Below are 112,702 nucleotides of genomic sequence, written 5' to 3'. Positions count from 1 at the left end.
CATTGTAATCCAAAAGATCAGAGCATGCCTTATCATCATAACCTCATCCTTTCAGGGGATCCAAGACTCCAGTTCTGACAGGCTCATTAGAGGCAGGCGCATTTTCCATCTGCGCGTCAAGTTCAAGCATACGCTTAAAGGAGGCAATTGATACTTCCACCTGATCATCACTAGGTTCTTTGGTAGTCAATTTCTGCAGCCAAAGCCCCGGATAACCGAGATAGCGAAGGACAGGAACCTCTCTGAGAGCGTTGGTTAGTTTCAAGAACTCAAATGAAATGGCGAGCACGACGGGGATCAGAATAATCCGCTGAAGCACACGCTGAGTCATATCATCCCAAGGGACAAAGGAATAGATGATGACGCCCAGCACAATCGAAAGCATCATGAAGCTGCTTCCGCAGCGGTAATGGAGACGGCTGTGCTTTTGTACGTTTGCGACCGTTAATTCGTCACCGGCTTCAAAGGTGCTGATTACCTTATGCTCCGCACCATGATACTGAAATAACCGTTTAATGACGGATGTTTGGGATATGGCCCATAAATAGACTAAAAGCACCAGGAGTTTGATGACTCCTTCAATAAAATTATGAACAATGTAGTTGTCAAACTTTTCTCCGAAGAGAAAATTTTCTATAAATACGGGCAGAAGCGTCAGCACGAGCTTACCGAACAAGAAGGAGAGAACGCCCACGGCGGCAACGCCGATAATCATGCTGAGGCTCCACTTGGATTCCTCTTTCTCTTTCAACTTTTCGCGCTCTTCGGGTTCAAGCGAATCGTCCGCGTAAGCATCAGCCGAATAGTTCAAATGCTTCGCTCCCTTGGCGCTCGAATCTATAATACTGACAATGCCCCGCAGTAAAGGTACCTTGCGCAGCTTGCGAATCCAATTCTTATCCTTCTTTGGCACTTCCAAAAATGTAATTTCCTGATTCTTCCTGCGTACGGCTGTCACATTGACATATTTGCCGCCAAACATAACGCCTTCAATAACAGCTTGGCCGCCGTAGCTGACAGTTTTTGATTCTTGCGACAACCAGTTCACCTTCCCTGAAATAATGTGTTTTGAATAATTATATTGTATCTAATTTCCGGTTCAATTTCTAGTTGGTTTAGCTGTGGACGAAATGTACATACTAAGGAAAACAAAAGGAGACTTCAGAAAATGACAACACAGGCCGCTGTTGCTCGTCAAAAGTCCCAGCAAGGACATACGAATCCGCTTGCATTTGCGCTTGAACTCGGATTTTTTGCAGGATTGTTCTGGGGGTTCATTCACTGGGTTTTCTATACGTTTCATTTCACGAAGGTCATTCCGGGGTATCTCGGAGAACCTTTTTTCAATCATTCGTTTTTAAAAAGCGGAGCCGGGCAGCTTGCAGGCTGGCTGCTTTTTATCGCTTTCTCGACGATCGCATCCATAATATACGTGTTCCTGTTCCGGAAAAAGAAAGGTCCTTGGCCGGGAATCCTGTACGGGTTAGTTTGGTGGTGCATCATTTTCGTCATCATCGGTCCGCCACTTCATATGATGAAGCCGATTGGTCAGCTCGATTGGAATAGCATTGTCAGCGAATTCTGCTTGTATATTCTCTGGGGATTGTTTATCGGATACACCGTCTCCGTCGAATTTAACGATGAGCGTTTGCGTGAACCGAATCAAGCAAAGGCCTGAAGCGCGCAAAAAAACTTCTCAAGTGGACATCCCCTATGTTAAAATAGCAGATGGTTATTTTACGATAAGGGTGGGACTGCCATTTTGAGAACCATATGGGTGATCAACGGACCGAACCTGAATCTGCTCGGGCTTCGGGAGCCCGGTGTATACGGCTCTCAAAGCATGCAGGCAATTGAGGAAGGCTTGCTTCAAAAGGCTGAAGCTTTGGGTGTATCTGTTACATTTTATCAATCCAATCATGAAGGCGACATTATCGACCGGATCCATGGCGCACTTGGCCATGCCGACGGTATTGTACTGAATCCTGGCGCGCTCACTCACTATAGCTATGCAGTGCGGGATGCGATCAGCTCTGTCCGGATACCAACGGTCGAAGTGCACTTATCCAACATCCATGCACGGGAGGAGTTCCGTCATACATCGGTCATTGCTCCGGTAGCTGTTGGACAAATTGCAGGATTCGGTGCCGTCAGCTATGAGCTGGGATTGATTGCCCTGCTTCGCCACTTGGAAAGTCAGGGACAATAGGTCGCTGCCTCTTCCGGATGAAGCTGTGAAGAGAGAGGAGACGTTAAGCTATGAGCAACCATCGTGTACTTAAATTGCGTGAAGCGATGCAGCAAAAAAATGTGGAGGCACTTTTCGTAACAAGTGCGATCAACCGCCGATATCTGACCGGATTTACAGGCTCTTCAGGTTATGTGCTGGTTACCATGAACGACGCATATTTGCTGACCGACTTCCGCTATATGACCCAGGCGCCGCAGCAGGCGAAGGATTTCAAGGTTGTCGAGCATGCACAGCGGTTTACGGATACAGTGAAGGAACTGCTGGCGTCTGCCAATATCAGCAAGGTTGCATTTGAACAGGATCATGTATCTTTCGCAGCTTACAGCGCTTATGCTGAACAGCTTAAGCCAGTCGAGCTGGTACCGGTATCGGGACTTGTAGAGCAGCTGCGTATCTTTAAAGATGCAGAAGAATTGAAAATCATGCAAAGAGCTGCAGATCTGGCCGATGATACTTTCAGACATATTCTCGGCTTTGTTAAGACGGGCATGACCGAACGTGAAGTCGATCTGGAGATGGAATTCTATATGCGCCACCACGGTGCCACTTGCTCCTCATTTGACACCATTGTCGCCTCGGGCGAACGTTCCGCTATGCCGCATGGCGTGGCTAGTGAACGCGTTATTGTGGGCAATGAGCTCATTACTTTTGACTTTGGTGCCTTGCTTGACGGCTACTGCTCTGACCTGACCCGCACCATAGCCATTGGTGAGCCTGATGCCAAGCTGAAAGAAATTTACGACATTGTTCTTGAGGCCCAGTTACATACTCTTGAGAACATTATGCCGGGTATGACTGGCCGTGAAGCTGATGCATTGGCACGGGACATTATTACGAAGTACGGATATGGTGACATGTTCGGCCACAGCACAGGACATGGTCTTGGCATGGAAGTACATGAAAATCCGCGTCTCTCCAAGCTGAGCGATGATATTCTGCAGCCTGGAATGGTTGTAACCGTAGAGCCCGGTATTTACATTCCTGGCCTTGGCGGTGTACGTATTGAAGATGATATTGTGATCACGGAGACGGGAAATGCTGTATTGACGCATTCGTCGAAGGAATTTACCGTATTGCCGGTGTAGTTAACGCAATATATATTTTATTTTTAGGAGGCATTTTTGTGATTTCAGTAAACGATTTTAAAACAGGATTGACGGTAGAAGTGGAAGGCGATATTTTTACCGTTCTTGATTTCCAACACGTAAAACCAGGTAAAGGTGCTGCATTCGTGCGCTCCAAGCTGAAAAACCTTCGTAACGGCAATACCGTTGAACGTACGTTCCGTGCTGGTGAAACTATCGGCCGTGCGATCATCGAAAACCGCGGTGTTTCTTACCTTTATGCTAGCGGCCAAGAGCATACGTTCATGGATAACGAAACCTATGACCAGTTCACTCTGGACAGCGATCAGCTGGAATGGGAGCTTAACTTCCTGAAAGAAAACATGAACGTAAACATTGTCAGCTACCAAGGCGAAATCCTGGGTATCAACCTTCCAACCAGCGTTGAGCTGAAAGTAGTTGAAACCGAGCCTGGAATCAAAGGCAACACGGCAACAGGCGCTACCAAAAATGCGAAGGTTGAAACCGGCCTGAACGTTCAGGTTCCACTGTTCATCAATGAAGACGATGTACTCCTGATCGATACTCGTGAAGGAAAATACATCTCCCGCGCATAGTTTTTTCCTCAGGAAAGAAGCACTGTGAACTTTCGTATTCCCCTCACGGACAAGTGAGGGGAATTTTTTTAAGTAAGAAAATCCCCTGATATACATAGCCTCAGCTCAAAAAAAGTCTACCTCTCCGGTGGGCTTTCGTATTATACTAGTTTAAAGCGTAAAAATAGTCATTTGCATATTGAGTGGGGAGTGAATCGAAGTTGTCACTGTACGTCATGAAATTCGGAGGCAGCTCTGTTGGAGATACGGAGCGCATGAAGCGCGTCGCCAGACGCATCGTTGAAAAGCAGGATGAAGGACATCAATGTGTTGTGGTAGTTTCCGCGATGGGAGACACTACGGACGATCTGATCGATCAGGCGAAGCTTCTGAACCCGGAGCCTCCGGCACGGGAAATGGATATGTTGATGACGACAGGGGAGCAGATTTCAATGTCTCTGTTGTCCATGGCCATTCACCAGCTGGGGCGCAGTGCCGTTTCGCTGACCGGATGGCAGGCTGGATTCCGTACAGAGCCTGTGCATGGCAAAGCACGCATTACCGATATTTTACCTGAGCGTGTTCAGTCCGCCCTGAAGGACAATCAAATCGTCATTGTGGCCGGCTTCCAGGGTATGACCGAGGATGGAGAAATAACGACCTTTGGACGCGGGGGATCGGATACGACAGCGGTTGCGCTCGCAGCAGCCATCCAGGCTGATGTCTGCGAGATTTATACGGACGTAGACGGTATTTATTCGACGGATCCGCGAATCGTGAAATGCGCCCGTAAGCTGACGGAAATTTCTTATGATGAAATGCTGGAATTGGCCAATTTGGGCGCAGCTGTCCTGCATCCGCGGGCAGTAGAATACGCCAAGCACCACAAGGTGCATCTGGTTGTCAGATCCAGCTTCAACTATAACGAAGGTACATCGGTTAAGGAGGAAACAAGCGTGGAACAGGGAGTAGTAGTAAGCGGCATCGCATATGATAAAAATGTGGCAAGAATCAGTATTCTTGGTGTAGAGGATATTCCGGGCGTTCTGGCTCAGGTATTTGGTGCACTCGCCGAGGCTTCAGTCAACGTAGATATTATCGTACAGAGCGGCGTGCAGGACGGCAAGGCGGATTTCTCCTTTACGACATCCTTATCCGAGAGCGAGCAAGCGCTTCAGGTCATTCATGGTCTGAAGTCCAAACTCCCGTATCGTGATGTAACTTCCGAAACCAACCTGGTGAAGGTTTCCATTGTCGGAGCCGGCATGATCAGCCATCCGGGTGTTGCCGCTCAAATGTTCGATGTGATTTCCAAACAGGGCGTCAGCATTAAAATGGTCAGCACATCAGAGATCAAAACTTCCTGCGTGATTGAAAACGGCAATTTTGAACAAGTGGTCAAAGCATTGCACACCGCCTATAACCTGGACACCGATGCTCACGTTTTTGTTGGCGGACCGCAGGATAGACGCTAATTTCTTTTAGCAAGTTATATATGGTTATAAAGAAAGCCTGAAGCTGCACGCTTCAGGCTTTTTTGGTTTTTGCTTAGATTCATACGGTTTCTCTATGAAAACAAGGACGGTGCACCGTCAGTAGAGTGGGGTTAGGATCAGTTCGCTTTTGGCAATGGGCACCACTGGCACGGTATCAAGGCCCGTACAGTATTCCACGTCATGGGCGAATCCAAGCTTGACAAGCTGTTTGGCGGATGAGCCCTCCATTATAGTCTCATAAAGCTTATGACTGCATTGCTGGTAGGCAAGCTTCATAGCTAATCCCAAATCATTAAGCCGAAGCGTCCGGTTGAACTTCGATTCCATGGCATCAATGATCATGCCCGCGCATAATCCATCTTCTAGCGAAAATTCGTTTTTACAGCCTGCACAGAGCAGGATGACGTCTCGTTCAAAAGCTGTCAGCGCAGAAGCGCAGGCCGTGCCGTTTATGAAGGAAGCGGCCAGCAGCCGGGAAGCCCGCTGCGATTTCAGAAGACCACGGGTCCCGTTAGAGGTCGTCATAACCACCAGCTTGCCCATAATCTCCCCAGTCATGTATTCGTGAGGGGAGTTACCGGCCTGAAATCCCGGAATCTTCTTGTAATAGCGCTCTCCGCCGACAAAGGTATGTTCGCTGCGTTTACTTTGGGCCTCAGGAACAGTTTCTACGGGAAGCAGGCCGCATGCGCCCTTGGCAAGCGCCGTGATCATCGTGCTTGTTGCCCGCAGGACATCAATCACAACAGCGCTCTTTTGTATAAAATCCTCTGATCTAATATCGTCCACATTAGCAATCACGTCCACCCGCATGGATTAAATCCTCCTTAAGCCACTTTATGTTCGAATCTCTATCATCATGAAAACCTGCAGAGATTGGTAATTTTACAGCTAATATATGCAGCACGGACGGAAATGTTCCAAACGTTTCTTCTAAAATATATCTAAAAAGAGAGATTGGAGCATATCTATATAGAAGATGCACATTTCTTTTGTTAGGAGGTTTCTTCCGTGGACAAGTTCGTGATCAGTATGGCTACCCTCCGCATGCTTTCCGGCGGAATCGAAATAGCGGCAGCCCTGTTTATGTTGAGACTCGCTCAAGTCGATAAGGCGCTCGCAATAAATTCATTGCTGGCTCTTGTAGGTCCTACAGTGCTTATATTAACGACCTCAATCGGTCTTATTGGACTGGCCGACAAGCTGTCATGGGGAAAGATTGCATGGGTCTTTGTCGGGGTATCCTGTCTCTTAATCGGAATTTTAAAAAAATGATAGATTAGGGTCGTCATAAATTCGAAGTACAAGCATAAACATGAGGTATCAAAAACATCTAATAGATTATCACTCACATGGTTCACTCGGGTTAAGAGAAAGGACAGCTTGCTTGGGGGTGGTCGTATTACCAATCTAAACTGGCTTGAGCTGTTTCCGGACCGGATCAAGTCCATGCTCCTCGAGTTGCCCCCTGAATATCTCGGGAGGGTAGAGGAGGTACGCATCCGCGAAGGTAGGCCGCTGGAAGTGAATGAATCAGGCGGGCACCGCTTCGTAACTGGACAAGGACTGCTCACTATGGAAAAGGACAAGGCGTACAGGCCCGGACGGGATGACTGCCGCAGAATTCTTGATCTTATCAGCAATCACTCCTTATATACCCTGGAAGAAGAGCTGCGCAAAGGCTTCATTACAGTACCTGGCGGACATCGTATCGGACTTGCCGGGAGAACGGTTTTGTCGAATGGCAGGGTCGAGCATATCCGGGATATCAGCGGCTTTAATGTCCGGATCGCAAGGGAGGTCCAAGGAGCGGCGAACGACATCCTCCCCTTTCTGTACGACGAAAAGGAACGGAGGATGAAGCATACGCTTATCCTATCGCCGCCACAGCATGGCAAAACAACGCTCCTTAGAGATTTGACGAGACAAATCAGCAGCGGGTCTCTGGGTTCTTCCCCGGTTAAGCATGCTGGAATGAAGGTTGGGGTCATTGATGAACGCTCGGAAATTGCCGGAAGCCTTCATGGCGTGCCAAGCTTTGATGTTGGACCGCGAACGGATGTCATGGATGCTTGCCCCAAAGCCGAAGGCATGATGATGATGCTCAGGTCCATGTCGCCAGATGTGCTGATCGTAGATGAGATTGGAAGGGAAGAGGATGCAGAGGCGGTAACCGAAGCGCTGCATGCAGGCATATCTGTCATTGCCTCAGCCCACGGCAGCGGGCCGGAAGAGCTTCATAGCCGTCCGGCCATGCAGAAACTCATGGATAACCGCATGTTTGAGATGTATGTACTCCTGCAGCGGAGCAGCGGCAGAACAACTTTCCGCCTAATGGACCGCCAGTTGCGAGTGCTTCAGCTGAGGGTAAAGGGGGAAACGCACCATGCTTAAGCTGATTGGAGCGGTTCTGATTTTACTCTCGGGAACGCTCGCAGGATTTCATCAAGCGTCCCGGTTCGCGGCGAGACCGAGGCAGATCCGGGAACTGATCCTTGCGATGCAGAGACTTGAAACCGAAATTTCGTACGGTTTTACTCCCCTTCCAGAAGCATTCCGGAAAATGTCTGATCAGCTGGGAGAACCGCTTAAACACATTTTCAAGAGTGCAGCTGGTCATATGGCCTCGGGAGGCGGAATCACCGCCCAGGAAAGCATCCAGCGTTCCCTGCACGAGAATTGGAAGCGGACCGCGATGAAAACGCCGGAGCGCGACATTCTCCATCAGCTCAGCTTCACGCTGGGGACAAGTGACAGGCAGGATCAGATCAAGCACATTGCCCTGGCCGCTCAGCAGTTGAAGCATGAAGAAGTCGTGGCTAGAGACGAGCAGGCGAAATACGAAAAAATCAGCAGAAGTCTCGGCCTGTTGATTGGAGCATTGATCGTCATTTTGATCTTTTAGCGAGGTGCCAAGGAATGAACATTGAAGTGAACGCAATTTTCCAGATTGCGGGAATCGGCATCATCATTGCGATGATTCACACGGTGCTCAAGCAAATGGGAAAAGAGGATATGGCTCATTGGGTGACGGTCATCGGCTTTGTCGTGGTGCTGTTCATGGTCGTCCGGCTGCTCGATAACCTGCTGCAGGAGATCAAAACCATTTTTCTGTTCCAGTAGGGGTTGCATATGGAAATTATTCAGGTGGTGGGTCTTGGACTCATAGCAACGATACTGATTCTCATCGTGAAAGAGCAAAAGCCTATGTTTGCCTTTCTGCTTGCTGTCGCAACAAGCATTTTGATCTTCATGTTTCTGATGGGAAAGATCAGCATCATCATTACGGAACTAGAACGGATGGCAAGGTCCTCCGGCGTGGAGATGATCTATTTGAAGACCATCTTGAAGATTATCGGCATTGCCTATATCGCTGAATTTGGAGCCCAGGTGGTGCGGGATGCGGGGCAGGAAAACATAGCCTCAAAAATAGAACTGGCCGGCAAAATACTGATCATGGTGCTCGCGGTACCGATTATCGGCATCATCATTGAAACAGTGCTCAAATTGCTGCCTTCTTAGAAGGAAGTGAGATTGCCCATGCTAGGACAACAACGACGGGATAAACGGCATTTGGTCATTTTTCTAATATTGTTTTTGCTGGTGGGTGTGACAAGGGTGTTTGCCGATTCTCCAGCGGACCAGTGGATCAAGCAGCAGGCGGAAGTGCTGCCGAAGGATCAGGTGGAGTCTTACTGGGATAACCTGATGAAAGATTACGGAGGGTTTTTTCCGGATCAGAAAGTACCTTCCTTTATGGATATATTGCTTCCCGGAGGCGAAAGCTTCAACATCAAAAATGTTTTTTCAGCCCTTGGCTCCTTTATGTGGCATGAAGTGCTCTACAACGGGAAGCTGCTCGTCACCATCGTGATGCTGAGCATCATGAGCATGATTCTAGAGACGCTGCAGTCGGCTTTTGAACGAAAGACCGTCAGCAAGGTGGCGTACTCGCTCTGTTACATGGTCATCATTGTACTAGCCATTAACAGCTTCAACGTTGCCATCGGATATGCGAAGGAAGCGATCGATCGCATGATTGATTTTATGCTGGCCATGGTGCCGCTGCTGTTTGCGCTTCTTGCATCGATGGGTAATGTGGTCACCGTGTCGGTCACGCATCCGCTAATTATTTTCATGATTAACACCGTCGGAACCCTAATCCATAACCTGATCTTTCCGCTCATGTTTTTCTCGGCGGTGCTGTACCTGGTTAGTTCTTTGTCCGACAAGTACAAGCTGACACAGATGGCGAGCTTGCTGCGCAACATCAGCGTAGGGTTCCTCGGAGTACTGCTTACGGTCTTTCTCGGAGTCATTTCGGTTCAGGGCATTACGAGCTCCATTACCGACGGGGTCACCATCAGAGCAGCCAAATATGTCTCAGGAAGTTTTATCCCGGTTGTTGGTAAAATGTTCGCAGATGCAACAGATACCGTCATTTCGGCTTCACTGCTCATTAAAAACTCCATCGGGCTGGTCGGTGTCATCATCATCCTTTTCCTCTGTGCCTTCCCGGCCATTAAAATATTGGTTCTCGCCCTGATCTACAACGTATCTGCCGCCATCATGCAGCCTCTGGGTGACTCGCCGATCACGACTTGTCTTGAAACCATTGGCAAAAGCATGCTGTATGTCTTTGCGGCCCTGGCTGCGGTCGGCCTGATGTTCTTTCTGGCGATCACGATCATGCTTACGGCCGGCAATGTGACTGTCATGATGAGGTAAGGAAGGGGGCTATCGAAAATGACCTGGCTGAGTGGATGGCTCAAGGAAGTGATCATGGTGGTGCTGCTGGCCTCTTTCGTGGATCTCATCCTTCCGAGCCGGTCCATGGAGCGTTACGTGAAGCTGGTATTAAGCCTGTTGATCCTGGTAACTCTGCTGAGCCCGCTGATGAAACTACTCACGGAAGCGGCTGACATTAGACTCGCCGATGCCTTCAATAAACTGAATCAGACCCAGGCAGCAAGCAGTAAAGGTAGTCTGAAGCAGATTATGGCACAGGCTGAGCAGATGAAAAGTCAACAGCAAAAGCAATCACTGGAATGGGCTGCACAAGAAATTGCCGCTCAGATGAAAGACCAAATCCGCAAGCAAATCGGCCAGAACGTGGCTGAAGTCAAGGTTGTCCTGGCAATGCAGGCGGGAGAGTCAGCCGTGGGAGCTGCTCAGAATCCATATATCAAAGCTGTGACGGTTGTTCTGCCGCTGGAAGAGGATGCCCCTGCAAAGGGTGCTAATGACGGTCAGTCATCATCCAATGAGATCCAGATTGAGCCTGTTTCGCCAGTACAGATCCAGGTTAACATCGATTCAACTCAGGACGCGGAAGACACCAAAGACTCATCCTCCAAGGCATCTGGTACGAAGGAGCATGAGAGCGCTCAGGGAAAACAAGCGGAAGCCATTAAGAAAATGCTGGGTAACACTTGGGGATTGGAACCGGAAATGGTGATCATTCAGAACGGCTCTACGGTAGGCCGGAAGCTTTAAACAAAACGAGGTGAACAAAAAGTGGGGAAATGGTTCAAGAAACTGGAACAATGGATCAGCGGTGGCGGACAGGGTGGCGGTAAAAGGATCAACACTTTTCGCTGGCTCATCATTGTGGGGCTGATCGGGGTTGCGATCGTTCTGTTCAACTCCTTTGTCAATGTGAAGAAGCTGGATAACGAAAATATAGGAAGGGAACCGCCGTCAGAAGCAGCATCCGCATCCAAGGAAACTTTCCAGAATAACGCTGGAGATGCGAACGCATTCAGCAGCATCGAGCAAACGGCAGAGGATAAGATGAAGGGCATACTGGAAAAAATTGTGGGTGTAGGCACGGTCGATATCATGGTAACGGTAGACTCCACAGACGAAATTATATACCAGCGAAATATCAAGGACTCCCAGCAGCAATCAGATGAGAACGATGCAAACGGGGGCAAACGCCATACCACACAATACACGCGGGACGGGGAAGTCGTTACGTATGAGCAGTCCGGAACTCAAACTCCGATCATTACCAAAAGGGTAAAGCCGCAAATCCGCGGCGTGCTGGTAGTCGCCAAAGGAGCAGAAAACGAGATCGTCAAGGAACTAATCGTCGATGCGGTGGAAAAAGGGCTGAATGTGCCGGGTTACCGCATATCGGTTGTGCCGCGTAAGCAGGGGTAAGCTGATTTCAATAAAATGAGTTCAATTTTGAGGAGGATATAAAGAATGAACAGTAAAAGACAAACGATTTGGTTGGTATCAATGCTGAGCTTGATGGTTGTGCTTTCGGCTTACTACCTGTTTACTGAAGACTCGGGTTCTTCCAAGAACCAGGTGGCCGACAGTCAGCAGGTGGGAACTACGGATAAAACATCAGCTAAGGAGACTGCTTCAGGGACAACGAAGACGGAAAACGGAGTCGAGGTTACAGAAGTTATTACGGACGGTAAAGTGAATGACGCTGCTGGCAAAGACGCAAACAAAGCTGCCACCGATACGGCTAAAAATACGGGTAAGGACGCAGCCAAGGAAAACCAAGACAAGACTGCAGCCCAAACAGATACCAAAGATCAGACTTCAACCGACAAGACAGCTTCCACAGGTAAAACAGCCGGAACATCCGATGGAAAAACAACAGCAAAGGCCGGTAAAAGTGACGATGAAGTGCTGAAAGAAGTGGCTTCTCAAAAAAGCACAAGTGCGAGTCAGATTGAATCCTACCTCTTCCAACGTACGCAAGACAATCTGAAGAAGCAAAATGAACTGGTGGCCGTAATGAACGACATGAGCAAAGATCCGGCGGATACTGCCAAGGCAAGCGAAGATCTTCAGGCTCTGGAAACAAAAGAAAACAAAATCCAAGGCATCGAAGAAGAGCTTGAGCAAAAATACTCCTTTGCCAATGCCCTCGTGAAGCAAGAAAACGATAAATATCAAGTGCTTGTTCTCAGCGACAAGCCGGATGTTAAACAGGCTGTCAGCATCGTCGAGCTGGTCATGAAAGAACTGAATGTCACGCAGGATAAAGTCAGTGTGCAATACATGGCGCCTTAAGCGTGGCGGAAAAACAGAAAAAACGTCGAAAGAGTCCGGGATGATCTTGGACTCTTTCCATTTCTAGCGTTTGTGATATAATACATATCGTTATGTGTATGTATGTCCGGAAGCCAGGCGCTTCCCTTGAAGGAGTGATTTGTGAATGTTGAAGTTAAGCGAAATCAAAGAGTTAATACAATTGGTCGATCAGACCTCTGTACACGAATTGGATATTGAATTGGAAGGAACACATCTGACGATCCGCAAGGCAAACAAAACTGAAGTGATTGCAAGTCAGCCTGCACAAGCCCAGTATCTTCAGGTTCCGCAGCAAGCCATGCCTCAATATGTTAATCCGCCTGCAGCAGCCGATGCCGGCCAGCAGCCAGCGGCGGGTGGTGCGAATGCAGCCGACCCTTCTTTACATAAGATTGTATCTCCGATGGTGGGTACGTTCTACAGATCTCCATCTCCTGAATTAGGCCCATTTGTCAATGTCGGAGATAAAGTGAATGAAAAATCCACGGTCTGCATCATTGAAGCCATGAAGCTTATGAACGAGCTGGAGGCTGAAATCAAAGGTGAAATCGTAGAGATCCTCGTGGAAAACGGACAACTGGTTGAATTCGGGCAGCCTCTGTTTCTGGTGAAATCGGAATAAACACCGTATGACGAAAGGGAGGTTACTTGCATGAAATTTCATAAAATCCTGATAGCCAACCGCGGTGAAATTGCCGTTCGTATCATCCGAGCCTGCCGGGAGCTTGGCATTTCCACGGTTGCTGTATATTCTGAAGCGGATAAGGATGCGCTTCATGTCCGTTTGGCGGATGAAGCCTATTGCATCGGTCCGACATTGTCCAAAGACAGTTATCTGAACATCACCAATATTATGAGTGTGGCAACGCTTACCGAATGTGATGCCGTTCATCCCGGATACGGGTTTTTGGCCGAAAATGCTGACTTCGCAGAAATCTGCGAATCCTGCAACATTACTTTTATCGGTCCGTCTGCAGATGCAATTAACAAGATGGGTGATAAATCCGTTGCGAAGCAAACGATGAAATCGGCGGGGGTTCCTGTTATCCCTGGATCAGACGGTCTGGTTGAGGATCTGGATCAGGCGGTTATGATCGGCAGAGATATCGGATATCCTTTGATTATCAAGGCTACTGCAGGTGGCGGAGGTAAGGGCATCCGTATAGCAGAGGACGAGCCTGCACTCATCAAACAGATTACTGCTGCGCAGCAGGAAGCTCAAAAGGCGTTTGGCAACGCAGGGGTATATCTTGAGAAATTCCTTACCGGAATGAAGCACGTGGAAATTCAAATCATGGCTGACAATCACGGCAATGCGGTTCATTTGGGCGAACGAGATTGCTCGGTTCAGCGCCGCAGACAAAAGCTTGTTGAAGAATCGCCATGTCCGGTATTGTCCCAGGAGGTCCGCAGTCTAATGGGTGAGGCAGCCGTGCGTGCTGCTAAAGCCGTGAACTATTCCGGAGCCGGTACGCTTGAGTTTCTGCTCGGGCCGGACGGACAATTCTACTTTATGGAGATGAATACCCGGATTCAGGTGGAACATCCGGTTACCGAAATGGTGACGGGCATGGATCTGATTAAGGAAATGATTTCTGTGGCGGAAGGCAAGCCGCTTTCTTTCTCTCAGGAGGATATTGTCATTAACGGCAGCTCCATCGAATGCCGTATCAATGCAGAGGATCCTGACCGTAACTTTATGCCTGCTCCAGGTAAAATCCAATTCTATCTTGCTCCGGGAGGACCAGGGGTGCGGGTAGACAGCGCGGCTTATCAGGGATACTCCATTCCTCCGTTTTATGATTCCATGATCGCGAAGTTAATCGTATGGGCTCCTACTCGTGAAGAAGCCATAGCGAAGATGAAACGGGCATTGTCCGAGTTTGCCGTTGAAGGTATTCACACGACCATTCCGTTCCACCTGAAGCTGCTCGAGCATCCTACGTTCAATAAAGGTGATTTTGATATTAAATTCTTGGAAGAAAACGAGATATAATCCTAAAGGATGTTTGTCATGATTCACCGTAAATGTTATATTTATGAGTGATCTTAAAAGTGTCCTAACGGGTGTATCGGTGTTTCCATCCTACCTGAAAGGTGTGTTGAATGAATGAGCACAGTACCGAATGAGTCTGAACGTACAGAAATCGGTGAAATACAGATTGCTCCTGAAGTGATTGAAGTTATCGCAGGTCTTGCGACGGTGGAAGTCAAGGGAGTTGCCGGCATGAGCGGCGGCTTTGCAGGCGGCATCGCCGAGCTGCTCGGACGTAAAAACCTGTCCAAAGGCGTGAAGGTGGAGGTTGGTCAGCGCGAGGCTGCCGTTGACGTATCCGTCATTATTGAATACGGACAGCGTTTGCCGGAAGTGGCTACTGAAATCCAGCGCAACGTTAAACGGTCGATCGAGATGATGACCGGCTTAACCGTAATCGAAGTGAATGTGCAAATTCATGATGTTCATTTCAAAAACGCTGAGAGAACGGAAGATATCGACTTCAATCAACGAGTGAAATAAAGAGTGTTCGATATGGAATGAGCTAAATAACCCCCGACATGCGTCGAGGGTTTACTCTAATTTAAGGAGGCTGTGCTGTTCGTGGCCAAAATACTGGATAGACTTCTGCTGTTTATCTACAGCTTGAGTATCGGAATAATAAGTGTATTTGCCATCCTCCGTTTGAGCGGTCTGGTTCCCGGATTGGAAATCAATATGGATCAAACGACGCTTACAGTCACTTATGTAGTGGTTGCGGCTGTTTTGCTTCTGCTCAGCTTCCGTTTTTTCTATATTTCCATTCGTCGCGAACGCGTAGATATTCCTTCGATTGATCAGCGTACGGAGTATGGGGATATTCAGATTTCAGTGGAAACGATTGAGAACCTGTGCCTGAAGGCGGCTTCCAGAATTCGTGGCGCCAAGGACCTCAAGGCACGGATCAGAGTAAGAGAGGCAGGACTTGAGATTATGATCCGCACAGTTGTTGAAGGAGATGTATCTATTCCTACCATGACAACGGAGATTCAAAAGCAAGTCCATGATTATCTTCAGGAAACAACTGGCATTCCGGTGTCGAATGTGGCTGTATATATAGCTAACGTAGGCCAGTCGACAACAATAAAGAGTAGAGTGGAATAGAGGTGGTCTTCCATGGAGCTCTGGAAGGAAATATGGGAGAGTCACAGAGGACGGATAACCGGCATTGCCGGCGGAATCTTTTTCGGTTTTATTTATTTGTTTGCGGGTTTTTGGGATATGTTGTTCTTTGCATTGGTTGTGTTCATAGGATATACTGCCGGCAAAAGAAAGGATTTGCAGTTAGGGTCTTTTTTTCGCTGGAGTGAAATGGGACAGTGGCTTTCCGAGCGCTGGCGTCCTTTTAAATGAACCCGTGATATGCTTTCTCCGGAAAAAAGAGCTGCAGCTTCATAATGCCCATTTTCTGGTGAAGCATATCGCGGTTTTTTTGTGAAAAGAACCTAGAGCCGTACAAGATGCAAAAAACATTACAAATCAATCCATACTAATAAGAAGTATTCACTTATGACAGGTTCAGGAGGAACATAATGAAAAGACGTTTAGCAAGGGAAATCGTCGTGCAAAGCCTTTATCAAATGGAAATGAATGAGGTTGGCAGTGAAGATGCGGTAAACATGCTGCTGGATGAAGCCGCAGAGGAAAATGATACAGAGCGTGTCATTACGAATGAAATGGAGCTCAAAGCATATGTGCTGAAGCTTGTAAACGGAGTGTGGAGTCATAAGCAAGCGATCGACGGACTGCTCGAAAATTATTTGAAAGGGTGGCAAATCAGCCGTCTGTCGCGAGTCGACCGTCAAATTCTGCGTCTAGCTGCATTTGAGATGCTGTACTCCACCGATGTGCCAGCCAAAGTCGCTGTCAATGAAGCGATCGAGCTGTCCAAGCACTTTGGAACAGATGAATCCGGCAAGTTTGTTAATGGTGTTTTGGGGAACATGATCCGCGAGCTGGACAAGCTGAAAAACGATCCATCTTAAGCTTTTTCTACGGCTTTAGCCGTTTTACTTTTCAGTCGCGATTTATCACATATATACAGGGGAGAGAGTAGAATGACAGCAACCATTATCAGCGGAAAACAAGTATCCGAAGAAATCCGCAGCAGTATTGCGGGTGAAGTAAAGGATTTGGCAGCCAATGGTGTTGTGCCTGGTCTGGCTGTTGTGCTTGTAGGCGAAGATCCGGCATCTCAAGTGTATGTCCGTAACAAGGAAAAAGCATGTCATGATTTGGGATATTACTCTGAAGTTCACCGTCTGCCTGCAGAGACCTCGCAAGAAGATTTGCTAGCCTTGGTGGACAAGCTGAACCACCAGGACAGCATCGACGGGATTTTGGTACAGCTGCCTCTTCCTGTGCATATTGATGAGAAAGCAGTTATTAATGCAATCGCCGTGGGCAAGGATGTGGACGGATTTCATCCGGTCAATGTAGGGAACCTGGTCATCGGCGATGACAGTCTTCTTCCATGTACGCCCGCTGGCGTTATCGAATTGATCAAACGTGCAGGCATCTCGTTGTCAGGCAAACACGCCGTTGTGATTGGACGAAGCAACATCGTGGGCAAGCCCGTATCTCTCTTGCTCCAGCGCGAAAATGCGACAGTCACGATGTGCCACTCACGTACGAAGAACATGGCTGAAATTGCGCGCCAGGCAGACGTGCTTGTCGTCGCGATCGGACGGGCGAATTATATTGATGCCAGCTATGTAAAACCGGGTGCGGTTGTCATTGATGTGGGCATGAACCGGCTTGAGAACGGAAAGCTTGCAGGAGATGTGGATTTTGAGAGTGTGAAGGAAGTATCCGGACCAATTACTCCGGTGCCTGGCGGTGTAGGCCCGATGACCATCACTATGCTGATGCAGAATACACTGATTGCGGCAAAACGCCATCACGGATTGGCGTAAGAGAGGGGTTCTGATATGGAACCGCAGCGTATTTTATCCATCAAGGATTTAAACAAATATATCCGTATGAAGCTGGATTCGGATTCACTGCTCTCCGATGTATGGATTCGCGGCGAAATCTCGAATTTCACGCATCATTCCAGCGGACATATGTATTTTACACTGAAAGATGAAGGCAGCCGGATCCGCGCTATTATGTTTGCTTCCCATAATCAAAGGCTTCCCTTTGTACCGAAGGAAGGCTCCAAGGTGATTGCCAGGGGCAACGTGACGGTCTATGAGCGGGATGGACAATATCAATTTTACGCAACGCATATGCAGCCGGACGGCATCGGAAGCTTGTATCTTGCGTATGAACAGCTGAAGAGAAAGCTGGAGGACGAAGGACTCTTTGCGGCTGAACGGAAAAGACCAATTCCAGAGTTCCCTGAAACCATCGGTGTAATTACTTCGCCTACGGGCGCAGCTGTCCGGGATATCATGATTACGCTTGGACGCCGTTATCCTCAGGCGAGAATTATACTCTACCCTGTTCTGGTACAGGGGAAAGGCGCGGCTCCGTCTATTGTCCGGGCTATCCGCCATTTGAATGAGATGGAAGAGGCAGATGTGCTGATCGTTGGACGCGGCGGGGGCTCGCTAGAGGAACTATGGGCATTTAATGAAGAAGCGGTCGCACGGGCGATTCGTTCATCGTATATTCCGGTGATATCTGCAGTAGGGCATGAAACGGATTTTACGATCGCTGATTTTGCAGCGGATCTTAGAGCTGCTACTCCTACCGCGGCTGCCGAGCTGGCTGTGCCTCACGCAGCCGAATTGAATGAAAGGCTGGATCAGCGCCGGCGTCTTCTTAAGCAGCTGCTGCTTGAACGTGTTAGACGGAGCCGCCAGCAGCTGACTTCGCTCCAGCGGTCACCGGTGCTTGTGCATCCACGAAGATACATGCTCCAGCATGCAGAACGTCTCGATATGCTGGAGCAGCGTCTTGCTAGAGGTATGCGCGCGAAGCTGAACCTAAGCCGAGAGAAGAGCAGCAGGGTCCACCATGGACTCATGCGGTATAATCCGCGTGAACAGCTTGCCTATGCTAAGAAGCGGAATGAAGTTAGCCAGAAGCAGCTGCTGTCACTGATGCAATCTGTTCTTAGAAATAAACAGACACAGCTGTATTCATCCATGAGACAGCTTGACGCCTTAAGTCCGCTTAAGGTTATGGCGCGCGGCTACAGCTTGGTATACGATGAACAGGAACAACATCTCATTAAATCAATTAATGACGTACAGCCTGGAGATCTGGTCCAAATTAAGGTGAGTGACGGTCAGCTTTCATGCCAGGTATGGGGAATGAAGGAGGATGGGCAAAATGACGGACAAGAGTAATGAGTTGAAATTTGAAGATGCCATGATCCAGCTTGAGGATATCGTTGGAGAGCTTGAGCATGGCGATGTGCCTTTGGAGAAGGCTATTGAGCTTTTTCAGGAGGGAATGAAGCTGTCACAGCTCTGCAGCCAGAAACTGGAGCAGGTGGAGCGGAAAATCGAAATGATCGTTGAAGAAAACGGGGAGCTGCGCAAAAAACTTTTTGGCGGCGAGATTGATGTAAATGGCGGTGACGTACTTGAGTGAACCGGTCTCCTTCAAAGAATATCATCAAAACATTATAGATCGGGTGACCATAAGACTAGAGGATAGTCTTCCTTCCCGCTGGCAGATTCCGTCTTCTCTCCGGGAAGCCATGCTATATTCATTGATGGCAGGCGGCAAACGTATGCGTCCGCTGCTTGTCGTAGCCGCCTGTGAGGCTCTGGAAGGCAGCCTGGAGGCAGCATATGATGCCGCCTGTGCCGTTGAAATGGTGCATACCTATTCCCTGATTCATGACGATCTGCCGGCCATGGATAATGACGACTACCGAAGAGGCAAACTGACGAATCATAAAGTGTTTGGCGAAGCCACGGCGATTTTGGCTGGGGATGCCCTTCTCACGCATGCTTTCTACCTTATCGCGCAAATTTCCAGATCTCACGGTGTACCGGCTGAGCGTGTTGTGGAGATCACCATGGATCTGTCGGAGCTATCGGGCCCAAGAGGCATGGTTGGAGGACAGGTGGCGGATATGGAAGGTGAACAAGGCCTGACTGAATTGTCGCAGCTGGAATATATTCATCTCCACAAAACGAGTGATTTGATCATGTTCTCACTGCTAGCCGGCGGGAGAATCGCCGGGGCAAATGCATCGCAGCTGGAAGCGCTGCGTACTTTTGGACGCAAGCTTGGTCTTGCTTTTCAGATTCAGGACGATATTTTGGATATCGTTGGTGACGAGACAAAGCTCGGCAAAAAAACACAGAGCGACATTAAGCAGGAAAAGGTAACATATCCCTATTTTATAGGGCTTGAAGCTTCCCGTGATGAAGTACGGCGCCTTACGGATGAAGCGAAAGCGGCCATTCTGGAAGCGGATTTTAAATATCCGTCGCGCCTGCTGGAGATCGCCGACTATTTGATGAACCGGGACCACTAATCGCCGTCATTTTATGATTGCGTAAGGTTTTGTGATATAATGACGAAAAGAATCGCTGTTTCTGCAAAGAAAGCGTAACAATATACATGAAAAGAGGCTTTTATATGAAAGCCGGACGTAAAGAAAATTCTCTATTATATCTAGGAAAGCGGGGAGATCGACGTGCTGCTTCCACAAATTAATGAGCCAAACCAAATCAAATCTCTTTCGGTTGACGAGCTCACTTCTTTGGCGGCTGAAATCCGTCAATTTCTGATTGAGAAGCTGTCTGTCACAGGAGGGCATCTCGCCTCAAATTTGGGAGTGGTGGAACTCACGCTGGCCCTGCATTACTGCTATGACAGTCCAAGTGACAAGTTTATTTTTGATGTTGGTCATCAGGCTTATGTTCATAAAATCCTGACCGGACGGATGGATCAGTTTGACACCCTTCGTAAATTCAAGGGATTATGCGGTTTTGTCAAAAGAAACGAGAGCGAGCATGATGTATGGGAAGCCGGACACAGCAGCACTTCACTGTCTGCTGCTATGGGTATGGCTCTTGCCCGGGATTTTAAGGGAGAGAAGAACAAGGTTATAGCGGTCATCGGAGACGGTGCTCTTACTGGGGGCATGGCTTTCGAAGCCTTAAACCATATCGGACATGAACAAAAAGATTTAATGGTGATCCTGAACGATAACGAAATGTCGATCGCACCGAACGTTGGCGCGATGCATAATTACTTGAGCCAAATCCGTTCCGACCGCCATTATTTGCGGGCTAAGGATGAGGTTGAAATTCTACTGAAGAAAATTCCGGCAATCGGCGGTATGCTGGCTAAGACCGGCTCCCGTCTGAAGGACAGCCTGAAATATATGATGGTTCCCGGCGTATTATTCGAGGAACTTGGTCTGACTTATCTCGGACCTGTGGACGGGCACGATATTCAAAAGCTGATGGAGACCTTCAAACAGGCCGACAACGTGCGTGGACCTGTCTTCGTTCACGTTCTGACGACCAAAGGCAAAGGTTACAAACCGGCTGAAGCCGATTCCTACAAATGGCATGGCATTTCGCCGTATAAGATTGAATCCGGTCAAGTACTTAAATCGGTTGGTAATCCAATGTACACGGATGTGTTTAGTAAAACGCTCATTGAGCTTGGGGAGCAGGACCCGCGCATCGTAGCGGTAACACCGGCCATGCCAAGCGGTTCCGGACTGATTCCATTCAGCGAGAAATTTCCGAGCCGGATGATCGATGTCGGCATCGCAGAGCAGCATGCGGCCACGATGTGCGCAGCGCTTGCCATGGAAGGTATGAAGCCCGTATTTGCGGTGTATTCGACCTTTATGCAGAGAGCCTACGATCAGATCGTCCATGATATCTGCCGACATAATGCGAACGTGATGTTTGCCATTGACCGTGCTGGTTTTGTGGGTGCCGATGGTGAAACGCATCAGGGCGTTTTTGATGTGGCGTTCATGCGTCATATCCCGAATTTGGTTATGATGATGCCTAAAGATGAAAACGAGCTGCGCCATATGATGAAAACCGCTCTGGATTACGATCAAGGTCCGATCGCTTACCGTTATCCGCGGATCAACGGACTCGGCGTACCTCTGGACGAAAAACTCGTACCGATTCCGATCGGTAAATGGGAAACGGTTCGTGAAGGCGAAGGCTATGCCGTACTTGCTTGTGGACCTATGGTGCAGGTTGCACTTGAGGCTGCCGAGCAATTGAAGCGTGAAGGCATTAACCTGCGCGTTGTGAATGCCCGTTTCTTGAAGCCAGTTGACGAGGAAATGCTTATGGAGCTGGCAGAGAGCCATACGAATATGGTTGTATTGGAAGAAGCCAGTGAAGCGGGAAGTCTCGGCAGTGCCGTGCTGGAGTTTTATGCGACGAATCATATTTTTGACACGAGAGTATCCCTGATGGGAGTTCCGGACCGCTTTATCGAACACGGTAGCGTCAAGGAACAGCGCCAAGAAACCGGATTAACGGTTGAAGGCGTGTGCATCGAAATCAAAAAGCTGATGTCGCTGCATGCATTTGGGAGAGGTAAAAAGGGAGTTTCTTCTTAAGAGGGATAGAATCAGGAGATAAATATGAATTCGCCAAAAGAACGGATTGATATCCTGCTGGTTGAGCAGGGATTTTATGATAGTCGCGAAAAGGCCAAGGCTGCCATTATGGCGGGACTGGTATTGGCCAATGAAGAGCGCATTGAAAAAGCAGGCATGAAAGTCCCGAGGGACACCGTCATACGCGTAAAAGGCGCTGTTCACCCTTATGTCAGCCGCGGGGGATTGAAGCTGGAGAAAGCCATACGCTCCTTCGGCATCGATATGGAAGGCAGAACGATGCTGGACATTGGTTCTTCTACCGGAGGATTCACGGATTGCGCGCTTCAGCATGGAGCCGCTTATGTCTATGCCATCGATGTCGGTTCCAATCAGCTGGATTGGTCGCTGCGCAATGATGAACGGGTTTGTGTCATGGAGAAAACGAATTTCCGCTACATGACACCTGAAGATTTGAAGGGGCCAGAACCCGATTTTGCAAGCATTGACGTTTCCTTCATTTCTCTGCGGATTATTCTGCCGCCATTAAAGGCACTGCTAAAGCAGCCTGGAGATATTGCCGCACTCATTAAGCCGCAGTTTGAAGCCGGACGGGAGAAGGTCGGGAAATCAGGCGTAGTCAGGGAACCGGCGGTTCACCGTGAAGTACTGCTGAATATTTTATCTTTCGCGCATGATTTGGGATTCGAGCTGAGAGGTCTGACCTTCTCACCCATTACCGGTGGGGAGGGAAATATCGAGTTTTTGGCCCACTGGCATCTTGGTGAAGGCGGTCCGAGTGATGAGGAAGGTTTTGATACCAAACTTCAGGAAATTGTTCAGGGCGTGGTGGCCGAGGCCTCGAATACCTTTACAGGAAACTCATCCAAGTGATGAGTTTCTTTTCTTTCTCTGAATCTTTTTTTTAAAAAGAGATTTGAGGAGAACGTCTGTTTGGGATATAATGGACTAGAAATTGATGAATATGATCCGCATGAAGAGCTGGAATTACAGCAGCTATAAAAAAGGAATTTCTTTTCTGTCCCGCGAATAGAACCATGAGGTGATCGGGATGGAGGACCGGGCGGACTGGCTCGTTATGCTTCTTATTGGATTGCTGCTGTTGATTTGGATTGTATATGGGCTCAGGTCCTGGCTGTTCAAGCCATTGCCTGCCCGTGTGCCGGAAATGCCAATCAATGACATAATTCCCGACCATCCGGCGGTAGATTTGCTGGAGGGTGCAGGGTATGAAGTAATTGGCGGTAAAATCAAAATTCCTCTTTACTTTGATGTAGACGGGGAGGATTTTCACAGCCGCCTGTTTATTGATTTTATTGTGCGAAATGATGAAAACACGCTGTATCTGGTCAAAGTCGCAAGAAGCCGTCTACCCATGGACTGGACGGGAAGCTCGATCCGGGATCGCTTGCTTCCTTATTTTCTTTTATATCCCGGCTGCGGCGGTGTTTTGTATGTGGATGTAGACAACAATGATGTGGCATGCATACATTTTGATTGGGATGAAGAAGATTCGATTGGATATGATGAATAAATATAAGTTTTTCTCAGGAGGGTTTTTATGAAAGGTCGACGACATATTAAAATTCGGGAAATCATTACCCAGCATGATATTGAAACTCAGGACGAGCTGGTGGAGGCACTGAGGACTGCAGGTTTTCAGGTGACCCAGGCAACCGTATCAAGAGATATCAAAGAGCTGCTGCTCATCAAAGTACCGATGGATGACGGAAGGTATAAATACTCTTTACCGACAGACCAGCGGTACAATCCGATTCAGAAGCTGAAACGGGCGCTCGTGGATAATTTTGTTCATATTGATTACACCAATAATCTCGTGGTTATGAAGGCTTTGCCGGGAACGGCCAACGCGATTGCGGTGCTGCTTGATAACATGGAATGGAATCAGATCATGGGTACCATTTGCGGGGATGATACGATCCTGATGATCTGCCGGACCAATGAAGACAGTGAGAGTCTGGTACAGCTTATCCAGAGTTATATTTCTTAAAATCGTTGGTGGCGCATATATGGGAGGTGCCTTTTTTAGATGCTGATGACATTAAGTATCCGGAATTTGGCCGTGATCGAATCGGTTGACGTGTCATTTCATGCAGGATTTCATGTTCTTACAGGGGAAACAGGAGCAGGTAAATCCATCGTTATTGATGCTTTGGGACTTATTGCCGGAGGCAGAGGTTCCGCTGATTTGATCCGGTATGGCTGTGAAAAAGCAGAGATCGAAGCGATGTTTGAGCTCCAGCAGAATCATCCCGTGTGGAGCGCATTGGAACAAATCGGCATTCAGGCAGAGCCTGAGGAGCATCTAATTATCCGCAGGGAAGTGACCAATCAAGGAAAAAGTACTTCACGCATCAATGGACAGCTAGTCAACTTGACGATGTTGCGAGAGATCGGAGAACAGCTAATTAACATTCACGGTCAGCATGAACATCAGAATCTGATGCGCGCTGACCGTCATTTGCATCTTCTCGATACATATGGTGAAGCCGTGATAGGTCCTGTGAAGCGTCTGTATCAGGAAAAATACTCCTCATTCTCAAGAGTTGAAAAAGAGTACCGGGAGCTGATGATGACCAGCCAGAAAACCTATCAAATGCTTGATCTTTACCGTTTTCAACTGGAGGAAATTTCGGCGGCTTCCTTAAAATCGGGTGAGGATGAATGGCTTCTGGAAGAACGGGTCAAGCTATCCCATAGCGAGAAAATGATGGACTCCGTTTCGGGTGCGTATGACTTGATTTATGGACAGAACGGACTGGGAACGATCAGCAATGCGGTTTCACGGCTCGAGGATGTATTGCGGTACGACGAAAAGGAACTGAAACCTATTCTGGAGCAGCTGCAATCGGCTTTTTATCAGCTTGAGGATGCGGCCTTCCAGCTTCGCGATTATCGGGATGACATTGAATTTAATCCGGAACGTCTTAATGAAGTGGAAGAGCGTCTAGATCTGATTGCCTCTTTGCGTCGAAAGTATGGAGAAAGTGTGGATGAAATTCTCACGTATTACAACAATATTATGATGGAGACCAATGCGCTGGAGAATAAGGATGAGCGATTGGAGGAGCTTCAAGCTCGCCGTGATGATATGCTCACGGATTTGATTGAAACAGCCAAGGAGCTGAGTGAAGCCCGTCAAATGTGTGCTGCCGATCTGGCCGGTCAGGTGGAGAAGGAACTAAAGGATCTTCATATGGAACGAACTTCACTTGAGGTCCGTTTAGATCGGCTTGAGGATCCCAAAGGCGCTGAAATCGATGGGGAGCGGATCAAACTGACCCGGCAAGGAATCGATATCGCAGAATTTATGATATCTCCGAATCCGGGCGAACCTTTACGTCCACTGAGCAAAATAGCTTCAGGCGGGGAGCTCTCCAGAATGATGCTGGCGATGAAAAGTATTTTTGCAAGACATGACCGTATCCCAGTGCTGATCTTCGACGAGGTTGATACCGGAGTGAGCGGCAGGGCGGCACAATCCATTGCCGAGAAGTTGGATAAGCTTGCGGAGAACTGTCAAGTCTTCTCCATTACTCATTTGCCGCAAGTAGCATGTATGGCGGAGCATCAATATCTAATCGAGAAAAATATTGAAGGAGAACGTACCATGACCCGAGTGGAGGAGCTTACCGACCATGGTCGCATTGAAGAGCTGGCTCGTATGTTGGGCGGTGTTGAAATCACTGAAAAGACACTCCATCACGCCCAAGATATGTTGAAGCTGGCCGAGGAACGAAAAGCTGTCAAAACCGCACCAGCGTAATGATTGACAGTAATAAAAGCCTAGGGGCAGGGTAATCTTAAAGGTACGCAATTGGCGACCACCTTTTTCGTCAAGCGAAAGAAGCAAAAGGGAGCGTGACAGCCATTGAACTCCAGCCTCAGGAATAAAATGCTCGGTCTTTTCATTGCCTTCTTTCTGTTTTTTTTATGCATTACTGCACCTGTACAAAGCTTCAATTCCATCCCCAGTGAGATCAAAATGTTCGCTGGTGACACGAAATCCGTTCAATTGGCCATGCCAGTGGCGGCACAGGCAACGGTGGATCGTCCAGATGTGCTTCAGCTTAATGGATCTGATTCACCAACCTTTAAGGTTTCACCGCAGCATCCGCTTCAGCTGCACCCCCAGCAAAGCGGCAGTGCCAAGTTAACCCTGAAGCTGTTTGGCAAAATTCCTTTTAAAACCGTGCAAATTCATGTGATTCCTGGACTTAAGGTTATCCCAGGAGGACAAACGATTGGTGTAAAGGTGAAGTCGGCAGGTATTTTGGTGGTGGGTCACCACCTGGTGCATATCGATCCGACAACCAGAGTTTCCCCCGGAGAAAATGCTGGTATCCAGCTAGGTGATTTGATGACTCACATGAATGGTGAACCGCTTCAGGATATTTCCAAAGTGGCTCAGGTTGTAGAGGAAGCGGGCAAAAACAAACAACCGCTCGAGATTACATTCAAGCGCGGTGATAAGATCATGAAGACCAAGCTCATTCCATCGTATGACCAAAGCGAACGGAAATGGAGATTGGGGCTCTATATCCGGGATTCTGCCGCAGGCGTGGGAACTTTAACTTTTTATGCTCCTGATCAAGGGGTATATGGAGCTTTAGGACATGTCATTACGGATATGAATACTCAAACACCTATTCCGGTTGGCAGTGGCGAAATTCTGCAGTCCAGCGTAACATCGATATCCAAATCGCAGGATGGAGAACCGGGAGAGAAAAGAGCCCATTTTTTAAAGGATAGCAAAATTTTGGGAAACATTGAGCGTAATACTCATTTCGGCATCTTCGGAAAAATGAGCCAGAATCCGGATAACAGTCTTTATAAAGAGGGGATTCCTGTTGCTTTTGCCCAAGATGTAAAAGAAGGTCCTGCTGAGATTTTGACGGTTGTAGACGGTCAGCAGGTGGAGAAATTTAAGGTGAATATCGTGCACGTTGCAAAGCAGGATACTCCGGCAACGAAAGGCTTGGTGCTTCGCATCACGGATCCAAAACTGATTGAGAAAACCGGCGGCATTGTACAGGGTATGAGCGGAAGTCCAATTGTGCAGGACGGTAAGCTGATCGGAGCAGTAACGCATGTATTCGTGAATGATCCTAAGTCTGGCTACGGCTGTTTTATCGAGTGGATGCTGCAGGATTCGGGTGTCATCCCACCTATCTCAAATGATTCATCAAATCTTAAGGCCAGCTGAGCCTTAAGATTTTTTGTCGTTTTTCGCAGAAATATATAGAATTTTGCATAAAAATATTTATTATAAATCAATATCTAAAAAAAATAAACAAAAATAATTTTCGACAGAAGGAATTTAAATCGTGATGTCGAAAACTATTTCAGACGAAAAAATTTGGATATTGATTTTAAGGAGGAAGCAGCGAGTGCAAAAAATTGAGGTTTTGTTGGCGGATGACAACCGTGAATTCACAAATTTGCTTGCCGAGTACATAACGGAGCAAGAAGATATGATGGTTACGGGAATCGCCTACAATGGCGAGGAAGTACTTAATATGATAAGTGATTCGCGAAAGATTCCGGATGTGTTGATTCTGGATATTATTATGCCTCATCTGGATGGATTGGGTGTTTTGGAACGCTTACGTGAAATGAATTTGTCACCACAGCCCAAGATCATCATGCTAACTGCTTTCGGCCAGGAGAACATCACGCAGCGTGCTGTACAGCTTGGAGCCTCTTATTACATTCTTAAACCGTTTGACATGGAGGTTCTTGCGAGCCGGATTCGTCAGCTTGTAGGCGGCCAGAGTGTAACTGCGGGGAATGTCAGCATGACATCCACCATCAAATCCAATGTGGTTCCGTTGGCAAAAGGAAAGAATTTGGACGCCAATATCACGTCGATCATACATGAAATCGGTGTTCCTGCGCATATTAAAGGATATCAATATCTTCGTGAAGCGATCACCATGGTATATAATAACATTGAAATTTTGGGTGCAATCACCAAAACGCTTTACCCGGCCATCGCCGAAAAATTCAAAACTACGCCTTCCCGCGTAGAACGCGCTATCCGTCACGCCATCGAAGTAGCCTGGACGCGCGGCAACATCGATTCCATCAGCCATCTGTTTGGATACACGATCAACATCAGCAAGTCGAAACCGACAAATAGCGAATTCATCGCGATGGTGGGGATAAGCTGCGCATCGAGCATAAGGTGTCCTGAAAGGGTTAGGGGCATTGAGATAGCAAATAATACCGCTATTTATTGGGTTTGAATAATCCCAATGAAAGGCGGTATTTTTGCTATGACAGAGACATTAAGTTTCATCTTGATATCTCATTTTGTTTTCAATGCCGCAAAAAAATATGGGCTTGTTTTAAAATTCCTCTTGCTCAATAATTCCTATCCTGCTATTATGAAGTAGCGTAATTTTTGGAAAGCGAATATTCAATATAAATGTAGGATCTTTCCAAGCAGATAAACTTTGACCACTTCTTTTGAGGAAGTTAAGGCCATACGGACAGCCGGGTCAAATGCCGATTGGCAACTTTCGTTGCCTTATTGATTGAGTTAAAAGCTCAAATTTTATAAGTTGGTTACTTTACAACCAGTGCATATGCACACAACTTGTGAAACGGTCAATAAGAGTGGTAAAAGTAATTATTTGCTATATAGACTCTGATCCTAACATGATATATTTGAATATTAAGCGCCTTTCCATAAAACGTTGAGTTTTATGGCTGACTGACGAGCACGCAAGAGGTTTGTCCGGTCATGCTTTTCGGGACGATCTTATTATTTGACTATATCAAAGCAAGTGTGATGCGCATAATGCGTGTTTCGCTTGCTTTTTTTGTTGCCGTTTTTACATTGAATAAAATCTAATCGGAATAGGGGATTGAAAAATGGGAAAAGCACTAGTCATTGGCGCCGGCGGCGTAGCATCTGTAGCAATTCATAAATGCGTTCAAAACAGCGAGGTTTTCGAAGAAATCTGCATCGCCAGCCGTACGAAGTCCAAATGCGATGAGCTGAAAGCAAAATTGGACGGCGGCAAAACCAAAATCACGACCGCACAGGTCGATGCCAACAACGTAGATGAACTGATCGCTCTCATTAACGAAGTCAAACCGGATATCGTCATGAACCTGGCTCTGCCTTACCAAGATTTGACGATCATGGATGCTTGTCTGGCCACCAAAACGCACTACATGGATACGGCAAACTATGAGCCGGAAGATACGGCGAAATTCGAATACAAATGGCAATGGGATTACCGCGAACGCTTTGAAAAAGCGGGAATCACAGCTCTTTTGGGCAGCGGATTCGATCCGGGCGTAACGGGCGTATTCTCCTCTTATGCGCTGAAACACTATTTTGACGAAATCGAATATATCGACATTCTGGATTGCAACGGCGGGGATCACGGTTATCCGTTCGCAACCAACTTCAACCCGGAAATCAACATCCGCGAAGTGTCCGCCAATGGACGCTACTGGGAGAACGGGCAATGGATCGAAACGAAGCCGATGGAAATTAAGCGTGAATATAACTTCGCTGAAGTCGGCCAAAAGGATATGTACCTGCTCTACCATGAAGAGCTTGAATCCCTTGCGCAAAACATGCCTGGACTGAAACGCATCCGTTTCTTTATGACTTTCGGCCAAAGCTATCTCATGCACTTGAAGGCGCTTGAAAACGTAGGAATGACTTCCATCGAACCGATCGAATACGAAGGAAAACAAATCATTCCGCTTCAATTTCTGAAGGCCGTACTTCCGGACCCTGCTTCCCTCGGACCTCGTACGGTGGGCAAGACGAACATCGGCTGTATCTTCAAAGGTAAAAAAGACGGTAAAGACAAGACGTACTATGTCTACAACGTTTGCGACCATCAAGAGTGCTACAAAGAAGTGGGCTCCCAAGCCATCTCCTACACAACTGGCGTTCCTGCCATGATCGGCGCGGCAATGGTGATGACCGGCAAATGGAACAAACCGGGCGTATTCAATATCGAAGAGTTCAACCCGGATCCATTCATGGAAGAGCTGAACAAATGGGGACTTCCATGGGTAGAAGACTTCAACCCTGTGCTGGTTGACGCCTTGCCTGAAGAAGCGAAAGAGCCGGAGCTTGTTCGTTAAGATGCGGTTCGAGGAGTTACCGACACCCTGTTTCGTCGTCGATGAAGCACTCATCGAGAAGAACCTGAAGATCTTAAGCGGCGTCATGCAGCGTACGGGAGCCAAGATCGTACTGGCGCAAAAAGCTTTTTCCATGACCGCCATGTACCCGCTTATCGGGCAATACTTAAGCGGGACGACGGCGAGCGGTTTATTCGAAGCACGGCTGGGCCACGAAGAAATGGGCAAGGAAAATCACGTCTTTGCCCCTGCTTATCGCGAGGACGAAATCGACGAGATCGTTTCCATTTGCGACCATATCATCTTCAATTCCTTCTCCCAGCTGGAAAAGTTTAAAGGAAAAGCTCTCGCTGCTGGCAAAAAGGTAGGCCTTCGCATCAATCCGGAATGTTCGACGCAAGTGGGACATGAAATCTATGATCCCTGCTCGCCGGGTTCCAGATTCGGCGTCAAGCGGGAGGATTTCCAGCCGGAACTGCTTGACGGCGTTACGGGACTACATTTCCATACCCTTTGCCAGCAGAACTCGGACGATTTGGAGACCACGCTGAATGCGGTCGAAGAAAAATTCGGGCCTTGGCTGCCGCAAATGGAATGGATCAATTTCGGCGGCGGTCATCATATCACGAGAGACGACTATGATATCCCGAGACTCGAAGCTTGCATTTCGCGAATGCAGTATAAATACGGCTTGGAAGTCTACCTTGAACCCGGAGAAGCCATCGCGCTCAATGCGGGATATATGGTCACCTCCGTACTGGATATTCATCGAAACGGCATCGAGATTGCGATCGTGGACACGTCGGCTACCTGTCATATGCCGGATGTTCTAGAAATGCCGTATCGTCCGCCGCTTGTCGGTTCGGGCGAAGCAGGGGAGAAGCCATACACCTATCGGCTTGGCGGTCCGACCTGCCTTACGGGCGATGTCATCGGAGACTATTCCTTCGATCAGCCCCTAAAGAGCGGCGACAGATTGGTGTTTGAAGATATGGCGATCTACTCCATGGTCAAAACCAACACCTTCAACGGCATGCCGCTGCCGGCCATTGCCGTGCAGGGAAAAGACGGTAATTGCCGCGTCGTGCGCGAGTTCGGCTATCAGGATTTTAAGATGAGACTAGCTTAATGAATAACCAAAGCCTTAGCCCTGCAATAAGGGTTAAGGCTATGCTGAATACTGTGCGTCATGTATTGAAACTTTAAACCGTTATGTGCTGGATTCTTATTACATCCAATACATAGCGGTTTTTTTATAGTGGATATTAAGAAATAAAAGTAAAAGAGACCAGGTTATAATTCGATATATATAAAAGGAGGGATTAGTAATGAGCCGTGTTTTTGTCATTTCGGATCATCATTTTGGTCATCAGAAAATTATTGATTTTGAATCCAGGCCCTTCGGTAGTGTCGAAGAGATGGATGAGCATATGATCGAGCAGTGGAATTCGGTGGTAGCGAAAGAGGATAAAGTATTCCATCTTGGGGATTTTTCCTTCTACAATAAAGAGAAGACTAAAGCGATTGTCGAGAGGCTGAACGGAACCAAATTTCTGATTCTGGGCAATCATGATCGCGGCCGCAGCAAGTCATGGTGGCTGGATGCTGGTTTCCACGAGGTAAGCGAATATCCGATTCTCTATCAGTCCTTTTTTATCCTGTCTCATGAACCAATCTATATGAACAAACATATGCCGTATGTAAATATACACGGACACATCCATAGTCAGAAATACGAAGGACAGCATTATTTCAACGTAAGTGTTGAGCATTGGGATTACAAGCCTGTATCTTATGAAGAGATCAAAAGTAGTCTGGTCGCGAGCGAGGAGCAGTAGGGTTCATATTGGAGTGTGAATGCAGGTGATATCTGCTGGAAAAGGTTACAAACTTTTGGTTGGATAAGCATTCAAAAACGTTTTAGTATAGAGATAGCGGCTTGATTATGAGCTGTGGCTAGTGAAGGAAGAGAGGAATTTCACATTGTTTTACAAAAAGTGGATTATAGCTGCTTCAGCGGCTGCTGTCGTTTTATCCGGTACGACTATTATGGCTCTGGCAAAAGAATCGTTTGGTAAGGATGTAACTTATGATGAGAAAAGCAATACCGTTTCAGTAAATCAAACTTCTGGTACCCTGATTAGCGAATCTGAAGATCAAACCATTCATATAACAGGCAATCAAACTGAATTGGGAACGTATGATCATCTTCATATCCAAACTCCCTTTTTCAGCCGCAGCATACCCGGTTATAATGTAACGAATCCTTCTTATGCACCCCAAATCATAACTCAGGATCTCACGGGGGATGGGCGGAAAGAAGTCATCATTATTTTGACGACAGGATATGGAACAGGAGTTTACCGAACGAGTGTTCTTGTGTATAATAAGGAAGGGGAAGCCATTCCGGTTGAGGATGCGCACACGGCATTTTTGAAGCAGTTTAGCGGTAGCTTTAACGAAAAAGGGCTTAATCTGAGCGTGCAAGGCAGTCATTACACGGTTCCTTTGGCGAGCTTAATGTCCGCGAAAGAGCAGCTTGATGCTCAGCCGAGCATCGGGAGTATTCTTCAATATGCTGTTGAAGATGGAGTACTGACTGCTACTACGGCCGTTCAGGTTTCTCCAGCTGAATTTGTAGGCGATTTGAAGCTGAAATATATTTTTAAGAATGGCTTGTTTCAGGCTGGAAATGCCAGCTTGGAATTATACCCGGAATATCGTTCTTAAACATGTGAAAGGAAGCTTATGAAGACATCTAAGAGTACATACTTGAAAATGATTACCATGCTTGCGGCACTCGTTATTTTGATTTCAGGCTGCAGCATTGGCAGTATGCCGGATTCCGGAACAACGGATCCAGCGAACGGACAGAAGTTAAAGGTTTATTTTCTAGACGTGGGGCAAGGCGCATCACAACTGATTGTTACTCCCTCAGGTAAAACGATGCTGATCGATGCAGGTAACAATGACAAGGAACAAGTGATGCTGGATTATCTGAAAAAGTACCATATCTCCAAATTGGACGTAGTTATTGGAACGCATCCGGATGCTGATCATATCGGGGGACTAGACAAGGTCATTGATAATATCCCGGTTTCCACCATTTACATGCCCAAGGTACAATCCAATACCAAGACATTTGAATCTTTGCTGAAATCGATTAAAAATAAAGGTCTCAAAGTCAAAACGGCCAAAGCTGGGGTATCTTGGGATTTAGATGATCAGGTACATGTTGAGATGCTGGCTCCGCAAGGCACTTATGAGGATACGAATAATATGAGTGCCGTTGTAAAGGTGACGTATGGGAATACATCTTTCCTGCTAACAGGAGATGCGGAAGCGGAAAGCGAAAAAGCGATGATCGCTTCGGGAGCGGATCTGCAGTCAGATGTTCTTTTGGTGGGTCATCATGGTTCCAATTCTTCTACAACGCAGAAGTTTTTGAAAGAGGCCAATCCGAAATACGCGGTGATTCAAGTAGGAAAAGATAATAAATACGGTCATCCCAAAAGCGCGGTGTTAAACCGATTGCAGAAGCAGGGAGTTGAAGTGTACCGGAACGACTCGCAGGGCACCATAGAATTCACATCGGATGGAGAATCACTTCATATTGTCACAGAAAGGTGAGTGGCGCATGTGAAAGGACATCAAGGCATACATCAAGGCATTGTCGAAGGATTCGAAGGGGACTACTGTAAAATCGAGATTGCTGGCAACATAGAAGCCATTCCAAGATCTAAGGTCGATTCCCGTGTAAAACAGGGAGATGTTGTAGAATGGAGCGGGAGTAAGTGGATCTCGAATTCCAAAATGACGCATGAGCGCAGCCGTGAAATGAAAAAATTAATGGATGATGTGTGGGAAGATTAAAAAGAGGTGTCACAAAATTGAACTGCACCCCAATGGTTAGACACAACTAACGATCGGGGTGCAGTTTTATATTTCTTATTAAAATGAAAATTTTAAATAATTACTCAACAATCAATTTGCCCTTCATATTGCTATGACCGGCACCGCACATAACGGAGCAATCGAAGTCAAACGTTCCGGCTTTATCGGCTTCAAAGATTACCGAACCATTTTTTTGCAGGTTCACATTGAACTCAGGAATTTCAAGACCATGTGCACCATCCGTATTTTTAAGAGTCAATTTGACTTTGTCGCCTTTTTTCACTTTGATCTCAGACGGTGAGAACTCAAAGCTTTTTGCGTTTACGGTAACTTCTGTCGTGTAATCACCTGCCGAAGTGGAAGAATCGGATGCGCTGCTGGAGCCGGAATTACCGCAACCTGCAAGTACGGATGCAGAAAGAGCAGCAACAGCGATCAGGGAAAATAAATTCTTTTTCATTACTATGCCTCCCTTGTTTATCTGGTTATAATAACCATTTCAAAACACGAGTTTACCCCTTTCGTATGCCAGTGTCAACAATTAACAATGATTTCATGGGCATCCGAAGTTAGATGAAATTCATGCACAGCAAAAAAGCTCCTCATCGTGAAGAGCTTTTTGTAGCTTATGATCTTTATTGTACCTTGTGAGGAGGAACAAAACAGTTCCGGCATCGCGGTTCATAGTCGTCAGAATCACCGATGAGTATGATTGAACCATGCGGTGCAGGCTTGCCGTTCACAATCCGCTGTGTAAACACGGCTTCAGGGCTTCCACAAACTGCACAGAAGGCGGTCAGCTGCTGAATATCGTCAGCCATGGCTAGCAGGCCTCCGATAAAGCCAAATTCCTTGCCTCTGTAATCCATATTCAGGCCGTCGACAATGACATGCTTGCCCCGGTATGCGAGCTCTTCTACCAGACCAAGAATCGGCTTGTTAAAGAACTGCACCTCGTCAAAAGCCACGACGTCCGCATCCGCTGTTTCTTGGATGATTTGAGCCACAAGTTCATCTGTAAGACGTTTGGGAATCGAAATTGCAGGCAGACGGTAACCGATCCGGCTCACAATCTCATCTTTTGCATAACGCTGATCTTCCGCCGGTTTATAAGCAACCAGCTTTTTCCGTCCATATTGTATCAGCTTTTGGCATCTGCGGATCAGTTCACCTGATTTTTCACTAAACATGGGTCCCGTAATTACGGTAATCCGTCCTTTATTCACTTTCAAGCTCCTTTCCCACTTTAAACCAGGTATTTCAATAGGATGAAGAATCACGAAAAATGGCGACTTTTATAGAGTACCATAATCTGTTGGGGGTGGCTATAAACATTTGTGGACTGGCTGCCCAGGGCATAAAGTGGTAAGGTTAGGGATGAAAAGCTGACGTGATTACGGAGGAATGCAAGCATGTTAGAAAAGATTGAACAATACGAGGAAAGAATATCAGGAATGTCGAAGGAACTAGAACAGGTACCGGAGGTGAAGGCGCTTTTGGATGAGCTGCTGAACGACTTAAGCACTTCCATTCAACAAAATCATGCTTTACGCAGAACGATCTTGAAAAGCTCCTCCAAGGAATCGAGAATGTCCACCAAACTGAGGGACGCTCTGTACGAATAAGGGGAGACGGCGATGCCCCATTTCCCTCGAAAAAGCTAAAAAAGACCCCACCACAAATGAACTGCGGCGGGGTTTTAACTGCGTTTTATGAAGTTGGCTGGGCTGGCGGTTTGGGTTTGCGCTTTTCCTTGAATCTTGGTCCTACATAATTCTTCTTGCGGTCCCGGTACAAAATCCAACCGCCAAGGAAGCTCATGCCGATTAGGAAAAGCACCAAGCCGAGAAGGAAATGTCCCCATCCGAAAGTGGGATTGGCTACGCTTGCATCACCGTGAACAGAATAGAACGCGAATACGGCATCCTTCATAAATAAAAACCCAGTCATAGCCATCAGTCCTGGTACAACCAGAATAAGAATGGCAATAAATCGGGAAATCATTAATTTCATATGGAAATCCCTTCCTGTCGTTCTTTATTGAATAATCCTATCATACCGTTTTCATTAACTTCTGTCCATTTGGATGGGCAATCAGATTTGTATTGATGGAAAAAGAGAGTACAATATAAAAAGATGAATGGGTAAACCATATTAGGAGCCTGTTTGGACCGATAATAAAATATTCTAATTTAATGATAAATGTGGGGGATAGTAGATATGACAATTTCATGTGACTTGGCGGTTCTCGGCGGCGGTACGGGCGGATATGTTGCGGCGATCAGGGCAGCGCAGCTTGGCAAACAGGTTGTAATCATTGAAGCGGACAAGCTGGGGGGAACCTGTCTTCACCGTGGCTGTATTCCAAGCAAGTCGCTGCTGCGGAGTGCCGAAGTATACGCGGAAATTCGTGACAGCGAAAGCTACGGGATTGAGACCTCGGGTGCGACACTTGTGTTCTCCAAGGTGCAGAACCGGAAAACGGCTATCGTCGATCAGCTGCATCAAGGCGTGCAGTATCTGATGCGCAAAAATAAAATTCAGGTGCTTCATGGCAAGGGACGCGTGATCGGCCCATCCATTTTTTCTCCTAGAAGCGGTGCAGTTGCTGTTGAACTGTCGGATGGCGAAATGGAGACGGTGGTATCGACTAATCTGATTATTGCAACGGGCTCCCGTCCGCGGACTTTGCCAGGTCTTGATCCGGATGGGCGTTATGTGCTGACGAGTGATGAAGCGCTCATACTGGACGAGCTTCCGGAATCCATCATCATCATTGGTGGCGGAGTGATTGGCGTCGAATGGGCCTCCATGCTGAATGACTTCGGCGTTCAGGTTACGCTCGTAGAAACGGCGCAGCAGCTGCTTCCAGCCGAAGATGAGGACGTGGCTTCAGAACTGAAAAAGATTCTAACCAAGCGAGGTATCACTATTCACACCGGATGCACGGTGAAGACAGATACATATCAGGTTCGGGATGGACAGGCCAGCATTGACATGCAGGAGGGAGAAAAGACCGTAACCCTTACGGCTTCCTGTATTCTAGTCTCGGTTGGGCGTCAAGCGAATGTGGAGAATATCGGGCTGGAGAACACGGATGTGCGTGTTGAGCGTGGCTTTATTGCGGTGAATCCTCACCTACAAACTGGGGAATCTCATATCTATGCGATCGGGGATGTGATTGGAGGTCTGCAGCTTGCTCATGCGGCCAGTCACGAAGGTATTGCGGCGGTCAATCATCTGGCAGGCGAAGTGGTTCATCCGATTCCGCAGCATATGATCCCGCGCTGTGTCTATACCCGTCCGGAAGTAGCAAGCGTCGGCTTCACGGAAAAGGAAGCGCGCCAGAAAGGGCTGGAGATCAAAGTGGGGAAATTCCCGTTCCAGGCGATCGGCAAGGCTTTGGTGCATGGCAGTAAAGAGGGATTCGTCAAGGTTGTGGCTGATGCTAAGAGCAATGACATTCTAGGGGTTCAAATGATCGGTGCTCATGTGACCGATTTGATCAGTGAGGCGGCCTTGGCACAGATTCTGGACGCGACGCCTTGGGAAGTCGGACAGATGGTCCATCCGCATCCAACGCTGGCCGAGATCCTCGGAGAAGGCATGCTAGCAGTGGACGGTCTCTCCATTGGAATGTAATTGGGGATTGCCTATCTGCTGAGCAATGAAGAGAAATGTATAAAACCTTCTTTTCTTTTTGTGCAGATAAGGATTATAATAAGGTTAACCCAAGTCTTAGTACCAGGTTTTAATATCAGGGTAAGTGTTTGGTCTAAGGCTTTATAAATAAGGAGGTACCTCTTATGAATGAACAAGGTACTGTTGGAACAGGACACGAACATGAGCAGCTTGGACTTAGTAACGGACAAGTGATTGACATGTACAGATATATGCTGCTCGCACGCAAGTTTGATGAGCGTAATTTGCTGCTGCAGCGGGCGGGAAAGATCAATTTCCATGTTTCGGGCGTCGGCCAGGAAACCGCACAGGTAGCCGCCGCGTTTGCTTTAGACCGGGAAAAGGACTATTTCCTGCCGTATTACCGTGATTATGGCTTTGTATTATCCGTGGGTATGACTGCACGCGAGCTGATGCTGTCTTCTTTTGCGAAAGCGGGAGATCCGAACAGTGGCGGGCGTCAGATGCCAGGGCATTTCGGCTGCAAAAGACTTCGTATCTTGACTGGATCTAGTCCGGTAACGACTCAGCTTCCCCATGCGGTAGGCGTAGCGCTTGCGGCCAAGATGAGAAAGCAGGAGATCGTTTCCTTCGTAACCTTTGGGGAAGGCTCCAGCAACCAGGGTGATTTCCACGAGGGCTGCAACTTCGCCGGTGTGCACAAGCTGCCTGTCATCATTATGTGTGAGAACAACCAATACGCCATATCGGTACCCGCTCACAAGCAAATCGGCGGCAAAGTCAGCGACCGTGCACTGGGCTACGGATTCCCGGGACTCCGGGTGGACGGCAACGATGCGCTTGCGGTTTATAAGGCTGTTAAGGAAGCTCGCGAGCGGGCGATCCGCGGCGAAGGGCCGACACTGATTGAAGCGATGATGTACCGTTTGTCTCCGCATTCCACTTCCGATAATGATTTGGCTTACCGGACAAAAGAGGAAGTTGAAGAAAATTGGAAAAAAGACGGAATTACCCGGTTTAAAGCCTACTTGATCGACTGTGGCATTTGGGATGAGACGAAGGATGCGGATCTGCTGGAACAGATATCGCTTGAGATGAAGGACGCGACCGAGTTTGCGGATCAAGCGCCTTATCCGAAGCCTGAGGAGACTCTGCTGCATGTTTATGCGGAAGATCATGAAGAGGAGGAAAAGGCATGGCAGTAATGGAATATATCGATGCGATCCGCTTGGCCATGAAGGAAGAAATGGAGAAAGACGAATCCGTATTTGTCCTCGGTGAGGATGTAGGCGTTAAGGGCGGAGTGTTTACGACCACAAAAGGGCTGCTGGAGCAGTTTGGCGAGGAGCGTGTCATGGATACGCCGCTGGCTGAATCCGCGATAGCTGGAGTCGCCATTGGTGCGGCGATGGTTGGGATGAAGCCGATTGCTGAAATGCAGTACTCCGACTTCATGCTGCCTGCGACCAATCAGATTATTAGTGAAGCTGCCAAAATCCGTTACCGCTCCAATAACGACTGGAATTGTCCGGTTGTGGTCAGAGCACCGATCGGAGGCGGAATTTTCGGCGGCTTGTACCATTCCCAATGTCCGGAATCTATATTCTTCGGTACACCAGGTCTGAAAATTGTGGCCCCATTCACAGCATATGATGCCAAGGGACTGCTAAAGGCAGCTGTCCGTGACCCGGATCCGGTTCTCTTTTTTGAAAATAAAAAATGCTACAAAATGATCCAGGGCGATGTGCCTTTGGACGATTACACCGTTCCGATCGGCAAGGCTAATCTGCTGCGCGAGGGTGCGGATATTACAGTGATCGGCTACAGCATGCCGCTTCACTTCTGCTTGCAGGCTGCCGAAGAGCTTGAGAAGGAAGAGGGCATTACGGCCCATATTCTGGATCTGCGCACGTTGCAGCCGCTCGATCGCGACAGTATTATTGAAGCCGTACGCAAAACCGGCAAGGTACTGATTGTCCATGAAGACAATAAAACCGGCGGCGTTGGAGCCGAGGTGGCTGCGATCATTTCGGAGGAATGCTTGTTCGAGCTGGATGCCCCGATTATGCGCTGCTGCAGCCCGGATGTGCCTGCAATGCCGATAAGCCCGCCAATGGAGAAGTTTTATATGCTGAGTAAAGATAAAGTGAAAGAAGCCATGCGTCAATTGGCAATCTACTAGGGAAGCTTCGAGGTGAATAACATGTCAGAAAATCAAAAGTTAACCGACGTGGTGATGCCGCAGCTGGCCGAGTCGCTGGTCTCGGCTACTATTGCCAAGTGGCTGAAAAAGCCGGGGGATAAGATCGAGCAGTATGAGCCTATTTGCGAAGTCATAACGGATAAGGTCAATGCCGAAATTCCCTCTACGCTGGACGGCATCATGGCTGAATGGATCGCTAATGAAGGCCAGAACGTTGGGGTTGGAGAGGTTATCTGCCGCGTGGCTGTTCAAGGGCAGCCTACTGTTCCTGCAGCGAATCACCACACCGTGCAGGCTATGCCAGCCGCAGTGACAACAGATATAGGTGACCAATCCATGAGAAGCCGCTATTCGCCTGCCGTGCAGTCTTTAGCTGCCCAGCATGGAGTGGATCTCAGCGCTATTCAAGGTACGGGAATGGGCGGACGTATTACGCGCAAGGATGTACTTGCCTATGTGGAAAATGGGGGGAGAAGCCAGTCGCAAGCTTCAGCTCCTCAGGCAGCCGCAGCGCCGTCGCCGTTTAAGGGCCTGTCTCATGCTAATCCTGCGGTAACGCCGGAACAGTATATTCCGCAGCCTCCGGTACCGGAACGGAATTCGGGCCTGCATATGTCGGAATCGCCGAAAATTCCGCCTATCGAGGTAGAAAGAGTCGGCGAGCGTGAGACACTGATTGATGTGACACCGCTCCGCAATGCGATTGCGACCAATATGCGTCAGAGTGTAACCGAAATTCCGCATGCCTGGACGATGGTAGAAGTGGATGTCACCAACCTCGTACTGCTGCGCAACAAGCTGAAGGATGAATTTAAGCGCAGAGAAGGTTATAATTTAACGTATCTGGCATTCTTCTTGAAAGCTGTTGTGAATGCGATCAAGGATTATCCGATCATAAACTCCGTTTGGGCTACCAATAAAATTATCGTCAAACGCGATATCAACATTTCACTCGCCGTAGGTACGGAAGATTCGGTCATGACACCAGTTATTCAAAGAGCGGATCAGAAAAATATCGCGGGATTGGCGCGTGAGATTGAAGAGCTCGCCACCAAAACCCGGCAAGGGAAGCTGAAGCTGGAGGATATGCAGGGAGGAACCTTTACCGTCAACAACACCGGTTCATTCGGTTCAATTCTGTCCTATCCGATCATCAACTACCCGCAGGCGGCGATCCTGACGTTTGAATCCATTGTGAAGCGTCCGGTTGTCATCAATGATATGATCGCTGTCCGCTCGATGGCCAATATCTGTTTGTCCCTGGACCATCGTATTCTCGATGGCATCATTTGCGGTCGGTTCCTGCAGCGGGTGAAGGAGAACATCGAAGCCTATACGCTGGATACGAAAGTCTATTAAACGAACAAAGCGGCAGCACATTCATCATCAGGGAGAGGACGTGAATCATCTATGAGCAAATCACTTAATGTTTCCTATACACCGATGATGGGTTATGATGCAGCATGGGATTTGCAAAAGTCGATCGTAAAAAGCATTGACCTTGGAGAGCAGCAGGATACCCTGCTGCTCTTGCAGCATCCGCCAACCTATACCATTGGTTCCCAAAGACATCCGGAGCATCTGCTTTTGAGCAAGGAAGAGCTTGAGGAAAAAGGCATTGGATTATTTGAAATCGACCGCGGTGGTGATATTACATATCATGGACCCGGTCAGCTTGTCGGCTATCCACTATTGTTGCTTGATGGTGCAGGGCTGGATTTGCACGGGTATTTGCGCAGCCTGGAGCAGGTCATCATCAATTATCTCGCTCACTACGGAATAGAGGCTGGACGTAAGCCTGAATATACGGGCGTATGGGTAGGCGATCTTAAGATATGCGCCATCGGAGTCAAATTTAATAAATGCCGCAGCCGGAGGGCGTTCGTGACAAGTCACGGATTCGCTTTTAACATCAAAGCAGGCATTGAAAAGCAGGGATTTAAGGGAATTATCCCTTGCGGCATTCAGGAATTCGGTGTGACATCGCTAGAGGAATGTACAGGTCGTACCTTTACCGTGGAGCAGGTGGCAGAGGAGATCGTGCCATTTTTTACGGAGGTATTTTCGTGTGAGGCAGCCGAAGGCTCTATAACAAATAAAGCCCGCTGAATCAGCGGGCGATTACGGATTGCAGTATTCCGAAAATGACGGAGCCAAACATGGAAATCAGCATCAGGTAGACAAAAACTCGGAACCATTTATTATTTTTCATAGCTACTCCTTTACAAATGGAAGATATATTTGATGCAGCATGAATATGATTTGATGGGCAGACTGCTATGTTTATTGTAACTTAACCATGAGAGAGAGGAAAGTCCAATGATCAGACAAGACCGTTTAGTAGAAGAATTTATGGAACTCGTGAAGGTGGACAGCGAAACCGGGCATGAAGAAGAAATTGCTGTCGTTCTGAAAAAGAAGTTCTCAGATCTCGGGCTGAGTGTTATTGAGGATGATTCCAAGGAAAGAACGGGGCATGGTGCAGGTAATCTAATCGTCACTATGGAAGGGACTCCGGGATGCACAGCTCCCAAGCTGTTCTTCACATGCCATATGGATACGGTAACGCCGGGCAAAGGCATTAAACCAACACTGGGTGAGGATGGCTGGATTACAAGCGACGGGACGACCATTCTGGGCTCTGACGACAAGGCTGGGCTTGCGGTTTTGTTCGAAGCAATCAAAGTGCTTAAGGAGCAGCAAATCGAGCATGGTCAGATCCAATTTGTCATTACAGTAGGTGAGGAATCCGGTTTGCTGGGAGCGCGCTGCATGGATCCGAAATATCTGGACGCAGATCTTGGCTACGCGATCGATTCAAACGGTGAAATAGGCGCCATTGCGGTTGCGGCTCCAACTCAAGCCAAAATGAAAATGAAAATCTTCGGCAAATCTGCGCATGCGGGAGTAAATCCCGAAGACGGCATTAGTGCGATCCAGGTGGCTTCCAAGGCAATTTCGCGCATGAAGCTGGGCAGACTTGATCATGAGACAACTGCCAATATTGGTAAATTCGCGGGCGGCGGCGCTACGAATGTTGTATGTGATTACGTTGAGCTTGATGCTGAAGCACGCAGCATTGTTCAGGACAAGGTAGAGCGTCAGATCGAGCATATGCGCGAAGCACTGGAGAGCGCTGTACAGGAATGCGGGGCAAAATGTGAATTTATTAGCGAAATCGTGTATCCAGCCTTCAATTTCGACGAGAATGACGAAGTCGTGAAGCTTGCACAGCGGGCAATTGCGGGCATAGGCCTGAGCAGCCGGACTTTCCATTCGGGTGGCGGAAGTGATGCCAATATTTTCAATGGAATGGGAGTTCCGACAGTCAACCTGGCGCTCGGCTATGAAAATATCCATACGACCAAGGAACGCATCCGTGCGACAGATATGGCCAAAGCGGCTGAAATGGTCATTAGTATTATCCGAGAAACCACTAAATAACAGCATATAGAGCAAAAAAAGGCTATTCGCAGTCGGCAATTTGATCTATGCCAAGCTGTAGAATAGCCTTTTTCAATGAAAATTAATGAAACAAAACGGTTGTGGCTGCCGAATGATTTCGCTGCTGGGCGGGAGTCCATTCGGTGTGCCAGTGCGTAACATTCAGTATTTGAAGAGCGTGAGAGATATTGTTTAGATAATGTTCGATTCTAATAAATACTTCGCTGCCAACGACGCTGCTCTCTAGCTTGGCGGTTAGAGATTCTCTGGTCCTCTGCAAATAGGAGGAGGCGGCTCCAAACCTAGCAGCAGAATGATTGGGATCCGTATGGTAGATCGCTTCAAAGATGGATGCGGCTTCCTCGTAGTTACCGGCGTCATATTGAATTTCGGCGGCAATGAAACAGAGCTCAAGTGAAACTTGGCTGCGATCGTAAAGAGGCAGCTGTTCCATCTCAGAGATTCGTAGTAGGGCCTGTTCACGGTAACCCTGCATGTACATCGTATAAACTAACTCATTGTATTCATGCGTTGTCGGGCTGGACAAGATCGTCAGCGCCTCATCAATCTTTCCGAGCGCGATTGCGGTTTTGGCTGTTTCCAAAGCTTCATACCGTGATAATCCAGTCAAAACGACCCCTCCTTTCATGCCCTTTGAATTGATTTATATAAACTAGGCATAGTACTTAGTGGACCTGATTTGAATATCCAATGATTTTTGTTCATAATGAACCCTTCACTATATATAACAATTCTAGCGTATCTTTGTTATAGAAAGCGCATAAAAAAGTTTTAAAAAAGCAAAAATTCATTATATTTTTCACATTTAATGATAGATTTTCTAAAAATAATGCGTTAGAGAACACTTCTTTAACCGTGTCCTTTTTCTTTAGATTCATCCAGAATGATAGCAAGTGGGGTATGAGGTTCGATTTCTTTCATCCATTGTTTGAGCATAATCCGGATTTGCCATGCTTGCCCGACCATGTGAAAGGAGCTTTTTGTTCGGTAGCTCTTCATTTGCTTTCCTTCTTTCCCGCTTGAAGTTTGTTATAATAACACCATATGTGTCAGCTTGGACAAACATGCTTGTTTTTAAAATAAGGAGAGATGTGACGTTGAATAATTTTTCCAGACCAAACTCAAAACTTGACGAAGTAACGGTTTCAACCAAGCCGATTTTTGATGGGAAAGTCATATCGCTGCAAATCGATACCGTCCGCTTGCCAGATGGCAGCACGGCTTCTAGAGAAATTATCAAACATCCAGGCGCGGTGGCTGTGCTTGCTGTTCATGATGGTAAGATCATCATGGTGGATCAATTCAGACAAGCCATGGGTCGCTGCGAACTCGAGATCCCTGCTGGAAAGCTGGAAAAGGGGGAGGATCCTCTGGAAGCTGCCAAGCGGGAATTGCAGGAGGAGACCGGCTATGTGTGCAAAGATCTCAGACTTCTTCATTCTTTCTACACATCTCCAGGTTTTGCGGACGAAATCATCCATTTATATGTAGCGGAAGAACTCGAAAGCGGGGACGCCGCTCCGGATGAGGATGAATTTCTGGAGCTTTATGAACTGACTCTGGAAGAGGCTGAAGCAGCGATTGGATCCGGCAGAATTAGCGATGCCAAAACCATCATGGCTGTATATGCCTTGAAGCTGAAGCAAGTGACAGGGACGTTCGGACTATGAGCAACGAAAATCCAGACTTGGCGTCAAAAGAGAACTTCAAGTTGGATGAGTACTATGCCGATCTGCATATCCATATCGGGCGTGCGACTTCCGGACAGGCAGTTAAAATTACCGGTAGCAAGGATCTGACTTTTGCTAATATTGCGAAGGAAGCAGCCGGGCGCAAAGGCATCGACATGGTGGGAATCATTGACTGCCACTCGCCTGAAGTGCAAAAGGATATTATGGACTGCTTGTACGCCGGGGAAATGACGGAGCTGGAAGGCGGGGGCATTTCTTATCGCGGAACTACGATTGTGCTTGGAAGTGAAATTGAGATTTACGAGGAGGGTAAAGGCGCTGCTCATCTGCTCGCTTATTTCCCAAACCTCTCCGTCATGCAGCATTTCACGGCATGGATGACGAAGCATATGAAAAATGTGAATCTGAGCTCTCAGCGCATCTATGTGTCTGGTATCACTCTTCAGGAGGAGATTTATGCCAGAGGCGGCATCATGATTCCAGCGCATGTATTTACACCGCATAAAGGGATATATGGAAACGTAGCGCCGAGGATGTCCGAAGTCTTGGATCTTTCGATGATCAGCGGAGTAGAGCTTGGGCTGAGCGCCGATTCGGAGATGGCTGGACTTATTTCCGAGCTCGACGACTTTACCTTTGTCACCAATTCCGATGCCCATTCCCTGGGTAAGATCGGACGGGAGTATAACCGCATCCGGATGAAGGAGCCAAGCTTCCATGAGCTTGTACTGGCGCTTGGATACGCTGAAGGACGCAGGGTGACGGCCAATTATGGGCTGAACCCGCGCCTTGGCAAGTACCACCGCACATACTGCCTGAGCTGCAGCCTTATCCTAGATCAGGATCAGGATACGGTCATTACGGGAGCATGCCCGTACTGTGGTGGAACGAAGAAAGTACAAGGTGTTCTGGACCGGATCCTGGAAATCGCCGACCGTAAGGAAGCCTGGATGCCTGCGGATCGACCAGTGTATCATTATCAGGTGCCCCTGGAGTTTATTCCGGGACTTGGAAAAGCGACGATGAAGAGATTACTGGACCGTTTCGGGACGGAAATGTCCATTTTGCACCGGGCCTCCGAAGAAGAACTGGCTGAAGTTGTTGGTGCCGGGATGGCGAATCAAATCGTTCAATCAAGAAACGGTTCACTTTTGCTTACTTCCGGTGGGGGAGGAACTTACGGCAAAGTAGCGGCACCGTCTACAGACAAGACATAGTTAGCAGCTTGTCTTCATAGAGTAGAGGTATGTGATAGGAAGGGGGAAATCCTGTATGCGAACTTTCCGCCATACCTTGAAGGAACAAACGGTTCTCTATATTTTCGTTGCCGTGCTTTTTCTTGTCGGGGTCATTTTCGGTGCTCTAATGGTAAATGCGTTGTCGCTGGAGCAGCAGCAGGACCTGGGGCGGTATCTGCAAAATTTTTTCCTGACAGTGGATCAAAGTGAAACGGGGACGGGTGCCGTAGATTCCTTCTGGAATATTGCCGGTCTGCATTTGAAATGGGTGGGCCTGATCTGGTTTCTCGGATTATCCGTGATCGGACTGCCCGGAATTCTTATTCTTGATTTTTTGAAGGGTGTGCTGATCGGATTCACGGTGGGCTATCTGGTAGGGCAATTTTCATGGAAGGGTCTTCTTTTTGCTATGGTGTCGGTGGCTCCTCCCAATCTGCTCATTATTCCGGTCCTGATCGTCTCCAGTGTATCTGCCATTGCTTTTTCACTGCATGTGATTAAGGACAGGGTCATAACGCACAGCCGGGTGAATGTCATACGCCCGTTCGCGTCTTATGTCGGATTAACCATTGTCATGTGTCTGATTATGCTGGGAATATCCTCTTTTGAAACATGGGTGACTCCGGCTATGATGAAATGGGTAACACCATCGCTTCTGAAGACACCGCTGCTGCCTGGGATATAAGCAAAATCGTTTGACTTTGCGGCGCAACTCCCCCTATAATGTAAGATGTGATATAACAATGGTGCAGTGATTTTCCTGTGGGGAGGGAGAAAATGGAAGCGCGGATCGATAAAATCAAACAACAATTGCAATCCCAGGGCTATAAACTGACACCCCAGCGGGAAGCCACCGTCAGAGTTTTGCTCGAGAATGAAGAAGATCACCTAAGTGCGGAAGATGTTTTCATGCTCGTCAAAGAAAAGGCTCCTGAAATCGGTCTGGCTACCGTATACCGTACCCTTGAGCTGCTCAGTGAACTGCATGTCGTAGAAAAGATTAATTTTGGCGATGGCGTTGCAAGGTATGATTTGCGGACAGATACCGCAAAGCACCACCACCATCATCTGATCTGCGTGAAGTGCGGCAGCATGGATGAAATCCGCGAGGACTGGCTGGGACCGCTGGAAGAGCGGTTGGAACGCGAGTTTAATTTTACGGTTTCCGATCATCGGCTTGATTTTCATGGTATTTGTCACCGCTGCAAGGATAAGTAAGATCGCCCTAAGTGGAGATGACAAGAAGTCGAATCATTAACAATCGGATATGATCCTCCAAGATCACAAGCTCTCGCCGGAATGTTAGCCGGAGAGGGCTTTTTTGGTGGCCTAAGGCCGGGGGGCTTGTCATACAACCGGAGCAGGAATCATAAGCTGAAAATAACGAGAAGTGGCGGCAGTCCGCCATCATCTTTTATTTTCCGGGAGTGTGATTTCTTATGATCATTTCGGTGCGGAAGTGCTGGGCTTCCTTGAAATTTTTGCTTGTCTTTGCGGCGCTTACATATACACTCTACCAGCTGTTTGGCCTGATCGGTGCATGGATTACCCCCGTGGATCATTACCGGATTCCGGATGGGCACGCTGTCAAAGCGTTTAGGCCCTCGGATAAGGCTAAAACAGGAGAGATGATGGGCGACCGCTTGCGGTTTTTTTACTGGTACGGGGAATAGAACTGCGAGGGCGGCATGCAGGGGATTGGAGTTTTTTGTCGAAATCTTAAATGGATCGGTCAATCTATCCGAAGGAGCTTTTTCAACTTATGATGCAGTATGTTCAGTCCTTCATTCGCTATATAGGTGATGAGAAGGGGCTGTCGCGAAACACGCTTGAATCTTATAAGCGCGACCTGCTGCAATTTATCGGATATCTGAAGGAGCAGGGAGTTGAGTCGGCAGACCAGATCAAGAAGTTCCATATTTCCATGTATATGAATTATTTGAAAGACAACAGCTTCGCATCGTCAACCGTTACGCGGAAGCTGGTGTCGCTGCGTTCTTTTTTTCATTACATGGTGCGGGAATCTCTGCTGGAGCAGGATCCAACACTGTATATGGAGTCACCGAAGCTGGAAAAGAAAGTACCTCAGGTTCTGAGTGTAGAGCAGATGGAACGCTTGCTGGCTGCGCCGGATATTTCGTCCCCGCCCGGGATGAGGGATAAGGCGATGCTGGAGCTGCTGTATGCCACAGGTATGAAGGTGTCGGAACTGATGGCACTGGATCTGGACGACGTATATCCGGAAATGAAATTTCTCCGGTGTACAAGCAGTTCAGGAAAAGAAAGGGTACTTCCGATCAGCAGCCTTTCAGCAGAAGCGGTAGGAACCTACATGAGACAAATGCGGCCGAAGTTGGCCCGGGACGAACAGGAAAGAGGACTTTTCCTGAATAATCTAGGGACCCGGCTTACCCGCCAGGGATTTTGGAAAATATTAAAGAAGTACGCCGCGGAGTCCGGCATAGACGGGGATATTACCCCCCACACGCTGCGCCATTCCTTTGCAGCCCACCTGCTTGAACATGGAGCTGATATTCGGTCCGTGCAGGAAATGCTAGGGCACAGCGACATCTCAACCACCCAAATATACGGTGCTCTGACGAAGAAGGCGATGAAGAATGAATATGAAAACCATCATCCGCGGGAGCGCATGTATTTAACCCAATTGAAGGAGAGATCTTCCCATGACAACCATTAATCAGACAGTTATTCAAGAAGCAGCAGCCTACATTCAAGGCAAAACAGAGATCAAACCAGAGGTAGGCCTGATTCTTGGATCTGGACTTGGCATCCTTGCAGATTTGATCCAGGATGGCATTTCTATTCCTTATCAGGATATTCCTCATTTCCCGGTGTCTACAGTTGAAGGACATGAGGGTGAGCTTCTGCTCGGCACCATCGAAGGACGCGCCGTTGTCATGATGAAAGGCCGGTTCCATATGTACGAAGGATATGGCCCTGAAGTGACAGCATTCCCGGTTCGTGTCATGAAGGAACTTGGCGTGCAAAGCTTGCTAGTGACCAACGCGGCTGGAGGCGTAAACACCTCTTATGAGCCAGGTGACCTGATGCTGATTTCCGATCATCTTAATCTTACAGGCAAAAATCCGCTGATCGGACCGAATGACGCTGCACTTGGCGTGCGCTTCCCGGATATGTCCGAGGCTTACAGCTGCCGCCTCCGCAGCTTGCTTAAAGATACAGCCGAATCCAAAGGCATTCATGTTCAGGAAGGTGTATATGCAGGTCTGCTTGGTCCTACCTATGAAACGCCAGCCGAGATTAGAATGCTGCGAACGCTAGGCGCTGACGCTGTAGGGATGTCGACGGTTTCGGAAACCATCGTTGCCCGCCATGCTGGTCTTGAAGTGCTTGGCATTTCTTGCATTAGCAACATGGCTGCAGGCATTCTGGATCAGCCGCTATCACACGACGAGGTGATGGAAACTACAGAGCTCGTGCGTGAGAAATTCCTGAGCCTTGTGCTTGCTGTCATACCTAAGATGTAAATCAGACGATAACTGAATCCATTCAAAATGTCTGCAGGTCATAGACCTGCAGATTTTTTTGTTCATTTCACCCAAATTTTCCTGGCAAACCCGATTCGAAGTGGAATATTTTACTGCCAACCTGACGACACTGGAAAACAGCAGCAATATTTATGACCATAGGTCAGGAGGGGACTAATTTTGAGAAAAACGCTATTGGCAGTCGTGCTGGCGATAACCTTATCGGCTGCGCTCTTTCCACAAACGGGATCTGCAGAGGAAAAGGCCAAGCAGTCGGCTGGGGCCGATCTTGCGGCTAACGCCAAGTCCGCCATCCTCATGGATGCGGATACGGGAACTATTATTTATGAGAAAAACAGCCATGATAAACTGCCGCCAGCCAGCATTACCAAAATCATGACCATGCTGCTCACCATGGAGGCAATCGACTCCGGCAAGCTGAAGCTGACGGATATGGTCCGTACAAGCGACTATGCCGCATCGATGGGGGGCTCGCAAATTTTTCTAGAGCCGGGCGAGGAGATGTCCGTTGATGAAATGCTGAAAGGCATTGCGATGGCATCGGGCAATGATGCATCGGTCGCGATGGCCGAGAAGATTGCCGGAACCGAAGAAGCCTTCGTGCAGATGATGAATGACAAGGCAAAAGAACTTGGTCTTACAGACACGCACTTCGCCAACTGTAATGGTTTGCCTGCGGAAAACCACTATTCCTCAGCGCATGATATTGCAGTCATCAGCCGTGAGCTTTTGAAGCATAAGGATATCACGAAATACACCGGATCTTACCAGGACTATTTGCGGAAGGATTCGAAGAAGCCGTTCTGGCTGGTGAATACGAATAAGTTGGTTCGTTTTTATACAGGCGCAGACGGGCTCAAAACGGGATATACTTCCGAGGCGAAGTTTTGCCTGTCGGCTACGGCCGTGAGTGGCAATATGAGAGCGGTAGCGGTGGTACTCGGTGAGCCGAACACGAAAACGCGTAATGAAGAAGTATCCAAAATGTTCGATTACATGTTTGCGCAGTACAGCATGCACACGATTTTTAAGCCTGGAGATACGATGGGAACGGTCAAAATCAACAAGGGCGATGTAAAGGGATTGACGCTGACTGCAGGACAAAATTACAGTGTGCTTCTGAAGAAAAATGCCAAAGCGGAAGGCGTTCGTCATGAGGTGCAGGTGCCCAAGGAAGTGAGAGCTCCTGTACAGGCTGGACAAGTGCTCGGTAAGCTGGTCGTCTATCAGGGCGACAAAGTTCTGAAGGAATTCGAGCTCAAATCTTCTCAGCAAATCGGTAAGGCAGGCTGGTGGAAGCTGTTCAAGCGCACGACGGCCAATTTATTTCTTGTAGATTGATAGCGGTTTTCTTCTAGTTTTGTCGGGGTGCAGGAATCTCTTTCTGCTGCGTAGAAATCCTTGTTCAAGACAGGAAGGAGAGTGAGCAGGCGTGAATCTGCATGTTGAATTGGAGCATCACCGTAATACACTGATTGTCCGTCTATCCGGCGAGCTGGATCATCATACCGCTGATCTTGTCCGTTTACAATTGGATGAATCGATCCAGAAAGGACAAACGGAGCATCTGGTGCTCAGTTTTAAAAATTTACAGTTTATGGACAGCTCTGGCTTAGGTGTTATTCTGGGGCGTTACAAACTGATCAAAAGCAAAGGCGGCAAAATGGCAGTATGTGATGTGAATGAAGCGGTCTATCGTCTGCTGAACATGTCCGGGCTGTTTAAGATCATGCCTATTTATGATAACGAGGGCCAGGCGCTCTCGGGACTGGAGGTTGTGTCATGAATGAAGAAAAAGCTCTGCAGCGCAATTTCATGACGCTTGAGTTTGCTTCCAAATCCGAAAATGAATCCTTTGCCCGGGTTACGGTTGCTGCGTTTATTTCACAGCTTGATCCGACGATGGACGAACTGAGCGATCTGAAAACGGTAATCTCGGAGGCTGTAACAAACAGCATTATCCACGGTTATGACAGCAATCCCGAAGGGAAAATAACCATTACCGCCGAGATTGTCTCGGATACCGTCACGATTACTGTTGAAGACAGAGGAGCCGGCATCGAGGATTTGGATCTGGCCAGACAGCCTCTGTTCACATCAAAGCCTGAACTGGAGAGATCAGGGATGGGATTTACGATTATGGAAAACTTCATGGATGAATTTGAAGTTTCCAGCGAACCCGGCTCCGGTACATCGATCAGGATGAAGAAAAGGATTGAATCCAAGAAAGCTTTGTATAATTAGGGGTTGGACGCATGGATGCTGATGTGAAAAAAGCTTCGCAGACATATCTGGAAGATTCGGAAGTCAAACGTCTGATCGCTCTGAGTCAGACTGGTGACAGCGTGGCCCGCGATACGCTGGTAAACTCCAACATCCGTCTCGTCTGGTCCGTTGTACAAAGATTCATGAACCGCGGGTATGAGCCGGAGGATCTGTTTCAGATTGGCTGTATCGGTCTGCTGAAGTCTGTTGATAAATTTGATTTGAGCTACGATGTTAAGTTTTCAACCTATGCTGTTCCCATGATTATTGGAGAAATCCAGCGTTTTCTTCGCGATGATGGCACACTTAAAGTTAGCCGTTCACTGAAGGAGATGGCCAACAAGGTCCGGAAGAAAAAGGATGAGCTGTCCAAGCACCTGGACCGTCTGCCGACGATCAAAGAGGTCGCTGACGAGCTTGGTGTGACGCCGGAGGAAGTGGTCTTCGCGCAGGAAGCCAACAAGCCGCCAACTTCTATTCATGAGACCGTGTTCGAAAATGATGGAGATCCGATTACTCTGATGGATCAAATTGCGGACGATTCCCAAGAGCGGTGGTTCGACAAGCTTGCTCTGAACGAGGCCATAGACGGCCTCTCCGAGCGAGAAAAGCTGATCGTTTATCTCCGGTATTACCGGGACCAGACGCAGTCTGAGGTGGCCTCAAGGCTGGGGATATCACAGGTACAGGTATCCCGTCTGGAAAAGAAAATATTGCAGCTGATCCGCGATCAGATTGCGCAGTGAAATCAAATAGACCTTGCCGAGGGTGTCTCCTTGGCAAGGTCTATTTAGTTATGATAACCCCTCCTTTTAATGGACCCAATGCAACTTCTGACTAGAAAACGGTGATTTTCCCTATACTAACGACATTGAAGCAGCAAAGGAGTGATAGGAATGTCTTTAAATCCGGCTCCTACGGTGTACCTGCAGCTGCAAAGCCGTGTGCCGATCACTAAGGGAAGAGTTGTTACACTTGGGCATGTCGCCCGGATATTAAGTGACCCAGAGTGGGAGACGAAGCTTCGCAATCTCGAGCTGGTCCAGCCGCAAACATGGGACGGAAACTTGTTACTTATCGATCTTATGCAAATCATTCCGAAAGTGCAGAAGCTTATTCCAAACGCTAAAATCGAACCAATCGGACAGCATCATGTGCTTGTGGAAGTCGTTGAAAAGCCTCAAAAGCCTTCGTTGCTGTTATTTCTGCTCGTTTGGCTGCTGCTGTTTTTCGGCTCCGCACTCACCATCATGAACTTTCATGCGGACGTCAACATGCAGGAGGTCCAAATCCGGACTGTAGAGATGTTAACAGGCAAACGGGATGAGCATCCCTTTTTATTCCAAGCAGCATATTCTTTCGGTATCGGGTTCGGCATGGTGGTATTTTTCAATCACTTGTTCAAGAAAAAATGGAATGAGGAACCAACCCCGCTGGAAGTGGAAATGTATCTTTATCAGGAGAATATTGACCAGTTCGTCGTTGCCCAGGAATACAAACGGATGAAATCTTCCCAAAATCAGGGTGATCCATCTTGAATACCTTGATGCTGGGATGGATGGTGCAGATTTTGCTGGGCATTGCAGGCGGAATAGCCGTCGGTGGCGGCGTGATCGCACTGTTTATCGTACTGGATATGATCCCGCGTTTGGCTCAATTGACGAGATCCTACCACCAGGTTCATTGGTATGAGGGCGCCATGGTTTCGGGTTCGCTGCTAGGAACGGTGTTTGATTTTTGGAACTGGAAGCTATCTTTGGGGGCGTGGTCCGGATTTGTTGTCGGTCTGTTCAACGGGATTTTCGTTGGCCTGCTGGCAGCGGCCCTGACAGAGGTACTGAATGTGCTTCCAATTTTGGCTAAAAGGTTGAAGATGATTCACTATCTGTTTGGTTTAGTGATGGCTATGGTCACCGGAAAGGTGGCAGGCTCTCTGTTTGATTGGTTTGTATACAGAAGGTAAGAAGCGAAAGGAGCGGATGGATCATGAACAAGCAAGATCATGAAATGAACAGCGTAGAGGATCCGTCAGGCCCCGCGATGATAGTGGAGCACGGCAGCGAGAAAGAGGAATCCAAGGATACGCAGCAGGGAACAGAAGCATCAGGCAGCCAGGGAGAACAGAGGGGGAATATGCAGGATGAATCGGGAAAGTCTTTGGGTGCTTCGAAGCAGGAATCCGGCAAACAAAAAGCGGAGGAAAAGAAACGGGAGGATGAGAAATCCAATTCGGTAGAGGAATCCATCATCTATTGGCAGAGAAGTGATGATGTATCGGACAGTCTGGATCAGACCAAGGCTACGCTGAAGGAAGTCGTGGGGCTCGGGACCTCTTTTGACATCGTATTTCGTGAGATGACGCTCGCCGGTCACAAAACAGGTTTATTCTTCGTCAACGGCTTCGCCAAAGATAATATTATGCTTGAAATTCTGAAGCGACTGACCTACCTCTCTGTCGATCAGCTGTCGACGGATGCGATGCAATCCTTTTTTGAATGTTATATCCCGCATATCCAGGTCGAAGTGGACAAAAAGCTCAGCTCAACCATCAACAAGGTGCTGATGGGAATGTCCGCCCTCTTTATCGATGGGGAACAGGCGGCCATTGTCATGGATACGCGAACCTTTCCTGTGCGCAGCCCGGAAGAGCCGAGCATCGAAAGAGTGGTCCGTGGATCCAGGGACGGGTTCACAGAAACGCTGCTTAGTAATGTGGCGCTCGTCCGTAGGCGTGTGCGTGATCCGGGTTTCAAAAGCGAACTGGTACAGGTTGGACGGCGCACACGCACGGATGTAAGTATTGCATATATTGATGACATCGTTGATAAAGTGCAGGTTGATTCCATCCGTGAGAAAATCAAGGGACTGGACATTGAAGGTCTGCCCCTGGCTGATAAACAACTGGAGGAAGCCATCGTCAACAAAGGCTGGCATCCGTATCCGCTCGTCCGGTACTCGGAACGGCCGGATGTGGTTTCTGCTCATATTCTTGAGGGCAGGGTAGCCGTGTTTGTGGATACATCGCCGAGTGTCATGATCATGCCTACGACCTTCTTTGATCTTTGCCAGCATGCGGAGGAGAACCGGCAAACGGCGTTTATGGGGACGTATTTAAGATGGGTCCGCTTTATAGGTATCTTCGCCTCCATGTTCCTGCTGCCGCTGTGGCTTTTGATGGTGATTTACCCGGAGTTTAAGCCGCCTTTTCTTAGTTTTCTCGGTCCGCATGACAAGAGCAATATACCATTAATCGCCCAGTTTCTGATGGTTGAGTTCGGGGTTGACCTGCTGAGGTTAGCAGCAGTTCACACGCCGACGCCCTTGGCATCGGCCATGGGCTTGATCGCGGCGATCCTGGTTGGAGATATAGCGGTCAAGACGGGCCTGTTCGTGAATGAGGTGGTGCTGTATATGGCTGTGTCAGCCATAGGCATGTTCGCGACACCAAGTTACGAGCTTGGGCTTGCCAACCGATTGGTTAGGCTGGTGCTTCTGGTAGCTGTGGCGCTCTTTGACTTGATGGGTTTCGTGGTCGGCACGACGCTCCTGATTCTGCTGCTGACGCTTCACCGGTCGTATAATTCTTCATATTTGTGGCCATTTATACCCTTTAATGCAAAGGCACTAGCCAGTGTATTGTTCCGTTTTCCGCTTCTTGAGTCCAAGGAAAGGCCATCCTTCAATAAAACACGGGACAGTACACGGATGTCTCCGAATCCAGATAATACAGAGCAATAGTAAAAAAATATAAATGTTGTGCATAAAAATCCATTCATTCTCTTCCGTTGTCTGTTATACTGATGTAAAAGATCAGATGGAATCTTAACATGTTCCACAGAAAGCGAAGGGATGCTGAATATGTTCTTCCATGGTACAAGTCAAATAAATGCAGCCGGACATCTGGAGATTGGCGGATGCGACGTTACGGATCTTAAGGCCAAGTACGGAACTCCGCTTTACATCGTGGATGAAGAACTTGTGCGCCAGCGCTGTCAGCAGTATATAGCTGCCTTCCGCGCATCGGGCTTGAAATTTCAAGTAGCTTATGCAAGCAAGGCGTTCTGTGTCATGGCTATGTGCCGTATTGCGGATCAGGAAGGCATGTCGCTTGACGTGGTTTCTGATGGTGAGCTATACACCGCATTGCAGGCAGGCTTTCCAGCCAAGCGTATTCATTTTCACGGCAACAACAAGACACTCGAGGAGATCGAAATGGCAATTGACGCCGAAATCGGCTGCTTCGTGGTGGACAACTTGGTTGAGCTTCATCTTCTAAATGCGGTTGCTGCCGAAAAAAATGCGCGCGTTCACGTTCTGCTGCGCGTAACTCCGGGGGTTGAAGCTCATACGCATGAATATATCTCCACGGGCCAAACCGATTCGAAATTCGGCTTTGATATCGGAAATAGTTCAGCGTTTGAAGCTGTGAAACTGGCATCCGAACAATCCAATCTGGAACTGCTCGGCGTGCACTCCCATATCGGTTCTCAGATTTTTGAAGTCGAGGGCTTTGAAATGGCCGTTCAAAGAGTTGCCGATTTCGCACAGCAGGTTAGGCAGGAGCTTGGTGTACAATTCAAGGTCGTGAATCTGGGCGGAGGTTTTGGCATCCGTTATGTGGATGGCGACACACCGCTTGAGGTATCGCAGTATGTCAAGGCGATTACCGATGCCGTCAAAACCCATTTCTCCCGCTGGTCATCCGAGTTGCCTGAAATCTGGGTAGAACCAGGCCGCAGCATCGTTGGAGATGCCGGTACGACTTTGTACACTGTAGGAACAAGTAAAGATATTCCTGGCGTTCGCAAATATGTGGCTGTTGACGGAGGCATGACGGATAATCCGCGTCCTGCTCTGTACGAATCGAAGTACGAAGCGGTGCTTGCGAGCCGTGCCAATGAACCAGTCCAAGAAACGGTCTCCATTGCCGGCAAATGCTGCGAGAGCGGCGATATGCTGATCTGGGATCTGGATCTGCCGAAGGTAAACACCGGCGATCTGCTGGCTGTTTCTTGTACAGGTGCCTACAACTATTCCATGGCCAGCAATTACAATCGGATTCGCCGTCCGGCGGTTGTTTTCGTCAATCAAGGCGAAAGCGATCTAGTCGTACGCCGTGAAACACTGCAGGATATCATTGGCAATGACATGGTACCAGAGCGTATTAGCAAGCAGGCTGTCCTGAAATAAGGAACGGCCGTATTCCAAGCAAGAATTGGTGAAGAACAAAACACGAGAAGGATCATTTCTGTATTGGGGAATGCGGAAATGATCCTTTTCGTTTGGTGAAATCATTGCAAATGTGCTGCAAAGTAAGATACAATCAGAGCGTATGAAAAATATGGACATGCCTTTTAGGGCATTGGTCTATAGACTGAAAATTTTCCAGAGGAAGTGAAAACCGATGAAAAAAGGTACAATTGAACTTGAAAATGGTGGAGTTGTTGAAATAGAATTTCTGCCAGAAGAAGCTCCAAATACGGTTGCAAACTTTGAGAAGCTTGCGAACTCCGGCTTTTACAATGGATTATCTTTTCACCGTGTAATCCCTGGTTTTGTCGCTCAAGGCGGCTGCCCAAAAGGAAACGGAACGGGTGGACCAGGATACACTATTGACTGCGAAACCGCTACAAACACAACCAAACATACCAAAGGTGTATTTTCCATGGCGCATGCTGGACGTAATACTGGCGGCAGCCAATTCTTTATTGTATATGAGCCGCAGCCTCATCTGGATGGTGTACACACTGTCTTCGGTAAGGTTACAAAAGGTATGGAATACATCGATGCCGTGAAACAAGGCGACAAAATGAAAGAAGTTAAGGTTTGGGACGCAGAATAACAACAACTGTCCAATCACCCCCTTCAGAGGAAATATCCTCTGGAGGGGGTTTTTCCTTCGGATCAAAGGTTGCAATTTATATAAAGCGGTGTTAACATTCCACTTAAGAGAGCTACCTGATGTTTCAGGAAAGTTTTCTTCACAATTTCATAAGTAATATTGGTTTGATCCTTCGGGGCAGGGTGAAATTCCCTACCGGCGGTGATGATGCACTACAAATCAAGGCAAGCTGCCTTGAGATGGTGCGTCTTAGTCCGTGACCCGGCCGCGTGGCCATTTTGGCCCGCGTACGGTGGACCTGGTGTAAATCCGGGACCGACAGTATAGTCTGGATGGGAGAAGGAGAGGAAGCGCATGGTACATATTGTTCATGCGGCCACCTAATGAAGCTGAGGCATACGTGTGTATTTTCACACACTTATGTTTATTCGCTGACTAAAGAATCTAATTCTTTGGTTTATTCGGCAGATCTGAAGTTTATTTTGACCTGTGCTGAAACGATGGACATATGTGTATTGGATGCCAATGGCATGTATTCTGCCATTTTTGATGCTTTATTTGGGTGTCTTCAAATTACTCTCATGCTGCCCCCGGATGTGATCCGGAGGGCTTTTTTTGTTGCATTTTTCTACAGAGAGGAGGCGGAAGAGATGGAGCCGGTTATAAACGATGAATTCTACATGTCCCTAGCACTGGATATGGCAGGGCGGGCACAAGGTCAGACGGGAATTAATCCTGTTGTAGGCTGCGTTATCGTCAAGGGCGGCGCGGTTGTCGGGCTGGGGACGCATCTGAAGCGGGGAAGCAGCCATGCGGAAGTACATGCGGTCCGGATGGCTGGTGACCAGGCTGAGGGAAGCACCGTATACGTCACGATGGAGCCCTGCAGCCATTACGGTAAAACGCCGCCGTGCTGCGAGCTGCTCATAGAGGCCAAGGTGAAGAGGGTTGTGGTTGCCTGCGAGGATCCAAATCCTGTGGTTGCCGGCACTGGGATCGAGAGGCTCCGTCAAAGCGGCATCGAGGTAAAGGTTGGTGTGCTCAGAGAAAGGGCCACTCTGCAAAACGAGAAATTTGCCAAGTATATTACGACGGGAATGCCTTTCGTTACGATCAAGACAGCAAGCACACTTGATGGAAAGATCGCCACGGATACGGGAGACAGCAAATGGATCTCGAACGAGCAGGCAAGACTGCAGGTGCACAGTATGCGACACCGACATCAGGCGATCATGGTTGGCGTCGGAACGATTCTCGCGGATGATCCCGTACTGACAACAAGGCATGAAGGAGTCGAAGGCCAGCAGCCTATTCGAATTGTCGTGGATTCCCGGCTCCGTATATCTCCAGAAGCAAGGATTTTCAAGGAAGGTGCTTCGCAGGTTATTTTACTGACGACGAGCGAGGTCGATCCTTCCAGGATTGAGCTGCTGAAGGAAGCGGGAGCAACTGTTCTTCCATGCGGAGACGGTCCTCAGGTGGATCTTAAAGTAGCGCTGCAGGAGCTTGGCCGCATGGAGATTGGATCCGTACTGGTGGAAGGTGGAGGGACATTGAATGGTGCCCTGCTCAAGGAACGTTTGGTGGACCGGATCACATTGTATTTGGCGCCGAAGATTGTCGGCGGTGCCGGAGCTCCGGACAGCTTCAACTTTGAAGGAATTCATCGCATGGCAGATGCCGTGAGGCTGGATTCGCTGGAGATGGAGCGGGTCGGGGATAATGTGTTCATTTCCGGCATTCCAGTGTGGCCTAATGAACGCGAAACCGGGACTACTTAAGAGGAGGAATCGGCATGTTTACCGGATTGGTAGAAGAAATCGGCATTCTGGAAAGGATCGTACGGCAGGGAGAGGCCATGGTTCTAAGCATTAAGGCTTCAGCGATCATGGATGATGTCCGGATAGGTGACAGCATTGCTGTGAACGGGGTCTGCTTGACGGCTACAAGGATCGGTGATGGAGGATTTTCGGTAGACGTCACCCCGCAGACTTATCGGCATACCAACCTGGCATTACTGAAGCCGGGAAGCTATATCAATCTGGAGCGGGCCATGAAAGCAAACGGACGCTTCGGCGGGCATCTGGTTCAAGGGCATGCCGATATGACCGGTAGTGTCCGCAGGATCATCAAGGAGCAGAATGCCGTTCTGATTGATATTGCTCCGGACAGACCGGAAATGTCTGCATATATCATACCGCAGGGATCCGTCACGGTGGATGGCGTCAGCCTTACGGTCGCAGATACAGACGGGGAATGCTTCAGAGTCTCCATCATCCCTCATACGCTCAGTGAAACCGGATTAGCCGGGCTCAAGGCGGGTAGCGTGGTGAACATTGAATGCGACATCATCGGAAAATATGTGCATGCGCTGCTGAAACCGAGGGAATCTGGAACAGCCGAGAGCGGAACACGGGGAATCAGCTTGGATATGCTGACAGCGAACGGTTTTGCATAACGGACACATAGGATTTTGAAAATCAAAAGGGGGTACTCAGCATGGCGGAATCATTCATATTTGACCCGATTGAAGATGCGGCTCAGGATCTTCGGGCAGGCAAAGTCATTATCGTAGTGGATGACGAGGACCGGGAGAACGAAGGAGACTTTGTCGCACTCGCGGAAAAAGCCTCACCGGAGGTTATTAACTTTATGATTACAGAAGGCCGTGGGCTTGTATGTGTTCCGATCACACGGGAACGTGCAGAGGAGCTTGAACTGTCTCCCATGACGGCCCACAATACCGACCATCACGGCACGGCGTTTACGGTATCGGTGGATTATAGAAATACGACAACAGGCATATCTGCATATGAACGTTCTCAAACAGTGAAGGCGCTGACGGATCCAGCAGCAACAGCGGCCGATTTCAGACGTCCAGGACATATGTTTCCACTGATTGCCAAAGACGGGGGCGTTCTGCGGCGGGCAGGCCATACGGAAGCGGCGGTGGATTTGGCCAAACTAAGCGGCTCAGCCCCGGCAGGCGTGATCTGTGAAATTATGAAGGAGGACGGGACGATGGCCAGATTGCCGGACTTGCAGATGATTGCGAAAAAGCATGGACTCAAGCTGATATCGATCCAGGATCTGATCCATTACCGGAATCAAAGCGAGAAGCTGGTCCACAGGGAAGCAGAAGTCAGAATGCCAACGGATTTCGGCGTCTTTCAAGCCGTGGCCTATACGAACGATGTAGACGATAAAGAGCACCTGGCGCTCGTTAAAGGAAAGATTTCAGGTGATAAGCCCGTCCTCGTCAGAGTCCATTCGGAATGCTTGACCGGAGATGTGTTTCATTCCCTGCGCTGTGACTGCGGACCTCAGTTTGCTGCGGCGCTCCGTCAAATTGAGGAGGAAGGCAGCGGCGTGCTGCTCTACATGAGGCAGGAAGGCCGAGGAATCGGGCTGATCAACAAGCTGAAGGCTTACGAGCTTCAGGAGCAGGGGCTGGACACCGTGGATGCGAATCTCAAACTGGGATTTCCGGCTGATCTTCGCGATTATGGGATCGGCGCACAAATCCTCAAGGATCTGGGGGTTCGAAAGATTCGTCTTCTAACGAATAATCCCAGAAAGATTAAAGGTCTTGAAGGCCACGGACTGGAAGTTGTCGAACGAGTCCCAATCCAAATGATACCAGGGGAAGACAACAGCCGTTACCTGCATACGAAGAAGGAAAAGCTTGGACACATGCTGAGCATGGAATCTTAAACTTACGAAGAGAGGTTGATGAAAAATGGCAAATATTTTCGAAGGGAATTTAGTTTCGAGCGGACTGAAATACGGGATTGTGGTTGGGAGATTCAATGAATTCATTACGAGCAAGCTTTTAGGCGGCGCGCTTGACGGCTTAAAGCGGCATGGTGCGGGAGAAGACGAAATTGATGTCGCTTGGGTGCCGGGGGCTTTTGAAATTCCACTGGTGGCCAGCAAAATGGCGGAGAGCGGCAAGTATGACGCGGTGATTACGCTTGGTACTGTGATCCGCGGAGCTACCTCTCATTATGATGTTGTATGCAATGAAGTGGCCAAAGGCGTTGCCGCCACGAGTCTGAAGACAGGGATTCCGGTGATTTTCGGCGTGCTGACGACAGACAGTATTGAGCAGGCTGTGGAACGCGCAGGCACCAAAGCGGGCAACAAAGGCTACGATGCTGCAGTGTCAGCCATTGAAATGGCGAACCTGACGAAGCAATTTAAGTAAGAACAAGCTTGACGAAACCGCATAAATCATGCTTATTTAATGTAGTGCCTTTACACGGGGCACTACATTTTTTTAATATAGTAGTAGGGAAAATTTTTGCCGCAAGCTTATTTATGGACGGAGGATAGGCCGTGAACACAGTATTATACAAGCTGGAGACATTTGAGGGTCCGCTCGATTTGCTGCTTCACCTGATAGATAAAGCGGAAATCAATATCCAGGATATCCCCGTCAGCGAGATCACCGACCAATACATGGAGTATTTGCACAGTATGCAGGAGCTGGAGCTGGACATTACAAGTGAATTTCTAGTGATGGCTGCCACGCTGCTGTCCATTAAATCTAAGCTTCTTTTACCGAAGCCTCCGGTTTTCGTGATGGACGAATTTGATTTTTATGAGGAAGAGGAAGTTGACCCGCGTGCGGAGCTGGTGCAGAAGCTGATTGAATACCGGAAATATAAAGGCATTGCCAAGCACTTACAGGAGAAGGAATGGGAACGGAGCCTTATTTACTCCAAGGAGCCTGAGGATTTGACTTCATGGGTGCCGGCTGTTACCGAGAATCCAGTTCGAGGGCTTCATGCCGCCGATCTTGTGACCGCATTCCAGAAGGCTCTTCGCAAAGCGGTCAAACGGACAACCTATACCCGGATTCAGCGGGATGAGATATCGGTCAAGGACCGAATCCGGCAGGTCGTAAATGTGCTGGAACAGTCCGGGCGGGGTGGAAAAGTGCTTTTCTCCCGGCTTTTGCATGAAGACATGATGAGACATGAGATCGTCGTCACTTTTCTGGCTATTTTGGAGTTAATGAAAATGAAGCAAATCCTTTGCTACCAGGATAAGCTGTTCGACGATATCGTGATGGAATGGAGAGGGGGAGAGCCGATCAATGGACTTTCCGAAATTGAAATCGATTATTGAGGGACTCTTGTTCCTCGCTGGAGATGAAGGCCTTACGGTCAAGCAAATTGCCGAAATCGTGGATCACCGCCCTGAGCTGGTCGCCGATGCACTCAAGGAAATGAAAGAAGATTTTGAACGGCAGCAGCGGGGTATTCAAGTGCTGCAAATTGCCGGAAGCTATCAACTGACCACACTTGGTGATTATGCAGCATATTACGAAAAACTTGCGTACTCACCTTCCAGATCCTCCTTGTCTCAGGCTGCGCTGGAAACATTGGCGATCGTTGCTTACCGCCAGCCGATTACGCGTGTAGAGATCGAGGAAATCCGGGGTGTTAAATCAGAGCGTGCGATTCAGACCTTGGTACACAAGGATTTAATTGAAGAAACGGGACGGGCAGAAGCGATCGGACGGCCGATATTATACGGAACGACCAAAGCCTTCCTTGAATATTTTGGGCTCTCAAGCCTTGATGCTCTTCCAGAGCCACAAGTTTTCGAAAGCACGGAAAACCTGGAGGAAGAGACGCAGCTGCTGTTCGATAAGCTGGACGGCAGGCAGCTTACGATTGATGACGTAAACTAATACTCTTATACATTAACCGGTGGCCTACCAATAGATCGCCGGTTTTTTTATGGTTTTAGAATGTATAAATTAACGGCGGAATCATTTTTGAAGAAAGCAGCGTCTGCCTGTTGAACTTATAATAAAATTCGAATCTTTTCCAGCCATGTATGCCATACTATGTCCGAAGATAACGATGGTCATAGTCTGGGGGGCTTAATTGTGTGGATTACGCTGGCTATTATAGCCGTTATTCTCCTATTGATTGCCGCTACCGCCTTGTCAAGCATCAACTGCAAGATCCATTTCAACAAGGAGGGCAGGGATGAGAAGGCGTTGGTCGATATTCACATGTTGTACGGTATGGTACAGTTTCATTACGAGATGCCCAAAATTGTTTTGGAAGATATGAGAAGGGGCTTCATCCTCAAGCTTGAAAATAGCAGTAACGTGAGCCAGAAATCGGGAAACACGTCGTACGCGCGCATCAATAAGCCAAAAGCGCAGCTGTGGGCTCATGATATCCGCATTCTGTTAAGATCAACGGTTGCTTTGAAAAAATGGCTGAAGCATACATTTTCCCATGTTCGAATCCATGAGCTGAACTGGTCAACAAGCTTCTCAACAGGTGAAGCCGAATGGACTGCCATCGCAACTGGAGTGATATGGAGCCTTAAAACGACATTGGTTGGGTGGTTATCTTTTCGAGTTCGCATGAAGAACACTCCCCAATTATTTGTCAATCCTGAATTCGGTGACGAACTTCTATTTTTAACGGAGATCTACTGCGTCTTCCGCCTCTCTTTGGGTTATGCCATGTACGCAGCATTTATTCTGGTATACCGGATATTAAAAGTGGAAGGCGGCGTGAAAAGATGGATTCGCTTGTACCGGCAAATGAAAGGCAAGGGGCAGAAAGTTCCAAGCTGAACACACCGCTACGAGTACAATCCCTCCTACATACTCGATATAAATGTGGGCAAACTACTTTCGAAATGACCTTATTTCAGTTTCATGAAGGAGGAAGCAGCAAATGTCCGATCATCCAATTCAAGGCCTCATGCAGACCGCTATGGAAAACATCAAAGCCATGGTCGATGTGAATACCATTGTGGGCGATCCCGTTCAAACGCCGGATGGCAGCGTGATTCTTCCGATCAGCAGAGTGGGATTTGGCTTTGCAGCCGGAGGAAGTGAATTTAACATGGATATGGCCAATAAAGATGCTCCCGCAGGCGGTCAAAACCAAGCGGATCTCAAGTCCTCGATGCCTTTTGGTGGGGGCAGTGGCGGCGGGGTATCCATTCGCCCAATCGCGTTTCTTGTCGTGAGTAAAGAAGGCGTGAATATTGTACCACTCGACAATCAAACCCATCTGTTTGAGAAGCTGATCGATTCCGCGCCGATGATGGTGGATAAAATTCAATCCATGTTTCAGCAGACCGGAACAACGACAGCTACAGGTATGAATAACACCCAAGTAGAATCTGGTAATCCACCGAATCCTACGTTTTATTGAAGAAAGAAAAACTACATCTAAACGTGGTCTTTCATCTGTGAAAGTACGTCGATAGATGTTTTTCTTACTCTTGCCCGTCCCCTTCAGCCGGAGGGGATTTTTTTGTGTGAAGGAAATCCGGGAATATCAGGCTAGAGACAAGCATATACTTGTACAAGATTTTTATAAAACCGGAGGAAAGATAACCATGTGGATAAAATCAATCACTCGCTGGATCGCTGCCGCTACGCTTATGCTGACTTGCAGCGTTCCGGTTTTTGCGGAGGGCAGTCAAGCTCTTCCTGAACTGTATACCCACGCACAGGCTGCCGCCCTGATGGATGTAACCTCCGGGCGATTGCTGTATTCCAGTCACGGGGATGACGAGCTTCGGATTGCCAGCTTGACTAAAATCATGACGGCGATTGTTGCCATTGAGCACGGTGACTTTAAGAAGCCGGTTAAAGTAAGCAAGAGAGCTTTTGGCAAAGAAGGCTCATCGATCTATTTGAAGCAGGGAGAAGAGATGTCCCTTGAAAATATGCTGTACGGCCTGATGCTCCGTTCGGGGAATGACGCTGCAACGGCAATTGCCGAGCATGTCGGCGGATCAGAGGAAGGTTTCGTTTATCTGATGAATGAGGAAGCGAAGCTGTTAGGGTTATCGCATTCCCATTTTGCCAATCCCCACGGTTTGGATGCGGAGGGGCATTACTCCTCGGCGAATGATCTGGCCAAGCTGACTGCATATGCGCTCCATAATCCCGTTTTCCGGGAAATCGTCAAGACCAAGGCCAAAAAAGCTCCAAACCCTAATGAATCCTGGGATTACAAATGGGATAACAAAAACAAGATGCTGAGATTGTACGACGGAGCCGACGGCGTAAAAACAGGTTATACGAAAAAAGCCTTCCGCTGCTTGGTCAGCTCGGCAACCCGCAACGGCCAGCAGCTGGTCGCGGTCACTCTGAATGACGGGGATGACTGGAATGATCATGGCAAAATGCTGGACTACGGCTTCGAATATTTCCCCCTGACCCAATTGATGGAAAGAGGCCAAGCCGTCAAAGGGTATGATCTGGTAGTAAGCGATACTTTCCAGTATCCGTTTGCTAAAGGAGAAGAGAAAGATGTCGAAAAGAAGCTGGTGCTCCGTGAGCCTGTCCGGGAAGGAAACGCTGATGTAAGCTTTGGACTTCGGGGAGAGATTCAGATTTATCTGAAGGGACAGCAGATCGGAACGGTGCCGGTCTATCATAAAGGAAGCTTCCTTCCTGCAGGGAAGGCACGTAATCCGGTACAAAATACAATGGCTCCGGAGCATTCCTCGACCTTTGTGGCGGCATTGTCAGAAGTGATCAGAAAGCTGTTCCTGCAGCATAACTGAAAGCAGTACTTGGGAGACACGGGAGAGGAGAGTGTGAAATGATCAACGTCATTTGGCTGGCGCTGATTGTGATTGGTTTTGGCTTTGCGGCGGCGCAGGGGAATATCGATACGGTAACCTCGGCTGCGTTTGACGGAGCTAAGACGGGAGTTACCGTCTGCTTTGGCCTGATCAGCGTACTTGTATTCTGGCTGGGAATGATGAGGCTGGCCGAGGAGTCGGGTCTACTTCAAAAAATTGCGAAACTGCTAAGCCCGGTCGTGAGATTCCTTTTCCCGGATGTTCCCAAAAACCATCCCGCAATGGGGTATATTTTGTCCAACATGAGTGCGAACCTGCTAGGACTCGGCAATGCTGCCACACCAATGGGAATCAAGGCGATGCAGGAGCTTCAACTACTTAATCCCGATAAAACAGCGGCAAGCCCGGCCATGTGTACGCTACTAGCGTTGAATACAGCCAGCATAACATTGATTCCCACAACTTTGATTGCGATACGCATGAATTATCAGTCAGCCAATCCGACGGAAATCGTCGGTACGACGCTGGCGGCAACCATTGTGGCAACTCTTGCCGCGGTAGCAGCTGACAGATGGTACCGAAGAAAGTTTTTGAACAGACATCCTCAGCCGCCAAGGCCGCCGGTTTCAGCCATTCCATCGTCAGCGGCCAAACCGGACATGAAAGGATGATTTCGGATGACTGCAATCATCAATATGATTTCAGCGTGGGCGATCCCTGTCTTGATCGCCTTCATTCCGCTTTTTGCCTTCACGAAAAAAGTACCTGTGTACGAATCCTTCGTGGTTGGCGCAAAGGAAGGATTTCAAACGGCCATACAGATCATTCCTAACCTTGTTGGTATGATGGTGGCGATCAGCGTATTCAGGGCATCCGGCGCACTTGATTTTTTTGTGGGCTGGACTGGCCCTTTCTTACACCGGCTCGGCGTACCCAGCGAAATTCTCCCCCTGGGGCTTTTGCGTCCCTTAACAGGTACAGGGTCACTCGCTTTCGCTACGGATCTGATATCCGTATACGGCCCCGATTCGATGATCGGACGTATGGCTTCCACCATACAGGGCAGCACGGACACGACGCTATATGTTCTAACTGTATATATGGGGGCGGTTGGTATCCGTAATGGAAGATACTCGCTGAAGGTTGGCCTATTTTCGGATTGCATAGGATTTATTGCCTCCATTGCGGTGTGTCTCCTCTTTTTCGGCTGAACCAATACCCGCGAATACCGTGACGTAACGATGGACACCTCATATACTGTATCACGCATGCAATTGTACAGGGATTGAGGTGACATCATGTCATTTGAAGGCTTTATTATTCATCATTCCTCCTGCACGTCCATTAATGGAGTCGGCTATGATTTCTGGATCGGCGCAGATAGCGTCGTCACCTCGGCCCCTCTGTTAACGGACCCCTCCCACATTCATATTTGTCTTCAGGGCAACTTCAATCGGAGCTATGATCTGCTGGGCACTGCTGAGAAACAGCAGCTTTTTATTGCCAGCAAACTCATCATGGAGCTGTCCAGACAATATGATATTTCTCCCCTTTTTCTTTATCCGCATTCGAGCACCTGTCCTGGAGAAGAATTTCCATGGAATGAACTTGTGATTTACCCTTCTCACGGGTATCATTAGTTTGAGGTGACCTAATAAACAATGGAAAGATTACAGAAAATTTTAGCTCAGGCAGGTATTGCTTCCCGCCGCAAATGCGAGGAATTGATACTAGCCGGTAAGGTGGAAGTTAACGGGGAGACCGTTACTGCGCTCGGAACAAAGGCGGACCCCGAAACAGATATCATTACGGTGGAAGGCAAACCGATCCGCAACGAGAAAAAGATTTACATCATGTTGAACAAACCTAAAGGAGTCATTACAAGCGCATCTGATCCTGCCGGACGTAAGATCGTGACTGATTACATTAAAGGAATCAAGGAACGGATCTATCCGGTAGGACGCTTGGATTATGACACCGAGGGACTGCTGCTTCTGACGAATGACGGCGAATTCGCGAATATGCTAACGCATCCGAAGCATCATGTGCCTAAGACTTACCTTGCAACCGTTGAGGGAATACCTCATGGCAGCGAACTGGACAAGCTCCGCGCTGGGATTCAGCTCGAAGACGGTATGACTTCTCCTGCTGAAGTCGAATATAAGGATATTGACACTGAAAAAAATGAAGCTGTGATTACGATCACCATTCATGAAGGCAGAAACCGCCAGGTACGCCGCATGTTTGATGCGATTAATCACAAAGTCATCCGTCTGAAGCGGATTTCATTCGGCGATTTGCTGCTTCAGAACCTGAAAAGGGGTTTGTACCGCCATTTGACTAAGGATGAGGTGGAAGCCTTGAAAAATATGGCCAAATCCGGTAAAAAAGAAAAAAAATAGACCGGAAGGTCACACAAAGTTCATATCCAGTCTCCACCAATATGACATGTTTTCGGTATAATTCTTCATAGGATGTTCAAACCTGGGAGAGAAAACATGAGATTTGTCATAGTAAAGGAGCATTTGGCATGGGTAAGTCAAGAAAAAAAATCCAGATCATTATCCTGCTTTTGATCGTTGCTCTGGGCGGATATGCCATTGTTTCACAAGTGTGGGGTTCAGGCGGTAAGCCTACGGAAGGCAGTAAAGCGCCTGATTTCGAACTGCTCGGACTGGATGGCAAGGCTCACAATCTGGATGAATACAAAGGGAAGGCCATCGTACTCAATTTTTGGGGGACATGGTGCGGACCTTGCGTGAAGGAAATGCCGGCTTTGCAGGCACAATGGGAAAAATGGAAAGACAAAGACGTAGTTGTGGTCGGAATCAATGCTGGTGAGGACAAGATGGCCGTTGAAAATTTCGTGAATAATATGAACATAAGTTTCCCGGTACTTCTTGATCCGAACAAGGAAGCTATTGCAAAATACGGCATTTCGCCTTTGCCAACCACCTTTTTTGTGTCCAAAGACGGGAAGATCAACAAAATACATCTCGGTCAGCTGGATTTGGCCACCCTCGACAAACAAATTGAAGAGCTGGTGAAATCGTAATGTTACAGGAAGTAATCGCTTTTAAAAACACGAAATGCGAGTGCGGACACCAGAATCCGGTCGGCACCGTACTTTGCGAGGCGTGCGGCAGACCGCTTGAAGAAGAGGACCGTGAATCTACTGAAGTTCTAGAAATGCGTTATGACGGGATGGCGCGCCGATCGCAGCGCGCCAACCCGAATATCATTGACCGTATTTGGAACTTCTTTTCCTCTGTCAAAATAGCGGTGTATTTGATCATTTTGACGCTGATCGGTTCTATGCTAGGTACCATATTTCCGCAGGAAAGCACTTTCCTGAACATCGATCCGTCGACGTATTACAAGGATACCTATGGAACTTGGGGTCAAATCTATTATAAGCTCGGATTAACTCATACATATGAGTCCTGGTGGTTTATACTGCTGCTGGTTATGATCGGGGCATCGCTGGTTATATGCAGCTTGGACCGGGTTCTGCCGCTGTACAAGGCACTCAGCAAGCAAAAAATACTTAAGCACATGCAGTTTCTGACGCGCCAGCGCGTTGTCTATCAAGGTCCTATCGAAGGCACGGCAGAGGATTGGGTGAAGCAGGTATCTGCTCCGATCAAAAAGAAAGGTTATCGTGTGTACATTGACGGAAACGCTCTCTTGGCCGAAAAATACCGTTTTAGCCGCTGGGGCCCTTATGTGATCCACATCGGTCTGATCATCTTTCTGCTCGCCGTATTGGCGCGAGGTTTGCCTGGAATGGCAATGGACCAGCATATCGGCTTTCCTGAAGGCGAAATCAAACACATACCGGATACCTCGTATTACCTGAAAAACGAGAAATTTACCGTGGAATTTTATTCGGAGGATGAAATGCCGGAGGAATTCCGTAATAAAGGCAAAACGCTTCCAAAACTGTTTAGTACGCAGGCGACCTTGTATCAATGTACAGCCGATTGCGATGATCCGACGAAGGAACCGAAGCTTAAGGAAGTAGCCAAGCATAACATCAAGGTTAATGACCCGCTAGAGTATGAGGGACTAAAGATTTACCAGTTTGATTATGATATGACCCCGACCCTCCGAGCGGTAAGCCCATCACTGGTAGATAACAAAACGGGCAAAGACTTGGGCAAATTCAAGCTGGACATCAAGAATCCGCAGCGTATTTATACGGTAGGCGATTATACGCTTGAGCTGAAAGAAAAGTATAATGATTTCAGCATAGACGAAAACGGTAGGCCTGTGACCAAGACTCCGAATCCGAATGCTCCGGCATTTTTATTCCTAATCAAGGGACCGGATTTACCTGCTGATGGTATGCAGTATTTCTATTTTCCAAAGGAAATCGATAAAGTGCGTTTTCAGCAGGATGCCATCAACGCCAAGCTGAATGGAGGAAAACCGCCGCTTGAGCTTGACGTAAATGGTATGGGAAATGTGGATATCTCTATGTCCACTTCGTACTTGAATATCCGCGTAGATAAGGTGATGCCGTTTATTTGGATCGGCGCCAGCATCGTGATGCTAGGCCTTGTGCTCGGATTTTACTGGCAGCACCGCCGGATCTGGCTGCGGATCGATAACGGGGTCCTGACTTTGGGGGCGCACACCAATAAAAACTGGTTCGGCATACGCCGGGAAATCTCGGCCATTCTGAAACATATGAATCTGGACGTGGACGAAAAGTCCCTGGATAACGGAGGAAAACACGAATGAATGCTTTATTGAATTTCAGTAGTAATATGTTTATCGTCGCCTTCTTTCTCTACTGCGCGGCATTCATATTATTCGCCGTTGCCCTTATGGGCCGCAGGTGGAGCAACCGTGACCCTGAAGCGCACTCTAAGAAATGGGGCAAAATCGCCTTTGTCGTTTCATCCCTTGGCCTGATCTTCCAGCTGGTATTTTTCGTGACCCGCTGGATCGGTGGCAAGCATATCCCGGTCAGCAACATGTATGAGTTTATGTCTTTCCTATCGATGATGGTTATGGTCGCATTTACGGTCGTTTACCTCATTTACAAGAAAACGCTGCTTGGTTTGTTTGCCGTACCGATTACGATCATCATCATGGCATATGCCGCCGTATTCCCGCAGGAAGTACAGCCGCTGATTCCATCGCTGCAATCCTACTGGCTGAAAATTCACGTTACGCTGGCTGCTGCAGGTGAATCCTTCTTCGCGATCGCCTTTGCAGCCGGGTTTATGTACCTGCTTCGTACGGTCAATTTTAAGGGCAAGGATAAGAAAGCCAAGAAGCAGCAGCGCTGGGTCGAAATCATTTTCCTTTCTATTATTATCGTGATTTCCTTTATCGCTACCGTATTTATTTTCCGTGCTGCCGGTTATGAATCTGTATTCACCCAGACAAAAGTAATGGGTCAAGGCAGCGCCCAAACGACGATTACGGAAAAAGTATCTTATAAGCTGCCTCCGATCGTTGGCCCTTACAACAGCCAAATCGAGAGCTACCAGCCATTCCTTGGCATGAGTAAGCCGCTGTTTTACGCTCCATCCTGGATGAACGGTGTTAATGCAGGACGTAAATTCAACACGATTATCTGGTCTGTAATTACCGGCTTCATTCTTTACGGAATCCTGCGTCTGATCGCACGTAAACCGCTTGGACGTGCTGTTTCTCCGCTCTTGGAAGGCATCGATCCGGATGATTTGGATGAAATCAGCTACCGGGCTATCGCGATCGGTTTCCCGATCTTTACTTTGGGAGCTTTGATCTTCGCGATGATCTGGGCGCAAGTTGCCTGGGGCGTTTTCTGGAGCTGGGATCCGAAAGAGGTATGGGCTCTAATCTGCTGGCTGTTCTACAGTGCTTATCTGCATCTTCGCCTTTCTCGCGGCTGGCAGGGCAGCAAATCTGCTTGGCTGTCGGTTATCGGCTTCTTGGTAGTTATGTTTACGCTGGTTGGGGTAAACCTGGTTATTGCGGGTCTACACTCTTATGCTGGCGTAGAATAAGCATTTTTCGACAAAACAAACATAAAGAAAATCCGTTTCGCATTTCATGTTGGATGTTGAAGCGGATTTTCGCTATAATTGACCATTGAGAGTATGTAGAAGATCTTCGTATGAACATTAAGGGGTTGTTGTCTATGTCAGAGCACGGAAATCGAATACTGGTTGTGGACGATGAGGAACGGATTCGCCGGTTGCTGAAAATGTATTTGGAAAAAGAAGGATACGAGGTGGAGGAAGCGGAAGACGGGGAAACAGCACTGCGTAAAGCCTCCAATCAAGATTATGGTCTTATTTTACTTGACTTGATGCTGCCGGGAATGGATGGCATGGAGGTCTGCACCCGTTTAAGACAACTGAAATCAACGCCGATTCTTATGCTGACGGCGAAGGGCGAAGAGATTAACCGCGTTCAAGGCTTTGAGGTCGGAGCGGATGATTATGTCGTTAAACCGTTCAGCCCAAGAGAAGTTATATATCGCGTGAAAGCGATCCTGAGACGCTCTTCTGCAACAGCGTATTTGTCAAAGGATAGCAATTCCAGCAACAATATTGTTTTCCCTCATCTGGTGATTGAGCATGATGCGCACCGGGTCACTGCGAGCGGGCAGGAAGTAAGTCTGACGCCTAAGGAATATGAATTGCTGCATTATCTGGCGGTTTCACCAGACAAGGTTTTTTCGAGAGAAGAGCTGCTGAAGGACGTATGGAACTATGAGTTCTTTGGCGATTTGCGCACCGTAGATACCCATGTGAAAAGATTACGGGAAAAGCTGAACAAAGTATCTCCGGAGTCGGCGGCTATGATTACGACCGTATGGGGTGTCGGTTACAAGTTAGAGGTGCCAAAGTAACGTGAACTTCTGGACGTCGCTGGTTGGTAAACTGTGGGCAACGATTATTTGCCTTGTAGCCTGTATTTTGATAACTATGGCCTTGTTCCTGCTCCCGTATATCGATACCAATTTCTCGAATAATTCATCAGATATTAAACGTTTGTTCACCTATACGGCGATCATCGGTTTTTCGTTGACCACTTTTTTTGGATTATTCCTGCTTACTAAAATCACGCAGCCCATGCAGAAGCTGATCAGTGCGACGGAGGCAATCAGTAAAGGCGAATATAGTACGCGTCTATCGATCGTCACCAGTGATGAAATCGGAAAACTGGCGAACACGTTCAATCACATGGCTGCAGAGCTTGAAGACAATATTCGTAATCTCAATCAGGAAAAAGAGCATCTGGCAAGCGTGCTGCGGAGCATGAGCGATGCGGTGATAACGATCGATAAAGCAGGTCATATTGTGTTGACCAATCCGCCTGCGCAGAAGCTGATCCCAATGTGGAAGGATATCAAGTGGGATTTAGAGCAGACAGAAGAGCATGAAGCCTCTACCTTAGAGAAGGTGCCGAAACCGCTGCTGGATTTGTATGAACGCATGCTCCAAGAAAGCGCGGATGTCAACACGAATGTGCATGTCAAGCAGGGAGTCTGGTCCGTACATATGGCTCCGCTGTACGGGGATGAGGATATCCGTGGCGCTGTGGCCGTCCTTAGGGATATTACCGAAGAGGTGAAGCTGGAGAAAATGAGACAGGATTTCGTGGCCAATGTGTCGCATGAAATTCGAACGCCGCTTTCAATGATGCAAGGCTACAGCGAGGCTTTGCTGGATGGTATGGCTGCTTCACCTGAGGAGAGCCAGGAGCTTATCCAGGTCATTCATGATGAATCGCTCCGGATGGGGCGTTTGGTGAAGGATCTGCTTGATCTGGCACGAATGGAAGCAGGTCACACGGATATCCAGCGCGACAGGCTTGATGTGAATGAACTGCTGGAACGTGTTTACCGCAAATTTTCCGTAAGGGCCAAAGAGAACGGAATAGATCTCTCCTATGATAAAAAGACAGTGGATCTCATTCTGGAGGCCGCGGACGAAGATAAACTGGAGCAGGTGCTCACGAATCTTCTGGACAATGCCTTCCGCCATACGCCAGAAGGCAAACAAATCCGCATTGTAGCGGACCGGATTGGTGAAGGATCTACTTCCGAGCTGCAGATTAATATTGAGGACGAAGGCGCAGGAATTCCACAGGAGGATATCCCGTTTGTATTTGAACGGTTTTACAAAGCGGATAAAGCGAGAGTACGCGGTACATCGAATGGAACAGGACTTGGTCTTGCCATCGTTAAAAATATCGTGGAATCCCACGAGGGTTCCATACGGGTGATAAGCCAGCTTGGCGAAGGAACCGTATTCTCGATACGACTCCCTGTCGAATGCCACAAATGCTGAGATTATTCCAAGAAACACCTCATACTGGGGTGTTTTTTGTTGAAGTTCAGAGTTTAATCTTGTTCATCGTGGAACAATTCAAAATCAAAAGCGCATGCCACTGTATAGGGCATGCGCTTTTGAAATAGCAGCTTGGGCAGGATATGTCCAAATGTTACAGTGTAATTTCGATGGCACTGTTTAGTTCAGGCAGAGTCGTCAGCTGATTCAGCACGTCTTTTTGTACGGCTTTATCGACGGTCAAAATCATGATGGCTTCGCCGCCGATGATTTTACGACCAACCTGCATAGAGGCGATGTTGACGTCGTTTTGGCCAAGAAGCGTGCCGACGCTGCCGATCATACCCGGCTTGTCGTTATGGGAAATAAGGATTTGATGGCCTTCCGGTGCCACATCGACAGGGAATTTGTCAATTTGCACGATCCGCTCGCCGTATCCGTTCAGAAGGGTACCGGCTACCAGCGTTTCCTCATTGTTTTGTGTCTTCAGCGTAACGGTCAGCAGGTTAGTAAAGCCTTTGGACTTCGATGCTTTGGTCACCACCACATTGATATCACGGGATTTAGCGAGATGCATGCAGTTGACGATGTTGACTCCGCTTCCCAGATGATGGGCAAGCACACCTTTCACAATGTAACGTGTAAGTGGAAGCGTATCGACATCCGACAAGTCGCCGGCATAATCAACATGGATTTCATTCACGGCCTGGTTCGCTGACTGCGCGGCAAAGCTTCCGAGCTTCTCGCCGATCGAGAAGTAAGGCTGCAGGCGGTTCATCACGCTTGCGGCTACCGGAGGCATGTTAACAGCGTTTTTGAACGGCTCGTTGCGTAGGATATGAAGGACTTCCTCAGAAACGTCGATAGCCACGTTTTCCTGGGCTTCTACGGTCGAAGCGCCAAGGTGAGGGGTCACGATAACTTTTGGATTTGACAGGAACGGATGATCAATTTGCGGCGGCTCGATTTCAAATACGTCAAAGGCTGCACCGGCCACAATACCTTCATTGATAGCTTCCACGAGAGCCACTTCGTCGATGATTCCACCGCGTGCGCAGTTGATGATGCGCATTCCTTTTTTCATGACTTCAAACTGTGGACGGGAGATCATATGACGTGTTTCTGGTGTCAGCGGAGTATGAACGGTCATGAAGTCGGCATTGCGAATGATATCATCCACGGATGCCAGCTTGACTTCCATCTTCTCGGCACGTTCCTGTGTCAGGAAGGGATCAAACGCCAAGATGTTCATTCCGAATGCTTTGGCGCGTTTAGCTACTTCACTTCCGATGCGGCCCATACCCATTACGCCGAGAGTCTTGTTTCGAAGCTCGACGCCGAGGAAGGATTTGCGGTCCCAAACACCGCCCACCGTTTTTGCATAAGCTTGCGGGATATGGCGCGCAAGAGCCATCATCATGGCAAAGGTATGCTCACAGGTTGTGATGGTGTTGCCATCTGGAGCATTGATAACGATAATACCGCGCTTGGTTGCCGCTTCAAGATCAATGTTGTCCACGCCTACTCCTGCACGGCCAACGACTTTGAGCTTGGTGCCAGCTGCCATAATCTTTTCAGTAACACGCGTTTGGCTGCGGACGAGCAGGGCGTCGTATTCTCCGATAATAGCTGCGAGTTCATCCTCTCCGAGTCCCGTCTTTTTCTCTACCTGGACGTCGGCTGCATCCATCAGCTGCTGAATACCCAGATCGCTGATTGGATCCGATACTAATACTTTAAACATGGTTTCTCCTCCTCATTCTGTTGGAACACTTATAATAGAGGGCTGTATTCCGTATGAAATACATTCCCGTAAAACCATACGCATCATCGCTTTATAGAAATACTGTATTCCCTGGGCAACGCGGTGCTGTATAAAAGAATTAAGGTATGACGTCTCGCTGATGGGCGCTAGCCTAGGCACGTCAAGCAAATCTAGGGCGTAATATAACAAAAAAACCCTCAATCCGCACACTACTTGCGTAGTAAGGGACGAGAGTTGTTCGTGGTACCACCCTAATTCACCGCCGATTTAAGCCGACAGCCTCAGAGGTCTATTCAGACCAGATTTGATAACGGAAATGACCCGGCTGCACCTACTGAAGGTTCAATGCAGCTTCTCTGGAACGCTAAGACGGCTTGACTGTCACCGGTTTGCACCAACCACCGGCTCTCTGAAGACTCTCAAGGATCTTTTTTCCTTCATCGGTTTAACTCGTTAATTTTTTCATAATGTATCATGGTACCCTCAACTCTGTCAATAGGGAACCTTGCCTCCTTGAATCTTCTTCGCAATATCTGCTATGATTTTTATTATATTCTGCCGGATTCCACAAGAAAAATGTCGTTTTCTTACTAGAAGAAAAAAGGCAGCTTGGCCAATGTAACTGCAGGTTTATATGAGCCAATCGCGCTCGAATTCACGATAAGGCAAAAATACGGTATGATAGAAGGTGACGACATCCTACTGCCGGTGGGAGTCGGTGAAGTGGTGATGATCCTTGTATCGCTTAATAACTAAAGACAGGCAGGCATAATATGAAAAAATTTAAATTCCGTGTGCCCAAACTGAAGCAGGCCACACCTGATCAGCTGACAGACCGGCTGCTGCTGATTAATCTTTATCTTACACAAGGTCTTACCTTCATTATCGGGTTGATATGGATATTATGTCAGAAAAGAAATCCCCTTGAGTTGTTTGTGACACACAAAGGCGACTATTTTATGGCATGGGGTTTGGGACTGGCCGCTATCATGTTTCTCATTGATTTTCTGGTGTCACGGGTTACCCCGGAAGAAGTAATGGATGACGGGGGAATCAACAATATGCTGTTTCAAAACCGTCCTATATGGCATATTGTATTGATTTCCGCTATTGTGGCCGTATGCGAAGAACTGTTGTTCCGGGGCGCCATACAATATTCAATCGGTCCTTACTGGACAAGTATCTTGTTCGCGGTTATACATGTACGGTATTTGAAGCATTGGATCCCTACGGGCTGGGTTTTCCTGAGCAGCTATGGTCTCGGATACATCTATATACATTCCGGAACACTGCTGGCCCCAGTGGTTTGCCATTTTGCGATAGATTGTATTTCCGGATTAGTGATTCGATTTCGGAGGGAATCATGAGTAGTGAATTAAGTAGAGTTAAGACGTATAACAGAAATACAAAAAAAAACCAATCAAAAAAGCCCCCTCGTTCAGCTGATGACGATCGACAGGTTAAATCGGTCAATAGCCGCAGGGAAGCGAAGAAATCCACAGCTGCCCCTGCTTTGAGCCGGGTAAGTTCAACGAAGAGACGAAAAGGTGGTGCAGCGCAAGCTCCGAGAAAAAGCCGTTCCGAATCTTCTAATGGATCTAATTCAGGTCAGACCTACAGGTCTCGTGCTGTAAAGCATAATAAGGGCCGCGCAGGAGCTGGTTCAGAAGAGGAACTCGATTCAGCATCGACAAGGGCTGAAAAATATGGCAACCGCAAAAATGTAATCAGCAAATATTTTACGAACTCTTTGTTTTTCTTGTTCCTTGTATTAACTGCATTTCTCGTATACTGGGGAGTGAAGGGCGCACCGCCACTGGAGGATTTATGGTAACAGGGGCCCTTTATATATGGATTATAGGAATTATTGCTGCAGGCTGTGTGCTGATTTTTGCGAGAATGTCCTATGAAGCCAGACTTCATGACGTAACCCGTTCCGAGGTTATGCTCGAAAGACTGCCGGAAGCTTTTAATGGAAGCCGCATTTTTTTCATTTCGGATATTCATAAGCGGAAGCTTTCGGAAGAATATCTGCAGGCCTATCAGAATAAAGCTGATTTAGTGATACTCGGTGGCGATATCATGGAGAAGAATGTACCGCTGAAACGTGTTAAGGCTAATTTGGAGATTTTATCGAAAATAGGTCCTATGTATGCTGTGTACGGTAATCATGATTTGAAGGCGGATCCGGCAGGTTTAGCGAGGTTACTACGTGAAGTAGGGGGAACCCTTCTCAGAAACGAAAATGTGCTGCTCGAACGCAGCGGAGAACATGTCTGCCTGACTGGCGTCGATCAACCGCTGAGTAAGCGCGACGGGTATCCGCAGCTTCCTGAACTAGGGGGCAGCGATTCTTCGTCTGTATGCCGGATTGTTGTTGTCCATGATCCTGCTTGGCTGCGCTATGTCTCCGCCAAGCCGGCGGATTTAATTCTTGCCGGGCATACGCATGGCGGACAGATCAGGCTGCCTTTTTTTGGCGCCATCAGATTGAGTGCTTTCTACCGTAAATATGACTGCGGCTGGTTCAAATGGTATCAGCCTCAGGCTTTGGTGAAACGCCCGCAAATGCTAATCAGCCGTGGGTTCGGCAATCGCCGTGTTACGCTGCGTTTATGCTGTCCCGCTGAGATGCATCTTATACAGCTGAAAAAGGCTCCTGAAGAATGTTAATTGTGGCAATGAAAATGAAAAAGCACTCATCCTCAGTCATCGGCAGGATAGAGTGCTTAACTGCTTGTTATCGCATTTCAAGCTCGATGCTGCGGGGGTCTACGAAAGTATAACCACTCGCTTCCAACTGGGTGAGTAATTGATCAAGCGCTTCGGCTGTCCAAGGCAGCTCATGCATCAGAATATTGCTTCCCGCATGCAGCTGGTCCATCACGTTCTGAATAACCTTTTGGGGATTGTCGGTCCCTTTGGACTTCATTGTCCAGTCCAGTGATCCGTTTGACCAGGTCATATAGAGAAGGCCGTTTTCCTTGGCGATCTTTTTGCCGATGTCTCCCCCTTCACCGAAAGGAGGTCGGAAGAACACCGGTGCTTCACCGATCATGTCTTTAACAATTTTTTGCACATCCTCAATTTGCTGCTTCACTTTTGCCTCAGGTTCTTTTCTTAAGGAAATATGATCCCAGCTGTGATTGCCAATAATTTGACCGCGGTCATGAATCAGCTTGAGTAGATCTGGATTTTCCTTAACTCTGTAACCGTTAACAAAAAAAATCGCTTTTGCATGATGATTGTCCAGCGTATCGATCAGGCTGTTGATCCATTCGGCTTTTTTAGGACCGTCATCGAAGGTCAGCAGTACGACCTTTTTCTCTGTACCCTCTTCATTAGGAACAATGTTGTATGCTTTATTCATGTGGTATGTCTTAGATATGGAGGCTTCGTCTTTCTGATCTGCAGCAGGGTCGGTATTGTTCTTATTCTTTTCACCGTCATCTATTGCGGTTACATCTTTGCCAGCGTCGCTGGAAGCTGCTTCTTTGCTGTCGTTTCCCTGATTAGAATCCGGCCCGATGCCTTGAACGGCTCCTGCTGTCGCTTCGGAGTTGTTCTGGTTAACAGAGCTTGAATTCTTTGGCATATCTTTTTTGTCGCCGCAGGCGCTTAACAACATTGCAGTAACAAGAAGAAACGCGGCTGTCTTTTTAACCATTTTTTCATCTCTCTTTCCTGTTTTTATACCGCATGAGTATGTCCTTTTCCGTGAACAATACACTTGATTCTATCACATAAGGAGGTTGTATTTGTGAATACTTCGTCATTTATAAGCGGTGTCCTCATCGGTGCTTGCGCGACAGCCATTATGTCTAAAAACAAAGGGTCGCTCACTTCCGCAATCACTCAAAGTGCAGGAAAAATGATGGACATCGGCGCCAGTACCATGGTAGCAAGCAGCTCTGGCAGCAATAGCTACAGCAGTAACAGCAACCAGTATGCCCAAACGCATTCGAAGGAAGATAGCATGAAGCACATTCATGACTTCATCAACAGCAATCCGGATGTGAAAAGAGAAGTGGATATGATTATGAAGGAAACAAATACGACCATACCTGGTTTCTAAACGAAACCGAAGCAATTAGAATCATTTTTGGGCGGAAGACGCTCAAAATGATTCTTTTTTTGTCTATTTTACAGCGTGCATTTCTGGTTATATAATGATAACATACTTACATAGGACTATTTTCAGCACACATTAGTGGAGTCATCATAATTTGTTATAACATTGCTTGCAGAGGAGGATCCTGTCATGAAAATAGAACGATTGAGCTCAGATAAGATACGGATTTTCCTCACGTTCGACGATCTGAGTGAGCGCGGAATCCAGAAGGAAGACATGTGGCAAGAGCTTCCAAAGGTCCATGAGCTGTTCACCGAAATGATGGATCAAGCCTATAACGAACTCGGTTTTGATGCAACCGGACCGCTCGCTGTCGAAGTCTTTGCTCTGCCTGCTCAAGGCATGGTCGTCATCGTGACCCGAGGAAAATATGATCATCAGCATTACAGTCTCCTAGGGGAAGATGAGCTTCCTGAAGAAGTGTATGAAATGGAAGTGACCCTGGAGCAGAGTGATTCCATCGTATATGCTTTTAACGATTTTGAGGTACTGATTGAAGCTGCACATGTTCTTGGCGGTCATATCACCGAGGCAGGCCGTCTTTATCATTATAAAGATAAATGGGTGCTGTATATGGATCCTGAACAGATCGATTCCAATAAGCATCCTTCACTTATAGCTGTATTGGCTGAATATGGGGAAGCTGCTTCTTATACTGAAGCTGTTCTTGATGAATATGGTAAGGTTGTCATGCAGGAGAATGCAATTGCGGTGATCCGCGAGCATTTCAATCGACAGGATTAAAAGCGTCATCCCATGAACAAGGATTTCATGGGATGAATGCTTTTTATAAGCGATAAAAATACATGGATAAAGGGGGAAAAGAAACGGTGTTTTGGTTTTCGGTCATTGCTTCGGCGTTAGCGCCGGGTCTCGCCCTTTTGACGTATTTTTATCTGAAGGACAGGTACGATCAGGAACCGCTGACGATGGTAATTAAGGTATTTGTGTTCGGCTTCCTGATTGTCGTGCCCGTGATGATTATCCAGCGGGGATTGACTAGCAGTTTCGGTGGCAATCCCTACATCGAGTCATTTGTAATTTCGTCTTTAGTGGAGGAGTTCCTCAAGTGGTTTGTACTGTATCAAATCATCTATAACCACTCGGAATTTGACGAGCCATATGACGGTATTGTGTACGCGGTTGCCATTTCACTTGGATTTGCTACGGTTGAAAACATTATGTACGCCTGGTACAGTCACGCTTCCACCTCGGCGATGTTCCTTCGGGCGCTGCTTCCGGTCTCGGGCCATGCTATGTTCGGGGTGATGATGGGATATTATCTTGGACGGGCCCGTTTCTCTACAGGTGCAAAGGCGAAGCGTTTTCTGGCCTATTCGATTTTGATTCCATGGTTCTGGCACGGTGTATACGACTTGATACTTGCCACCATAACACAGTATTGGCTGTGGTTTATCGTTCCGTTGATGGCTTTTCTATGGTACGGGGGAATGGGGAAGGTTTACCGGGCCAACAACCGCTCGCCATTCCGGTTTCTCAAACGTGAAGAAGAGGTTAATACCTGAACAAAATGGGCACACTTGATCCTACTAGAATTCCAGTTATGGAAAATTCATTAGGGTGGAGGTGCTTTTTTTGCGTGTCAAAGTTACGATTGTATGCAAACAATGTGGAGAACGGTTTATTTTGAGGGGCAAAAGAGACCGTGGACGGATTGAGACAGGCTTCAAGCAGTGCCTCTGTAACAACAAAAATCTGTTCGATATCGAAGAGCTGCCATTCTAAGGCGTAAAACGCTGCCATTTGATGCATAAGACTCCTTTCTTCTTGTCAAACTAACAGCAGCATGATCAATAACCAACTGTGATGTGCTGCAGACCTTGGCTTGATCGATAAAGAAGAAAGGAGACTTGAGCCATTATGTACATGCGACTAAGCGCAATATTGTTTCCCATCGTTACCCTCTTAATGATCGGGGCATTCGTGTGGGGGTATCAAGAGAACCAGGAAAAAAACGCGGTTATGATTAAAGCGGAAAACCAGTATCAGCGGGCTTTCCATGATTTGTCCTATCATATGGACCGGCTGCACACTGAGATTGGGAATACGCTTGCGGTCAGTTCTACCTCCAATGATATGCACCGCAAGGGGATGGCGAATGTATGGAGGCTGACCAGCGAAGCTCAAAGTGATATTAATCAGCTGCCTCTGAGCATGCTTCCTTTCGATAAAACCGAGAATTTCCTTTCCCGGATTTCGAACTTCTCGTACCAGACCTCCATACGCAACTTGGATAAGGAACCGTTGACACCTGAAGAGCAGAAGAACCTAAAGACGCTGTATAAAAATTCGGGTGAAATTACAAAGGGGCTTCAGACGGTGCAAAGTAAGGCCATTGAGAACGGTCTTCGTTGGATGGATGTGGAGAGCGCGATGGTTTCCGAAGAAAAGTCACTCAACAACATGATCATTGACGGGTACAAAAGCGTAGACAAGAAGGTTGGCGAATATCCTGAAATCAACTGGGGACCAGCCGTATCAAGCATGTATGACAAGCGTTCCGTAAAACAGCTGTCCGGCGAACCGGTATCCAAGGAGGATATCAAACGCAAGGCTGCCAAGTTTGCTGACGCCGGACCAAATGCTACCATTCAAGTCACTGAAAACGGCAAGGGAACGGATTGGGAGTCTTATACGGCGACCGTCAAATCTCCGAGCCATCCAGCCGTTATTTCGATGGACTTTACGAAAAAAGGCGGACAGCTGATCAGCTACCACGACAATCGCGACATCGGCAAAAAATCGGTAACGATTCAGCAGGCTAAAGATAAAGCGGATCAGTTCCTGACCCAAAAAGGCTACAAGGACATGACGGCTGTGACCGCGGATCAATACGGAAATATGGGTAACCTGACATATGTCAGTAAACAAAATGGCGTGCTCATCTATCCGGAGAAAATCACGGTCCGTGTCGGTCTGGATAATGGTGATGTAACCGGCTTCCAGGCAAGCGACTATGTGTATGAGCATAAAGAAAACCGTCAGATTCCAAAGCCGAAGATGACCATGGACGAAGTGCGTAAGAAACTGAATCCGGAATTCGAGGAAACTTACAGCCGTACAGCGCTTATAAAGGATGACCAATCCAAGGAAGTTCTTTGCTACGAATACGGCGGGAATATTAACGGTTCAAAATACCGCTTGTTCATGGATGCAAACGACGGCTCTGAGAAAAAAGTTGAGGAGCTCAAGTCCTCCGATCTACAGGCGGCTAAAAAATAAAAGACTTTTATACCAGTTTTAAGAAGTCTCTTTCGTAAAGAGGCTTCTTTTTTGCTCAAAAATACGCATACCTATGTCCAAAGACATGGTATAATCAGGATATGCGGTTAATTTATGAGCTGGCGGTGAACTTTTTTGTATCCTAAAATAGGTGACTTATTGTTTATTAGCGTAGATTCAGGAGATGAAAAAGAGGCAGTCGTCCAATATAAATCCAGAATTGGAGATATGGACGAGGATTCGATTCTTATCGAGGTGCCGATCCAGGAGGGATCCGGACGGCTAAAGAAGCTGTCAAGTGGTGACGAGCTGTCCGTTTTTTTTCTAACCGAGGGCGGCATTAAAAATTATTTCAATTCATATGTTTTTGGTTTCAAGGAAGATGTGATTCGGATGATAAGAATCCGAAGACCCGAGCCCGATTCCATCAGCAAAATCCAGCGGCGCAGCTTTCTACGCGTCAATGCGGAGCTCGAAGTTGCTGTCAAAACGGACAAGATGCTTCGCTTTGTTGCAAGGACCTATGATGTGGGAGGAGGGGGGCTGTCTTTTTATTGCGACGCTAGCCAACGCGTATCGGAAGGAGACGGCGTATCCTGCTGGGTGCTTGTGCTTTATAAAAACGGGAGTATTGAGCATGTTCCTTTTAATGGGGAGATCGTCCGGATTAAGGTGCTGGAGAACGGCCGCAAAATTGTAATGGTTAAATTTACGGCGATTGCAGATATGGAGCGCCAGAAGCTGATCCGATTCTGTTTCGAACGCCAGTTTGATTTTAGGCGCTAAGTCAGTTTTTTTTCAATCATACGCTCCGAATAAAAAAGGGATTATCCGGAAACATTAATAGGAAAAATCCGGGAGTGTATGATGATGAACGAGAACGAGCAAGTAAGACAATATTTATTGTTATTTGACCGGTTATGCACACAGGCCGGCAAGCTTACCAAAATTCTGTTGATCTTTTTGATCGCGGCATTCATTTTCTTTCAGGCCGCACTGCATATCCGTCCGCTTAGACCGTTTATTTCCCCGGTGGAGAGACTGGACGGAATCCCAATAAAGGAGCGGAATGTCAAGGATTGGCAGGATTGATTTCGTAGGTCTTTTTTGCATCAGGGTATGTTGTGTGGTATAATTTTCACGTCGCAGGCAACGCCTGCTTTTTTCTTGAAGTGATCAGAATTGTAATAACTATGTTGTAATGGCTTCCTGATCATGCAAGAAAAACAATGGCTAAAAATCGGCCTGATTGCTGTGAAAATTTGTCGATTTTATGCTAATGTTTGAGGAGGAATGCCCCTTTGGTTAGGCAGGGGACGAAGAACAACTTGAAGATTAATATTGCAATTGACGGACCTGCCGGGGCAGGCAAAAGCACGATCGCCCGCTTGGTGGCCAAAGAACTGTCCTACATATACGTGGACACCGGTTCTATGTACCGGGCAGTAACCTGGTATATGCTAAAGCATAATATTTTACCGGAATTTTCGGATCAGGTGCTACAGCATGCCCAAAATATGGTGATTGAATTAATACCGGGTGTTGACGGGCAAAAGGTTCTGGTTGACGGACAGGATGTTTCGCCGCTGATCCGTTCGCAGGAAGTGAACGGCATGGTGTCGCATTATGCACAAATTGAGGGGCTGCGCAAACATTTGGTAGCGCTCCAGCAGCAGATGGCTGCACGCAAAGGCGTCGTTATGGATGGGCGGGATATCGGAACAACGGTACTTCCGGATGCCGAACTAAAAATTTTCATGACGGCCAGTGTTAAGGAACGTGCTCTCCGCCGCTTTAAAGAGCTGAGTGATGCTCAAGGCTTGACCTTGGAGCAGCTTGAGAAGGACATTGCAGAGCGTGACCGTCTCGACGAAGGACGTGAGATTTCACCGCTGCGATGCGCTGATGATGCCATAGTGCTGGATACAACGCATATGGACATCCCTCAGGTTGTAGAAACGATTGTTTCTTACTGCAGAACTCATACCAACTCATAAGGATGGGGAGAACGACATGATTTATGTTTTTTGCCGGGGCGTGCTACGAATACTCTTTGACATTTTTTACCGCTTTGAAGTGGTAGGCAAAGAGAATATTCCGGATGAGGGCGGGGTCCTGCTCTGCTCGAATCACAAAAGTCTACTCGATCCGATAGCTGTCGGGATCAAGGTGCGGCGGCAGGTTAAATTTATGGCCAAGGAAGAATTGTTCAAGATTCCGGTTCTCGGATGGCTACTCCCGCAATTAGGCGCGTTTCCCGTGAAGAGAGGCGGAGTGAGTAAGGACTCTTTTAAGACGTCTCTTAAGATTCTGCGCGGTGGCGAGATCATGGGGATTTTTCCGGAAGGAACCCGTCATTCCGATAGTGGTGCCGCGAAAAAGGGTGCTGCAAGTTTCGCTCTACGGAGCGGTGCTGCAGTCGTACCTGCCGCAATCGTGGGAGATTATAAGTTTTTACGGAAAATGAGAGTTATATACGGTAAGCCGATCGATTTATCTGAATTTGCAGCTATGGACTCGGGAGAAGCAGTTGAAGCGGTGACGGATAAAATTATGTCGCGGATTCACGAGATGCAGCAAACCGGAAAGCCTACGCTGAATTAGTCCGGTCGGCCCGTGCATGAAGACAAGCACTTATTGGAAAGATATTAAACATATCTATTCGAATGTTTTGAACTCTGCGTCAGCAGGTTTGAATAAATGGTTTTTTTTTGAATTGAGGAGGGTATTGATATGTCGGAAGAAACAAAGAATCAGGAAGCTCAAGTAACTCAAGAGGAAATGGACCAATTCGTATCCTTGAAAAAAGGGGACACCGTGAAAGGTTCTATCGTCAAGCTTGAAGATAACCAGGCTTATGTAAGCATTGGATATAAATATGACGGTGTGATTCCGGTCCGTGAGCTGTCTTCTGTTCATCTGGACAATGCAGCGGATGCGGTTCAGGTTGGTCAAGAAGTAGAATGCAAAGTGGTCAGCATCGACGACGAAAAGGAAAAACTTGTCCTTTCCAAACGTGCGATCGACAGTGAAAATGCATGGGATGAGCTTGTAAAGCATTTTGAAGCTCAAGACGTGCTTGAAATTACTGTAGCAGACGTTGTTAAAGGCGGTCTGGTTGCTGATGTGGGTGTGCGCGGATTTATCCCGGCTTCCATGGTTGAACGTCATTTTGTAGAAGACTTCAGCGACTACAAAGGACGTACACTGCGCGTAAAAGTGAAAGAAATTGACCGCGAAAACAACAAAGTCATTCTTTCCGCCAAAGACGTGCTTGAAGAAGAATTCGAAGCCAACAAGCAAAAAGTAATGTCTGGGCTTCAAGAAGGCCAAGAGCTTGAAGGTACGGTTCAACGTCTTACTCAATTTGGCGCATTCGTTGATGTAGGCGGCGTAGACGGACTGGTTCACGTCTCTGAAATGGCATGGAACCATGTTGAAAAACCAGCTGACGTTGTTTCTGAAGGAGACAAGGTTAAGGTTAAAGTTCTGAAAGTAGACCCTGAAAAAGGCAAAATTAGCCTAAGCATGAAGGCTGCTCAGCCTGGTCCTTGGGATTCTGCTACAGAAAAATTCCACACAGGCGATGTGGTAACAGGCGAAGTTAAGCGTCTTGTAACCTTCGGTGCATTCGTAGAGCTTGCTCCAGGAGTCGAAGGACTTGTTCATATTTCCCAAATTTCTCATAAACACATCGGAACTCCGCATGAAGTTCTGAAAGAAGGACAAGAAGTCCAAGTGAAAATCCTGGACATCAACACGGCTGAAAAACGCGTAAGCCTCAGCATCAAAGAAACAGAAGAAGCTCCGGCTGCTGCTCCTAAACAGGAGAGACCAGCTAAAAGCAGCAGCAACCACAAGGATGAGCTTAAGGACAATCCTAACGTATCTCTGAGCAATCAAGGCCTCAGCATTACGCTTGGGGAACGTTTTGGAGACAAACTCAGCAAATTCAAATGATTGTTGCAGTCTCGGAAATGAAAATCGGCGAACCCTTAATTGGGTTCGCTGATTTTTTTGTGTAAAATCCCTGCGAGGAATACGCAAAAGTTGTAGAAATAGCTGGGAGTTATGCGCATGGAATCCCTTTTCTTCGGGAAAATAGGATTAATGTGCGGATAGTCATATGAAACGTTAGCCAAAATAATCGTTTTTTGCTATGATGATAAACGTAAGAATTGACAGGAGGAGTGAATATGGCACGACCTGTAGTAGCTATCGTTGGCAGGCCTAACGTAGGCAAATCAACCATTTTCAATCGTTTGATTGGCGATCGGCTGGCCATCGTGGAAGATAAACCGGGAATTACCCGGGACCGGATTTATGGGGTATCCGAATGGAACGGCAAACCGTTCAGCGTCATTGACACCGGTGGTATCGAAATTGATGGGGACGATGTAATTTTAAAATCCATCCGCATGCAGGCAGAGCTTGCCATTGAGGAAGCGGATGTAATTGTATTTATGTGTGACGCCAAGAGCGGAGTGACGCAGTCTGACGAGGAAGTAGCCCAAATTCTGTTCCGTTCCGGAAAGCCAATTGTCCTCGCGGTAAACAAGGTAGACAATCTCGCCCGTCATGACGAGATTTATGAGTTCTACAGCCTTGGATTCGGAGATCCGATTGCAATCTCCGGAAGTCACGGTACAGGCATCGGAGATTTACTGGATGCCATTGTCGACATTTTGCCAGAGCTGAATGATGATGAGTATGATGAAGATGTCATTCGCGTAGCCTTAATCGGCCGTCCGAATGTGGGTAAATCCTCGCTGGTGAACGCTATTCTTGGTGAAGAGCGTGTTATTGTCAGTGACATTGCAGGTACAACTAGGGATGCCATTGATACGCCGTTTGAAAAAGATGGACAGCGTTATGTCCTCATTGATACGGCAGGTATGCGTAAACGAGGTAAGGTCTATGAAACAACTGAGAAATACAGTGTTATGCGTGCCATGCGTGCAATTGAACGTGCGGATGTCGTTCTAATCGTCATTAACGGTGAAGAAGGCATTATTGACCAGGACAAGCATATTGCAGGTTATGCGTATGAAGCAGGCAAAGCATCTATTTTTGTCGTGAATAAATGGGATATCGTCGATAAAGATGATAAAACTATGCATGAATTTGAAAGAAAGATCCGCGACCATTTTCTGTTCATGACCTATGCGCCGATCGTGTTCCTGTCTGCGAAGACGAAATCCCGTCTGCATAAGCTGCTTCCAGTAGTGCAGCATGCTGCAGAACAGCACACACTTCGCGTTCAGACGCATCTTCTTAATGACGTTGTATCTGATGCGGTCGCAATTAATCCTCCTCCAACGGACAAAGGAAGGCGCCTGCGCATTAACTATGTAACCCAGGTGGCCGTTAAGCCTCCGACCATCGTTGTCTTCGTCAATGATCCTGAATTGATGCACTTCTCATATGAACGCTATCTGGAGAACAAAATCCGGGGTGCGTTTGATTTTGAGGGCACGCCAATCCGGATCTTCACGCGGCGCAAATCGGATGAAAGTTAGGGGAGAAATAGATTGATTCTACAGATCATTTCCATCGTTCTGAGTTATCTGCTCGGCTCGATCAGCTTTAGTGTTGTACTGGCCAAACTCCTGAAAGGGATAGATATCCGCCAGCATGGAAGCGGAAATGCGGGAGCTACCAACACACTTCGGATTTTGGGTAAAGGGCCGGCGATTGCCGTGCTCTTGCTCGATGTTCTGAAAGGAATCGCTGCCGTATGGCTCGGAAAGTGGCTGGGAGGCGGAAATGAATGGATTCCTGCTCTTTGCGGAATCGCTGCGATCATAGGCCATAACTGGCCTATCTATTTCCACTTTCGCGGGGGTAAAGGTATTGCGACGACCATTGGCGTTATGGCCTCATTGAGCTTTCTTCCTGCCTTATGCGCTGGTATCATCGCGATTCTGCTGATCGTCATTACACGTTATGTATCTCTCGGTTCGCTGGTTTTTGTAGCGTTGACCCCAATATCTCTGCTGATCTTTGGTCTAATCTTTGGTTTTAGCTGGCCTATCTTTTGGTCCAGCTTCGTTATCTGTGTGTTTGCCTTCTGGAGACATCGAAGCAATATTGTGAAAATTGTTCAAGGTCGGGAAAACAAGATAGGCTCCGGAGGATCCAAAGGAGGAAAGGGAATTGTCAAATAAAGTAGCTGTGCTTGTTGCCGGCAGTTGGGGAACCGCTCTGGCAAGCGTCCTTGCGGTCAATCATCCGGATGTCATGATATGGAGTCGAAGTAGCGAGCAAGTACAAGAAATTAACGAAAAGCATATGAACAGCCGCTATTTGCCGGGTGCGGATTTGCCAGCAAATTTGAAAGCAACGACAGACATGGAAGAAGCGGTGACTGGCTCAAGAGCTGTTCTCATCGTAGCTCCATCCAAGGCAATGCGCGAGGTTGCCCATTCCCTAAAAGCTTATTGGCACAAGGATATGTTGTGTATACACGCAACGAAGGGGTTTGAAACTGAAACGATGAAGCGGATGTCCACGGTTATCTCCGAAGAGCTGGGGTGCGAGGAAGGGGAAATTGTTGTTCTTTCCGGTCCGAGCCACGCGGAAGAAGTGGTGCGCCGCTGCCCTACAACGGTTGTCGTTGCATCCTTGAATCAGAAGGCTGCTACTATGGCCCAGGATCTATTTATGAATGCGGATTTTCGTGTCTATACCAACCGGGATATGCTTGGAGTGGAGCTCGCAGGAGCTCTGAAGAATATCATTGCTCTTGGCGCAGGGATGTCGGATGGTCTGGGTTATGGAGACAACGCGAAAGCAGCTCTTCTTACCCGGGGTCTGGCAGAAATTACGCGGATCGGTGTAGAGATGGGAGCTAATCCGCTAACGTTTGCCGGACTTGCGGGCGTTGGAGACCTTGTTGTTACCGCGACCAGCAAGCACAGCCGGAACTGGCGTGCGGGTTCAATGCTTGGTCAAGGAACGAAGCTTGACGAAGTTTTGAGCACGATGGGCATGGTTGTGGAGGGGATTCGAACGACCAAGGCGGCTCACACGATTTCCGAAAAATACGGTGTTCAGATGCCTATTGCAGATCAGCTGTATCAGGTGCTTTTTGAAGACAAAGACCCTCGTAGCGCGGTAGAAGCCCTAATGGGACGTGATCCCAAGACGGAAATGGAGTCCATGAGACTCGAAACTTGGGAGCTGTGGCATAGTTGATCTTTTTCACCTTCCAAGGCCGTTCCTCATATATATAAGTTGAGGACTGCCGGAGGGGGGGAGAAGATGAGTAAAAATATTTCTAAGGACGTGCTGAATGTTGTCAACAAGAAAACAGGGAAGCACATCACGGAAAGCGCCGTTAAGAAAATTGCCAGCACCGTAAAACCTTCTACTATGCAAAATGAGACCCAGCTCCGCCAACTGATTAAGCAGGTGTCCGCAATGGCCAACGTTCCTGTCAGCGAAGAAACCATACAGGATATCGTGAGCGCGGTCAAAAAAAGTGGAATGAATACGGATAACATGGAATCTTTGATGAAACTTATGATGAAGAAAAAATAAGGTATCCTTACCGCAGTGAAAAGGGCAAAAAGTCGATGAAGCTTCGTACTTCCGAGACTCTATGCTCTTTTTTTTAGAGTTCAGAAAGTACAAGCCTCTTAATAAGAAAATGGACAAGTTTCATGCTATAATACGTTTATATACAAAGAATGGAGAATCAGCCTATGGATCCAATGACAAAAATGTGGGTTTCCCTAATTGCCATCCTGGTCATGGGATTATCCGTGTTTTTAATCACTTTTGCCCGTACCAAAACGACTGGAGTCCTCCGGGGCACCTTATCCTTTGTAGCGTTTATTATTATGGTGATCGGATTTCTTGGGGGAATGGTGGCATTAATGTGATGAACCGTTTCCGAATGCTTTTTGAGAAGAAAAAAACGGCTGAGAAGGCTGTTTCCGCAAAAGTGGAAATGACCGAAAATCTAGCGGCTACAATGCAGCTAAAGGGCAGAACCATCGAGAAGACCATCGTCCCTGAACCAGGAAAAACCATTCTTCAGCATGCCAAGGATCATGAAATTGATTGGCAGCATATGTGTAAACGAGGCACATGCGCTCGCTGCAGATGTCAGGTTATGGAGGGACTTCAGTTTTTGGAGGAGCCTACGCAGGCTGAGCACAGTCGTCTTGATCCAGAGGAATTCGATGAAGGATTTCGCCTGGGATGCCAGGCTGTCGTGAAAGCACCGGGGAAAATTGTAGCGCGGAACAAAACCTATTTTTAAACGGATGGAAAGAATGGAGAGTGGGTCATGCAGATCACATCCGAATTACAGCATGCGCTGCAGCAGGTGTCCAAGACGCTAAGTCAAGCTGAAACATGCTGGCTGGTCGGCGGAAGCTGCGGACTTTTGCTTCAGAATGTGCATCTGGACGCGATGCCGAGCGACATTGATGTATATACGGATCAAGTCCATGTGGCAGAGCTTCATCGTTTGATGAAATCCCGCACTATAGACGAGCCGGCGCTAAGCGAGACGGAAAGATACCATTCCATTCTCAGTCATTATAAGCTTGAAGGCTATATGATGGAGCTGGTAGGGGGCTTTAAGGTTCGGTCTGAAGGAGGCTGTTATGAAGTGCTGGTGGATGAGCAGCTGTACCCTCATGCCGCAAAAGTGAATTTACAGGGCACTGACTTGCCCTTAATGCCGCTTGGACATGAATTGGTGTTTAATGTACTCCGGGAGAGAAGCGACCGTTATCTTGCCATTGCACAGGCTATGAGATTGGATCTTCCAGCCCATATGCCCCTAATGAGACAAATCTTGGACAGCAGCAACTTCTCTGACAAGCATTCTCGTCAAATCTTAAGCTTATTGGAATTGGATAAGGCCGGGAATAAGGAGTTCAGCTCTCTGCAAGCCCTCTTGGGAGAGGAGCCGCAGCAGAAATGAATCATGAGATTATTTTCAGACCGTCCGGTGTGAAAGTTGTGGTAGGCCATGGCACATCCGTGCTGGCTGCAGCACGGAAAGCAGGAGTACATATCCCCACGCGGTGCGGCGGGAAAATGGGTTGTCTGATGTGCAAAATCAGTGTAGACGAAGAGGCGGGTAAACAGTTATCACGTCCTGCCGAATCTGAAAAACGTAAACTTGGATCTCTTGTACAGCAGGGTGTCAGACTAGCCTGTCAGTCCAAGATTCATGGATCTCTTGCTGTATCCATACCCGAAGATAGACTAAAGGCTGCTATCCGGAAACAGCTAGAGGCAGCCCGTCAGGGAGAGAAGGATGAACTGTGGTGACTTAATCCTAGTCCAGTCCTTTAGCGCTCCCTTCAAACTACTTAGTTGATATAAAGGATGATCAAAAGTGACTCAGGCTCAATTTGCCAGACGTTCCGGACGTTTCCGGAAAGCCGCAGCAGCAGTCATGGTAGCGCTGCTTGCGGTCAGCTTGACCGGGTGTCTGTATCCGGAAGAGAAGAAGAGTGAAAACAGTGTATCTTATCGCGAAAGTGTAAAGCGCATTCAATCAGCGGTTGATGATTTCCAGAAGGATCAAGGAATTTTGCCAATATTGAATGCGGATGAGAGTACCCCGAAATATGAAAAGTTCCGCGTCGATATGGATCAGCTCCAAAAGCGCGGTTATATTGATGAAATACCATCCACTGCATTTGAAAAAGGCGGCAGCGCCTATTTTCTGATTCAGAATGAAGAAACGGATCCAACGGTGAAGGTCATGGATTTGATTACGGTACAAAAGGTCAATGATGTTCAGCGCGCAGTCAATCAATACAAAATCGCCCATGACGGGAAGCTTCCTGCAGGCGAAGAAGTGTATCCAGGTATTCATACAGTTGATCCAGCCCTTGCGAAAACAGAAAGTATCGAACTCAAGAGCATCTATTCAGGTCAGGATATGAATTTTATCATGGATCAGGCAGGTGTGGTCTATGCCGACTATTCATTTGATATCATGCAGCTGATCGACAAGGAAGGCCTGAAGCCTAGCAAGGAGGAGGATTTGCGCGAAGAGCTCGTGAAATCTTCGGACTTCGTTCCTGTCAAATCACTGCCGTATCATTGGTCCGGAGATTCTCCGGTTGCGGTAGTATCACAGCCGTGACGCTCTTTAGTAATTTTGGTACGTTCGAAAGCCATTCTCTTGAAGTGCATTTGCACGATTGGAGATTGGCTTTCTTTTTTTAGATATAAATCAATTGATATACATAGATGAACTTCTTCTTGCATATATCTGAGATGGATGACGAGGCCGGGCAAAGTATGGATATATGTTTTGCAAAATACCCGTCATATTGCTTTTCATAGGTACATAATATGATACTAGTCCAAATGCCTAAAGCGAGTATCGCCGCTTTGCCGTTTCCGATCCAATTCTGACCCCGGCGGCGGACTACTGACGACATTGTATGGCGCAAATCCGTTGCAATGGCTCGAGGCTCCAGATGGAACACGAAGCGGATGCTCTTAAGCATTTTTCCTTCGGAGTAAATGAGGAGGGGATCTCTTTTGGAAAAAGTGGACATTTTTAAAGACATTGCCGAACGCACCGGCGGGGATATTTACCTAGGTGTCGTCGGCGCAGTCCGAACAGGTAAATCAACGTTCATCAAACGCTTCATGGAAACCATCGTGCTTCCAAACATCGCAAGCGAAGCAGATCGGGCCAGAGCAGTTGATGAACTGCCGCAGAGTGCGGCCGGCAAAACAATTATGACAACCGAGCCGAAATTTGTTCCGAATAATGCGGTGCAAATCAAGGTGGCTGAAGGTCTGGACGTCAACGTGCGTCTGGTCGACTGCGTAGGCTATGCCGTGGAAGGTGCGAAGGGATATGAGGACGAAAACGGTCCTCGCATGATTTCCACCCCCTGGTTTGAGGAGCCGATCCCATTCCAGGAAGCAGCAGAAATTGGTACGCGTAAGGTTATTCAGGAGCATTCCACGCTTGGCGTAGTGGTTACTACGGATGGCTCTATCGCTGAAATCCCTCGAAGTTCCTACGTGGAAGCAGAAGAGCGTGTTATCGCTGAGCTCAAGGAAGTGGGTAAGCCATTTGTCCTTGTGATCAACTCGACCCGTCCGCGCAGCGAGGAAACGCTTCAGCTCCGGAATGAACTGGCTGATAAGTATGACATTCCGGTCATGTCACTCAGTGCTGCAACCATGACTGAAGACGATGTGACAGGAGTTCTTCGTGAAGTGCTTTACGAATTCCCTGTGCATGAAGTCAACGTGAATCTGCCGAGCTGGGTCATGGTGCTGAACGAAAAGCACTGGCTCCGCAGCAACTATGAGAATTCTGTCCGTGATACCGTTAAGGATATCCGCCGTCTGCGTGACGTCGACCGAGTGGTATCGCAGTTTATGGATTATGAGTTTATCAACCGTGCTGCACTCAGCGGCATGAACATGGGCCAAGGTGTAGCTGAGATTGACCTGTTCGCTCCGGATGAATTATACGATCAGATCCTGATGGAAGTGGTCGGCGTAGAAATCCGCGGCAAGGATCATCTGCTGCAATTGATGCAGGAATTTTCTCACGCCAAACGGGAATACGACCGCTTCGCTGAAGCACTCGAGATGGTCAAGACTACAGGTTACGGCATCGCGGCACCATCACTTGCTGAAATGTCGCTCGATGAGCCTGAGCTTATCCGTCAAGGTACAAGGTTCGGCGTGAGACTGAAGGCAACGGCACCATCCATCCATATGATCCGGGTAGATGTGGAATCCGAATTCTCCCCGATCATCGGTACAGAGAAGCAAAGCGAGGAGCTTGTCCGCTACCTCATTCAGGATTTTGAGAACGACCCGATCAAGATCTGGGATTCAGACATCTTCGGCCGGTCCCTGCACTCCATTGTCCGCGAAGGTATCCAAGGCAAGATCGCCATGATGCCGGATAATGCGAGATACAAACTGCAGGAAACGCTCGGTAGAATCATTAACGAAGGTTCGGGCGGACTCATAGCCATCATCTTATAAAAATGAATCAAGAAGGCCGCAGGGGGAGATTTCTCTTGCGGCTTTCTTGATTCATTTGAGCTTACTTTTTAGGTTTTCAACCTTGCGAAAGCTTAAAACTCTTGAAATTCTAGTTCTGCTGTATTACTATAAGTTTGTTCGCGCCTACGGCTGTATTGGCTTTATGGCGATTCTATCTGTAAAATTAGCAGATGAACGTATATTTTGCAGCAAAACGGAAAGAGTGAGTAACAACCGATTCAATCATTGGGGAGGTGAAATAAAAATGAATAAATCCGAACTGATTTCCCAAGTATCTGAAGCGGCAGAATTGTCCAAGAAGGATGCGACTAAAGCGGTTGACGCTGTATTCGAATCCATTGCACAAGCTCTGCAAAGCGGAGACAAAGTCCAACTCGTTGGATTTGGCAACTTTGAGGTTCGCGAACGTTCTGCACGCAAAGGTCGCAACCCGCAAACAGGTGAAGAAATCGAAATCCCTTCGAGCAAAATTCCTGCTTTTAAACCAGGCAAAGCGCTCAAAGACGGAATCAAATAAGATTTCTACATATACCATAAGCAAGAAAAAGACCGTGATGAATCTTCAAATTTATACTGTTCATTGTTTGTCAGTACGAATTGAAGATACCTGCAAGTCTATTCATTTACTGGATAGATTCTGCAGGCTGCTCACGGCCTTTTCTTTTCTATTGGGACGATTCCTGATCGGTATACGCAATGAGAATAACGGTTTCACCAGCGGACTCGCTTATTTGCTCTTCAAATTCTCGGAGCTTCGATACCGTTTCATCGTCCAACTTTGCCGGTTCGTAATTCATTGTCTAACACTCCCTTTAAAAAGAATACCGTCAGTATACCCATACACATAGGAAAATATTTAACTTAAACAACAAGAACACTAATAGACGTACCGGGAGGAGGATAGAGCATGGATACTTCCAACAATACAGACTATATTGTCATTAAAGCCAAGGAAAACGGCGTGCAGGTGATCGGCTTGACCCGGGGACACGATACCAAATTCCATCATACCGAAAAGCTCGACAAGGGAGAGGTCTTGATCGCTCAGTTTACGGACCATACATCTGCTATGAAAATCCGCGGCAAAGCTGAGGTTCAGACCAAGCATGGCATGATCGAGAGCGAAAGCTAGAATGCAGGCATAGCCTGCTTTTTTTCGTTGCATATTGGAGGTATGGACTCTTGGGATGACGTTTAAACTATAGGATACAACAAGCGAGGGAGGTCAACTTCTATGAATCGCTTTATCCTGCCTGGTACCGCACTCGTGATCACTGCCTTGACGGTACTTCTGCTTACTCATTTCAGCAGTTTTCATACCTCGGCGCTGAATCAAAAGCAGGTTATGCCTGTCATTTTACATGAACCCGGCTTAGAGCTTAGCAATGACAACATCGTCGATGCGCTTCACTCTCTTCCGCTCACGATGCCGATCCGAAAAGTGGAGTGGAATGAATCGGCTATGTCCATTGATCTCACCGTGAAGGCTCCGGATACCAAGCTGTCGGAGATGTACCTCAATATTGCCGACATTCTTTCATTCAGTTTTTCTAATACGATCAATGTAAATCAGGTCAAGCTCCGGCTTATCGCAGAGGATAAGTGGCTTGGAACGCGCCATCTTCTGCTCGCTGCGGATACCAGAAGGGAAGACTGGGACAACAGCCTTTACTGGGAGCTGCAGAATACTGGCGAAGCCCCAATGCCCGATATGATCAAGCAGAGGCTGCACGTCATTGAAACCATATTGTGGAAAAGTCAGTTTGGAGTGCGGCAACGCGAGTAAGAAAATCGTGATCGATGTATTTTCACAGAAGTATCCATTCTATAATCTTAAAAAGAGAAAGTACCACCCGTGCGTGGTGAAAAAACATGTGATATAATAGTAAAGATTGTGAACAAAAGCTCTTGTTCTTGGAAATAAAAGTGATTTACGAAAGAAATAGGCTCGGAGGCTGACGATGAAACCGTACCGCGTACCCCAACTAGCAAAGAAATATGTCGAATACGACATGATACAAAAACATACGGAGCTGCCGCCTTTTCCTGACGCACGTGTTCAGTTGTTATACATTTTTCTGGACCAGGGAACAAGCAAGCCATCCGTTCACAGCGAGCTGTTCTCGCTGGTAACCTCCCTGGTGCAAATGGGTATTGATACGCATGAGACGATTGATACGCAGGTGGGCAAGCCGGGTGAAGGATTTATGCGTTCCCGTCAGCTGAAGGTTCTCGCAGGAGACTATTTCAGCAGCCGGTTCTATCAGCTCTTGTCCCAAAAGGGTCAAATCGAGGCTGTTTCCAGACTCAGTCAAGCGATTTGCGATGTGAATGTACTTAAAATGAATTTGTACGGCAAAATGAAGAGCCTATTATTGTCAGCGGATGAATACTTGCGGCAAATGGTGCAGCTGAATATGCAGCTGTTTCTTTCTTTTACTCCTTTGATCGAGGAGCCCCTGCGCGAATTATGGAATACCCTTTTGCAGAATATCAGCGAGTGTGAGGCCGTCGTAAGAGAAATACAGCGGAGCAGCGGTGAACCGTATTTGTACAGCTATTCTTACTGGCATATTCTTGATATCGCCAACGAAGAGGATAAGCAGGCACTAAGAGAGAGTAATATCGACAACAAAGACTGGAAAAAGCTGATGCTGAAATATAAAGCGGGAGAGCATATGGCTGATAAGCTGCGCCAAGCGGTAGAAGGCGTTCATTCCATCCTGAAAAGCATCAAGGGTGACAGCCGCTTCCGTGAGATCGGACAAGTTTTGGAGCCTTTCCAGCGGCAGCTTCATGCTTCCGGATCAGCTGTCGGAGAAGGGTAGGGTTGTTTCGATGAATATCAATACTTCAGAGCCTAAAGAGCATACGGAGGATCAATACAATCACGTTCATTCCGTATTTGAAAGCATAGCTCCCAAGTATGACATTATGAATGACATTTTGAGCTTCCGCAGACACAAGGCTTGGCGAAAATTCACCATGAAAAAAATGGCGATGAAGCCGGGGGATACGGCAGTAGATCTGTGCTGCGGAACCTGCGACTGGACACTCAGCATGGCTGAGACGAGCGGAACCGGCAAGATTGTAGGTCTGGATTTCAGTCCGAACATGCTCAAGGTTGGGGAGAAGAAGGTTCGTGCCAAGCATTTGGAGAATCAGATTTCCCTGGTTCAGGGGAATGCAATGGAGCTTCCCTTTGAAGATAATTACTTTGATTATGCGACGATCGGGTTTGGACTGCGGAATGTGCCGGACCTGGAAAAGGTGCTTCAGGAAATGAAGCGTGTCGTCAAACCGGGCGGCATGGTCGTTTGTCTGGAACTGTCCAAGCCGACGTGGCAGCCGTTCAAAGGCATTTATTATTTTTATTTTCAAAAAATACTTCCGAGTCTGGGCAAGCTTTTTGCCAAACGGTATGAGCAATACAAATGGTTGCCGGATTCACTGGCCCTTTTTCCGGGAAGGGAGGAGCTTGCAGGAAAATTCCGGAGCATCGGTTTGCAGCATGTCGAGGCCTATCCCCTGACTGGCGGTATAGCGGCATTACATATTGGGATTAAGGAGAATCGGCATGTTTAAGAAAATCGGCGTTTTTTTGGAAATGATCAAAATCGAACATACATTGTTTGCCCTGCCTTTTGCATTTATGGGAGCAATCCTGGGTTCGGTTGTCGTTCATGGACACCTGCCTTCATGGGCCCAAATTGGCTGGGTATTACTGGCCATGTTCGGAGCAAGAAGCGCAGCGTTCGGCCTGAACCGGATGATTGACCAGGTGATTGATAAAAAGAACCCGCGTACCGCCGGACGGGCGATTCCTGCAGGCTTGCTCAAAACCGCCGAGGTTACCTTGTTTACGGTCATATGTTTCATTCTATTGTTCTGGGCGGCATTTGAATTGTCCCCTCTAGCTGTGAAACTGCTTCCGATTGCGGTATTTATGCTGGTGTTCTATTCATACACGAAGCGTTTTACGTGGCTGTGCCATTTGGTGCTTGGATTGACGATCGCACTTGCACCTTTGGGAGGTTGGGTTGCGGTAACGAACAGCATTGACTGGGTTGCATTCCTGTTTTATTTGACGGTAGCATTCTGGACTGCAGGATTTGATGTGATCTACGCGATTCAAGACATGGAGTTTGATAAAAACGAAGGGCTTTATTCCATTCCCGCTCGTTTTGGAATTCATCAATCGCTTAAGATCGCACGGTATTTTCATATCTTGACGGCTGTGGGGTTCATCATTCTGTTCTTTACGACTGAACTTAGCTGGTGGTATTTTGCAGGAATGATAATCTCTTATATTATTTTGTTCTATGAACACTATATACTCTCTCCAGATGACATGAGCAAGCTACAAACCTCGTTCTTTACGATGAATAGCGTACTCAGCATTGCCGTGTTTGTCTTTACACTAATCGACCTGGTGGTGCAATTCCATTGACACATTTGGAAAAAGAGAAACGCGGCTGGGTTGTCGGTATTACAGGTGCAAGCGGTTCTATTTATGGGATCCGTTTGATTGAAGTGCTGTTGGCACAAGGCTACCCGGTGCACATCGTTGTTTCCAATGCCGGCTGGAGGGTGCTGGGCGAAGAGCTCGGCTGGAACGCCGGCAAAAGGGAGCAAGTGCTGAAGGAGAAGTTCGAAGGATTTCCAGGAAAGCTGTACTATCATCCAATTGCGGATATCGGAGCCACCATTGCGAGCGGCTCATTTCAGGTCGAAGGAATGGTGATTGTCCCGTGCTCCATGGGCACATTATCTTCCGTAGCAAACGGCTCTTCCGATAATCTGATGACTAGGGCGGCGGATGTAATGCTGAAGGAAGGCCGGACGCTGGTGCTGGTTCCAAGGGAGACACCTCTTCATGCCATTCATTTGGAGAATATGCTGAAGCTCGCCAGGCTGGGCGTTCGTCTGATCCCGGCTATGCCGGCTTTTTATTTTCACCCGAAGACAATTGAGGATTTGATTGATTTTCAGGTAGGTAAAATATTGGATAGTTTGCGGATCGAACACAGCCTGTTTACCCGATGGAGCGGGGGTCAGGCTGCTGCCAAACCGTCTAATGGTGAATGAGCGATTTACGAAAAGTGATTTATATAATGAATTTATGCTATGATTTGACTGATACTGCTGCTAACTAGACTCTAGACTCGAATTCTGCTGCTTGCGAAAAGGGAATGCGGATTGAGAATACGCTGACACGGGTGAAAGAATGAAAAGATTAGACATATTCGGTTTACTAAGAAAAGATATGAACTACATTGAAGATGAGCTCTTTCGCAGCATCAAAGGAGAGCATGAGCTGCTTAATGAGACATCCATGCACTTGCTTAAGGCGGGAGGGAAGCGGCTGCGACCGGTATTCGTTCTCATGGGCGGCAAGTTCGGCAATTATGATCTCGAAAAGCTGAAGCATGTTGCCGTTCCACTGGAGCTGATTCATATGGCTTCTCTGGTCCATGATGATGTGATTGATGATGCGGATACCCGCCGCGGACAACTCACCGTGAAGTCCAAGTGGGATAACCGCATCGCTATGTATACCGGTGATTACATATATGCCCGTGCTTTGATGATCGCAGCTGAGCTGGGTAATCCGCTGATTCATCAGGTTCTCTCCAAAGCGATGGTGGAAATGTCCATTGGCGAGATGGAACAGATCCGGGATTTCTTTAATACGGAGCAAAGCGTGCGTCGTTATCTTTTGCGTATCCGCCGCAAAACCGCTCTTTTGATCGCGATCAGCTGCCAACTCGGTGCGGTGGCTGCAGAATCGGATCCGAAAACAGCAAACCTGTTGTACCGATACGGTTATAACGTCGGTATGGCTTTCCAAATTCAGGACGATCTGCTGGACCTGTGTGGTACCGAGAAACAGATCGGCAAGCCGCCTGGAAGTGATATGAGACAAGGCAATATAACGCTTCCGGTCATTTATGCGCTGCAGGATGAGGAGCTGCAAGGTCCGCTTCTGCGTGAAATCAGCTATATCCGTGAGCGCAACGGGGAATGCGACGTTACCGGCGCCATTAAGATGATCAAGGCAAGCCAAGGGATTGCCCGGGCGGAGGAGCTGGCTGACCGCTATATCAAGAAAGCACTTGATGCGCTTGAACGGCTCCCGGAAAACCGGACAAAGAAAAATTTGAGGGACATCGCGCACTTTGTCACTAAACGGTCCTATTAATGGCTAGGTTCAATCCGGTCCATGATCAATACGTCAGTCCGAAGTATCTGTAAGAAGATTACCAAACCTAACCTTATGACTTGAATCAAAATGGGAGAGTGAGTTTATGGAACGAACTTTTTTAATGGTCAAGCCTGATGGCGTGCAGCGCGGTTTAATCGGTAGGATTGTTGCAAGACTGGAAGACAAAGGATTCACCATGGTAGCCGGCAAGCTGGTCCAAGTAACGGAGGAGCAGGCCAAACGGCATTACGCCGAGCATGAAGGTAAAGATTTTTATGATAATCTGGTGCGATTCATTACATCCGGCCCTGTTTTCGCAATGGTTTGGGAAGGCGACGATATCATTGCCTTGTCCCGAATTCTGATGGGGAAAACAAACGTAAAAGAAGCGTTGCCGGGAACGATCCGCGGCGATTACGCTTCACATACGCCACATAATCTGATTCATGGCTCCGATTCACCGGAGAGCAGCGCACGTGAGATCGCGAATTTCTTCGAAGCGCATGAACTGGTGAATTACGACAAGACGATTTCGCCGTGGATGTAAAGAACCCGTTTTCTTTATCCGAAGGGACTTCTACCGAGGAGAACCTGCCGGATCCGGACTATATCAGTTTTATACAAAATATTAAGCAAAGCACCGGCATCGATCTGTCAGAATACAAGGAAGCCCAAATGAAGCGCCGTCTGACGACACTTCGGGTGAAAAACGGTTATCAGAGCTTTGCCTCCTTTTACGAAGCGATTTCCAAGGACAAAGCGTTATTCTATGAATTTTTGGACCGGATGACAATCAATGTATCGGAATTTTGGCGCAATCCGAACCGCTGGGAAGTTCTGAGGGATATTATTCTGCCTGAACTTTCAGCGGGAGGTAAACGTCGTTTGAAAGTATGGAGTGCAGCGTGCTCGACGGGAGAAGAGCCTTATACACTCGCCATGATTCTGGATGGTAAAGGGCTGATTGGCGATACTTCCTTGGTGGCAACGGATATTGATGAAGGCGCTTTAGCCAAGGCAAAGCAGGGGCTCTACTTGGAGCGTTCCTTGAAAGATGTACCGCCTGATGTCGCGTCTAAGTTTTTTGCCCAGGCAGGAGCTTTGTATAAATTCAGTGAACAGCTGAAGAAAAGCGTCCAATTCTCCAAGCAAAACCTGCTTACGGATCGTTTCGAAGAGAATCACGACCTGATCGTTTGCCGGAATGTAATGATTTATTTTACAGAGGAAGCCAAAAACAAGTTGTACCACAAGTTCGCGGCGGCACTTCGTCCGGGCGGGTACCTGTTTGTGGGCAGCACAGAACAGATCTTTACACCGGGGCAGTATGGTCTGGAACCAACGGAAACCTTTTTCTACCGGAAGAAAGCCTGATCTTGCATTCCTTGGGTATAATTGCAGCCATTTGATACGATACTATGACTAACACGAACGTATGAACAAGTGGAGGTCTGTTTTTCGTATGGATAAGCGCAAGGTGATCACGGCTTACCGCCGCGGTTTTATAACAATTCAGGAATGCGGACAGATTCTGGGCATTGAGGATATCCGCTTAAGCCGCATGGTTCAGGATTCGGTAGAGCGAGAGAAGAAAGACAACATGCAAGCAGACAGGTTCATTGTTAACAGCAGCAGCACCGAATGAGGCGCCGACCTTCTTAGTTGAAGGACCGGCGTCTTTTTGCTTTAAGGTCATTCCTTGTCAAAGCAGGTAAGCTATACTATAATGAGCAAAGATATCATCGGATTTTAGTCAATTACCGTTTAACAGTTTAAAGGGGGAAAGCGCATGAGTATACGTTACTTAACAGCCGGGGAAACGCATGGTCCCCAGCTTACTGCTATTATTGAAGGTTTGCCAAGTAATCTTACATTGGACTTTGAAGCATTGAATTTCCAGCTTCAGCGCCGCCAGAAGGGTCATGGACGCGGACGCCGGATGCAAATTGAGAAGGATACGGCACGAATCGTCGGTGGTGTTCGCCATGGCGTAACAACCGGTGCACCGGTTGCCATCGTTGTGGAGAACAAGGACTGGGCCAGCTGGGACCAGATCATGAACGTGGAACCGATTGAAGACAATGATGAGGCGAAGCGCCGCGTGCATCGTCCTCGCCCTGGCCATGCGGATTTGAACGGAGGACTCAAATATAACTTGAAGGATCTTCGGAACGTACTGGAACGCTCCAGTGCAAGAGAAACGGCCGTCCGTGTCGCTTGTGGAGCGATTGCACGCCAGTTTCTTGAAGCTTTCGGTGTGAAGATCGGCGGACAAGTCATCCGGATCGGAGAAATTGAGGCGCCTGCTAACCAGCTGTCCGTTGATGAGCTGAACGAGCGGACTGAAGCTTCTTCCGTTCGCGTGGTTGATCCTGAGACAGAACAGAAGATGGAAGCTTACATCGATCAGATTAAAAAAGAAGGCGACTCCGTTGGAGGCGTTGTTGAATGTGTGGTTGAAGGTCTTCCTGTTGGTCTAGGAAGTTATGTACAATATGACCGTAAGCTCGACGGCCGGATTGCGCAGGCAGTGATGTCGATTAACGCATTCAAGGGTGTTGAGATCGGTATCGGTTTCGAAGCGGGTGTGCTTCGCGGTTCCCAGGTTCATGATGAAATCATGCATGAAAACGGCCGCGGATTCTACCGCGCAAGCAACCGTCTTGGCGGATTTGAAGGCGGCATGACCAACGGAATGCCTGTCGTGGTGCGCGGCGTGATGAAGCCGATCCCGACGCTGTACAAACCGCTCCGAAGCGTGGATATCGATACGAAGGAACCGTTCACGGCTCAAGTGGAGCGCTCTGATGCTTGTGCGGTGCCTGCGGCGAGTGTAGTCATGGAACATGTGGTGGCATGGGAAATTGCCAAGGCGTTTCTTGAGAAATTCGGCGGGGACTCCATGGATGAAATCCGTGCCAACTATAACAACTACTTGGCACAAGTGGAGAAATATTAATGATGAGAACCGTACATGTGGAATTGGGAGAGCGCTCGTATCCGATCTATATCGGCTCCGGTTTGCTGCCGCAGGCCGCGGCTTATCTGATAAAGCATGGGTTGTCTGTTAAAAGTCCGCATTTGATTGTCACGGACGATAAGGTCGCTCCGTTTCATTTGGAAACTCTGAAGTCCTCTTTGGAAGAAGCAGGTTTCAAGCTGGTGGTATCCATCGTTAAATCTGGAGAAGGCTCGAAATCACTGTCCGTCTTCGAAGAAGTCATGACCTCAGCGATTCAGGGAGGACTCGACCGCAACTCGTCTGTCATTGCTCTTGGCGGCGGCGTTGTTGGGGATTTGGCCGGTTTTGTTGCCGCTACCTATATGCGCGGTGTTTCGTTTATTCAAATGCCGACGACGATTCTGGCGCATGACAGCAGTGTAGGCGGAAAGGTTGCCGTAAACCACCCGCTGGCCAAAAATATGATTGGTGCTTTTCATCAGCCTGAATTGGTGCTGTATGATCTTGATACACTTACCACCCTGCCTCCTCGTGAAGTATCTGCCGGATTGGCTGAAATGCTCAAACATGGTCTAATTAAGGACGAGGCATTTGCTTACTGGTGCAAGGATCATGCAAAGGAACTGTTAGCGCTTGATCCGAAAGCTCTCGGATATGGTCTGGAGCGCGGCGTCGCCATCAAAGCAGAAGTCGTATCTCAGGATGAACGGGAAGGCGGACTACGTGCCATTTTGAATCTCGGACACACTATAGGTCATGCTATTGAAGCCGTTGGCGGTTACGGCGAGTTTCTGCACGGAGAAGCCATTTCCATCGGAATGGCCGGATCTGCCCTTATGGCTGAGGCTTTGGGCCGTGGCGAAGGCATCTATGCAGCAACGACGGAGATGCTGACCTCCTTGAATTTGCCTGTTATACTGCCGGACCATTTGGACGAGGATGATCTGATCGCAGCGATGATGCATGACAAGAAATTCAAAGAAGGCACCATGGTATTCGTGGTACCGGACTCGATTGGCTCTGTCAGCATCGAGAAGAATATTCCGCAGCAACTCGTAAGGGATATTCTAAAGCAGCTTAGAAAAGGAGGGAAAGTCCATGTATAACAGAGGAATCCGCGGCGCGACAACAGTGGAGCATAATGATGAACGTGAAATTCTGGATGAGACGGTTATGTTGATGCGTGAAATCGCCCTGCGCAACCAAGTGAATCCAGAAGATATTTGCAGCGTGTGGATTACGCTGACCCAGGATCTGGACGCTGCGTTTCCGGCAAAAGCCATTCGCCAGCTGGAGGGCTGGGAGCTGGTGCCTTTAATGTGTTCCGTGGAGGTTCCAGTGAAAGGGAGCTTGCCGCGCTGCATCCGGCTGATGGTTCAGGTGAATACCGAAAAGAGTCAAAGCGAAATCAAGCATGTGTATCTGAACGAAGCTAAAAAGCTGCGTCCAGACCTGGCTGCACCCAAAGCTTAAATTTTTTAAGCGATGTACTTGCCAGGACGAGTGTTAATCCTGTATAGTGATTTACATAGTTCGAACGAAGAAATAGATTGCTTCTATTTCGAACAATGTATATAGAATGGAAGAAGTCATAGTGAACTTCTGAGCATTCTGAATGTTTGGATTGAACCGGGATAGAGATCTTGGTTAATCCGTGTAGCTGAGTAGAGTTTAGATGAGCTGAGTTGAGTATAGAAGAGCAGAGTCCAATATGTATAGCAACTTCTGGAACGTCTGGCATTGATGTTATCCATAGACTGGCATGTTCATTTTTCCTAGAGATTTGGAAGGATTAGGACTGCTAACGGTCTTGGTATAACCAAATCTGCCGTAGGCGACTCTTTCCATATACTTAATGAACGTCAAACCTCTACTTCGGTAGAGGTTTTTTTGTTGTCTGTGATCAAAACTCGAATGATGAACAAAGGAGGGAACAACAATGATGAATCCGCGTGTGGAGCAGGTCATAAAGCTGTCCCGCGAGTACAATCTGATTCCTGTCGTGAAACGGCTGCTGGCGGACATGGAAACCCCGATACGTATTTTTCAGCGTTATGCTGAGCGAGAATGCGCATTTTTACTTGAAAGTGTAGAGGGTGGCAGTAGGTGGGCGCGTTATTCTTTCATCGGGACCGATCCTTTCATGATGATTTACGGTAAGAAGGGCGAGATCATTCTGGAAAGGAATGGCGGCAAGGAAACCATGAAAGGCAAGCCGGTGGAAGAGCTAAAGGCCTTGCTCCGTCGCTATCGCAGCCCGAAAACGGAGGAACTTCCTCCATTTACGGGCGGGGCGATCGGGTTCTTCGGTTACGATCTGCTGCAATATTACGAAAAGCTACCCGCTCATACGGTGGATGATCTCGGAATGGATGATATCCGGTTTATGTTTTGCGACACGGTGATTGTGTTCGATCATGTGAAACAACAGGTTTTGTTGGTAGGAAACGTCCACGTGAAGGAAGAGGATACCGATGAGGATATCCGCCTCAGTTATATGGAAATCGACCACAAGCTTAACCAAATCGCAGAGCAGCTCGAAATGCAGGGGCCACGTGAAAACGTGAATGGCCGCGTGATTCCTGCGGATATTGAGCTTGGGGATATCAAGTCCAACATGACAAAGGAACAGTACATGTCTAATGTGGAGCAGGCCCAGGAATATATCCGTTCCGGGGATATTTTTCAAGTGGTGTTGTCCCAGCGTTTCCATATCGAAACTGAAGTTTGCCCGCTGCATGTATACCGTGTGCTGAGAACGCTCAATCCCTCCCCCTATATGTACTATCTTAAAATGCATGAGGAGATCATTGTCGGAACCTCACCGGAGGCACTGGTCAAGGTTGACGGTGATCGGGTGGAGACACGGCCGATTGCCGGTACCCGCCCCCGCGGCACCGATGAGACTGATGATGAACGGCTCGCAGAGGAACTGCTTGAGGACGAAAAGGAACGGGCGGAGCATCTGATGCTTGTCGACTTAGGACGTAATGATCTGGGGCGAGTTTCCCGGTTTGGAACTGTCAAATGCGATATGTTCATGGAAATCGAGCGGTATTCCCATGTCATGCACATGGTTTCTAACGTCTCCGGCATGCTCCGGGATGACAAAGACTTCTTTGATGCCTTTCTCTCCTGCTTGCCGGCTGGTACGGTATCCGGCGCACCGAAACTGAGAGCAATGGAGATTATCGCCGAGCTGGAACGGGAAGCCAGAGGAGCCTACGCCGGAGCAATTGGATATTTGGGCTTTAACTCGAATATGGACTCCTGTATTACGATTCGGACGATCATTTTCCGGAAAGGGAAGGCATTCGTGCAAGCCGGTGCAGGAATCGTATGGGATTCGGTACCTGAGAAGGAATACGAGGAGACAGTGAACAAAGCCAAGGCACTGTTAAAAGCAATCCGTACCGCGGAAGCGATGTTCCCGCCGGTTGCACAAATAGAGCAGGAACAGCTGAATCAGGATTATTTTTATGAATACACACCTTAAACGGAAGAGGAGGAGAAGACGATATGAATATGAGCGGATTTATTCCAGGCTGCTTGAACCAGCTGATCGGCGGACGGGATTTGACACGTGAGGAAGCGCGTCTGTTGATGTCTTCGATTATGGAAGGCAATGTGACCCATTCACAGATCGGAGCGCTGCTGATGGCGCTGCGCATTAAGGGAGAAACGGTAGAAGAAATAACGGGTTTTGCAGAAGCTATGCGGAATGTTGCCAGTCCGGTACACACCGATAATGAAAAGCTGCTGGATACGTGCGGAACAGGCGGTTCCGGAATTCATAAGTTCAATATTTCTACAGCCTCGGCGATCATCTCTTCTGCCGCTTCTGTGCGTGTGGCCAAACATGGTAACCGGTCAGCCTCGGGCCGGGCCGGAAGTGCGGATGTGCTGGAAGCGCTGGGAGTCAATATTCATCTGAGCAGTGAGCAGGCTAAACGCTGCCTAGATGAGATCGGAATCTGCTTTTTGTTCGCGCAGCTTTACCATCCTTCCATGAAGCATGCGGCAGTTCCGCGCAAGGAGCTTGGTGTACGGACTGTGTTTAATATGCTGGGGCCGCTAACCAATCCGGCAGGTGCCGACCGCCAGCTGCTCGGAATTTATGACCGTAACCGGACGCAGACGATTGCCGAAGTGCTGAGAGAGCTAGGGTCGAAACGTGCGCTGGTGGTAACCAGCCATGATGGCCTTGATGAAATCAGCATCTCTGCATCGACCCAGGTGTCAGAGCTCCGTGGCGGGGAGGTACGGACATATGATATTCATCCGCATGATCTTGGTCTGGATGTCCATCCGCTTGAGTCCGTACTCGGCGGAGATGCCCTGCAGAATGCCAAGATTGTCGAATCCGTACTTCAAGGTGATAAAAATCCCTACCGGGATGTCGTGCTTGCCAATGCGGGCGCATGCATTTATGTATCTGGACTATCAGACAGCATTGCAGAAGGAGTTCATACAGCCGCTCAGGCTATCGACAACGGAAGCGCATATGCCAAACTGCAGCAGCTGATTCAAATGACAGGAGAGCTGAGCTATGTATCTTGATCGCATTGTAGAAACCAAACGTGAAGAAACAGCCAAGCTGGCGGAACATTTTTCGATAGATAAAGCAATTGAAACGATCTCAAGCATGCCTGCAACCAAAGGCTTCGCACAACGATTGACAGCAGGCAAGAAGCGGGATATGGGACTTATAGCGGAAGTGAAAAAGGCGTCTCCTTCCAAAGGGCTGATCCGTCCAGATTTCAATCCGGTCGAGATTGCACTTACGTACGAAGAGGCTGGTGCGGATTGTTTGTCTGTCCTGACGGATGCCCCTTACTTCCAAGGAAGCGGCGAATATCTAAAGGCTGTACGCAAGGCCGTGAATCTTCCGCTGCTTCGCAAAGACTTTGTGATTGATGAGCGCCAGATCTACGAAGCAAGACTGCTGGGAGCGGACGCGGTTCTTCTCATAGCAGCGATCCTGACCCCGGAACAAATTTCATCGTTTATGAAAACGGCAGCCTCCATCGGTCTTGATTCTCTGATCGAGGTGCACAGTGTGGAAGAAATGAAGCAGGTGCTTGATCTCGAGCTCTATGATGGCGCATTAATCGGGATCAATAACCGTAACCTGCATACGTTTGAAACCTCGCTTGCCGCGACGGAAGTGCTAAGCAAACTGGTACCCGCAGGTGTACCTGTGATCAGTGAAAGCGGAATTTCAAGCACATTAGATATGGAATTTTTGCGTAAGACAGGCGCTTCGGGGGTCCTTGTGGGTGAGTATTTTATGAGACAAAAGGATATCGCTGCAGCAGTTCACAATCTGATGGGGCCACTTCAGAAGGAAGGCAGCGTGCATCTGCATGGATAATACGAAAGTAAAAATCTGTGGACTTCAAAGCGTTGAAGTGCTAAAATCAATGATAAACATTCCGGTGGATTATATCGGTTTTGTATTCGCCAAAAGCCGGCGGCAGGTCTCTGCCCAAGCGGCGGCCTCTATGGCCGACGTTATCAAGGCATGGGAGGCATCTGTCGTTCCGCGCAGCGTGGGTGTGTTTGTCAATCCGGAGATGGATCTGCTTGAGAACATCATGTCAGAGATCAGTCTGGATGTGATCCAGCTTCACGGTCAGGAGAGCCCAGATTTTTGCCGGGATATCAAGAAACATTTTAACGTTGACCTGTTCAAAGTCGTTTCTGTAGGACATCAGCAGCAGGCGGACGGGCATCCCGTGGCTTTTCAAGATTACGCGGGAGTGATCGACGCCTTGCTGCTGGATACATTTGAACCGCAATACGGGGGCGGATCGGGATCCACATTCTCTTGGGATAAGATCCCCGAATACCAGAAGTGGACCAATAGTCAAGGCATACCGCTATTTGTAGCCGGAGGGCTAAATGCTTCCAATGTCGCGGAACTGATTAGGGATTACACTCCAGGTGGGGTTGATGTATCCAGTGGTGTAGAAACGAACGGAACGAAGGATCTCGAAAAAATCGCAGCTTTTGTAGAAAGGGTGAAGCAGGCATGACACAACTGCCGGATCAAAATGGACGTTTTGGCGAATTCGGAGGCCGGTTCGTACCGGAAACTTTGATGAACGCTTTGATACATCTGGAGGAATCCTATAAGCATTTTTCACAGGAGCCGTCCTTTCAGGAAGAACTCTCGTATCTGCTGAAGCAGTATTCGGGAAGAGAAACACCGCTATACTATGCAGAACGCCTCAGCAAGTATCTGGGCAAGGCCAAGATTTATCTGAAGCGTGAGGACCTGAACCATACAGGCGCCCACAAAATCAACAATGCTTTGGCGCAGGGTGTTCTGGCCAAAAGAATGGGCAAAAACAAGGTCATCGCCGAAACGGGAGCAGGCCAGCATGGCGTTGCTACGGCTACGGTCGCGGCACTTCTCGGTATGGAATGTAAAGTGTTCATGGGAGAAGAGGATACCAAACGTCAAGCGTTAAATGTATTCCGGATGCAATTGCTTGGTGCCGAAGTGATTCCTGTTTCCTCTGGATCACGCACGCTGAAGGATGCTGGTAACGAAGCACTGCGGTACTGGGTAAGCAATGTGGAAGATACGTTTTATATTCTAGGTTCTGCCGTTGGACCGCATCCATATCCGATGATGGTGCGCAATTTCCAGCGGATTATCGGAGATGAAACACGCCGCCAGATTCTTGAGGTCGAGGGGCGTCTGCCGGATCATGTTGTAGCGGCCATCGGCGGCGGGAGCAATGCAATCGGCATGTTCTATCCTTTTATTGAAGATCAGGATGTTGCACTGATTGGCGTCGAGGCTGCCGGCAAAGGCGTCGAAACCGCGTTTCATGCGTCAACGATGAGTAAAGGGACCAAAGGCGTGTTCCAAGGTTCGATGAGCTATCTGCTTCAGGACAAGTTTGGACAAGTTCAAGAAGCGTTTTCGATTTCAGCCGGGCTTGATTATCCGGGCGTTGGACCTGAACATTCGTATCTGAAGGACATTGAACGGGCCAAATATGTGCCTGTTACAGATCAGGAGGCGCTTGATGCGCTACAGCTGCTGTGCCGTACAGAAGGAATTATTCCTGCACTGGAATCCGCTCATGCGATCGCCCAGGTTGTGAAGATGGCGCCGGGTCTCAGCAGTGATGACATCGTTGTGATCTGTCTGTCCGGACGCGGGGATAAAGACGTGGAATCCATTATGGCGTACACAGGAGGGAAGCAGGCATGAACCTGATCGATCAAACATTTACCCGTTTAAAAGAGAACCAGAAGACTGCACTCATTCCCTTTTTGACGATTGGCGATCCGGATGTGGACACATCGGTTCAGATCATTGCCGAGCTGGAAGCGGCCGGAGCGGACATTGTCGAGCTTGGTGTTCCATACTCCGATCCGCTGGCAGACGGACCTGTCATTCAGCGGGCTTCCCAGCGGGCACTTAAGCATCAAGTGAATATCGTAAGCTGCATGGAAGCGGCTGTAAAAGCACGGGCTGCGGGCGTGAAGCTTCCCTTTATTCTGTTTACTTACTATAATCCGGTGCTCCAATTCGGGCTGGA

133 protein-coding genes, 1 pseudogene, 1 riboswitch and 1 other annotated feature (2 of these 136 only partly in view) are annotated in these 112,702 nt (G+C 48.0%); of the genes and pseudogenes, 122 read left to right on the top strand and 12 right to left on the bottom strand.

Annotated elements, in window-relative coordinates:
• Together MUG84_RS05525 and MUG84_RS05520 are read right to left on the bottom strand one after the other, a co-directional pair.
• Positions 1-39, bottom strand: partial view of a hypothetical protein gene (locus MUG84_RS05525; protein WP_342346094.1) — the beginning only. Its footprint begins 291 nt before the window's first position; only the first 39 of its 330 coding nucleotides appear in the window; it begins with the start codon at positions 37-39; the stop codon falls past the left edge of the window.
• Positions 40-43: 4 nt separating this feature from the next.
• Positions 44-1,039, bottom strand: a complete 996-nt coding sequence (locus MUG84_RS05520; RefSeq protein ID WP_244721550.1) for a DUF1385 domain-containing protein — start codon at positions 1,037-1,039, stop codon at positions 44-46.
• Between the two features lie 129 nt (positions 1,040-1,168).
• Here MUG84_RS05520 and MUG84_RS05515 point away from each other — a divergent pair, with 129 nt between their 5' ends.
• From MUG84_RS05515 to MUG84_RS05495, 5 genes are all read left to right on the top strand, one after another.
• A complete protein-coding gene (locus MUG84_RS05515) occupies positions 1,169-1,678 on the top strand; it encodes a YqhR family membrane protein (RefSeq protein WP_244721548.1) in 510 nt (169 codons plus the stop codon).
• 84 nt (positions 1,679-1,762) lie between these two features.
• Positions 1,763-2,209, top strand: a complete 447-nt coding sequence (aroQ, locus tag MUG84_RS05510; protein ID WP_244721546.1) for a type II 3-dehydroquinate dehydratase — start codon at positions 1,763-1,765, stop codon at positions 2,207-2,209.
• Between the two features lie 50 nt (positions 2,210-2,259).
• Positions 2,260-3,336, top strand: a complete 1,077-nt coding sequence (locus MUG84_RS05505) for a M24 family metallopeptidase (protein ID WP_244721545.1) — start codon at positions 2,260-2,262, stop codon at positions 3,334-3,336.
• A gap of 38 nt (positions 3,337-3,374) precedes the next feature.
• Entirely contained in the window at positions 3,375-3,932 is a 558-nt protein-coding gene (gene efp / locus MUG84_RS05500) for an elongation factor P (protein WP_244721543.1), read from the top strand.
• 200 nt (positions 3,933-4,132) lie between these two features.
• A complete protein-coding gene (locus MUG84_RS05495) occupies positions 4,133-5,386 on the top strand; it encodes an aspartate kinase (protein WP_244721541.1) in 1,254 nt (417 codons plus the stop codon).
• Positions 5,387-5,503: 117 nt separating this feature from the next.
• Here the strand turns inward: MUG84_RS05495 and MUG84_RS05490 are convergent, their stop codons facing one another.
• Positions 5,504-6,220: a 2-phosphosulfolactate phosphatase gene (locus tag MUG84_RS05490; protein WP_244721533.1), complete on the bottom strand. Its 717-nt coding sequence runs from the start codon at positions 6,218-6,220 to the stop codon at positions 5,504-5,506.
• A gap of 198 nt (positions 6,221-6,418) precedes the next feature.
• Between MUG84_RS05490 and MUG84_RS05485 the strand changes: the two genes are divergently transcribed.
• The 32 genes and pseudogenes from MUG84_RS05485 (at position 6,419) to MUG84_RS05330 (ending at position 34,026) form a co-directional block, all read left to right on the top strand.
• Positions 6,419-6,682 (top strand): YqhV family protein, encoded by a 264-nt coding sequence (locus tag MUG84_RS05485; RefSeq protein WP_425313159.1) that lies wholly within the window; start codon positions 6,419-6,421, stop codon positions 6,680-6,682.
• Positions 6,683-6,790: 108 nt separating this feature from the next.
• Positions 6,791-7,801, top strand: coding sequence for a stage III sporulation protein AA (gene spoIIIAA / locus MUG84_RS05480; protein ID WP_280521195.1), 1,011 nt, complete (start codon positions 6,791-6,793; stop codon positions 7,799-7,801).
• Positions 7,794-8,312: a stage III sporulation protein SpoIIIAB gene (gene spoIIIAB / locus MUG84_RS05475; protein ID WP_244721529.1), complete on the top strand. Its 519-nt coding sequence runs from the start codon at positions 7,794-7,796 to the stop codon at positions 8,310-8,312. Before spoIIIAA ends, spoIIIAB begins: the two co-directional genes overlap by 8 nt.
• 14 nt (positions 8,313-8,326) lie before the next feature.
• On the top strand, positions 8,327-8,530 hold the full coding sequence (gene spoIIIAC, locus MUG84_RS05470; RefSeq protein ID WP_244721526.1) for a stage III sporulation protein AC: 204 nt from the start codon (positions 8,327-8,329) through the stop codon (positions 8,528-8,530).
• Between the two features lie 9 nt (positions 8,531-8,539).
• Positions 8,540-8,929: a stage III sporulation protein AD gene (gene spoIIIAD, locus MUG84_RS05465; RefSeq protein ID WP_244721522.1), complete on the top strand. Its 390-nt coding sequence runs from the start codon at positions 8,540-8,542 to the stop codon at positions 8,927-8,929.
• Positions 8,930-8,947: 18 nt separating this feature from the next.
• On the top strand, positions 8,948-10,135 hold the full coding sequence (gene spoIIIAE, locus MUG84_RS05460) for a stage III sporulation protein AE (protein WP_244721520.1): 1,188 nt from the start codon (positions 8,948-8,950) through the stop codon (positions 10,133-10,135).
• Between the two features lie 18 nt (positions 10,136-10,153).
• Positions 10,154-10,903 carry a stage III sporulation protein AF gene (gene spoIIIAF, locus MUG84_RS05455; protein ID WP_244721518.1) on the top strand — a complete coding sequence of 250 codons (750 nt, stop codon included), beginning with the start codon at positions 10,154-10,156 and terminating at the stop codon, positions 10,901-10,903.
• Between the two features lie 21 nt (positions 10,904-10,924).
• Entirely contained in the window at positions 10,925-11,572 is a 648-nt protein-coding gene (gene spoIIIAG, locus MUG84_RS05450) for a stage III sporulation protein AG (RefSeq protein WP_244721515.1), read from the top strand.
• Between the two features lie 45 nt (positions 11,573-11,617).
• Entirely contained in the window at positions 11,618-12,445 is an 828-nt protein-coding gene (locus MUG84_RS05445) for a SpoIIIAH-like family protein (protein ID WP_244721512.1), read from the top strand.
• A 145-nt stretch (positions 12,446-12,590) separates the two neighbouring features.
• Positions 12,591-13,088, top strand: a complete 498-nt coding sequence (gene accB, locus MUG84_RS05440; RefSeq protein WP_244721509.1) for an acetyl-CoA carboxylase biotin carboxyl carrier protein — start codon at positions 12,591-12,593, stop codon at positions 13,086-13,088.
• A 30-nt stretch (positions 13,089-13,118) separates the two neighbouring features.
• Complete coding sequence (gene accC, locus MUG84_RS05435) at positions 13,119-14,462, top strand: acetyl-CoA carboxylase biotin carboxylase subunit (protein ID WP_244721505.1); 1,344 nt, start codon at positions 13,119-13,121, stop codon at positions 14,460-14,462.
• Positions 14,463-14,576: 114 nt separating this feature from the next.
• Positions 14,577-14,984 (top strand): Asp23/Gls24 family envelope stress response protein, encoded by a 408-nt coding sequence (locus MUG84_RS05430; protein WP_244721503.1) that lies wholly within the window; start codon positions 14,577-14,579, stop codon positions 14,982-14,984.
• 81 nt (positions 14,985-15,065) lie between these two features.
• The gene (gene amaP, locus MUG84_RS05425; RefSeq protein ID WP_244721501.1) at positions 15,066-15,605 is read left to right on the top strand and encodes an alkaline shock response membrane anchor protein AmaP; all 540 of its coding nucleotides are present in this window, start codon (positions 15,066-15,068) and stop codon (positions 15,603-15,605) included.
• Between the two features lie 12 nt (positions 15,606-15,617).
• A complete protein-coding gene (locus MUG84_RS05420) occupies positions 15,618-15,854 on the top strand; it encodes a DUF2273 domain-containing protein (RefSeq protein WP_244721498.1) in 237 nt (78 codons plus the stop codon).
• A 179-nt stretch (positions 15,855-16,033) separates the two neighbouring features.
• Positions 16,034-16,486: a transcription antitermination factor NusB gene (gene nusB, locus MUG84_RS05415; protein WP_244721496.1), complete on the top strand. Its 453-nt coding sequence runs from the start codon at positions 16,034-16,036 to the stop codon at positions 16,484-16,486.
• A 72-nt stretch (positions 16,487-16,558) separates the two neighbouring features.
• The gene (gene folD / locus MUG84_RS05410; protein ID WP_244721494.1) at positions 16,559-17,416 is read left to right on the top strand and encodes a bifunctional methylenetetrahydrofolate dehydrogenase/methenyltetrahydrofolate cyclohydrolase FolD; all 858 of its coding nucleotides are present in this window, start codon (positions 16,559-16,561) and stop codon (positions 17,414-17,416) included.
• A gap of 15 nt (positions 17,417-17,431) precedes the next feature.
• On the top strand, positions 17,432-18,799 hold the full coding sequence (xseA, locus tag MUG84_RS05405) for an exodeoxyribonuclease VII large subunit (RefSeq protein WP_244721491.1): 1,368 nt from the start codon (positions 17,432-17,434) through the stop codon (positions 18,797-18,799).
• Complete coding sequence (xseB, locus tag MUG84_RS05400; RefSeq protein ID WP_244721478.1) at positions 18,783-19,046, top strand: exodeoxyribonuclease VII small subunit; 264 nt, start codon at positions 18,783-18,785, stop codon at positions 19,044-19,046. The genes xseA and xseB overlap by 17 nt, the downstream gene beginning before the upstream one ends.
• A complete protein-coding gene (locus MUG84_RS05395) occupies positions 19,024-19,944 on the top strand; it encodes a polyprenyl synthetase family protein (RefSeq protein ID WP_244721475.1) in 921 nt (306 codons plus the stop codon). Before xseB ends, MUG84_RS05395 begins: the two co-directional genes overlap by 23 nt.
• A gap of 162 nt (positions 19,945-20,106) precedes the next feature.
• Positions 20,107-22,014: a 1-deoxy-D-xylulose-5-phosphate synthase gene (gene dxs, locus MUG84_RS05390; RefSeq protein WP_244721472.1), complete on the top strand. Its 1,908-nt coding sequence runs from the start codon at positions 20,107-20,109 to the stop codon at positions 22,012-22,014.
• Between the two features lie 24 nt (positions 22,015-22,038).
• Positions 22,039-22,887 carry a TlyA family RNA methyltransferase gene (locus tag MUG84_RS05385; RefSeq protein ID WP_244721469.1) on the top strand — a complete coding sequence of 283 codons (849 nt, stop codon included), beginning with the start codon at positions 22,039-22,041 and terminating at the stop codon, positions 22,885-22,887.
• 178 nt (positions 22,888-23,065) lie between these two features.
• Positions 23,066-23,548 carry a hypothetical protein gene (locus MUG84_RS05380; RefSeq protein ID WP_244721466.1) on the top strand — a complete coding sequence of 161 codons (483 nt, stop codon included), beginning with the start codon at positions 23,066-23,068 and terminating at the stop codon, positions 23,546-23,548.
• A gap of 27 nt (positions 23,549-23,575) precedes the next feature.
• A complete protein-coding gene (ahrC, locus tag MUG84_RS05375) occupies positions 23,576-24,025 on the top strand; it encodes a transcriptional regulator AhrC/ArgR (protein ID WP_244721463.1) in 450 nt (149 codons plus the stop codon).
• A 39-nt stretch (positions 24,026-24,064) separates the two neighbouring features.
• Complete coding sequence (recN, locus tag MUG84_RS05370) at positions 24,065-25,801, top strand: DNA repair protein RecN (RefSeq protein WP_244721459.1); 1,737 nt, start codon at positions 24,065-24,067, stop codon at positions 25,799-25,801.
• A 105-nt stretch (positions 25,802-25,906) separates the two neighbouring features.
• Positions 25,907-27,241 (top strand): SpoIVB peptidase, encoded by a 1,335-nt coding sequence (spoIVB, locus tag MUG84_RS05365; RefSeq protein WP_244721456.1) that lies wholly within the window; start codon positions 25,907-25,909, stop codon positions 27,239-27,241.
• Positions 27,242-27,425: 184 nt separating this feature from the next.
• A pseudogene (gene spo0A / locus MUG84_RS05360) lies at positions 27,426-28,231 on the top strand (sporulation transcription factor Spo0A).
• Between the two features lie 683 nt (positions 28,232-28,914).
• Positions 28,915-30,153 carry a saccharopine dehydrogenase family protein gene (locus MUG84_RS05355; protein ID WP_244721453.1) on the top strand — a complete coding sequence of 413 codons (1,239 nt, stop codon included), beginning with the start codon at positions 28,915-28,917 and terminating at the stop codon, positions 30,151-30,153.
• A gap of 1 nt (position 30,154) precedes the next feature.
• On the top strand, positions 30,155-31,282 hold the full coding sequence (gene nspC, locus MUG84_RS05350) for a carboxynorspermidine decarboxylase (RefSeq protein WP_244723275.1): 1,128 nt from the start codon (positions 30,155-30,157) through the stop codon (positions 31,280-31,282).
• 199 nt (positions 31,283-31,481) lie between these two features.
• Positions 31,482-31,991 carry a metallophosphoesterase gene (locus tag MUG84_RS05345; protein ID WP_244721450.1) on the top strand — a complete coding sequence of 170 codons (510 nt, stop codon included), beginning with the start codon at positions 31,482-31,484 and terminating at the stop codon, positions 31,989-31,991.
• Between the two features lie 145 nt (positions 31,992-32,136).
• Positions 32,137-32,883, top strand: coding sequence for a hypothetical protein (locus MUG84_RS05340; protein WP_244721448.1), 747 nt, complete (start codon positions 32,137-32,139; stop codon positions 32,881-32,883).
• A gap of 18 nt (positions 32,884-32,901) precedes the next feature.
• Positions 32,902-33,783 (top strand): ComEC/Rec2 family competence protein, encoded by an 882-nt coding sequence (locus MUG84_RS05335; protein ID WP_244721446.1) that lies wholly within the window; start codon positions 32,902-32,904, stop codon positions 33,781-33,783.
• A gap of 9 nt (positions 33,784-33,792) precedes the next feature.
• The gene (locus MUG84_RS05330) at positions 33,793-34,026 is read left to right on the top strand and encodes a DUF3006 domain-containing protein (protein WP_244721443.1); all 234 of its coding nucleotides are present in this window, start codon (positions 33,793-33,795) and stop codon (positions 34,024-34,026) included.
• A gap of 100 nt (positions 34,027-34,126) precedes the next feature.
• On the opposite strand, the gene MUG84_RS05325 is transcribed toward MUG84_RS05330, so the two are convergent.
• Positions 34,127-34,507 carry a cupredoxin domain-containing protein gene (locus MUG84_RS05325; RefSeq protein ID WP_244721439.1) on the bottom strand — a complete coding sequence of 127 codons (381 nt, stop codon included), beginning with the start codon at positions 34,505-34,507 and terminating at the stop codon, positions 34,127-34,129.
• Positions 34,508-34,682: 175 nt separating this feature from the next.
• Positions 34,683-35,273: a thymidine kinase gene (locus MUG84_RS05320; protein ID WP_244721436.1), complete on the bottom strand. Its 591-nt coding sequence runs from the start codon at positions 35,271-35,273 to the stop codon at positions 34,683-34,685.
• A gap of 186 nt (positions 35,274-35,459) precedes the next feature.
• Here MUG84_RS05320 and MUG84_RS05315 point away from each other — a divergent pair, with 186 nt between their 5' ends.
• Positions 35,460-35,672: a hypothetical protein gene (locus MUG84_RS05315; RefSeq protein ID WP_244721429.1), complete on the top strand. Its 213-nt coding sequence runs from the start codon at positions 35,460-35,462 to the stop codon at positions 35,670-35,672.
• 85 nt (positions 35,673-35,757) lie between these two features.
• Here the strand turns inward: MUG84_RS05315 and MUG84_RS05310 are convergent, their stop codons facing one another.
• Positions 35,758-36,060, bottom strand: a complete 303-nt coding sequence (locus tag MUG84_RS05310) for a DUF2627 domain-containing protein (protein WP_244721425.1) — start codon at positions 36,058-36,060, stop codon at positions 35,758-35,760.
• 207 nt (positions 36,061-36,267) lie between these two features.
• On the opposite strand from MUG84_RS05310, the gene lpdA reads away from it, so the two are divergent.
• The 5 genes from lpdA (at position 36,268) to lipB (ending at position 42,001) form a co-directional block, all read left to right on the top strand.
• Positions 36,268-37,689, top strand: coding sequence for a dihydrolipoyl dehydrogenase (gene lpdA / locus MUG84_RS05305; RefSeq protein WP_244721422.1), 1,422 nt, complete (start codon positions 36,268-36,270; stop codon positions 37,687-37,689).
• Positions 37,690-37,853: 164 nt separating this feature from the next.
• Positions 37,854-38,894, top strand: a complete 1,041-nt coding sequence (locus MUG84_RS05300) for a thiamine pyrophosphate-dependent dehydrogenase E1 component subunit alpha (protein WP_244721420.1) — start codon at positions 37,854-37,856, stop codon at positions 38,892-38,894.
• Positions 38,885-39,871, top strand: coding sequence for an alpha-ketoacid dehydrogenase subunit beta (locus MUG84_RS05295; protein WP_244721418.1), 987 nt, complete (start codon positions 38,885-38,887; stop codon positions 39,869-39,871). Before MUG84_RS05300 ends, MUG84_RS05295 begins: the two co-directional genes overlap by 10 nt.
• A gap of 21 nt (positions 39,872-39,892) precedes the next feature.
• Complete coding sequence (locus tag MUG84_RS05290) at positions 39,893-41,251, top strand: dihydrolipoamide acetyltransferase family protein (protein WP_244721416.1); 1,359 nt, start codon at positions 39,893-39,895, stop codon at positions 41,249-41,251.
• A 51-nt stretch (positions 41,252-41,302) separates the two neighbouring features.
• Positions 41,303-42,001 (top strand): lipoyl(octanoyl) transferase LipB, encoded by a 699-nt coding sequence (lipB, locus tag MUG84_RS05285; protein WP_244721414.1) that lies wholly within the window; start codon positions 41,303-41,305, stop codon positions 41,999-42,001.
• 1 nt (position 42,002) lies between these two features.
• On the opposite strand, the gene prli42 is transcribed toward lipB, so the two are convergent.
• Positions 42,003-42,104 (bottom strand): stressosome-associated protein Prli42, encoded by a 102-nt coding sequence (gene prli42 / locus MUG84_RS05280; protein ID WP_244721412.1) that lies wholly within the window; start codon positions 42,102-42,104, stop codon positions 42,003-42,005.
• A gap of 107 nt (positions 42,105-42,211) precedes the next feature.
• Here prli42 and MUG84_RS05275 point away from each other — a divergent pair, with 107 nt between their 5' ends.
• Positions 42,212-43,336: a tripeptidase T gene (locus MUG84_RS05275; RefSeq protein ID WP_244721409.1), complete on the top strand. Its 1,125-nt coding sequence runs from the start codon at positions 42,212-42,214 to the stop codon at positions 43,334-43,336.
• A gap of 82 nt (positions 43,337-43,418) precedes the next feature.
• Here the strand turns inward: MUG84_RS05275 and MUG84_RS05270 are convergent, their stop codons facing one another.
• Both MUG84_RS05270 and mciZ read right to left on the bottom strand, forming a co-directional pair.
• Positions 43,419-43,967, bottom strand: coding sequence for a tetratricopeptide repeat protein (locus MUG84_RS05270; RefSeq protein ID WP_244721406.1), 549 nt, complete (start codon positions 43,965-43,967; stop codon positions 43,419-43,421).
• Between the two features lie 239 nt (positions 43,968-44,206).
• Entirely contained in the window at positions 44,207-44,356 is a 150-nt protein-coding gene (gene mciZ / locus MUG84_RS05265; RefSeq protein WP_244721403.1) for a Z-ring formation inhibitor MciZ, read from the bottom strand.
• A gap of 98 nt (positions 44,357-44,454) precedes the next feature.
• On the opposite strand from mciZ, the gene MUG84_RS05260 reads away from it, so the two are divergent.
• The 34 genes from MUG84_RS05260 (at position 44,455) to MUG84_RS05095 (ending at position 74,809) form a co-directional block, all read left to right on the top strand.
• Positions 44,455-45,027 carry an NUDIX hydrolase gene (locus tag MUG84_RS05260; RefSeq protein WP_425313157.1) on the top strand — a complete coding sequence of 191 codons (573 nt, stop codon included), beginning with the start codon at positions 44,455-44,457 and terminating at the stop codon, positions 45,025-45,027.
• Positions 45,024-46,265: an endonuclease Q family protein gene (locus tag MUG84_RS05255; protein ID WP_244721397.1), complete on the top strand. Its 1,242-nt coding sequence runs from the start codon at positions 45,024-45,026 to the stop codon at positions 46,263-46,265. The genes MUG84_RS05260 and MUG84_RS05255 overlap by 4 nt, the downstream gene beginning before the upstream one ends.
• A gap of 55 nt (positions 46,266-46,320) precedes the next feature.
• The gene (spoIIM, locus tag MUG84_RS05250; RefSeq protein WP_244721394.1) at positions 46,321-46,971 is read left to right on the top strand and encodes a stage II sporulation protein M; all 651 of its coding nucleotides are present in this window, start codon (positions 46,321-46,323) and stop codon (positions 46,969-46,971) included.
• A gap of 92 nt (positions 46,972-47,063) precedes the next feature.
• Entirely contained in the window at positions 47,064-47,504 is a 441-nt protein-coding gene (fur, locus tag MUG84_RS05245) for a ferric iron uptake transcriptional regulator (protein WP_244721392.1), read from the top strand.
• A gap of 221 nt (positions 47,505-47,725) precedes the next feature.
• Entirely contained in the window at positions 47,726-47,959 is a 234-nt protein-coding gene (locus MUG84_RS05240) for a DUF4227 family protein (protein WP_244721389.1), read from the top strand.
• An 89-nt stretch (positions 47,960-48,048) separates the two neighbouring features.
• Positions 48,049-48,984, top strand: coding sequence for a site-specific tyrosine recombinase XerD (gene xerD, locus MUG84_RS05235; RefSeq protein ID WP_244721387.1), 936 nt, complete (start codon positions 48,049-48,051; stop codon positions 48,982-48,984).
• On the top strand, positions 48,971-49,795 hold the full coding sequence (locus MUG84_RS05230; protein ID WP_244721385.1) for a purine-nucleoside phosphorylase: 825 nt from the start codon (positions 48,971-48,973) through the stop codon (positions 49,793-49,795). Before xerD ends, MUG84_RS05230 begins: the two co-directional genes overlap by 14 nt.
• Before the next feature lie 180 nt (positions 49,796-49,975).
• Complete coding sequence (locus tag MUG84_RS05225; protein WP_244721383.1) at positions 49,976-51,157, top strand: D-alanyl-D-alanine carboxypeptidase family protein; 1,182 nt, start codon at positions 49,976-49,978, stop codon at positions 51,155-51,157.
• 91 nt (positions 51,158-51,248) lie between these two features.
• The gene (gene spoIIAA, locus MUG84_RS05220) at positions 51,249-51,602 is read left to right on the top strand and encodes an anti-sigma F factor antagonist (protein WP_244721375.1); all 354 of its coding nucleotides are present in this window, start codon (positions 51,249-51,251) and stop codon (positions 51,600-51,602) included.
• On the top strand, positions 51,599-52,060 hold the full coding sequence (gene spoIIAB / locus MUG84_RS05215; RefSeq protein ID WP_244721373.1) for an anti-sigma F factor: 462 nt from the start codon (positions 51,599-51,601) through the stop codon (positions 52,058-52,060). The genes spoIIAA and spoIIAB overlap by 4 nt, the downstream gene beginning before the upstream one ends.
• Before the next feature lie 11 nt (positions 52,061-52,071).
• Positions 52,072-52,827, top strand: a complete 756-nt coding sequence (sigF, locus tag MUG84_RS05210) for an RNA polymerase sporulation sigma factor SigF (RefSeq protein WP_244721371.1) — start codon at positions 52,072-52,074, stop codon at positions 52,825-52,827.
• 150 nt (positions 52,828-52,977) lie between these two features.
• Positions 52,978-53,619 (top strand): stage V sporulation protein AA, encoded by a 642-nt coding sequence (locus MUG84_RS05205; RefSeq protein ID WP_244721368.1) that lies wholly within the window; start codon positions 52,978-52,980, stop codon positions 53,617-53,619.
• 8 nt (positions 53,620-53,627) lie between these two features.
• The gene (locus tag MUG84_RS05200) at positions 53,628-54,044 is read left to right on the top strand and encodes a stage V sporulation protein AB (RefSeq protein ID WP_244723272.1); all 417 of its coding nucleotides are present in this window, start codon (positions 53,628-53,630) and stop codon (positions 54,042-54,044) included.
• 170 nt (positions 54,045-54,214) lie between these two features.
• Positions 54,215-55,819: a spore germination protein gene (locus tag MUG84_RS05195; RefSeq protein WP_244723269.1), complete on the top strand. Its 1,605-nt coding sequence runs from the start codon at positions 54,215-54,217 to the stop codon at positions 55,817-55,819.
• A 120-nt stretch (positions 55,820-55,939) separates the two neighbouring features.
• Positions 55,940-57,271: a diaminopimelate decarboxylase gene (gene lysA / locus MUG84_RS05190; protein ID WP_244723252.1), complete on the top strand. Its 1,332-nt coding sequence runs from the start codon at positions 55,940-55,942 to the stop codon at positions 57,269-57,271.
• A 214-nt stretch (positions 57,272-57,485) separates the two neighbouring features.
• The gene (locus MUG84_RS05185) at positions 57,486-57,923 is read left to right on the top strand and encodes a peptidylprolyl isomerase (protein ID WP_244721366.1); all 438 of its coding nucleotides are present in this window, start codon (positions 57,486-57,488) and stop codon (positions 57,921-57,923) included.
• A gap of 164 nt (positions 57,924-58,087) precedes the next feature.
• Positions 58,088-58,271: riboswitch (FMN riboswitch) on the top strand.
• Positions 58,272-58,573: 302 nt separating this feature from the next.
• Positions 58,574-59,704: a bifunctional diaminohydroxyphosphoribosylaminopyrimidine deaminase/5-amino-6-(5-phosphoribosylamino)uracil reductase RibD gene (gene ribD, locus MUG84_RS05180; protein WP_244721362.1), complete on the top strand. Its 1,131-nt coding sequence runs from the start codon at positions 58,574-58,576 to the stop codon at positions 59,702-59,704.
• Positions 59,705-59,718: 14 nt separating this feature from the next.
• Positions 59,719-60,381 (top strand): riboflavin synthase, encoded by a 663-nt coding sequence (gene ribE, locus MUG84_RS05175; RefSeq protein WP_244721359.1) that lies wholly within the window; start codon positions 59,719-59,721, stop codon positions 60,379-60,381.
• Positions 60,382-60,422: 41 nt separating this feature from the next.
• Entirely contained in the window at positions 60,423-61,637 is a 1,215-nt protein-coding gene (locus MUG84_RS05170; protein ID WP_280521193.1) for a bifunctional 3,4-dihydroxy-2-butanone-4-phosphate synthase/GTP cyclohydrolase II, read from the top strand.
• Between the two features lie 25 nt (positions 61,638-61,662).
• Positions 61,663-62,130, top strand: a complete 468-nt coding sequence (gene ribH / locus MUG84_RS05165) for a 6,7-dimethyl-8-ribityllumazine synthase (protein WP_244721356.1) — start codon at positions 61,663-61,665, stop codon at positions 62,128-62,130.
• A 131-nt stretch (positions 62,131-62,261) separates the two neighbouring features.
• Positions 62,262-63,056 carry a segregation and condensation protein A gene (locus MUG84_RS05160; protein ID WP_244721351.1) on the top strand — a complete coding sequence of 265 codons (795 nt, stop codon included), beginning with the start codon at positions 62,262-62,264 and terminating at the stop codon, positions 63,054-63,056.
• Positions 63,025-63,624, top strand: coding sequence for an SMC-Scp complex subunit ScpB (gene scpB, locus MUG84_RS05155; protein ID WP_244721348.1), 600 nt, complete (start codon positions 63,025-63,027; stop codon positions 63,622-63,624). Before MUG84_RS05160 ends, scpB begins: the two co-directional genes overlap by 32 nt.
• Before the next feature lie 201 nt (positions 63,625-63,825).
• On the top strand, positions 63,826-64,533 hold the full coding sequence (locus tag MUG84_RS05150) for a DUF2953 domain-containing protein (protein ID WP_244721346.1): 708 nt from the start codon (positions 63,826-63,828) through the stop codon (positions 64,531-64,533).
• Between the two features lie 103 nt (positions 64,534-64,636).
• Positions 64,637-65,122 (top strand): GerW family sporulation protein, encoded by a 486-nt coding sequence (gene ytfJ / locus MUG84_RS05145; RefSeq protein WP_244721343.1) that lies wholly within the window; start codon positions 64,637-64,639, stop codon positions 65,120-65,122.
• A gap of 232 nt (positions 65,123-65,354) precedes the next feature.
• The gene (locus MUG84_RS05140) at positions 65,355-66,488 is read left to right on the top strand and encodes a D-alanyl-D-alanine carboxypeptidase family protein (protein WP_244723246.1); all 1,134 of its coding nucleotides are present in this window, start codon (positions 65,355-65,357) and stop codon (positions 66,486-66,488) included.
• A gap of 38 nt (positions 66,489-66,526) precedes the next feature.
• Positions 66,527-67,180, top strand: a complete 654-nt coding sequence (locus MUG84_RS05135; protein WP_244721340.1) for a nucleoside recognition domain-containing protein — start codon at positions 66,527-66,529, stop codon at positions 67,178-67,180.
• A 6-nt stretch (positions 67,181-67,186) separates the two neighbouring features.
• Complete coding sequence (locus tag MUG84_RS05130) at positions 67,187-67,720, top strand: spore maturation protein (protein ID WP_244721337.1); 534 nt, start codon at positions 67,187-67,189, stop codon at positions 67,718-67,720.
• An 87-nt stretch (positions 67,721-67,807) separates the two neighbouring features.
• Positions 67,808-68,149, top strand: a complete 342-nt coding sequence (locus MUG84_RS05125) for an N-acetylmuramoyl-L-alanine amidase (RefSeq protein WP_244721334.1) — start codon at positions 67,808-67,810, stop codon at positions 68,147-68,149.
• Positions 68,150-68,170: 21 nt separating this feature from the next.
• The gene (locus MUG84_RS05120) at positions 68,171-68,911 is read left to right on the top strand and encodes a pseudouridine synthase (RefSeq protein WP_244721331.1); all 741 of its coding nucleotides are present in this window, start codon (positions 68,171-68,173) and stop codon (positions 68,909-68,911) included.
• A gap of 128 nt (positions 68,912-69,039) precedes the next feature.
• The gene (gene resA, locus MUG84_RS05115; protein WP_244721327.1) at positions 69,040-69,564 is read left to right on the top strand and encodes a thiol-disulfide oxidoreductase ResA; all 525 of its coding nucleotides are present in this window, start codon (positions 69,040-69,042) and stop codon (positions 69,562-69,564) included.
• Complete coding sequence (resB, locus tag MUG84_RS05110) at positions 69,564-71,255, top strand: cytochrome c biogenesis protein ResB (RefSeq protein ID WP_244721324.1); 1,692 nt, start codon at positions 69,564-69,566, stop codon at positions 71,253-71,255. Before resA ends, resB begins: the two co-directional genes overlap by 1 nt.
• The gene (gene ccsA / locus MUG84_RS05105; RefSeq protein ID WP_244721319.1) at positions 71,252-72,514 is read left to right on the top strand and encodes a cytochrome c biogenesis protein CcsA; all 1,263 of its coding nucleotides are present in this window, start codon (positions 71,252-71,254) and stop codon (positions 72,512-72,514) included. Before resB ends, ccsA begins: the two co-directional genes overlap by 4 nt.
• A 134-nt stretch (positions 72,515-72,648) precedes the next feature.
• Positions 72,649-73,365: a response regulator transcription factor gene (locus MUG84_RS05100; RefSeq protein ID WP_244721316.1), complete on the top strand. Its 717-nt coding sequence runs from the start codon at positions 72,649-72,651 to the stop codon at positions 73,363-73,365.
• Between the two features lies 1 nt (position 73,366).
• The gene (locus MUG84_RS05095) at positions 73,367-74,809 is read left to right on the top strand and encodes a HAMP domain-containing sensor histidine kinase (RefSeq protein WP_244721312.1); all 1,443 of its coding nucleotides are present in this window, start codon (positions 73,367-73,369) and stop codon (positions 74,807-74,809) included.
• 154 nt (positions 74,810-74,963) lie between these two features.
• Here the strand turns inward: MUG84_RS05095 and serA are convergent, their stop codons facing one another.
• On the bottom strand, positions 74,964-76,553 hold the full coding sequence (serA, locus tag MUG84_RS05090; RefSeq protein ID WP_244721310.1) for a phosphoglycerate dehydrogenase: 1,590 nt from the start codon (positions 76,551-76,553) through the stop codon (positions 74,964-74,966).
• A gap of 241 nt (positions 76,554-76,794) precedes the next feature.
• Positions 76,795-77,024: a binding site (T-box leader), on the bottom strand.
• 159 nt (positions 77,025-77,183) lie between these two features.
• On the opposite strand from serA, the gene MUG84_RS05085 reads away from it, so the two are divergent.
• The 4 genes from MUG84_RS05085 to MUG84_RS05070 are packed head-to-tail and all read left to right on the top strand — an operon-like array spanning position 77,184 to position 79,247.
• Positions 77,184-77,330 (top strand): hypothetical protein, encoded by a 147-nt coding sequence (locus MUG84_RS05085; protein ID WP_244721307.1) that lies wholly within the window; start codon positions 77,184-77,186, stop codon positions 77,328-77,330.
• A 17-nt stretch (positions 77,331-77,347) separates the two neighbouring features.
• On the top strand, positions 77,348-77,941 hold the full coding sequence (locus MUG84_RS05080) for a CPBP family intramembrane glutamic endopeptidase (RefSeq protein WP_244721304.1): 594 nt from the start codon (positions 77,348-77,350) through the stop codon (positions 77,939-77,941).
• Positions 77,938-78,408: a hypothetical protein gene (locus MUG84_RS05075; protein WP_244721299.1), complete on the top strand. Its 471-nt coding sequence runs from the start codon at positions 77,938-77,940 to the stop codon at positions 78,406-78,408. The genes MUG84_RS05080 and MUG84_RS05075 overlap by 4 nt, the downstream gene beginning before the upstream one ends.
• Positions 78,402-79,247, top strand: a complete 846-nt coding sequence (locus MUG84_RS05070) for a metallophosphoesterase (protein WP_244721298.1) — start codon at positions 78,402-78,404, stop codon at positions 79,245-79,247. Before MUG84_RS05075 ends, MUG84_RS05070 begins: the two co-directional genes overlap by 7 nt.
• 67 nt (positions 79,248-79,314) lie before the next feature.
• Here the strand turns inward: MUG84_RS05070 and MUG84_RS05065 are convergent, their stop codons facing one another.
• Complete coding sequence (locus tag MUG84_RS05065) at positions 79,315-80,241, bottom strand: polysaccharide deacetylase family protein (protein ID WP_244721297.1); 927 nt, start codon at positions 80,239-80,241, stop codon at positions 79,315-79,317.
• Between the two features lie 93 nt (positions 80,242-80,334).
• Between MUG84_RS05065 and MUG84_RS05060 the strand changes: the two genes are divergently transcribed.
• The 21 genes from MUG84_RS05060 to MUG84_RS04960 all read left to right on the top strand — a co-directional run bounded on the left by MUG84_RS05060 (position 80,335) and on the right by MUG84_RS04960 (position 96,490).
• Positions 80,335-80,649, top strand: coding sequence for a hypothetical protein (locus MUG84_RS05060; RefSeq protein ID WP_244721296.1), 315 nt, complete (start codon positions 80,335-80,337; stop codon positions 80,647-80,649).
• A 186-nt stretch (positions 80,650-80,835) separates the two neighbouring features.
• A complete protein-coding gene (locus MUG84_RS05055) occupies positions 80,836-81,450 on the top strand; it encodes a genetic competence negative regulator (RefSeq protein ID WP_244721295.1) in 615 nt (204 codons plus the stop codon).
• An 86-nt stretch (positions 81,451-81,536) separates the two neighbouring features.
• Entirely contained in the window at positions 81,537-82,232 is a 696-nt protein-coding gene (gene prsW, locus MUG84_RS05050) for a glutamic-type intramembrane protease PrsW (protein ID WP_244721292.1), read from the top strand.
• A 70-nt stretch (positions 82,233-82,302) separates the two neighbouring features.
• Entirely contained in the window at positions 82,303-82,452 is a 150-nt protein-coding gene (locus tag MUG84_RS05045) for a hypothetical protein (protein ID WP_244721289.1), read from the top strand.
• Positions 82,453-82,587: 135 nt separating this feature from the next.
• The gene (gene ypeB, locus MUG84_RS05040; RefSeq protein WP_244721286.1) at positions 82,588-83,949 is read left to right on the top strand and encodes a germination protein YpeB; all 1,362 of its coding nucleotides are present in this window, start codon (positions 82,588-82,590) and stop codon (positions 83,947-83,949) included.
• Positions 83,950-84,084: 135 nt separating this feature from the next.
• Positions 84,085-84,735: a flagellar brake protein gene (locus MUG84_RS05035; RefSeq protein ID WP_244721285.1), complete on the top strand. Its 651-nt coding sequence runs from the start codon at positions 84,085-84,087 to the stop codon at positions 84,733-84,735.
• Between the two features lie 78 nt (positions 84,736-84,813).
• Positions 84,814-85,041, top strand: coding sequence for a hypothetical protein (locus MUG84_RS05030; RefSeq protein ID WP_244721283.1), 228 nt, complete (start codon positions 84,814-84,816; stop codon positions 85,039-85,041).
• Between the two features lie 209 nt (positions 85,042-85,250).
• Positions 85,251-85,946, top strand: coding sequence for a (d)CMP kinase (gene cmk / locus MUG84_RS05025; RefSeq protein WP_244721280.1), 696 nt, complete (start codon positions 85,251-85,253; stop codon positions 85,944-85,946).
• A gap of 16 nt (positions 85,947-85,962) precedes the next feature.
• Positions 85,963-86,553: a lysophospholipid acyltransferase family protein gene (locus tag MUG84_RS05020; protein WP_244721277.1), complete on the top strand. Its 591-nt coding sequence runs from the start codon at positions 85,963-85,965 to the stop codon at positions 86,551-86,553.
• 129 nt (positions 86,554-86,682) lie between these two features.
• Positions 86,683-87,909 carry a 30S ribosomal protein S1 gene (gene rpsA, locus MUG84_RS05015; protein ID WP_244721274.1) on the top strand — a complete coding sequence of 409 codons (1,227 nt, stop codon included), beginning with the start codon at positions 86,683-86,685 and terminating at the stop codon, positions 87,907-87,909.
• Positions 87,910-88,145: 236 nt separating this feature from the next.
• Positions 88,146-89,468: a ribosome biogenesis GTPase Der gene (der, locus tag MUG84_RS05010; RefSeq protein ID WP_244721271.1), complete on the top strand. Its 1,323-nt coding sequence runs from the start codon at positions 88,146-88,148 to the stop codon at positions 89,466-89,468.
• 12 nt (positions 89,469-89,480) lie between these two features.
• Positions 89,481-90,116: a glycerol-3-phosphate 1-O-acyltransferase PlsY gene (gene plsY / locus MUG84_RS05005; protein ID WP_244721268.1), complete on the top strand. Its 636-nt coding sequence runs from the start codon at positions 89,481-89,483 to the stop codon at positions 90,114-90,116.
• Positions 90,106-91,146, top strand: a complete 1,041-nt coding sequence (locus tag MUG84_RS05000) for an NAD(P)H-dependent glycerol-3-phosphate dehydrogenase (protein ID WP_244721261.1) — start codon at positions 90,106-90,108, stop codon at positions 91,144-91,146. Before plsY ends, MUG84_RS05000 begins: the two co-directional genes overlap by 11 nt.
• A gap of 66 nt (positions 91,147-91,212) precedes the next feature.
• Entirely contained in the window at positions 91,213-91,491 is a 279-nt protein-coding gene (locus MUG84_RS04995; protein WP_244721258.1) for a stage VI sporulation protein F, read from the top strand.
• A 164-nt stretch (positions 91,492-91,655) separates the two neighbouring features.
• The gene (locus MUG84_RS04990) at positions 91,656-91,835 is read left to right on the top strand and encodes a DUF2768 family protein (protein WP_244721254.1); all 180 of its coding nucleotides are present in this window, start codon (positions 91,656-91,658) and stop codon (positions 91,833-91,835) included.
• Positions 91,835-92,218 (top strand): 2Fe-2S iron-sulfur cluster-binding protein, encoded by a 384-nt coding sequence (locus tag MUG84_RS04985; RefSeq protein WP_342346100.1) that lies wholly within the window; start codon positions 91,835-91,837, stop codon positions 92,216-92,218. Before MUG84_RS04990 ends, MUG84_RS04985 begins: the two co-directional genes overlap by 1 nt.
• A gap of 27 nt (positions 92,219-92,245) precedes the next feature.
• Entirely contained in the window at positions 92,246-92,890 is a 645-nt protein-coding gene (locus MUG84_RS04980; RefSeq protein ID WP_244721251.1) for a nucleotidyltransferase family protein, read from the top strand.
• On the top strand, positions 92,887-93,243 hold the full coding sequence (locus MUG84_RS04975; protein WP_244721240.1) for a 2Fe-2S iron-sulfur cluster-binding protein: 357 nt from the start codon (positions 92,887-92,889) through the stop codon (positions 93,241-93,243). Before MUG84_RS04980 ends, MUG84_RS04975 begins: the two co-directional genes overlap by 4 nt.
• Before the next feature lie 67 nt (positions 93,244-93,310).
• Complete coding sequence (locus tag MUG84_RS04970) at positions 93,311-94,069, top strand: hypothetical protein (RefSeq protein ID WP_244721239.1); 759 nt, start codon at positions 93,311-93,313, stop codon at positions 94,067-94,069.
• 404 nt (positions 94,070-94,473) lie between these two features.
• Complete coding sequence (gene spoIVA / locus MUG84_RS04965; protein ID WP_244721237.1) at positions 94,474-95,952, top strand: stage IV sporulation protein A; 1,479 nt, start codon at positions 94,474-94,476, stop codon at positions 95,950-95,952.
• A 265-nt stretch (positions 95,953-96,217) separates the two neighbouring features.
• A complete protein-coding gene (locus MUG84_RS04960; RefSeq protein WP_244721216.1) occupies positions 96,218-96,490 on the top strand; it encodes an HU family DNA-binding protein in 273 nt (90 codons plus the stop codon).
• 148 nt (positions 96,491-96,638) lie between these two features.
• Here the strand turns inward: MUG84_RS04960 and MUG84_RS27230 are convergent, their stop codons facing one another.
• Complete coding sequence (locus MUG84_RS27230) at positions 96,639-96,770, bottom strand: hypothetical protein (protein WP_280521192.1); 132 nt, start codon at positions 96,768-96,770, stop codon at positions 96,639-96,641.
• A 110-nt stretch (positions 96,771-96,880) separates the two neighbouring features.
• Between MUG84_RS27230 and mtrB the strand changes: the two genes are divergently transcribed.
• The 19 genes from mtrB to trpA form a co-directional block, all read left to right on the top strand.
• Complete coding sequence (gene mtrB / locus MUG84_RS04955) at positions 96,881-97,105, top strand: trp RNA-binding attenuation protein MtrB (protein WP_244721213.1); 225 nt, start codon at positions 96,881-96,883, stop codon at positions 97,103-97,105.
• Positions 97,106-97,207: 102 nt separating this feature from the next.
• A complete protein-coding gene (locus tag MUG84_RS04950; RefSeq protein ID WP_244721210.1) occupies positions 97,208-97,759 on the top strand; it encodes a hypothetical protein in 552 nt (183 codons plus the stop codon).
• A gap of 175 nt (positions 97,760-97,934) precedes the next feature.
• Positions 97,935-98,801, top strand: coding sequence for a heptaprenyl diphosphate synthase component 1 (locus MUG84_RS04945; RefSeq protein ID WP_244721207.1), 867 nt, complete (start codon positions 97,935-97,937; stop codon positions 98,799-98,801).
• Between the two features lie 10 nt (positions 98,802-98,811).
• A complete protein-coding gene (locus MUG84_RS04940) occupies positions 98,812-99,558 on the top strand; it encodes a demethylmenaquinone methyltransferase (protein ID WP_244721204.1) in 747 nt (248 codons plus the stop codon).
• Entirely contained in the window at positions 99,551-100,423 is an 873-nt protein-coding gene (locus MUG84_RS04935) for a UbiA-like polyprenyltransferase (RefSeq protein ID WP_244721200.1), read from the top strand. The genes MUG84_RS04940 and MUG84_RS04935 overlap by 8 nt, the downstream gene beginning before the upstream one ends.
• A complete protein-coding gene (locus tag MUG84_RS04930) occupies positions 100,420-101,061 on the top strand; it encodes a UbiX family flavin prenyltransferase (RefSeq protein ID WP_425313151.1) in 642 nt (213 codons plus the stop codon). Before MUG84_RS04935 ends, MUG84_RS04930 begins: the two co-directional genes overlap by 4 nt.
• Positions 101,062-101,200: 139 nt before the next feature.
• Positions 101,201-102,175: a polyprenyl synthetase family protein gene (locus tag MUG84_RS04925; RefSeq protein WP_244721197.1), complete on the top strand. Its 975-nt coding sequence runs from the start codon at positions 101,201-101,203 to the stop codon at positions 102,173-102,175.
• Between the two features lie 106 nt (positions 102,176-102,281).
• Entirely contained in the window at positions 102,282-102,725 is a 444-nt protein-coding gene (ndk, locus tag MUG84_RS04920; RefSeq protein ID WP_244721194.1) for a nucleoside-diphosphate kinase, read from the top strand.
• Positions 102,716-103,552, top strand: coding sequence for a CheR family methyltransferase (locus tag MUG84_RS04915; RefSeq protein ID WP_342346093.1), 837 nt, complete (start codon positions 102,716-102,718; stop codon positions 103,550-103,552). Before ndk ends, MUG84_RS04915 begins: the two co-directional genes overlap by 10 nt.
• Positions 103,553-103,640: 88 nt before the next feature.
• On the top strand, positions 103,641-103,823 hold the full coding sequence (locus MUG84_RS04910; RefSeq protein WP_244721191.1) for a hypothetical protein: 183 nt from the start codon (positions 103,641-103,643) through the stop codon (positions 103,821-103,823).
• Between the two features lie 144 nt (positions 103,824-103,967).
• On the top strand, positions 103,968-105,137 hold the full coding sequence (gene aroC, locus MUG84_RS04905) for a chorismate synthase (RefSeq protein ID WP_244721187.1): 1,170 nt from the start codon (positions 103,968-103,970) through the stop codon (positions 105,135-105,137).
• A 2-nt stretch (positions 105,138-105,139) separates the two neighbouring features.
• On the top strand, positions 105,140-106,246 hold the full coding sequence (aroB, locus tag MUG84_RS04900; RefSeq protein ID WP_244723214.1) for a 3-dehydroquinate synthase: 1,107 nt from the start codon (positions 105,140-105,142) through the stop codon (positions 106,244-106,246).
• Positions 106,239-106,613 (top strand): chorismate mutase, encoded by a 375-nt coding sequence (gene aroH / locus MUG84_RS04895; protein WP_244721185.1) that lies wholly within the window; start codon positions 106,239-106,241, stop codon positions 106,611-106,613. The genes aroB and aroH overlap by 8 nt, the downstream gene beginning before the upstream one ends.
• A gap of 466 nt (positions 106,614-107,079) precedes the next feature.
• A complete protein-coding gene (gene trpE / locus MUG84_RS04890) occupies positions 107,080-108,636 on the top strand; it encodes an anthranilate synthase component I (RefSeq protein ID WP_244721176.1) in 1,557 nt (518 codons plus the stop codon).
• A gap of 23 nt (positions 108,637-108,659) precedes the next feature.
• Complete coding sequence (gene trpD / locus MUG84_RS04885) at positions 108,660-109,700, top strand: anthranilate phosphoribosyltransferase (protein ID WP_244721175.1); 1,041 nt, start codon at positions 108,660-108,662, stop codon at positions 109,698-109,700.
• Entirely contained in the window at positions 109,690-110,514 is an 825-nt protein-coding gene (gene trpC, locus MUG84_RS04880) for an indole-3-glycerol phosphate synthase TrpC (protein WP_244721174.1), read from the top strand. The genes trpD and trpC overlap by 11 nt, the downstream gene beginning before the upstream one ends.
• A complete protein-coding gene (locus tag MUG84_RS04875; RefSeq protein WP_244721173.1) occupies positions 110,507-111,178 on the top strand; it encodes a phosphoribosylanthranilate isomerase in 672 nt (223 codons plus the stop codon). The genes trpC and MUG84_RS04875 overlap by 8 nt, the downstream gene beginning before the upstream one ends.
• Positions 111,175-112,371: a tryptophan synthase subunit beta gene (gene trpB / locus MUG84_RS04870; RefSeq protein ID WP_244721172.1), complete on the top strand. Its 1,197-nt coding sequence runs from the start codon at positions 111,175-111,177 to the stop codon at positions 112,369-112,371. Before MUG84_RS04875 ends, trpB begins: the two co-directional genes overlap by 4 nt.
• Positions 112,368-112,702, top strand: the beginning of a protein-coding gene (gene trpA, locus MUG84_RS04865; protein WP_244721170.1) for a tryptophan synthase subunit alpha. Its footprint extends 469 nt past the window's final position; the window shows 335 of its 804 coding nt (coding positions 1-335); it begins with the start codon at positions 112,368-112,370; its stop codon lies off the right edge, out of view. The genes trpB and trpA overlap by 4 nt, the downstream gene beginning before the upstream one ends.

Source organism: Paenibacillus mangrovi, from assembly GCF_022898935.1.
In the GTDB taxonomy this organism is placed as follows: domain Bacteria; phylum Bacillota; class Bacilli; order Paenibacillales; family Paenibacillaceae; genus Paenibacillus_AQ; species Paenibacillus_AQ mangrovi.
This window is presented reverse-complemented; position numbering and strand designations above follow the sequence as displayed.

Excerpts from the sequence above, each read along its gene's own strand:
- MUG84_RS05515 (WP_244721548.1), top strand. The coding sequence starts at position 1,169 with ATGACAACACAGGCCGCTGTTGCTCGTCAAAAGTCCCAGCAAGGACAT.
- MUG84_RS05505 (WP_244721545.1), top strand. The coding sequence starts at position 2,260 with ATGAGCAACCATCGTGTACTTAAATTGCGTGAAGCGATGCAGCAAAAA.
- MUG84_RS05490 (WP_244721533.1), bottom strand. The coding sequence starts at position 6,220 with ATGCGGGTGGACGTGATTGCTAATGTGGACGATATTAGATCAGAGGAT.
- spoIIIAB (WP_244721529.1), top strand. The coding sequence starts at position 7,794 with ATGCTTAAGCTGATTGGAGCGGTTCTGATTTTACTCTCGGGAACGCTC.
- spoIIIAC (WP_244721526.1), top strand. The coding sequence starts at position 8,327 with ATGAACATTGAAGTGAACGCAATTTTCCAGATTGCGGGAATCGGCATC.
- spoIIIAD (WP_244721522.1), top strand. The coding sequence starts at position 8,540 with ATGGAAATTATTCAGGTGGTGGGTCTTGGACTCATAGCAACGATACTG.
- spoIIIAE (WP_244721520.1), top strand. The coding sequence starts at position 8,948 with ATGCTAGGACAACAACGACGGGATAAACGGCATTTGGTCATTTTTCTA.
- spoIIIAF (WP_244721518.1), top strand. The coding sequence starts at position 10,154 with ATGACCTGGCTGAGTGGATGGCTCAAGGAAGTGATCATGGTGGTGCTG.
- MUG84_RS05445 (WP_244721512.1), top strand. The coding sequence starts at position 11,618 with ATGAACAGTAAAAGACAAACGATTTGGTTGGTATCAATGCTGAGCTTG.
- accB (WP_244721509.1), top strand. The coding sequence starts at position 12,591 with ATGTTGAAGTTAAGCGAAATCAAAGAGTTAATACAATTGGTCGATCAG.
- accC (WP_244721505.1), top strand. The coding sequence starts at position 13,119 with ATGAAATTTCATAAAATCCTGATAGCCAACCGCGGTGAAATTGCCGTT.
- MUG84_RS05430 (WP_244721503.1), top strand. The coding sequence starts at position 14,577 with ATGAGCACAGTACCGAATGAGTCTGAACGTACAGAAATCGGTGAAATA.
- MUG84_RS05420 (WP_244721498.1), top strand. The coding sequence starts at position 15,618 with ATGGAGCTCTGGAAGGAAATATGGGAGAGTCACAGAGGACGGATAACC.
- nusB (WP_244721496.1), top strand. The coding sequence starts at position 16,034 with ATGAAAAGACGTTTAGCAAGGGAAATCGTCGTGCAAAGCCTTTATCAA.
- folD (WP_244721494.1), top strand. The coding sequence starts at position 16,559 with ATGACAGCAACCATTATCAGCGGAAAACAAGTATCCGAAGAAATCCGC.
- xseA (WP_244721491.1), top strand. The coding sequence starts at position 17,432 with ATGGAACCGCAGCGTATTTTATCCATCAAGGATTTAAACAAATATATC.
- xseB (WP_244721478.1), top strand. The coding sequence starts at position 18,783 with ATGACGGACAAGAGTAATGAGTTGAAATTTGAAGATGCCATGATCCAG.
- MUG84_RS05395 (WP_244721475.1), top strand. The coding sequence starts at position 19,024 with ATGGCGGTGACGTACTTGAGTGAACCGGTCTCCTTCAAAGAATATCAT.
- MUG84_RS05385 (WP_244721469.1), top strand. The coding sequence starts at position 22,039 with ATGAATTCGCCAAAAGAACGGATTGATATCCTGCTGGTTGAGCAGGGA.
- MUG84_RS05380 (WP_244721466.1), top strand. The coding sequence starts at position 23,066 with ATGGAGGACCGGGCGGACTGGCTCGTTATGCTTCTTATTGGATTGCTG.
- ahrC (WP_244721463.1), top strand. The coding sequence starts at position 23,576 with ATGAAAGGTCGACGACATATTAAAATTCGGGAAATCATTACCCAGCAT.
- recN (WP_244721459.1), top strand. The coding sequence starts at position 24,065 with ATGCTGATGACATTAAGTATCCGGAATTTGGCCGTGATCGAATCGGTT.
- MUG84_RS05355 (WP_244721453.1), top strand. The coding sequence starts at position 28,915 with ATGGGAAAAGCACTAGTCATTGGCGCCGGCGGCGTAGCATCTGTAGCA.
- nspC (WP_244723275.1), top strand. The coding sequence starts at position 30,155 with ATGCGGTTCGAGGAGTTACCGACACCCTGTTTCGTCGTCGATGAAGCA.
- MUG84_RS05345 (WP_244721450.1), top strand. The coding sequence starts at position 31,482 with ATGAGCCGTGTTTTTGTCATTTCGGATCATCATTTTGGTCATCAGAAA.
- MUG84_RS05335 (WP_244721446.1), top strand. The coding sequence starts at position 32,902 with ATGAAGACATCTAAGAGTACATACTTGAAAATGATTACCATGCTTGCG.
- MUG84_RS05325 (WP_244721439.1), bottom strand. The coding sequence starts at position 34,507 with ATGAAAAAGAATTTATTTTCCCTGATCGCTGTTGCTGCTCTTTCTGCA.
- MUG84_RS05315 (WP_244721429.1), top strand. The coding sequence starts at position 35,460 with ATGTTAGAAAAGATTGAACAATACGAGGAAAGAATATCAGGAATGTCG.
- MUG84_RS05310 (WP_244721425.1), bottom strand. The coding sequence starts at position 36,060 with ATGAAATTAATGATTTCCCGATTTATTGCCATTCTTATTCTGGTTGTA.
- lpdA (WP_244721422.1), top strand. The coding sequence starts at position 36,268 with ATGACAATTTCATGTGACTTGGCGGTTCTCGGCGGCGGTACGGGCGGA.
- MUG84_RS05300 (WP_244721420.1), top strand. The coding sequence starts at position 37,854 with ATGAATGAACAAGGTACTGTTGGAACAGGACACGAACATGAGCAGCTT.
- MUG84_RS05295 (WP_244721418.1), top strand. The coding sequence starts at position 38,885 with ATGGCAGTAATGGAATATATCGATGCGATCCGCTTGGCCATGAAGGAA.
- MUG84_RS05290 (WP_244721416.1), top strand. The coding sequence starts at position 39,893 with ATGTCAGAAAATCAAAAGTTAACCGACGTGGTGATGCCGCAGCTGGCC.
- lipB (WP_244721414.1), top strand. The coding sequence starts at position 41,303 with ATGAGCAAATCACTTAATGTTTCCTATACACCGATGATGGGTTATGAT.
- prli42 (WP_244721412.1), bottom strand. The coding sequence starts at position 42,104 with ATGAAAAATAATAAATGGTTCCGAGTTTTTGTCTACCTGATGCTGATT.
- MUG84_RS05275 (WP_244721409.1), top strand. The coding sequence starts at position 42,212 with ATGATCAGACAAGACCGTTTAGTAGAAGAATTTATGGAACTCGTGAAG.
- mciZ (WP_244721403.1), bottom strand. The coding sequence starts at position 44,356 with ATGAAGAGCTACCGAACAAAAAGCTCCTTTCACATGGTCGGGCAAGCA.
- MUG84_RS05255 (WP_244721397.1), top strand. The coding sequence starts at position 45,024 with ATGAGCAACGAAAATCCAGACTTGGCGTCAAAAGAGAACTTCAAGTTG.
- spoIIM (WP_244721394.1), top strand. The coding sequence starts at position 46,321 with ATGCGAACTTTCCGCCATACCTTGAAGGAACAAACGGTTCTCTATATT.
- fur (WP_244721392.1), top strand. The coding sequence starts at position 47,064 with ATGGAAGCGCGGATCGATAAAATCAAACAACAATTGCAATCCCAGGGC.
- MUG84_RS05240 (WP_244721389.1), top strand. The coding sequence starts at position 47,726 with ATGATCATTTCGGTGCGGAAGTGCTGGGCTTCCTTGAAATTTTTGCTT.
- xerD (WP_244721387.1), top strand. The coding sequence starts at position 48,049 with ATGATGCAGTATGTTCAGTCCTTCATTCGCTATATAGGTGATGAGAAG.
- MUG84_RS05230 (WP_244721385.1), top strand. The coding sequence starts at position 48,971 with ATGACAACCATTAATCAGACAGTTATTCAAGAAGCAGCAGCCTACATT.
- spoIIAB (WP_244721373.1), top strand. The coding sequence starts at position 51,599 with ATGAATGAAGAAAAAGCTCTGCAGCGCAATTTCATGACGCTTGAGTTT.
- sigF (WP_244721371.1), top strand. The coding sequence starts at position 52,072 with ATGGATGCTGATGTGAAAAAAGCTTCGCAGACATATCTGGAAGATTCG.
- MUG84_RS05205 (WP_244721368.1), top strand. The coding sequence starts at position 52,978 with ATGTCTTTAAATCCGGCTCCTACGGTGTACCTGCAGCTGCAAAGCCGT.
- MUG84_RS05200 (WP_244723272.1), top strand. The coding sequence starts at position 53,628 with ATGCTGGGATGGATGGTGCAGATTTTGCTGGGCATTGCAGGCGGAATA.
- MUG84_RS05195 (WP_244723269.1), top strand. The coding sequence starts at position 54,215 with ATGCAGGATGAATCGGGAAAGTCTTTGGGTGCTTCGAAGCAGGAATCC.
- lysA (WP_244723252.1), top strand. The coding sequence starts at position 55,940 with ATGTTCTTCCATGGTACAAGTCAAATAAATGCAGCCGGACATCTGGAG.
- MUG84_RS05185 (WP_244721366.1), top strand. The coding sequence starts at position 57,486 with ATGAAAAAAGGTACAATTGAACTTGAAAATGGTGGAGTTGTTGAAATA.
- ribD (WP_244721362.1), top strand. The coding sequence starts at position 58,574 with ATGGAGCCGGTTATAAACGATGAATTCTACATGTCCCTAGCACTGGAT.
- ribE (WP_244721359.1), top strand. The coding sequence starts at position 59,719 with ATGTTTACCGGATTGGTAGAAGAAATCGGCATTCTGGAAAGGATCGTA.
- MUG84_RS05170 (WP_280521193.1), top strand. The coding sequence starts at position 60,423 with ATGGCGGAATCATTCATATTTGACCCGATTGAAGATGCGGCTCAGGAT.
- ribH (WP_244721356.1), top strand. The coding sequence starts at position 61,663 with ATGGCAAATATTTTCGAAGGGAATTTAGTTTCGAGCGGACTGAAATAC.
- scpB (WP_244721348.1), top strand. The coding sequence starts at position 63,025 with ATGGACTTTCCGAAATTGAAATCGATTATTGAGGGACTCTTGTTCCTC.
- ytfJ (WP_244721343.1), top strand. The coding sequence starts at position 64,637 with ATGTCCGATCATCCAATTCAAGGCCTCATGCAGACCGCTATGGAAAAC.
- MUG84_RS05140 (WP_244723246.1), top strand. The coding sequence starts at position 65,355 with ATGCTGACTTGCAGCGTTCCGGTTTTTGCGGAGGGCAGTCAAGCTCTT.
- MUG84_RS05135 (WP_244721340.1), top strand. The coding sequence starts at position 66,527 with ATGATCAACGTCATTTGGCTGGCGCTGATTGTGATTGGTTTTGGCTTT.
- MUG84_RS05130 (WP_244721337.1), top strand. The coding sequence starts at position 67,187 with ATGACTGCAATCATCAATATGATTTCAGCGTGGGCGATCCCTGTCTTG.
- MUG84_RS05125 (WP_244721334.1), top strand. The coding sequence starts at position 67,808 with ATGTCATTTGAAGGCTTTATTATTCATCATTCCTCCTGCACGTCCATT.
- MUG84_RS05120 (WP_244721331.1), top strand. The coding sequence starts at position 68,171 with ATGGAAAGATTACAGAAAATTTTAGCTCAGGCAGGTATTGCTTCCCGC.
- resA (WP_244721327.1), top strand. The coding sequence starts at position 69,040 with ATGGGTAAGTCAAGAAAAAAAATCCAGATCATTATCCTGCTTTTGATC.
- resB (WP_244721324.1), top strand. The coding sequence starts at position 69,564 with ATGTTACAGGAAGTAATCGCTTTTAAAAACACGAAATGCGAGTGCGGA.
- ccsA (WP_244721319.1), top strand. The coding sequence starts at position 71,252 with ATGAATGCTTTATTGAATTTCAGTAGTAATATGTTTATCGTCGCCTTC.
- MUG84_RS05100 (WP_244721316.1), top strand. The coding sequence starts at position 72,649 with ATGTCAGAGCACGGAAATCGAATACTGGTTGTGGACGATGAGGAACGG.
- serA (WP_244721310.1), bottom strand. The coding sequence starts at position 76,553 with ATGTTTAAAGTATTAGTATCGGATCCAATCAGCGATCTGGGTATTCAG.
- MUG84_RS05080 (WP_244721304.1), top strand. The coding sequence starts at position 77,348 with ATGAAAAAATTTAAATTCCGTGTGCCCAAACTGAAGCAGGCCACACCT.
- MUG84_RS05075 (WP_244721299.1), top strand. The coding sequence starts at position 77,938 with ATGAGTAGTGAATTAAGTAGAGTTAAGACGTATAACAGAAATACAAAA.
- MUG84_RS05070 (WP_244721298.1), top strand. The coding sequence starts at position 78,402 with ATGGTAACAGGGGCCCTTTATATATGGATTATAGGAATTATTGCTGCA.
- MUG84_RS05065 (WP_244721297.1), bottom strand. The coding sequence starts at position 80,241 with ATGGTTAAAAAGACAGCCGCGTTTCTTCTTGTTACTGCAATGTTGTTA.
- MUG84_RS05055 (WP_244721295.1), top strand. The coding sequence starts at position 80,836 with ATGAAAATAGAACGATTGAGCTCAGATAAGATACGGATTTTCCTCACG.
- ypeB (WP_244721286.1), top strand. The coding sequence starts at position 82,588 with ATGTACATGCGACTAAGCGCAATATTGTTTCCCATCGTTACCCTCTTA.
- MUG84_RS05030 (WP_244721283.1), top strand. The coding sequence starts at position 84,814 with ATGATGATGAACGAGAACGAGCAAGTAAGACAATATTTATTGTTATTT.
- MUG84_RS05020 (WP_244721277.1), top strand. The coding sequence starts at position 85,963 with ATGATTTATGTTTTTTGCCGGGGCGTGCTACGAATACTCTTTGACATT.
- rpsA (WP_244721274.1), top strand. The coding sequence starts at position 86,683 with ATGTCGGAAGAAACAAAGAATCAGGAAGCTCAAGTAACTCAAGAGGAA.
- der (WP_244721271.1), top strand. The coding sequence starts at position 88,146 with ATGGCACGACCTGTAGTAGCTATCGTTGGCAGGCCTAACGTAGGCAAA.
- MUG84_RS04995 (WP_244721258.1), top strand. The coding sequence starts at position 91,213 with ATGAGTAAAAATATTTCTAAGGACGTGCTGAATGTTGTCAACAAGAAA.
- MUG84_RS04990 (WP_244721254.1), top strand. The coding sequence starts at position 91,656 with ATGGATCCAATGACAAAAATGTGGGTTTCCCTAATTGCCATCCTGGTC.
- MUG84_RS04985 (WP_342346100.1), top strand. The coding sequence starts at position 91,835 with ATGAACCGTTTCCGAATGCTTTTTGAGAAGAAAAAAACGGCTGAGAAG.
- MUG84_RS04980 (WP_244721251.1), top strand. The coding sequence starts at position 92,246 with ATGCAGATCACATCCGAATTACAGCATGCGCTGCAGCAGGTGTCCAAG.
- MUG84_RS04975 (WP_244721240.1), top strand. The coding sequence starts at position 92,887 with ATGAATCATGAGATTATTTTCAGACCGTCCGGTGTGAAAGTTGTGGTA.
- MUG84_RS04960 (WP_244721216.1), top strand. The coding sequence starts at position 96,218 with ATGAATAAATCCGAACTGATTTCCCAAGTATCTGAAGCGGCAGAATTG.
- MUG84_RS27230 (WP_280521192.1), bottom strand. The coding sequence starts at position 96,770 with ATGAATTACGAACCGGCAAAGTTGGACGATGAAACGGTATCGAAGCTC.
- mtrB (WP_244721213.1), top strand. The coding sequence starts at position 96,881 with ATGGATACTTCCAACAATACAGACTATATTGTCATTAAAGCCAAGGAA.
- MUG84_RS04950 (WP_244721210.1), top strand. The coding sequence starts at position 97,208 with ATGAATCGCTTTATCCTGCCTGGTACCGCACTCGTGATCACTGCCTTG.
- MUG84_RS04945 (WP_244721207.1), top strand. The coding sequence starts at position 97,935 with ATGAAACCGTACCGCGTACCCCAACTAGCAAAGAAATATGTCGAATAC.
- MUG84_RS04940 (WP_244721204.1), top strand. The coding sequence starts at position 98,812 with ATGAATATCAATACTTCAGAGCCTAAAGAGCATACGGAGGATCAATAC.
- MUG84_RS04935 (WP_244721200.1), top strand. The coding sequence starts at position 99,551 with ATGTTTAAGAAAATCGGCGTTTTTTTGGAAATGATCAAAATCGAACAT.
- MUG84_RS04925 (WP_244721197.1), top strand. The coding sequence starts at position 101,201 with ATGAAAAGATTAGACATATTCGGTTTACTAAGAAAAGATATGAACTAC.
- ndk (WP_244721194.1), top strand. The coding sequence starts at position 102,282 with ATGGAACGAACTTTTTTAATGGTCAAGCCTGATGGCGTGCAGCGCGGT.
- MUG84_RS04910 (WP_244721191.1), top strand. The coding sequence starts at position 103,641 with ATGGATAAGCGCAAGGTGATCACGGCTTACCGCCGCGGTTTTATAACA.
- aroC (WP_244721187.1), top strand. The coding sequence starts at position 103,968 with ATGAGTATACGTTACTTAACAGCCGGGGAAACGCATGGTCCCCAGCTT.
- aroB (WP_244723214.1), top strand. The coding sequence starts at position 105,140 with ATGAGAACCGTACATGTGGAATTGGGAGAGCGCTCGTATCCGATCTAT.
- aroH (WP_244721185.1), top strand. The coding sequence starts at position 106,239 with ATGTATAACAGAGGAATCCGCGGCGCGACAACAGTGGAGCATAATGAT.
- trpE (WP_244721176.1), top strand. The coding sequence starts at position 107,080 with ATGATGAATCCGCGTGTGGAGCAGGTCATAAAGCTGTCCCGCGAGTAC.
- trpD (WP_244721175.1), top strand. The coding sequence starts at position 108,660 with ATGAATATGAGCGGATTTATTCCAGGCTGCTTGAACCAGCTGATCGGC.
- trpC (WP_244721174.1), top strand. The coding sequence starts at position 109,690 with ATGTATCTTGATCGCATTGTAGAAACCAAACGTGAAGAAACAGCCAAG.
- MUG84_RS04875 (WP_244721173.1), top strand. The coding sequence starts at position 110,507 with ATGGATAATACGAAAGTAAAAATCTGTGGACTTCAAAGCGTTGAAGTG.
- trpB (WP_244721172.1), top strand. The coding sequence starts at position 111,175 with ATGACACAACTGCCGGATCAAAATGGACGTTTTGGCGAATTCGGAGGC.